At 38.9% G+C, this 99,858-nt stretch carries 96 protein-coding genes and 2 tRNA genes (1 of these 98 only partly in view); 61 read left to right on the forward strand and 37 right to left on the reverse strand.

Going from position 1 to position 99,858, the window contains the following annotated elements; translation table 11 throughout:
• From DQ356_RS03350 to mfd, 5 genes are all read right to left on the reverse strand, one after another.
• On the reverse strand, positions 1-71 hold the start of the coding sequence (locus DQ356_RS03350) for a hypothetical protein (protein ID WP_114303043.1). 766 nt of this gene lie to the left of the window's left edge; the window shows 71 of its 837 coding nt (coding positions 1-71); its start codon is at positions 69-71; the stop codon falls past the left edge of the window.
• 74 nt (positions 72-145) lie between these two features.
• The gene (locus DQ356_RS03355; RefSeq protein ID WP_126723230.1) at positions 146-1,036 is read right to left on the reverse strand and encodes a hypothetical protein; all 891 of its coding nucleotides are present in this window, start codon (positions 1,034-1,036) and stop codon (positions 146-148) included.
• A 20-nt stretch (positions 1,037-1,056) separates the two neighbouring features.
• The gene (locus tag DQ356_RS03360; RefSeq protein ID WP_114303045.1) at positions 1,057-1,932 is read right to left on the reverse strand and encodes a hypothetical protein; all 876 of its coding nucleotides are present in this window, start codon (positions 1,930-1,932) and stop codon (positions 1,057-1,059) included.
• Between the two features lie 121 nt (positions 1,933-2,053).
• Positions 2,054-2,920, reverse strand: a complete 867-nt coding sequence (locus DQ356_RS03365) for a hypothetical protein (RefSeq protein WP_114303046.1) — start codon at positions 2,918-2,920, stop codon at positions 2,054-2,056.
• A 60-nt stretch (positions 2,921-2,980) separates the two neighbouring features.
• Positions 2,981-6,337 (reverse strand): transcription-repair coupling factor, encoded by a 3,357-nt coding sequence (mfd, locus tag DQ356_RS03370; protein WP_114303047.1) that lies wholly within the window; start codon positions 6,335-6,337, stop codon positions 2,981-2,983.
• Between the two features lie 172 nt (positions 6,338-6,509).
• Between mfd and DQ356_RS03375 the strand changes: the two genes are divergently transcribed.
• The 13 genes from DQ356_RS03375 to DQ356_RS03435 all read left to right on the forward strand — a co-directional run bounded on the left by DQ356_RS03375 (position 6,510) and on the right by DQ356_RS03435 (position 20,083).
• Entirely contained in the window at positions 6,510-6,905 is a 396-nt protein-coding gene (locus tag DQ356_RS03375) for a hypothetical protein (RefSeq protein ID WP_114303048.1), read from the forward strand.
• Between the two features lie 82 nt (positions 6,906-6,987).
• A complete protein-coding gene (locus tag DQ356_RS03380) occupies positions 6,988-8,487 on the forward strand; it encodes a GH3 auxin-responsive promoter family protein (RefSeq protein WP_114303049.1) in 1,500 nt (499 codons plus the stop codon).
• Positions 8,488-8,553: 66 nt separating this feature from the next.
• The gene (locus DQ356_RS03385; protein ID WP_114303050.1) at positions 8,554-8,925 is read left to right on the forward strand and encodes a hypothetical protein; all 372 of its coding nucleotides are present in this window, start codon (positions 8,554-8,556) and stop codon (positions 8,923-8,925) included.
• A 324-nt stretch (positions 8,926-9,249) separates the two neighbouring features.
• On the forward strand, positions 9,250-9,624 hold the full coding sequence (locus DQ356_RS03390; protein ID WP_114303051.1) for a hypothetical protein: 375 nt from the start codon (positions 9,250-9,252) through the stop codon (positions 9,622-9,624).
• A 38-nt stretch (positions 9,625-9,662) separates the two neighbouring features.
• On the forward strand, positions 9,663-11,993 hold the full coding sequence (locus DQ356_RS03395; protein WP_114303052.1) for a T9SS type B sorting domain-containing protein: 2,331 nt from the start codon (positions 9,663-9,665) through the stop codon (positions 11,991-11,993).
• Between the two features lie 160 nt (positions 11,994-12,153).
• The gene (gene dnaB, locus DQ356_RS03400) at positions 12,154-13,749 is read left to right on the forward strand and encodes a replicative DNA helicase (RefSeq protein ID WP_114303053.1); all 1,596 of its coding nucleotides are present in this window, start codon (positions 12,154-12,156) and stop codon (positions 13,747-13,749) included.
• Positions 13,750-13,766: 17 nt separating this feature from the next.
• A complete protein-coding gene (rnhA, locus tag DQ356_RS03405) occupies positions 13,767-14,249 on the forward strand; it encodes a ribonuclease HI (protein WP_114303154.1) in 483 nt (160 codons plus the stop codon).
• Between the two features lie 70 nt (positions 14,250-14,319).
• Positions 14,320-14,943, forward strand: a complete 624-nt coding sequence (locus tag DQ356_RS03410; RefSeq protein WP_114303054.1) for an NAD(P)H-dependent oxidoreductase — start codon at positions 14,320-14,322, stop codon at positions 14,941-14,943.
• Positions 14,944-15,006: 63 nt separating this feature from the next.
• Positions 15,007-16,602, forward strand: a complete 1,596-nt coding sequence (gene nadB / locus DQ356_RS03415; RefSeq protein ID WP_114303055.1) for an L-aspartate oxidase — start codon at positions 15,007-15,009, stop codon at positions 16,600-16,602.
• 23 nt (positions 16,603-16,625) lie between these two features.
• A complete protein-coding gene (gene nadC / locus DQ356_RS03420; RefSeq protein ID WP_114303056.1) occupies positions 16,626-17,489 on the forward strand; it encodes a carboxylating nicotinate-nucleotide diphosphorylase in 864 nt (287 codons plus the stop codon).
• An 88-nt stretch (positions 17,490-17,577) separates the two neighbouring features.
• Complete coding sequence (locus tag DQ356_RS03425) at positions 17,578-18,015, forward strand: hypothetical protein (RefSeq protein WP_114303057.1); 438 nt, start codon at positions 17,578-17,580, stop codon at positions 18,013-18,015.
• Positions 18,016-18,031: 16 nt separating this feature from the next.
• Positions 18,032-19,024, forward strand: coding sequence for an aspartate-semialdehyde dehydrogenase (locus tag DQ356_RS03430; RefSeq protein ID WP_114303058.1), 993 nt, complete (start codon positions 18,032-18,034; stop codon positions 19,022-19,024).
• A gap of 60 nt (positions 19,025-19,084) precedes the next feature.
• Positions 19,085-20,083 carry a cation diffusion facilitator family transporter gene (locus tag DQ356_RS03435; protein WP_114303059.1) on the forward strand — a complete coding sequence of 333 codons (999 nt, stop codon included), beginning with the start codon at positions 19,085-19,087 and terminating at the stop codon, positions 20,081-20,083.
• Positions 20,084-20,091: 8 nt separating this feature from the next.
• Here DQ356_RS03435 and DQ356_RS03440 read toward each other — a convergent pair whose 3' ends face one another.
• Both DQ356_RS03440 and DQ356_RS03445 read right to left on the reverse strand, forming a co-directional pair.
• Positions 20,092-20,406 (reverse strand): DUF2752 domain-containing protein, encoded by a 315-nt coding sequence (locus tag DQ356_RS03440; RefSeq protein ID WP_228420619.1) that lies wholly within the window; start codon positions 20,404-20,406, stop codon positions 20,092-20,094.
• A gap of 55 nt (positions 20,407-20,461) precedes the next feature.
• Complete coding sequence (locus DQ356_RS03445) at positions 20,462-20,761, reverse strand: CD225/dispanin family protein (RefSeq protein ID WP_114303061.1); 300 nt, start codon at positions 20,759-20,761, stop codon at positions 20,462-20,464.
• Positions 20,762-20,911: 150 nt separating this feature from the next.
• Here DQ356_RS03445 and DQ356_RS03450 point away from each other — a divergent pair, with 150 nt between their 5' ends.
• Positions 20,912-23,185, forward strand: coding sequence for an aconitate hydratase (locus tag DQ356_RS03450; RefSeq protein ID WP_114303062.1), 2,274 nt, complete (start codon positions 20,912-20,914; stop codon positions 23,183-23,185).
• Between the two features lie 215 nt (positions 23,186-23,400).
• Positions 23,401-25,563 (forward strand): outer membrane beta-barrel protein, encoded by a 2,163-nt coding sequence (locus tag DQ356_RS03455; RefSeq protein WP_114303063.1) that lies wholly within the window; start codon positions 23,401-23,403, stop codon positions 25,561-25,563.
• A 240-nt stretch (positions 25,564-25,803) separates the two neighbouring features.
• On the opposite strand, the gene DQ356_RS03460 is transcribed toward DQ356_RS03455, so the two are convergent.
• The 4 genes from DQ356_RS03460 to DQ356_RS03475 are packed head-to-tail and all read right to left on the reverse strand — an operon-like array spanning position 25,804 to position 28,401.
• Complete coding sequence (locus DQ356_RS03460; RefSeq protein WP_114303064.1) at positions 25,804-26,496, reverse strand: RluA family pseudouridine synthase; 693 nt, start codon at positions 26,494-26,496, stop codon at positions 25,804-25,806.
• 12 nt (positions 26,497-26,508) lie between these two features.
• Positions 26,509-26,838 carry a hypothetical protein gene (locus DQ356_RS03465; protein WP_114303065.1) on the reverse strand — a complete coding sequence of 110 codons (330 nt, stop codon included), beginning with the start codon at positions 26,836-26,838 and terminating at the stop codon, positions 26,509-26,511.
• Positions 26,839-27,654 carry a 3-methyl-2-oxobutanoate hydroxymethyltransferase gene (panB, locus tag DQ356_RS03470; protein ID WP_114303066.1) on the reverse strand — a complete coding sequence of 272 codons (816 nt, stop codon included), beginning with the start codon at positions 27,652-27,654 and terminating at the stop codon, positions 26,839-26,841. It lies immediately after the preceding gene.
• 33 nt (positions 27,655-27,687) lie between these two features.
• Complete coding sequence (locus tag DQ356_RS03475; protein WP_114303067.1) at positions 27,688-28,401, reverse strand: Crp/Fnr family transcriptional regulator; 714 nt, start codon at positions 28,399-28,401, stop codon at positions 27,688-27,690.
• Positions 28,402-28,492: 91 nt separating this feature from the next.
• Between DQ356_RS03475 and DQ356_RS03480 the strand changes: the two genes are divergently transcribed.
• From DQ356_RS03480 to DQ356_RS03515, 8 genes are all read left to right on the forward strand, one after another.
• The gene (locus DQ356_RS03480) at positions 28,493-30,874 is read left to right on the forward strand and encodes a heavy metal translocating P-type ATPase (protein WP_114303068.1); all 2,382 of its coding nucleotides are present in this window, start codon (positions 28,493-28,495) and stop codon (positions 30,872-30,874) included.
• Positions 30,875-30,991: 117 nt separating this feature from the next.
• Entirely contained in the window at positions 30,992-31,198 is a 207-nt protein-coding gene (gene ccoS, locus DQ356_RS03485) for a cbb3-type cytochrome oxidase assembly protein CcoS (RefSeq protein ID WP_114303069.1), read from the forward strand.
• Positions 31,199-31,203: 5 nt separating this feature from the next.
• Complete coding sequence (gene ccoN / locus DQ356_RS03490) at positions 31,204-33,465, forward strand: cytochrome-c oxidase, cbb3-type subunit I (protein WP_114303070.1); 2,262 nt, start codon at positions 31,204-31,206, stop codon at positions 33,463-33,465.
• A gap of 25 nt (positions 33,466-33,490) precedes the next feature.
• Positions 33,491-33,685 carry a cbb3-type cytochrome oxidase subunit 3 gene (locus DQ356_RS03495; protein ID WP_114303071.1) on the forward strand — a complete coding sequence of 65 codons (195 nt, stop codon included), beginning with the start codon at positions 33,491-33,493 and terminating at the stop codon, positions 33,683-33,685.
• Between the two features lie 4 nt (positions 33,686-33,689).
• Complete coding sequence (locus DQ356_RS03500; protein WP_114303155.1) at positions 33,690-34,571, forward strand: cbb3-type cytochrome c oxidase N-terminal domain-containing protein; 882 nt, start codon at positions 33,690-33,692, stop codon at positions 34,569-34,571.
• 97 nt (positions 34,572-34,668) lie between these two features.
• Positions 34,669-36,114 (forward strand): cytochrome c oxidase accessory protein CcoG, encoded by a 1,446-nt coding sequence (gene ccoG, locus DQ356_RS03505; protein WP_114303072.1) that lies wholly within the window; start codon positions 34,669-34,671, stop codon positions 36,112-36,114.
• Between the two features lie 8 nt (positions 36,115-36,122).
• Entirely contained in the window at positions 36,123-36,575 is a 453-nt protein-coding gene (locus DQ356_RS03510; RefSeq protein ID WP_114303073.1) for a FixH family protein, read from the forward strand.
• 4 nt (positions 36,576-36,579) lie between these two features.
• Positions 36,580-37,323: a sulfite exporter TauE/SafE family protein gene (locus tag DQ356_RS03515; RefSeq protein ID WP_114303074.1), complete on the forward strand. Its 744-nt coding sequence runs from the start codon at positions 36,580-36,582 to the stop codon at positions 37,321-37,323.
• 167 nt (positions 37,324-37,490) lie between these two features.
• Here DQ356_RS03515 and serS read toward each other — a convergent pair whose 3' ends face one another.
• The 9 genes from serS to DQ356_RS03560 all read right to left on the reverse strand — a co-directional run bounded on the left by serS (position 37,491) and on the right by DQ356_RS03560 (position 46,431).
• On the reverse strand, positions 37,491-38,762 hold the full coding sequence (gene serS / locus DQ356_RS03520) for a serine--tRNA ligase (RefSeq protein ID WP_114303075.1): 1,272 nt from the start codon (positions 38,760-38,762) through the stop codon (positions 37,491-37,493).
• An 88-nt stretch (positions 38,763-38,850) separates the two neighbouring features.
• Positions 38,851-39,345: a hypothetical protein gene (locus DQ356_RS03525; protein WP_114303076.1), complete on the reverse strand. Its 495-nt coding sequence runs from the start codon at positions 39,343-39,345 to the stop codon at positions 38,851-38,853.
• Positions 39,346-39,367: 22 nt separating this feature from the next.
• Entirely contained in the window at positions 39,368-40,636 is a 1,269-nt protein-coding gene (locus DQ356_RS03530; protein WP_114303077.1) for an MATE family efflux transporter, read from the reverse strand.
• The gene (locus tag DQ356_RS03535) at positions 40,633-41,751 is read right to left on the reverse strand and encodes a glycosyltransferase (RefSeq protein WP_114303078.1); all 1,119 of its coding nucleotides are present in this window, start codon (positions 41,749-41,751) and stop codon (positions 40,633-40,635) included. Before DQ356_RS03535 ends, DQ356_RS03530 begins: the two co-directional genes overlap by 4 nt.
• A 24-nt stretch (positions 41,752-41,775) precedes the next feature.
• Entirely contained in the window at positions 41,776-42,468 is a 693-nt protein-coding gene (locus tag DQ356_RS03540) for a YjjG family noncanonical pyrimidine nucleotidase (RefSeq protein ID WP_114303079.1), read from the reverse strand.
• Between the two features lie 194 nt (positions 42,469-42,662).
• Positions 42,663-43,256, reverse strand: coding sequence for an RNA polymerase sigma factor (locus tag DQ356_RS03545; RefSeq protein ID WP_114303080.1), 594 nt, complete (start codon positions 43,254-43,256; stop codon positions 42,663-42,665).
• A 177-nt stretch (positions 43,257-43,433) separates the two neighbouring features.
• The gene (locus DQ356_RS03550; RefSeq protein ID WP_114303081.1) at positions 43,434-43,922 is read right to left on the reverse strand and encodes a hypothetical protein; all 489 of its coding nucleotides are present in this window, start codon (positions 43,920-43,922) and stop codon (positions 43,434-43,436) included.
• Between the two features lie 90 nt (positions 43,923-44,012).
• The gene (gene metK, locus DQ356_RS03555) at positions 44,013-45,293 is read right to left on the reverse strand and encodes a methionine adenosyltransferase (protein ID WP_114303082.1); all 1,281 of its coding nucleotides are present in this window, start codon (positions 45,291-45,293) and stop codon (positions 44,013-44,015) included.
• A gap of 190 nt (positions 45,294-45,483) precedes the next feature.
• Positions 45,484-46,431: a hydrogen peroxide-inducible genes activator gene (locus DQ356_RS03560; RefSeq protein ID WP_114303083.1), complete on the reverse strand. Its 948-nt coding sequence runs from the start codon at positions 46,429-46,431 to the stop codon at positions 45,484-45,486.
• Between the two features lie 112 nt (positions 46,432-46,543).
• Between DQ356_RS03560 and DQ356_RS03565 the strand changes: the two genes are divergently transcribed.
• The 5 genes from DQ356_RS03565 (at position 46,544) to DQ356_RS03585 (ending at position 50,675) form a co-directional block, all read left to right on the forward strand.
• Positions 46,544-47,908, forward strand: a complete 1,365-nt coding sequence (locus tag DQ356_RS03565) for a catalase (RefSeq protein ID WP_114303084.1) — start codon at positions 46,544-46,546, stop codon at positions 47,906-47,908.
• Between the two features lie 111 nt (positions 47,909-48,019).
• Positions 48,020-48,787, forward strand: coding sequence for an enoyl-CoA hydratase-related protein (locus DQ356_RS03570; protein WP_114303085.1), 768 nt, complete (start codon positions 48,020-48,022; stop codon positions 48,785-48,787).
• A 13-nt stretch (positions 48,788-48,800) separates the two neighbouring features.
• Positions 48,801-49,223, forward strand: a complete 423-nt coding sequence (locus DQ356_RS03575; protein WP_394337242.1) for a deoxycytidylate deaminase — start codon at positions 48,801-48,803, stop codon at positions 49,221-49,223.
• 22 nt (positions 49,224-49,245) lie between these two features.
• Positions 49,246-50,172, forward strand: a complete 927-nt coding sequence (xerD, locus tag DQ356_RS03580; RefSeq protein ID WP_114303086.1) for a site-specific tyrosine recombinase XerD — start codon at positions 49,246-49,248, stop codon at positions 50,170-50,172.
• Positions 50,169-50,675, forward strand: a complete 507-nt coding sequence (locus DQ356_RS03585) for an NUDIX hydrolase (protein ID WP_114303087.1) — start codon at positions 50,169-50,171, stop codon at positions 50,673-50,675. Before xerD ends, DQ356_RS03585 begins: the two co-directional genes overlap by 4 nt.
• Positions 50,676-50,710: 35 nt before the next feature.
• Here the strand turns inward: DQ356_RS03585 and DQ356_RS03590 are convergent, their stop codons facing one another.
• The 4 genes from DQ356_RS03590 to DQ356_RS03605 all read right to left on the reverse strand — a co-directional run bounded on the left by DQ356_RS03590 (position 50,711) and on the right by DQ356_RS03605 (position 53,188).
• Entirely contained in the window at positions 50,711-51,538 is an 828-nt protein-coding gene (locus DQ356_RS03590) for a ferric siderophore ABC transporter substrate-binding protein (protein WP_114303088.1), read from the reverse strand.
• A gap of 17 nt (positions 51,539-51,555) precedes the next feature.
• The gene (locus DQ356_RS03595) at positions 51,556-51,954 is read right to left on the reverse strand and encodes an ExbD/TolR family protein (protein WP_114303089.1); all 399 of its coding nucleotides are present in this window, start codon (positions 51,952-51,954) and stop codon (positions 51,556-51,558) included.
• A gap of 1 nt (position 51,955) precedes the next feature.
• On the reverse strand, positions 51,956-52,651 hold the full coding sequence (locus tag DQ356_RS03600) for a MotA/TolQ/ExbB proton channel family protein (RefSeq protein WP_228420621.1): 696 nt from the start codon (positions 52,649-52,651) through the stop codon (positions 51,956-51,958).
• 75 nt (positions 52,652-52,726) lie between these two features.
• Positions 52,727-53,188, reverse strand: a complete 462-nt coding sequence (locus DQ356_RS03605) for a hypothetical protein (protein ID WP_114303090.1) — start codon at positions 53,186-53,188, stop codon at positions 52,727-52,729.
• Between the two features lie 160 nt (positions 53,189-53,348).
• Between DQ356_RS03605 and DQ356_RS03610 the strand changes: the two genes are divergently transcribed.
• Positions 53,349-55,136, forward strand: coding sequence for a DUF885 domain-containing protein (locus DQ356_RS03610; protein WP_114303091.1), 1,788 nt, complete (start codon positions 53,349-53,351; stop codon positions 55,134-55,136).
• 149 nt (positions 55,137-55,285) lie between these two features.
• Positions 55,286-55,639, forward strand: coding sequence for a response regulator (locus DQ356_RS03615; protein ID WP_114303092.1), 354 nt, complete (start codon positions 55,286-55,288; stop codon positions 55,637-55,639).
• Here the strand turns inward: DQ356_RS03615 and nth are convergent.
• Positions 55,629-56,261, reverse strand: a complete 633-nt coding sequence (gene nth / locus DQ356_RS03620; RefSeq protein WP_114303093.1) for an endonuclease III — start codon at positions 56,259-56,261, stop codon at positions 55,629-55,631. The two genes, DQ356_RS03615 and nth, sit on opposite strands and share 11 nt — an antisense overlap.
• Positions 56,262-56,384: 123 nt before the next feature.
• Here nth and bcp point away from each other — a divergent pair, with 123 nt between their 5' ends.
• Complete coding sequence (gene bcp, locus DQ356_RS03625; RefSeq protein WP_114303158.1) at positions 56,385-56,831, forward strand: thioredoxin-dependent thiol peroxidase; 447 nt, start codon at positions 56,385-56,387, stop codon at positions 56,829-56,831.
• A gap of 2 nt (positions 56,832-56,833) precedes the next feature.
• On the opposite strand, the gene DQ356_RS03630 is transcribed toward bcp, so the two are convergent.
• The 4 genes from DQ356_RS03630 to DQ356_RS03645 are packed head-to-tail and all read right to left on the reverse strand — an operon-like array spanning position 56,834 to position 60,683.
• The gene (locus DQ356_RS03630; protein WP_147267611.1) at positions 56,834-57,544 is read right to left on the reverse strand and encodes a hypothetical protein; all 711 of its coding nucleotides are present in this window, start codon (positions 57,542-57,544) and stop codon (positions 56,834-56,836) included.
• Between the two features lie 60 nt (positions 57,545-57,604).
• Positions 57,605-58,690, reverse strand: a complete 1,086-nt coding sequence (locus DQ356_RS03635; RefSeq protein WP_114303095.1) for a mannose-1-phosphate guanylyltransferase — start codon at positions 58,688-58,690, stop codon at positions 57,605-57,607.
• A 1-nt stretch (position 58,691) separates the two neighbouring features.
• The gene (locus DQ356_RS03640) at positions 58,692-59,279 is read right to left on the reverse strand and encodes a SprT-like domain-containing protein (RefSeq protein ID WP_114303096.1); all 588 of its coding nucleotides are present in this window, start codon (positions 59,277-59,279) and stop codon (positions 58,692-58,694) included.
• A 54-nt stretch (positions 59,280-59,333) separates the two neighbouring features.
• Entirely contained in the window at positions 59,334-60,683 is a 1,350-nt protein-coding gene (locus DQ356_RS03645) for a TolC family protein (RefSeq protein ID WP_114303097.1), read from the reverse strand.
• Between the two features lie 97 nt (positions 60,684-60,780).
• On the opposite strand from DQ356_RS03645, the gene DQ356_RS03650 reads away from it, so the two are divergent.
• The gene (locus DQ356_RS03650) at positions 60,781-62,019 is read left to right on the forward strand and encodes a bifunctional folylpolyglutamate synthase/dihydrofolate synthase (protein WP_114303098.1); all 1,239 of its coding nucleotides are present in this window, start codon (positions 60,781-60,783) and stop codon (positions 62,017-62,019) included.
• A 33-nt stretch (positions 62,020-62,052) separates the two neighbouring features.
• Positions 62,053-62,127: transfer RNA gene (locus DQ356_RS03655), tRNA-Val, on the forward strand.
• A gap of 284 nt (positions 62,128-62,411) precedes the next feature.
• On the opposite strand, the gene clpB is transcribed toward DQ356_RS03655, so the two are convergent.
• Positions 62,412-65,003 carry an ATP-dependent chaperone ClpB gene (clpB, locus tag DQ356_RS03660; RefSeq protein WP_114303099.1) on the reverse strand — a complete coding sequence of 864 codons (2,592 nt, stop codon included), beginning with the start codon at positions 65,001-65,003 and terminating at the stop codon, positions 62,412-62,414.
• Positions 65,004-65,274: 271 nt separating this feature from the next.
• Between clpB and DQ356_RS03665 the strand changes: the two genes are divergently transcribed.
• The 14 genes from DQ356_RS03665 to DQ356_RS03730 all read left to right on the forward strand — a co-directional run bounded on the left by DQ356_RS03665 (position 65,275) and on the right by DQ356_RS03730 (position 79,687).
• Positions 65,275-66,363, forward strand: a complete 1,089-nt coding sequence (locus tag DQ356_RS03665; RefSeq protein ID WP_114303100.1) for a 2Fe-2S iron-sulfur cluster-binding protein — start codon at positions 65,275-65,277, stop codon at positions 66,361-66,363.
• Between the two features lie 19 nt (positions 66,364-66,382).
• Complete coding sequence (locus tag DQ356_RS03670; RefSeq protein ID WP_114303159.1) at positions 66,383-66,640, forward strand: hypothetical protein; 258 nt, start codon at positions 66,383-66,385, stop codon at positions 66,638-66,640.
• 38 nt (positions 66,641-66,678) lie between these two features.
• Entirely contained in the window at positions 66,679-67,614 is a 936-nt protein-coding gene (gene paaA, locus DQ356_RS03675) for a 1,2-phenylacetyl-CoA epoxidase subunit PaaA (protein WP_114303101.1), read from the forward strand.
• Between the two features lie 11 nt (positions 67,615-67,625).
• On the forward strand, positions 67,626-70,589 hold the full coding sequence (locus DQ356_RS03680; RefSeq protein WP_114303102.1) for a T9SS type A sorting domain-containing protein: 2,964 nt from the start codon (positions 67,626-67,628) through the stop codon (positions 70,587-70,589).
• A gap of 11 nt (positions 70,590-70,600) precedes the next feature.
• Entirely contained in the window at positions 70,601-70,882 is a 282-nt protein-coding gene (paaB, locus tag DQ356_RS03685) for a 1,2-phenylacetyl-CoA epoxidase subunit PaaB (RefSeq protein ID WP_114303103.1), read from the forward strand.
• Between the two features lie 21 nt (positions 70,883-70,903).
• Positions 70,904-71,689, forward strand: a complete 786-nt coding sequence (gene paaC, locus DQ356_RS03690) for a 1,2-phenylacetyl-CoA epoxidase subunit PaaC (RefSeq protein WP_228420630.1) — start codon at positions 70,904-70,906, stop codon at positions 71,687-71,689.
• Between the two features lie 46 nt (positions 71,690-71,735).
• Positions 71,736-72,200 (forward strand): 1,2-phenylacetyl-CoA epoxidase subunit PaaD, encoded by a 465-nt coding sequence (paaD, locus tag DQ356_RS03695; protein WP_114303160.1) that lies wholly within the window; start codon positions 71,736-71,738, stop codon positions 72,198-72,200.
• Positions 72,201-72,236: 36 nt separating this feature from the next.
• Positions 72,237-73,049 carry an enoyl-CoA hydratase/isomerase family protein gene (locus DQ356_RS03700; protein ID WP_114303105.1) on the forward strand — a complete coding sequence of 271 codons (813 nt, stop codon included), beginning with the start codon at positions 72,237-72,239 and terminating at the stop codon, positions 73,047-73,049.
• 128 nt (positions 73,050-73,177) lie between these two features.
• Positions 73,178-73,978 carry an enoyl-CoA hydratase/isomerase family protein gene (locus tag DQ356_RS03705; RefSeq protein WP_114303106.1) on the forward strand — a complete coding sequence of 267 codons (801 nt, stop codon included), beginning with the start codon at positions 73,178-73,180 and terminating at the stop codon, positions 73,976-73,978.
• A 69-nt stretch (positions 73,979-74,047) separates the two neighbouring features.
• Positions 74,048-75,181, forward strand: a complete 1,134-nt coding sequence (locus DQ356_RS03710) for a 3-hydroxyacyl-CoA dehydrogenase NAD-binding domain-containing protein (RefSeq protein WP_114303107.1) — start codon at positions 74,048-74,050, stop codon at positions 75,179-75,181.
• Positions 75,182-75,228: 47 nt separating this feature from the next.
• On the forward strand, positions 75,229-75,642 hold the full coding sequence (locus tag DQ356_RS03715) for a PaaI family thioesterase (RefSeq protein WP_114303108.1): 414 nt from the start codon (positions 75,229-75,231) through the stop codon (positions 75,640-75,642).
• 57 nt (positions 75,643-75,699) lie between these two features.
• A complete protein-coding gene (gene paaZ, locus DQ356_RS03720) occupies positions 75,700-78,192 on the forward strand; it encodes a phenylacetic acid degradation bifunctional protein PaaZ (protein WP_114303109.1) in 2,493 nt (830 codons plus the stop codon).
• A 6-nt stretch (positions 78,193-78,198) separates the two neighbouring features.
• Positions 78,199-78,885: an SMUG2 DNA glycosylase family protein gene (locus DQ356_RS03725; protein ID WP_114303110.1), complete on the forward strand. Its 687-nt coding sequence runs from the start codon at positions 78,199-78,201 to the stop codon at positions 78,883-78,885.
• A gap of 34 nt (positions 78,886-78,919) precedes the next feature.
• Entirely contained in the window at positions 78,920-79,687 is a 768-nt protein-coding gene (locus tag DQ356_RS03730) for an enoyl-CoA hydratase/isomerase family protein (protein WP_114303111.1), read from the forward strand.
• A gap of 55 nt (positions 79,688-79,742) precedes the next feature.
• On the opposite strand, the gene DQ356_RS03735 is transcribed toward DQ356_RS03730, so the two are convergent.
• Complete coding sequence (locus DQ356_RS03735; RefSeq protein ID WP_114303112.1) at positions 79,743-81,344, reverse strand: class I SAM-dependent methyltransferase; 1,602 nt, start codon at positions 81,342-81,344, stop codon at positions 79,743-79,745.
• A 101-nt stretch (positions 81,345-81,445) separates the two neighbouring features.
• Here DQ356_RS03735 and DQ356_RS03740 point away from each other — a divergent pair, with 101 nt between their 5' ends.
• The 6 genes from DQ356_RS03740 to DQ356_RS03765 all read left to right on the forward strand — a co-directional run bounded on the left by DQ356_RS03740 (position 81,446) and on the right by DQ356_RS03765 (position 85,268).
• The gene (locus DQ356_RS03740) at positions 81,446-82,063 is read left to right on the forward strand and encodes a hypothetical protein (RefSeq protein WP_114303113.1); all 618 of its coding nucleotides are present in this window, start codon (positions 81,446-81,448) and stop codon (positions 82,061-82,063) included.
• A gap of 56 nt (positions 82,064-82,119) precedes the next feature.
• On the forward strand, positions 82,120-82,404 hold the full coding sequence (locus tag DQ356_RS03745; RefSeq protein ID WP_114303114.1) for a winged helix-turn-helix domain-containing protein: 285 nt from the start codon (positions 82,120-82,122) through the stop codon (positions 82,402-82,404).
• Positions 82,405-82,462: 58 nt separating this feature from the next.
• The gene (locus tag DQ356_RS03750; RefSeq protein ID WP_114303115.1) at positions 82,463-82,750 is read left to right on the forward strand and encodes a hypothetical protein; all 288 of its coding nucleotides are present in this window, start codon (positions 82,463-82,465) and stop codon (positions 82,748-82,750) included.
• Between the two features lie 15 nt (positions 82,751-82,765).
• Positions 82,766-84,142: a DUF4153 domain-containing protein gene (locus DQ356_RS03755; protein ID WP_228420623.1), complete on the forward strand. Its 1,377-nt coding sequence runs from the start codon at positions 82,766-82,768 to the stop codon at positions 84,140-84,142.
• Complete coding sequence (locus DQ356_RS03760; RefSeq protein ID WP_114303116.1) at positions 84,142-84,672, forward strand: hypothetical protein; 531 nt, start codon at positions 84,142-84,144, stop codon at positions 84,670-84,672. Before DQ356_RS03755 ends, DQ356_RS03760 begins: the two co-directional genes overlap by 1 nt.
• 86 nt (positions 84,673-84,758) lie before the next feature.
• Positions 84,759-85,268: a hypothetical protein gene (locus DQ356_RS03765; RefSeq protein WP_114303117.1), complete on the forward strand. Its 510-nt coding sequence runs from the start codon at positions 84,759-84,761 to the stop codon at positions 85,266-85,268.
• 36 nt (positions 85,269-85,304) lie between these two features.
• On the opposite strand, the gene dtd is transcribed toward DQ356_RS03765, so the two are convergent.
• Together dtd and DQ356_RS03775 are read right to left on the reverse strand one after the other, a co-directional pair.
• Positions 85,305-85,754, reverse strand: a complete 450-nt coding sequence (gene dtd, locus DQ356_RS03770) for a D-aminoacyl-tRNA deacylase (RefSeq protein WP_114303118.1) — start codon at positions 85,752-85,754, stop codon at positions 85,305-85,307.
• Positions 85,755-85,763: 9 nt separating this feature from the next.
• Positions 85,764-86,213: a Rieske (2Fe-2S) protein gene (locus DQ356_RS03775; RefSeq protein ID WP_114303119.1), complete on the reverse strand. Its 450-nt coding sequence runs from the start codon at positions 86,211-86,213 to the stop codon at positions 85,764-85,766.
• A gap of 100 nt (positions 86,214-86,313) precedes the next feature.
• Here DQ356_RS03775 and greA point away from each other — a divergent pair, with 100 nt between their 5' ends.
• The 5 genes from greA to DQ356_RS03800 all read left to right on the forward strand — a co-directional run bounded on the left by greA (position 86,314) and on the right by DQ356_RS03800 (position 89,858).
• Positions 86,314-86,784: a transcription elongation factor GreA gene (gene greA / locus DQ356_RS03780; protein WP_114303120.1), complete on the forward strand. Its 471-nt coding sequence runs from the start codon at positions 86,314-86,316 to the stop codon at positions 86,782-86,784.
• 21 nt (positions 86,785-86,805) lie between these two features.
• Entirely contained in the window at positions 86,806-87,195 is a 390-nt protein-coding gene (locus tag DQ356_RS03785) for an HIT family protein (RefSeq protein WP_114303121.1), read from the forward strand.
• Between the two features lie 69 nt (positions 87,196-87,264).
• Positions 87,265-88,446 carry an ATP-dependent Clp protease ATP-binding subunit ClpX gene (gene clpX / locus DQ356_RS03790; RefSeq protein WP_114303122.1) on the forward strand — a complete coding sequence of 394 codons (1,182 nt, stop codon included), beginning with the start codon at positions 87,265-87,267 and terminating at the stop codon, positions 88,444-88,446.
• A gap of 9 nt (positions 88,447-88,455) precedes the next feature.
• Complete coding sequence (locus DQ356_RS03795; protein ID WP_114303123.1) at positions 88,456-89,739, forward strand: TlpA family protein disulfide reductase; 1,284 nt, start codon at positions 88,456-88,458, stop codon at positions 89,737-89,739.
• Between the two features lie 45 nt (positions 89,740-89,784).
• Positions 89,785-89,858, forward strand: a tRNA-Met gene (locus DQ356_RS03800).
• 286 nt (positions 89,859-90,144) lie between these two features.
• Here the strand turns inward: DQ356_RS03800 and DQ356_RS03805 are convergent.
• From DQ356_RS03805 to DQ356_RS03820, 4 genes are read right to left on the reverse strand one after another with little or no spacing between them, the layout of a single operon-like run.
• A complete protein-coding gene (locus DQ356_RS03805) occupies positions 90,145-91,230 on the reverse strand; it encodes a DUF3810 domain-containing protein (protein ID WP_114303124.1) in 1,086 nt (361 codons plus the stop codon).
• Positions 91,223-92,680, reverse strand: coding sequence for an MFS transporter (locus DQ356_RS03810; RefSeq protein WP_114303125.1), 1,458 nt, complete (start codon positions 92,678-92,680; stop codon positions 91,223-91,225). Before DQ356_RS03810 ends, DQ356_RS03805 begins: the two co-directional genes overlap by 8 nt.
• A 41-nt stretch (positions 92,681-92,721) precedes the next feature.
• Positions 92,722-93,444 (reverse strand): lysophospholipid acyltransferase family protein, encoded by a 723-nt coding sequence (locus DQ356_RS03815; protein ID WP_114303126.1) that lies wholly within the window; start codon positions 93,442-93,444, stop codon positions 92,722-92,724.
• An 18-nt stretch (positions 93,445-93,462) separates the two neighbouring features.
• Positions 93,463-93,921, reverse strand: a complete 459-nt coding sequence (locus DQ356_RS03820) for a GtrA family protein (protein WP_114303127.1) — start codon at positions 93,919-93,921, stop codon at positions 93,463-93,465.
• Positions 93,922-94,131: 210 nt separating this feature from the next.
• Here DQ356_RS03820 and DQ356_RS03825 point away from each other — a divergent pair, with 210 nt between their 5' ends.
• The 3 genes from DQ356_RS03825 to DQ356_RS03835 all read left to right on the forward strand — a co-directional run bounded on the left by DQ356_RS03825 (position 94,132) and on the right by DQ356_RS03835 (position 97,804).
• A complete protein-coding gene (locus DQ356_RS03825; protein WP_114303162.1) occupies positions 94,132-94,386 on the forward strand; it encodes a hypothetical protein in 255 nt (84 codons plus the stop codon).
• 102 nt (positions 94,387-94,488) lie between these two features.
• Positions 94,489-95,346, forward strand: a complete 858-nt coding sequence (locus tag DQ356_RS03830; RefSeq protein WP_114303128.1) for a BadF/BadG/BcrA/BcrD ATPase family protein — start codon at positions 94,489-94,491, stop codon at positions 95,344-95,346.
• 175 nt (positions 95,347-95,521) lie between these two features.
• The gene (locus DQ356_RS03835) at positions 95,522-97,804 is read left to right on the forward strand and encodes an NADP-dependent malic enzyme (protein ID WP_114303129.1); all 2,283 of its coding nucleotides are present in this window, start codon (positions 95,522-95,524) and stop codon (positions 97,802-97,804) included.
• Positions 97,805-99,858: the final 2,054 nt, after the last annotated feature.

A 99,858-nucleotide genomic window follows, 5' to 3' on the forward strand; every position in this document is an offset into this window, starting at 1 on the left:
GTAGATCTTCCGCAGGAAACGAGAAACACGAAAGCGAAAAGAAAGGAAGCGTATTTCAATTTTATTTTCATTTTATTTAAGTCCGTTATTAAATTAAAAGAGAAACGCTTTCACATTTCTCTGGTTTTTCTTAAAAATAATTTCCTTAGAAAGGACGATAATCGTACACAACACCCCATCCTGTAACTGCGTATTTCAGAGCATCATAGTTGTATTGAGTTTCTTCCACATGCGGAAAAGGCTCTACATTGGTTTCCCAGATAATCTTTTTCGGATTGTTTGCCGAAAATCTATAATTGAGGTAAGGATTCTGGAAGGTTTTATGCAAAGTGTATCCAAAAGGAATCAAGGTGTAAGGATTGATTCCGCTGTCGTATTCAGTAAAATCATAAGTCTCGTAAACTGGAGATGGTTCAAGATTTCCCATCACAATTGATCCTATTTCTTTATATACATTGGTCACATTTTTCTTAGAGCTGTTATAAGTATAATCTACTTTCCAATACGACGTAAAAACAAAAGGCGTAAGTGGAACAACATTTCCGGTTTTGCTGAGAACAGAGGCCAGTTTTCCTGAAGCATCAAAGGTTGGTTCGTACATTGTATTGGTCCGTTTCACAATAATGTCTATAAAAGGAACCGTATGAATATCTTCGTAAACGCTTTTGGTTTCAGTAATCAAATTCAGAACGTTTCCGTTCATAATGTCATAATTAAATTCCTGTATGTAGGAAATACTGTCTCCTTCTACCACGCCGTTATAGTCGATTCTGCTGATAAGATCTCCTGAATAGGAAATATTTGTTATAGCACTGTCTTCCAATACCTGAACTAATTTTCTGCCCGCATAATTGTATTGGGCTAAAACTTTAGCGGAGGTCACTTCCTGATATAAAAAACGGTCTTTTCCCAAACCATCTTGGTTACCGTTCATATTGTTCAGCAGATTTCCATCATCATCTCCCATTCTTTGGCAAGACTGAACTGCAAAGAGCAACAAAACCGCTGATAGAATTAAATATGTTTGTTTTTTCATTACGTTGTTGTTAAAATATTTTAAGGCTTCGACTGATAAAGAAACTTTTGAAACCCGTTGGAAGTGATATAGTTATGCGTATCGTACTTGTAAGTAAAATTAGTTTCCACAACAGGATCCGATCCTTTAGTAAATTTCAGTTTAGCTGCATTGTTGTCCGAAAAATGAGCGTACATTTCCGGAAATAAGGTAGCCATGATCATCAAATAATTATCAGAAATGCCGGTATAAGGATTTATTCTCCAGTCGAAATTGCTGAATTCATATTTTTTTGATTCGGAACTTTCTATAACTCCTGTAGTTACATTCACTACCTCATCAATGGATTCAATTTCCGTTACGTTATTTCCGTCAAATTTCAGGTAATCTTTCCGGTAGTCTGGATAAATATAATTCGTTGGTGAATTTGGGTCTACCGTCGCTGTTTTCGTAAGAGCTCCTGCAAGTTTTCCGTCAGTATCATATACATAGGTGGTAATCGCGTGTTTCTTATGCGTAGTTCCTGTATAGAAATCACTCATCAGGCTGACTATTTTTCCGGAAGTCTGGTTGTAATTGGGAGTTAAATCAAATCTGCCGGATGTTGTAGTTCCCGGATAAGTTCCGTTCACTTCAATTTTAGAAATTCTGTTGCCGAGATAAAAAACATAAATTGTCTGTTGCTCTACTGCGGTATTCCCGTCATATTTATTTCGCTTTACTTGGAAAAGTTTTCCTTGGTTTAATTCATATAGCTCTTCATCTACACCGTTTGTTACTACTTTTTTCAGTATTCTGGGTCCGGAGATATCTTCAGGATCATCCCAACCATATACATCAGCAGGATCCGATTCCGAACAAGAATTAAAAATGAGCAGCCCTATGATAAGACTAAAAAGTTGTAAAAACTTCTTCATAATACTGTTTTAAATTTATTAATACACAAAACTAAATATTTTTTAAAGATACAGCAATATTTGACAACAAAAATTTCAGATAGCTTCGTGTTTGTAAATTCCTAATAATAATACTCCCAAATTACTGGATAGGTTTGTAATAAATTTTTCTCACTCCATTTTCTGCTGATATTGGGTAGTTGTAGGAATCGTAAACCATATCGTTTACCGTTGTTATTATTGGGTTAGATGGAAAAAACTCATAAATAATAGTGCTTTTCATCGCATTATTGTAATTGATTCCTATAAGTGACACAGAATGTAAAGCACTTCTTCCGATATGATATTCTTTCGGCAATGTAGTCATCGGGTTTATCTTGTTGTCAAAATTCTCTATAAGATAGGTTATTCCCATTTGCGGGTTGGGGGGATCAAAAACATTATTGGTTACAAATCCGTTTTCTTCCTCTATTTTGGTGAGATTTTCTCCAGAATAGGTCATTTTACTGATTTTGTAATGAGTCCAATCCGTATTTACCGGTTGTGCGGTAAACGCTAATTTTTGAGTTATTTTGGAAACTTTCCCTGATGCATTATATTCCAATTCTGAAAGTTGGAATGAAAACGTTTGTATTCCTGCAAAAGTTTCATTTGTGATTTGACTGACTTTTCCTGAACTGTCATAATAAAGTTTAGTTTCTATCTTGCCTGTGGAAGAAGTATATATGATTTTATTGATTTTATTATTAGAATTATAATCGATCGCTGTAGTGTCTCCGTCCTTGTTTACAACAGCTTGAAGAAGACCTGAAGGTGTGGAAAAATATTCTTCAATGGTAACACCTGCACTATCGACTTTGGTAATAATCCTCGGCCCGGCAATATTTGCTCCCGGATTATTGGGATCATTGGGTGTCAGACCGTATAAAGCAGCAGGATCTGGGCTCGTACACGAAAAAATAACAAGAGAAATAAATGTTGCAAAAAGAATAGATAAAATTTTGTTCATAATATTGATGTATGTTGCAAAAATATCTTTTTTAAGCAATAAAAGGATATGATTTCGCAATTATTTTAAAATTCTCTCTAAAACATCAGTTACTTCGTCTACGTTTTTCACATTTTCTTTCCGCATCATGAGTTGGTTGCCGTCCTTAGAATGTTTTTCTTTTAAAGTTGCTTCCACTGGATTAGACGTCAGATAAGTGATAATATGCCTGAATTTCTCGCTTGCGTAAAACTTATCCTGCGGATTAGCCGGAAAATATCCCAGAAAAGTCCCGTTCTTTACTACAATTTTCTCAAAACCAATATCGGAAGCAAGCCACTTCAGCTCCACAGATTTCAGAAGGTTTTGGGCTTCTTGTGGTAAATTTCCAAAACGATCGATCAGTTCACTTTCAAATTTCTGCAATTCGGTTTTGTTCGGAATTCCTGCGAGTTTTTGATATAAGGAAAGTCTTTCTTCCGTACTCTGAACATAAGAATCCGGGAGCATCAGTTCCATATCGGTGTCAATATTGACGTCTTTGGTGGTGTTAATCAATTTCTTACGTTCTTCTTCGTTTTCAAAAAGATTTTCAAAAGTATCGTCATTTTGAAGTTCTTCCAGCGCTTCCTGCATGATTTTCTGATACGTTTCAAAGCCCATTTCGTTGATGAATCCACTCTGTTCCGCACCCAATAAATCTCCGGCACCACGAATTTCCAGATCTTTCATCGCAATCTGAAAACCACTTCCCAAATCTGAAAACTGCTCAATAGCTTCCAAACGTTTCCGCGCATCGGAAGTAATCATATCATACGGCGGCGTAATCAAATAACAAAAAGCTTTTCGATTGCTTCGTCCCACTCTTCCGCGCATTTGGTGGAGATCCGCCATTCCGAATTTCTGGGCGTCGTTGATGAAAATAGTATTGGCATTCGGCACATCCACTCCCGATTCTACAATAGTGGTAGAAACCAAAACATCATATTTCCCTTCCATAAAATCCAGAACATTTTGTTCCAGTTGCTTCCCTTCCATTTGGCCATGACCTGTAATTACCCTGGCTTCCGGAACTAATCTTTGAATTAAGCCGGCAATATCTTTCAGATTTTCAATTCTGTTGTTGATGAAAAAGACCTGTCCGTCACGCTGAATTTCATAAGCCACAGCATCGCGAATAATTTCTTCGTTAAAACCAATTACCTGCGTTTCCACCGGTTGACGATTGGGCGGGGGCGTTTTAATAACTGATAAATCCCGTGCTGCCATCAGCGAAAACTGTAAGGTTCTGGGAATGGGAGTTGCGGTAAGCGTCAGCGTATCAATATTACTTTTTAGCGTTTTAAGTTTATCTTTCACATTCACCCCGAATTTATGCTCTTCATCAATGATCAAAAGTCCCAGATCTTTGAAAGCAATATCTTTTCCCACAAGTTGATGCGTTCCAATGACGATATCAATTTTCCCATTTTTCAAACCATCTTTAGTTTCAGATTTTTGTTTTGCGGTACGAAAACGGTTCAGATAAGAAATCGTTACCGGGAAATCCTTCAGTCTTTCCTTGAAACTGCGGTAATGCTGGAATGCCAAAATCGTGGTCGGAACCAAAACAGCGACTTGCTTTCCATCCGTAGCCGCTTTGAATGCCGCACGAATCGCTACTTCCGTTTTCCCGAATCCAACATCGCCACAAACCAATCTGTCCATCACAGTTTGGGCTTCCATGTCTTTTTTCACATCCAAAGTTGCTTTTTCCTGATCGGGCGTGTCTTCGTAAATAAAACTAGCCTCCAGTTCATTCTGAAGATACGAATCGGGCGTGAAAGCAAATCCTTTCGCGGTTTTTCTTTCTGCATACAGTTTTATCAGATCGAAAGCGATTTGTTTTACCTTGGCTTTTGTTTTTTGTTTTAAAGATTTCCAGGCCGGTGAACCCAATTTGGACAGTACGATTTCTCTTCCATCCGGACCATTGTATTTCGATATTTTATGAAGTGAATGAATGGATACATACAGCAAATCCTGATTTTTATACACCAGTTTGAAACATTCCTGCACTTTTCCGTTATTATTAATCTTCACCAATCCCATGAATTTCCCGATACCATGATCGATATGAGCGATGTAATCTCCTATTTTCAGAGACATCAAATCTTTCAGAGTCAACTGTTCAGATTTGGCAAAAGTATTCTTTGCCTGAAACCTTTGGTAACGGTCAAAAATCTGATGATCCGTGTACACCGAAATCATTAGTTGAGGATCTACAAAACCTTCATGCAGTTCGGACCGAAAGTTTTTAAAATAGACCTCATGATTCAATTCTTCAAGAATACTTTCCAGCCTGTCTTTTTGTTTTTCTGATGTAAAGGAAATCCATGTATCATAACCTTGGTCTCTTTTGTTTTTTAAATCTTCAGCCAGAAGTTCAAAATTCTTATGAAAACCAGGCTGCTGAGTTTGGTTTAAAAGTATTGGAGTTTGAGAATTGCGGAGCGGCTGAGAAGTAAAATCAATCCATTTGAATTTCTGAAGACTTTCAGCGAGAATTTCTTCCGAAATAAAAAGTTCTTCCCGGGTTTGATGTTTCAGTTCCTTACTTAATTTTTCAAAATTAAGTTCTGCTTTTTCGTAAAATTCACGAATTTTCTTTTCACCCAAAAAAGCGTTTTTTGAAACAATAAAACTGTCCGTTTTAAACAAATCAAAAAAAGAAACCTTGCCGCCCGAAACCGTGTAATTCATATTGGAAACCAGCTCAAATTGCTTTATTTTCTCTTTGGAAAGCTGAGTTTCGATATCAAATGTTTTAATACTTTCCACTTCACTTCCGAAAAAAGTGATACGATAAGGCTCTTCGTTGGCGTAGGAAAAAACATCTACAATTCCGCCCCGTACAGAAAATTCTCCTGGTTCCGAAACGAAATCCGCCTGCGTGAAATTATAATGCATAAGCAACTCATCCACAAAATCGAAATCCAGGGAATCGCCTACTTTGATGGTGTGAGAAATCGCTTTGAAATCTTCTTTTTTCAAAACTTTTTCATTTAAAGCCGCAAACGGAGCTACAATAACTTTCGGTTTATTCTCAGAATTCAGACGGTTCAAGACTTCGGTTCGCAACACTAAATTGGCATTCTGAACTTTTTCGATCTGATAAGGTTCGAGATGCGAAGGCGGAAAATACAATACATGTTCTTTCCCCAAAAGCTCTTCCAGTTCCGAAGTTGCGTACAAGCTTTCCTCTTTATCATCTAGGAGAAAAAGAACAGTTTTCTTTTGAATCAGATACAACTCAGCTACAAAAAGTGACGGCGCAGAACCGGCAAAACCTTTCACAGAAATGCTGTCACTCGTTTCAAGTTCATGAAAAATCTCTTGTCCGAAATTCTTTTTTAAAAGATAAGGCAACAGCGTATCGCTGATATTTTTTAACTTCATTTGAGAGTAAATATATAAAAACAGAAATGCGGTTTCAAGTACTTTTGAAACCGTTCTGAATTAAGAATGCAAATTTATACAATTTTTAAGTTTTCGTATATAATATCAATTACTGAAGCATAACTGTATATTTTTTGGTATGAGTGACCGATAATAAATAAATATTGACATTATGAAAAAGACAACCCGAATTTTTGCGTTTTTACTACTATCATTCTCCATGATTTTATTGACTTCCTGCAACCGTGATGACGATCCTGCTGACAACGACTTTTTTGCCGGAACCTATAACGGTTCTGTCGGTTTCGTCGAGCCTTCCAGCGGAACCAACATCAGTTCCAATGACGGGAAAGTATTTGTAACGAAAATTGCCAGCGGAACGAAGTATAATTTTTCTTTTTCCAACGGAATTCCTGATCTTAACGGTGTTGAGTTCCAGAAACAGGGCGACAACGTATTAATTAATGTTAATTCGTCGGCTACGGCCATTATCAAAATTGACAACAACGATCTTGATATATTTTATACCACAGACGGAAAAACATGGACAGCGAACTGCACACGATAATTTTTTTCTTCATATAGTTCTGAAGAACTGTTTCTCATTTAGGAACAGTTCTTTTTTTTGAAAAGAATCTTACATTTGCCAAATGCTACATTTTATCAAGAAATTTGCTGCAAAAATATGGGCCAAAAAGCACGTCCGCGAGAGTGAACACTTCAAGCAAAACAGTATTCAGGATCAGGAAAACCTTCTGATTTCTTTGGTGAGAACTGCAGAGAAAACCCTTTTCGGGAGAGTTCATCAGTTTGAAAATATTAAAACCATAGCCGATTTTCAGTCTCAGGTACCGGTTTCCGACTATGAAGATTTGAAATCCTACATTGAAAAAATAAAAAAAGGACAGGCTGGAATTCTGTGGCCCGGAAGTCCGGAATATTTTGCGAAAACCTCCGGAACGACTTCCGGCACGAAATATATTCCTTTGACAAAAGAAGGAATGGATTATCAGGTGAAAGGTGCACAAAGTGCGCTATTTCATTATATCGCGCAAACGAATAATGCAGATTTCGTGAACGGAAAAATGATTTTTCTGCAAGGCAGCCCTGAACTGGAAGAAATCTATGGCATCAAAACCGGGCGACTTTCAGGAATTGTAGCCCATCACATTCCTAATTATCTTCAGAAAAACAGACTTCCGAGTCTGAAAACCAACCTTATAGAAGACTGGGAAACCAAAGTTAACGAAATAGTAAAAGAGACGGAAAAGGAAAATATGACGCTCATTTCGGGAATTCCGCCATGGCTCATCATGTATTTTGAAAAACTGATAGAAAGAAACGGAAAGAAAATCACTGAACTTTTCCCGAACCTTCAGCTGATTGTTACCGGCGGCGTGAACTTCGAGCCTTACAGGGAAAAGATGAATGAGCTTTTGGGAAAACCCGTGGACACGGTTCAGACCTTTCCTGCTAGTGAAGGATTTTTTGCTTTTCAGGACGATTACACCCAAGAAGGGCTGCTGTTACTTACCAATCACGGTATTTTTTATGAATTTATTCCTTTGGAAGATTTTGGAAAACCTGAGGCAAAACGATTAACATTGAAAGACGTGGAACTTCATAAAGACTATGCGCTGATTCTCACGACGAATTCCGGACTTTGGGCGTATTCCATTGGTGATGTAGTCCGTTTTATTTCAAAAAAACCACACCGGATTCTGGTTTCGGGGAGAACCAAACATTTTACCTCCGCTTTCGGGGAACACGTCATCGCTTTTGAAATAGAAGAGTCGCTGAAATCTACTGTAACAAAATTTCCTGCCCAGATTACGGAATTTCATCTCGCTCCTCAGGTGAATCCTAGCGAAGGATTGCCGTATCATGAATGGTTTGTTGAGTTTGAAAAGGAACCGGAAAACATGGAGGTTTTCAGGAAAAACCTGGATGATGAAATGCGAAAGCGCAATTCCTATTATGACGATTTAATTTCCGGAAATGTTTTGCAACCGCTCATCATTACGAAAATTCAAAGAAATTCATTTCAGGAATATGCGAAATCGGAAGGAAAACTGGGCGGACAAAATAAAATTCCGCGACTTGCCAATGACCGGAAAATTGCTGATTTTCTGATCCAATTTAAAATATAAGTTCCTTTTACACTAAAAATCTGCTTTTCTGAAAAAAATTTATAAATTTGAACAAACAAAATAGTTATGAGATTATCTTTATCTGCCAAATGCATTCTAATAACAGGCGCATTTCTGTTTTCTTCCTGTGCAACAACTAAGTACTCTTCCGATATGAAAGAAAATAATTTTGCTAATCTGCGTTCCGGAAGGCCTTATACTTTTAAACTGAAAAACAGTACCGTATCCAAAAAGATGATCTTTTCGAACTTAACGAAAGACAGTATTATTGGGTATTCAAAATCAGACAATTCCACCAGAATTGCGATTGCAAAAGCCAACGTAACCGAATCCAAAGATCTGAAGAAAGCTACGATACAAACGGCCGCTATTGCGATAGGAGCAGTAGGAGCGGCTGCCATCATCATCAGCAGTAGCAGAGCTACTAAAAACGAATAAGCTTTTACATTACTGTTCAACAAGTGAACAATTTTGATATTTAGTTCCCACCCTAAGCCATTGCTTGCGGTGGGAATTTATTTATGTGAACATTTTCATTTTAATCAGATTCTAGTTCATACTTCTGAATGAATGAATGAACACACCGTTTCTTATTCCTATCCTCTACATTGTTAACTTTCGGAAACCTTCATTATTAACGTAAAATTAATTATGAAGTATTTAAGATGAGATTGCGTGGACCTTATATTTAATAGAATGGCCTGAAATATTTTGTTTATCTTACTTTTAATATCTACTTTTGATAAGATAAATATTATTATTATGAAAAAAAATCTCTTTATTTTACTTCTCTGTTTAGGTTTCGTAGCTCATGCGCAAACTTCATTTGATTCGAAAATTAAGGAAAAAACCGCAAAACTGGATCGCGCTTCCACTGTGGAAGAATACGACATTTTGTTTGCTGAATTTTCCGAACTTGTACGGACGGACCATCCGAACCGTTGGCAGGCTTACTATTACGCAGGATTTACTCAATACAAAAAAGCAGAAACCCTGATGAAAGCCAATGACAAAAGCGGTGCTATTGAAGCGAACGGATTGGCTTATAAATATGCCAATGGAAACGCAGAAAATCTGAAACCTGAAGTGAAAAAACTACTTCAGCAAATTTTAGATCAGAAAAAAAGACTTCAGTAATTTTTTACTTTTTTACTTAATTAATTATCTCTTTTACTATGAAAAAAGTTCTATTTTTCTTATTATTTTTCGCCGTGTTCGCCCAAGGACAGTCAGACTGTATCAGTGCGATTCCAGTTTGTGGCAATTCGAATATTTCTTATACCCCAACCGGACCAGGAAATATTATTGAAGATCTTGGAGGATGCCTTACAGGAGACGAACATTATTCAGTCTGGTATTCCTTTACCATTGCCGATCCCGGAACGCTGACCATGACCATTACGCCTAATGGAAATGCAGATTATGATTGGGCTATATACGGACCGAATGTAACGTGTGGAAGTTTAGGTGCGCCGATAAGATGTTCCTACGCAAGTACTGCAAGCGGATATTTAACCGGGATGAACACTACTGCTACGGATACCTCCGAAAGTGCAGGCGGCACGAATGTTGACGGATGGGTACAACAACTTACTGTAACTGCTGGTCAGACTTACTATCTTGTGGTAGATAATTTTTCTCAAAACGCCAACGGTTTTCAGTTGACCTGGGGTGGCACGTCATCATTGGCTTCACCTTTCAATGATCCTGCAATTCAACCAAATCCTTTTGTAGAACCAGGGCCGGCACAGGACGGAAACGTTCTAATATGTGTAACGCCTACAGTGTTTGATTTTTCGACACTATCTGCTCAAATAATCAATGGAAACCCGAACTTCTTTGTGAGCTACTACACCAATACTAATGATGCAATTACAAACACCAATCCTATTGTGTCGCCAATTTCTGTAACTGCGGGTACAACGTATCATTATGCCATTTATTATGTGGATCCTGCTAACCCAAATAACCCAATCAACAAATGTCGGGAATATGGAACACTGACTTTTGTTTCAGGAGCCATCACGGTTGGCAACCCCACAATATATGCTTGTAATAACAACAATGTCGGCATAGGAACTTTTGATATTACCACAGCAACTACTGCAGTTTATGCGGATCCTACCGCAACTGTAGTCTATTATACTACTCTATCAGATGCACAAAATAATATAAATCCGATCACGAATCTTACCAGTTATGAAACACAGCCTCGCCAAATTTTTGCAAAAGTTACCACAACACAAGGCTGTATCAACATCGCAACAGTTACCTTAGCATTATCCCCATTACTTCCTGTAACTAATGCGACTATTAAGGCCTGTCATGACAATAATTCTGGAGTGGCTTATTATGATCTTACTACAGCAAATGTGTATTCGGATGCAAATGCTCCAAAAAAGTTTTTCCCAACCCTTACAGATCTTTTGAACGGAACAAATCAAATTACGAATCCGCAGCTATATATGAGCGCAGAAGGCAATGTGTATGTAGAAATTACCGGAGCACAGGACTGTAAAAATTATGCAACAATTACCTTGGAATTTTATCCTGTTGTACCAACGCAGGAAGCTACGCTAACGGAATGCTTCCTTCCAGATACACCTCAAAAAGCGGAATTCGATCTTACAACAGCAGTTGTAACCACTCAAATTCCAAATACGAAAGCCTTCTACTCATCACTTCAAGATGCAATAAACAATACCAATCAGATTGCGAATCCATATGTGTATGAATCCATTGCAACCGCCGTATACGCAAGAGTCTACAGTGCAGATGGCTGCTGGAATATTGCAAAAATAAACCTCAACATCACACCACCTAAATATTCAGAAGTTTTAAAAGACAAAATAATCTGTATTGAAAGCCGCACAACATTGGATGCCGGAGATGGTTTCACTTCTTACTTATGGAGTAATGGCGAAACGACACAATCTATTTCCAATGTCACTGTAGGAGAATATTGGGTAGATCTTACCAGTGACGGATGTGTTACCAGACAGACGGTAAAAGTAATTGCAGCTGCAAATCCCGTGATTAACGCTATTGATATTACAAACAATACCATTACCGTTACTGTAAACGGGGGCAGCCAACCGTATCAATATTCTTTGGATAACGTAGTTTGGCAAACTTCAAACGTATTCGAAAATGTGAAACGAGGCCAGAATACCATTTATGTGAAAGACAGTTACAACTGTACGCCCGTAATGGTAGAAGTAACGGTTCCGAATCTCATCAATGCCATGACTCCGAATGATGATGGCATCAATGATGTACTGGATTACTCCGAACTGCATTATAAAAAAGATCTGACGATATCTATTTTTGACCGTTACGGAAACAAAATCCATACAGCCAATAAGAATAACTTCTATCGTTGGGACGGAAGAACTGGAAATAAGAAAGTTCCAACAGCAACTTATTGGTACACCATTTCATGGACAGAACCTGTTACCAACGCCAAGACCCAATATACAGGATGGATTATGGTGAAAAACAGATAATAAAATTTTTATTTCAGAAAAAGATCACCTTCGACTTTCCGAAGGTGATTTTTATTTATCAACATACTTAGTTTTGATTTACAATCAGTTAACTCAATATTCAAAGCATTGTTAGTTATTCAAATTCGCCATACTTTATAAAAAGAAGTATCTTTGCTGCATGGCTCATAAAGAAACACTTTCTTCCCTTATTCACGGAAATTTTGCACGCGAACTTTCAATTTCAGACGGTAAAATGCCTCCCAATGCCATAGATTTTGAACGCTTGGTGATCGGCACTTTCCTGATTGATAAAAAAGGACTGGATTATTCTATTGATCTTCTGCAACCCGATGTTTTCTATGATCCCAGACATCAAGTTATTTTTGCCATCATCCAGAAAATGTATCTGGAAAACCATCCTGTCGATATGGTGACGGTGATTAACGAATTAAAAAAAGAAGAAAAACTCTCACAAGCCGGCGGCGATGCTTATATTATTGAACTGACCCTTGGTGTTTCCTCAAGCGCTCACATTGAATATCATGTCCGCATTATTCTTGAAAAATACATTCTCAGAAGCCTGATCAATATTTCGGCAAACGTGATAGACAATTCTTACAAAGAATCTACCGATGTTTTTGAACTGTTGGACAAAGCCGAACAAAGCTTTTTCGACATTACCAACGGAACCATCAAAAAAGGCTTCGATACCGCCAATTCTTTAGTAAAACAAGCCATCGAAACCATAAAATCTTTGAAAGACAAAGAAGGGCTTTCAGGAGTACCATCCGGATTTAAAGGTTTGGATAAAGAAACCGGAGGCTGGCAAAATTCAGACCTCATCATTATTGCAGCCCGTCCTGCAATGGGAAAAACGGCCTTCCTTTTATCAATGGCCAGAAATATTGCCGTAGAACATAAAATTCCACTGGCACTTTTTTCCCTGGAAATGGCATCTGTACAACTTATTACCCGAATGATCGCTTCCGAAACCCAGATTTCTTCGGATAAATTGAGAAAAGGAACCCTGACGGATGAAGAATGGACTCGCCTTTTTCACAATGTTTCTGAACTGGAAAACGCACCACTTTATATTGACGAAACCCCCTCGCTTTCGGTATTCGATTTTCGGGCAAAATGCAGAAGACTCGTCATGCAGCACGGTGTAAAAATTATTATGGTGGATTACCTTCAACTGATGACAGCCAACAGCGGAAACAAAAGTTCCGGAAACAGAGAGCAGGAAATTGCTACTATTTCCCGTTCTTTAAAAGCGATAGCCAAAGAATTGAACGTACCCGTTATCGCGCTTTCTCAACTCTCCAGAAGTGTGGAAAACCGTCCGGGAAAAAGGCCTCAACTTTCTGACCTCAGGGAATCCGGAGCCATCGAACAAGATGCCGACATTGTGTCCTTTATCTTCCGCCCGGAATATTATAAAATTGCACTTTGGGATAATGATCCTGAAAACGAACAAACATCCACAGAAAATCAGGCGGAACTCATTATCGCAAAACACAGAAACGGAGCTACGGCGGATGTACGGCTTTCTTTTTACAAAAGTTTTGCAAAATTTGCTGATCTCGATGCGTTCGGAACAGGTTACGGTTATCAACCTTCCAGTTTTGGGCAGCAGGATGAACCCAGCGGTTTTGATAAAATAAGGACCACGATTCAGCCCGGCGCAGCATTTGATTTGCCTGATAATACAGGATTCAGCGGACTTTCCGGCTCTTCGATGAATGATCTGGACGATGATGATTTTCTATACTAAAAATCAGAATTTTGAAATTGAGAATCGATATTTATACGGATGGTGCTTGTAGCGGTAATCCCGGAAAAGGCGGATATGGAATCTTGATGCGCGTTCCTGAAAAAAAATATGAAAAGCGATTTTCAAAAGGATTTCGTAGGACGACCAATAACCGAATGGAATTGCTGGCTGTAATTACAGCTTTAGAGAAATTAAAATCGGATCAGAACGATATTCATATTTATACCGACAGCAAATATGTATCCGAAGCAGTGCATCAGAAATGGATTTACGGATGGGCGAAAAAAGGTTTCATTAAAGTAAAAAATCCTGATTTGTGGAAACGTTTTTACGAACTTTACAAAAAACACAACCCTACTTTACACTGGATTAAAGGACATTCAGGCCATCCTGAAAATGAAATTTGTGATCAATTGGCGGTTGCAGCGTACAAATCAGATCAGCTGGAAATTGACGAAAACTTTGAAAATCCTTCAGATTCCGGACTATTCACACCATAAATCGTATTGATAGATAATCAGCTGATAGGTTGGAAAGAATCTGCTCATTTGTTTTCCGTATTTTTGTAGGATGAATTATTTAGAAGCACTTCAGAAAAGATATTCGGTAAAAAAATTCAACCAGGAAAAGATTCCGGCGGATATTCTCAGAAACATTTTACAGGCAGGAAAACTCTCTGCAAGTTCTCTGGGTCTTCAACCGTATAAAATTTATGTAGCGGAAAGCAAAGAAATTCTGGAGAAACTACAAAGTGCTTTTTATAATCCTTCTCAAATTTCCACCTGTTCGCATCTCATTATTATTGCAGCTAAAAATCATATTGAAGATCATTATATTGACGGATATTTCAGGCATATCGCGGAAATTCGCAACGTGGAACTGGAAAGCTTGGAAGGTTTTCGGAAAAATATTGATGGTTACCGAATGGCTAAAAAAAACAATATGGCGGACTGGAATGAAAAACAAGCTTATATCGTCCTTGCCAATATGATGTTTGCAGCCGCTTTGGAAAAAATAGACAGTTGTCCGATGGAAGGTTTCAAACCGGGAAAAATTGAAGAAATTCTGGAATTGGATACGAATAATGAACGCATTTCAGTTACATTGGCTTTGGGATACCGTGCTGAAGATGATGCTTTTCAGCATAACAAAAAAGTGCGGAAAACAGATGAAAAACTGTTTAAATTCTTATAAAAACCCTCACATCACCCGATTTGTTTTATTACATTTGAATATTAAAATACAAAAACCCAGCAGATGACCGAAGCAGATGTATTGGTAATAGGCTCCGGAATTTCCGGATTATCTTATGCAATAAAAATTTCAGAGCAGCTTCCTGATACTAAGATTACAATTGTAACAAAAGCGGATGAAGGTGAAAGCAACACCAAATATGCTCAGGGCGGATTGGCTGTAGTTACAGATTTCGATAAAGATAATTTTCAAAAACACATTGATGATACCATGCGCGCCGGTGACGGTGAAAATGAACGCTCCATAGTGGAAATGGTTATCCAGGAAGGGCCGGCAAGATTTCAGGAACTGGTGAACTGGGGAACACGTTTCGACAAAGGAAACGATGGCGATTATAAATTAGGAAGAGAAGGCGGCCATACTGAAAACCGAATTGTTCATCACAAAGACATCACTGGATTTGAAATTGAAAGAGCCTTGCTGAAAACAGCGAACCAATCGCCCAATATCCAAATTCTGGATCATCATTATGTGATTGATATTATTACTGATCATCATGTTCCGGGTAAACCTTTCGATAAAAAAAACATCAACTGTTATGGTGCTTATGTGCTGGATCAGAAAGATAAAAAAATAAAGAAAATTACAGCCAAAATTACTTTGGTAGCTACCGGAGGAGCCGGGCATGTGTATAAAAATACAACCAATCCCTTGATAGCAACTGGAGACGGAATTGCCTTTGTACACCGCGCCCGCGGAAAGGTTTCCAATATGCAGTATTATCAGTTTCATCCTACTGCAATGTATTCTAAGCGCGACGGAATGCTCTTTCTGGTTTCAGAAGCGTTGCGTGGCGACGGAGCCAAACTTCGCACCAAAAACGGAGAGCCTTTCATGCATAAATATGACGAGCGGGAAGAATTGGCTTCGAGAGACATTGTAGCCAGAGCTATTGATAATGAACTCATTACACGAGGAGAAGATTATGTAGGTTTGGATTGTCGAAATATGGACAGAGAAAAGTTCATCGAACATTTTCCGAATATTTACAAAAAATGCATCGCAGAAGGCATCGATCCTTTCCAACAGCTGATTCCGGTGGTTCCGGCCTGCCATTATTTGATGGGCGGAATTGATGTGGACAGAAACGGACAAAGTTCTATCAATTATCTTTTTGCCGTTGGCGAATGTACCAATTCCGGGCTTCATGGCGCTAACCGACTGGCCTCCAATTCATTATTAGAAGGGTTGGTTTTCGGACATAACGCCGCTATGAAATCGGTAGAATATTTAAAGAATGATGTATTTAATTACAATGATCTTTCTCAAATCCCGGAATGGAATGATGATGGAATGAAAATAATGGACGAAATGGTACTCGTGAGCTATCTCAGAAAGCAGCTTCAGGAAATGATGAGCGATTTAGTAGCCATCGTAAAGAGTAACAATAGACTGGAACTTGCCAAAAGAAAACAGCAAGAAATCTTTGAAGCCGTAACCGAATTGTACAATTATTCTATTCTTTCCCCACAGCTTTCGGAACTCCGGAATTTGGTGAATGTTTCTTATCTTATCATCAAACATTCTTTGCAAATGAAGGAAAATAAAGGATCTTTTTACAATAAAGATCTGGCAAATAAACCCTTGACCATCATCTAATCATCTCTGAATATTTTAATAAAATGAAGAAACCAAGCTACATTACCCATAAAGCATTACAGAAATTCATACAGTTAGCATTGGAAGAAGACCTTCAGGAAGGCGACCACTCTACACTTTCCACTATACCGAAAGACTTGATACAGCAGGCTCAATGCATTATCAAAGAAGAGTGTATTGTAGCTGGAATTGCTCTCGCAGAACAAATTTTCAAAACGCTCGACAAGAATGTTTCCGTAGAAATATATATTAAGGACGGCGAATCTGCCAAGGCAGGAGATATTGCCTTCACTGTTACAGGAAAAGCTCAGGCCATCCTTCAGGCAGAAAGATTGATGTTGAATTGCATGCAGCGCATGAGCGGAATTGCCACATTAACACACGACTGGGATTCACGTTTGGTAGGAACAAAAACCAAATTGCTGGACACCAGAAAAACAACACCCAATTTTAGAATTTGTGAGAAATGGGCGGTAGCCATCGGTGGCGGAACCAATCACCGGTATGGATTGTACGACATGATTATGCTGAAAGACAATCATATCGATTACAACGGAAGCATCACTAATGCCGTAAAAATGTGCAAAGAATATCTGAAGAAGAATAAAAAGAAATTGAAAATAGAAGTAGAAACCCGGAATCTGGAAGAAGTTCAGGAAGCTATTGACGCCAAAGTAGACCGAATCATGCTGGATAACATGACCGTGGCCATGATGAGAAAAGCAGTAAAACTGATAGACGGCCGTTGTGAAACCGAAGCTTCAGGAGGTGTTACGAGAGCAATGTTAAAAGAGATTGCCGCTACAGGAGTCGATTATATTTCTGCCGGAGCCCTCACGCATTCTGCAAAAAATATCGACATCAGCCTAAAAGCAGTGAGACAATAACTGGAGAGTCGGCTTATTTGCAGGCATTATAGTTCGACAATTCCAATGGGATTTTTTATCTTTGTCAGCAAACATTAAAAAATTTATTATGGATTTCAATCTAATGCTAAATGCCCACCGCGGTTTCGCGTATTTGATTCTTCTATCCTCTGCACTATTCATCATCGCTTTATTGATGGTGATGTTTGGATATTCGGGTAAAATCAATAATTTCCTTAGAAAATCAACTTTATTTACGATGATTTTCTTTCACACTCAGGCGATCATAGGACTGGTAATGTTATTTTTCTTTTCTCCCGGATTCAAACAAGCTACAGAAGCCGGAACCCTGATGAAAGATGCCGTAGCAAGGAATACCTATGTAGAACATCCTTTTGCAATGATTGTTTCCGCAGTATTGCTGACTATCCTGAACAAGAAATTTAAAACCAACGACAAAATGCAGATCAGCTGGGTCATCATGGCGGTGATCGCTTTAGCACTCATGTTCTGGGCATTCCAGTGGAACAGGCTTTTTGGAGCTTAATTTTTCTTAAATAAAAATGAAAGTAGCGGTAGTAGGAGCCACAGGAATGGTAGGGCAGGTGATGTTGAAAGTATTGGAAGAACGAAATTTTCCGGTTACTGAATTAATTCCTGTAGCTTCAGAAAAATCTGTAGGTCAAAAAATATCTTTTAAAGGTGAAAAATATGCTGTAGTTTCTATAGAGGATGCGGTTCTGAATAAACCTCAAATTGCTTTATTTTCAGCTGGAGGAGAAACTTCAAAGAAATGGGCTCCGGAATTTGCAAGAGCAGGAACTTTCGTTATTGATAATTCATCGGTCTGGAGAATGGACCTTGATAAAAAACTGATCGTTCCGGAAATTAATGCTGATATTATTGAGAAATCAGATAAAATTATCGCCAATCCCAATTGTTCCACCATACAACTGGTAATGGTGCTGCATCCGCTCAATCAAAAATACAATCTGAAAAGAGTGATTGTTTCCACATATCAATCGGTTACCGGAACAGGAAAAGCTGCAGTAGATCAAATGAATGCAGAAATGAAAGGAGACTACAGTGTGAAAAAAGTGTATCCTCATGAAATATTTAAAAATGCACTTCCACAATGTGACGAATTTTCGGACGAGGATTACACAAAAGAAGAATGGAAACTAATGAAGGAGCCCATGAAAATCCTGCAGGACGATACTTTCACCCTTTCTGCTACGGCAGTGAGAGTTCCCGTGCAGGGTGGCCATTCTGAAAGTGTTAATATTGAATTTGAAAATGAATTTGATCTGAATGACGTGAGAAAAATTCTCTCCGAAACTCCGGGAGTTCAACTGATGGATGAGGTAAAAAGTGGAATTTATCCTACCCCACTATTTGCTGAAGGAAAAGATGAAGTTTTTGTCGGGAGAATCCGACGAGATCCATCGCAACTCAAAACGCTCAACCTCTGGATCGTGGCAGATAACCTCCGAAAAGGTGCAGCTACCAACGCAATACAGATTGCCGAACATCTCATTGAGAAAAAAATAGTATAATGAAGTCCCGCATCCAGCGGGATTTTTTTGTTAGAAATCTCAAACTTTAAACTTCCAGATATGGAAATTAACAAAACAGATCACCGGAAATTTTCGCTACAAAGAAATATTGCTGTGGCAGGTTTTTTCCTGTTTATTGCCAAACTGTATGCGTGGCACATCACCGGTTCTGATGCTGTTTTTTCAGATGCCATGGAAAGTATTGTGAATATCATCGCAGCTTTCATGGGACTTTATTCACTGTATCTTGCCGCCAAACCTAAAGATACGGATCACCCTTACGGTCATGGGAAAGTAGAATTCATAACTTCCGGAGTAGAAGGAGCCCTTATCATTTTCGCCGGAATCATGATTATTATTGAATCTACAGATTCTCTACTGCACGGAAACACCCTGAAAGAGCTGAATTGGGGAATTCTCATTATTTCGCTTACCGCAGCGGTCAACTATTTTCTTGGGTATATTTCCTACAAAAAAGGAGTAAAAGAAAATTCGCTGGTTCTGCAAAGTTCAGGCAAACATTTGCAAAGTGACACCCTTACTACAGGAGGCGTTGTACTCAGTCTGATTCTGGTAAATTATACCGGGCTTTTTTGGCTGGATGCTGTGGTAGCCATTGTCTTCGGAGGATATATTATTTTTGTAGGGTATAAAATTATTCGGAAATCTCTGAAAGGAATTATGGATGAAGCGGATCTCAGAATGGTGTCCGATATTGCAGAACTTCTCAACAAAAAGCGGAAACGGGAGTGGATTGATGTTCATAATCTCAAAATTCAGCAGTACGGAAGCAGGTTGCATATCGACGGACATATCACGCTTCCTTGGTATTTTGAACTAAGAGAAGCGCATTCTGAAATGGAAGAAATGATCAAATGCATAGCGAAAAATACAGATCGTCCTGTAGAATTTAATTTTCACATGGACGATTGCAAGCCTTTCTCATGTGAAATTTGCCAGCTTTTTGAATGTCAGGTTCGACAACGGCCTTTTGTAAAAAAAGTAGAATGGACTGTGGAAAACATTGCTCAGCAGGATAAACATACGGTAAACGACTAAAAATCTAGCTATAAATTTCTTATCACGAAATAAAGCAGAATAATGCCCAGCACAATTCGTATGGCATACTGCCCGAATAGCGCTCTCCTCATCCGAGGATATTTTTCAGCAATTTCCTTTCTTTGAAAAATAATTCCTAATCCTACATAAGGAATCGCGGAAATCAACAGCGGATTGTAGCGAAAAGCTTCAGCAATATTAAAATGCAGCAATTCGTGGAAAGCTCGCTGTGCACCGCAACCAGGACAATCCAATCCCGTCGCAAATTTAAAAGGACATTTCAGGAAAAAAAATTCTTTACTTGGATCTACAGTGTAATACACAAAAACTGCGACCGTTAAAAAAACTGAAATCAGAAAATAAACAAGAAATTTATTTTTAAACCCCACCTGCTATTGCCGAAAAAATTAATGCGCCATACATCAGCATAACTCCAATAATGCCCATTGCACCTAGAATCAGCGTAACCAAGGCAAGAATTTTTGCAGTATTTGAATCCTGATGAGCACCATCTATATCGCCTTTATAAAATTTAGCTTCAACCTGTGCGGAATACCAAATCCCGATGACTCCCAAAATATTACAGCAAAAGAGTGTAATGAGAATATTTTCAATAAGCCATGTTCTGGGAGGTACGGTAGATTGATAATTGGCGTGAGGTTCATTTTGAATTTCCATACGGTAATATTTTTTGCTAAAAATACATCTTTTTCAGTATAGATCGTTAACATATTATTTATAAACAATCTAAATGAAACGAATTGGCAATCCACTTAAATTTTTCGTATTTTTGAAATCCAAAATTCAGCTAATAAAAACATCTATAATATGACTTTTGATATTGATATGATCAAAAAGGTGTATGAGCGTTATCCCTCCAGAATAGAAGCTGCAAGGCAAGCTGTAGGCAAGCCTCTTACCCTTTCAGAAAAAATTCTTTACACCCATCTTTGGCAAGGGAATGCAACCCAGCCTCACGAAAGAGGAAATTCTTATGTGGATTTCGCTCCGGATCGTGTCGCCATGCAGGATGCCACAGCTCAAATGGCATTGCTACAGTTCATGCAGGCTGGAAAAGCAAAAGTAGCCGTACCATCTACAGCTCACGCGGATCACCTTATTCAGGCAAAAGTAGGTGCAGAAAAAGATTTACAGGAATCCATTAATAAAAACTCCGAAGTTTTCAATTTTCTGAGCTCCGTTTGTGAGAAATATGGAATTGGATTCTGGAAACCAGGTGCCGGAATTATCCATCAGGTAGTTTTGGAAAATTATGCTTTTCCCGGCGGAATGATGATTGGTACCGATTCGCACACCGTAAATGCAGGCGGACTGGGAATGGTAGCCATCGGTGTGGGTGGTGCAGACGCTGTAGACGTAATGGCGGGAATGGCCTGGGAACTGAAAATGCCAAAACTGATCGGTATAAAACTTACCGGAAAACTCAACGGATGGACTTCTGCTAAAGATGTGATCCTGAAAGTGGCCGGAATCCTGACAGTAAAAGGCGGAACCGGCTGCATCGTTGAATATTTCGGCGAAGGCGCGCAATCGCTTTCAGCAACCGGAAAAGGAACCATTTGCAATATGGGTGCAGAAATTGGTGCAACCACTTCTACTTTCGGTTATGATGATGCCATGAGAAGATATCTTTCAGCAACCGGAAGGCAGGATGTAGTGGAGGCTGCAGACAAAATTGCGGAACACCTAACCGCCGATCCTGAAGTGTATGCCAATCCAGAATTATATTTTGATCAGGTTATTGAAATAAATCTGAGCGAATTGGCACCTCACTTAAACGGACCTTTTACACCGGATCTTGCTACTCCTGTTTCTGAATTCAGAGCTAAGGCAGAAGCCAATGGATGGCCTTTAGATGTAGAATGGGCGCTGATTGGCTCCTGTACGAACTCTTCTTACGAAGACCTTTCCCGCGCTGCTTCCATCGTAGAAGATGCAGTAGCAAAAGGTGTGAAACCGAAAGCAATCTTGGGAATCAATCCAGGTTCTGAACAAGTAAAATATACCGCCGAAAGAGACGGCTTTATGGATTCCTTCAGGAAATTCGACAATACACGAATATTTACCAACGCTTGTGGACCGTGCATTGGACAATGGGACAGAGAAGGTGCTGAAAAGGGAGAAAAGAACTCTATTATTCATTCCTTTAACAGAAACTTTGCGAAAAGAGCAGACGGAAACCCAAACACGCACGCCTTCGTAGCTTCTCCAGAAATGGTGGCTGCTATAGCGATTTCAGGCAGACTGGATTTCAACCCAATTACGGATTCCCTAACGAACGCATCTGGTGAACAGGTAAAACTGAATGAGCCAACAGGTTCTGAACTTCCGGAAAGAGGATTTGACGTTGGCGATAACGGATATCAGGCTCCTTCGGAAGACGGATCTGCAGTTCAAGTTATTGTAAATCCCGATTCCGACAGACTTCAACTATTGGAACCTTTCCAGCCTTGGGACGGAAAAAACATTGAAGGAGCAAAAGTTCTCATCAAAGCTTTTGGAAAATGTACCACCGACCATATTTCTATGGCTGGCCCATGGTTAAAATACAGGGGACATTTGGATAATATTTCGAACAATATGCTCATTGGTGCCGTGAATGCCTACAATATGGAAACAAATCACGTGAAAAACCAACTGACGGGAGAATACGGCGAAGTTCCTGCGGTACAAAGAGCTTATAAAGCAGCCGGAATTCCTTCCATTGTGGTCGGTGACGAAAATTATGGTGAAGGTTCTTCGAGAGAACATGCAGCCATGGAGCCAAGGCATTTGGGTGTATCAGCGGTTTTGGTGAAATCTTTCGCAAGAATCCACGAAACCAACTTAAAGAAACAGGGAATGCTGGGGTTAACTTTCGAAAACAAAGATGATTACGACAAAATTCAGGAAGACGATACAGTCAATTTCCTGGATCTGGATCAGTTTGCGGTCGGAAAACCATTAACGTTGGAATTCGTTCATGCAGATGGAAGCAGAGATATTGTGGTTACAAACCATACTTATAACGACCAGCAAATCGGATGGTTCAAAGCCGGTTCTGCACTGAATTTGATTAAGCAAATGCAAATGGGCAACTAAGAAAAATTAGAATTTTTTAAATACCAAATCCTTCAGGCTCTGCTCTGGAGGATTTCTTTTTGAAGATCTTGTATTGTTCCATTGAATAATATAAGGTTTATTAAAGATTACCTTAATTTTTCATTAAAAATAATATTTTTTAAAATGAGGAAATTCGTATTTCTTTGTAACAAAAAACAGAAATCACTGTCTAATAGTTTTAGACTTTAAAGAACATGAAACTCCACAAAATTACCGCTGCATCCTTATTTTTAATTTCAAATTTCTGGTTTTCTCAGGAAAAACCCAAAGTTGAAAAGGAAACCAAAATAGAGGAAGTCACCATTATCAAAACAAAAAAAGCGGTTGAACAAAAAGCTGACAGAACGATTTTTGATTTCTCGGAACAACCACATTTGAACAGCGGAACTGTAATGGAAGGCGTGAAAAAACTTCCGGGATTGGTGGTGACCGACATTGCGGGTATGATGTATCAGGGAAAACCGCTGGACGTTTATATGGACGGCCGCCCGCTAAATATCAGTTCCAACGAACTGAACGGTTTTCTGGAAGGTATGCCGGCCAACGCCGTGGAACGAATTGAGATCATTACCCAACCGGGCGCAGAATTTCCGGCTACTTCCGGCGGAGCGATCATGAACATCATCACGTCCAAATCGGCGAAAAATTATCTTTCCGCAACGTATTCAGGGAATTACAATTTCACCAATTACGACAAACTTCGCAGCCGCACTAATAATTCTCTGAACCTGAATGCCAAAAATAAATATTTCGGTTGGCAACTGAATATCGGCCAAAATTATAGAGAAAGTATGATGGCAACCAATATTGATGATCTTTCCGCTACAAATACGGACGGAAGAAGGCGCGGTTATTTCGCAAAAGGCGCGCTCACCTTTGATATGGGCCTAGACAGACTGCTTTTGAATTACGATATTTACCAAAATGATAACAGCAGCCACATCCTGAGTACTGGAAGATATTTCGGAATGCCTTATCTTTCCGATGACGATTCGGAATCCAATAGTTTGCGTCAGGATGCCGTCGCCACTTATCAAAAACGTTTTGATGATCCTTCCAAAAAGCTCGATTTCAAATACAATTTCACCAGTTCTGTTTCAGATTTCAATCAGGCCAACCGTTTGCAAAACCTGAACGTACTGGAAAACAAGTCGACAATGAATATTTCAACTTTTAAAATTGATTATTCCCAACCTTTGCAGCTTCTGGACGAAGGGAAAATAAGCATCGGGGGATTGTATGACCATCAACATTTGGAAACAGAAAGCCGCGGAATTACCAATCTCAATTACCGGAGACAAACTGCCGCTACCTATCTGGAACTGCAGGCTAAACTGAATAAATTTGATTTTATCTTAGGAACCCGAGCCGAAGATTACGACATTTCCGGGACTACGAGATCTTCATTAAATGCTACCGAAGAAAAACTACATCCGTTTAAAAAATTCAGGCTTTTCCCCAATGCGAGTATTCAGTATAATTTTATGAATCAGGTTTATCTTGCTTTGAATTATAACAAAAAAATAAGTTTGCCCGGAATTTCTTCGCTCAACCCGAACAACGTCACATATCAAAATCCGAATTCTGTAACTACTGGAAATCCAAACCTACAGCCTACAATTTTTGATAATTTTGAAGCCAAAATTTCTGCCTTCGATTATGCTTTCGTGGGATACAGCATGAATGTTGCCAACAATCAGGTAGTGCAAATGGTGACCCGCGAAACTATGACCGATCCTATCACCGGACTTTCCAACGATTACATCGTGAACAGAAATATGAATGTTTCGGAAGTGCGAATTCATAATTTTAATGTCGGGCTTCCCATTCCGTTCATGATTTTTACAAAACCTTTCAGCGAGATCATGAAGTTTGATTTTAATCCCGATAAAATCAATTTTATGTACCTGTACGCAGCATATCAGAAGCACGAACTTCCTGATCTGGATACCAAAGGTTTTTGGCTGTTCAATATCATGTCTCAGGTGATTCTCCCGAAAGATATTAAACTGGTAGCCAATTACTCTCTAATTCCTACGGGTGCCAATTATTATTATTTTGAAACCGTAAAACCCATCGGAAACTCAATAGACATTACCTTTTCTAAAAAATTCATGAACGACAGGCTGAATGTTTCCATTTTTGCCAACGATATTCTGAACGGCCAACAAATGGTATTGCGCTCTTTAGCACAGCAGCCTTATCCGGTTCTGGGAAATAAATACGACAGCAGAAGTTTCGGAATTTCAGTGAATTATAAAATTCCAACAAAAAATAAACTGGCGAAAGAAGCGCCCAATTTGCTGAATCAGGAGAAGAAAGAAGAAAATGGCGGAATCATCACTCCGGCGCAATAGATATTTGACATTTCAACAGTTTCTGTTCTATGATTATTTTTAATATAATTGTAAAACTAAACTTCTGAAATGAATCGAATTTATTTTAAATATCTTTCGGTGGCTTCCGCAGTATTGGTCATCATTTCAATAATTCTTGAGATAAATATTTTGACCATCATTTCACTTCTGGTAACCTTCTTATTAGCCGTAGTTTTACAATTTAAAAGAGAAAAGAAAGCTGAAATAACGAAATTAATTTCACTCACACGCTTTCCAAAGCGGATCGTGCTGAGGAACCGGAGCAGTAATTTCAACAGGTTCTTTGGTAACGGGATGAATAAACCCCAGCGTTCGGGCATGAAGAGAAATACTTCCGTCAGGATTGGAACGCGGCGCACCATATTTCAAATCTCCCTTTACAGGAACGCCAATTTTGGAAAGCTGCGCCCGAACCTGATGGTGCCGTCCTGTTTCAAGATCAACTTCCAATAGCTGATAATTTTCCAAAGTTCGAATGATTTGATACGTTAAAACCGCTTCTTTTGCACCTTCGGTCTCTTTAGGAAAAACGACCGATTTATTATTTTTCTCATTTTTTCTGAGGAAATGCGTCAGTTTCTGGGTTTGAGGAATCATTTCTTTCGGAACAATAGCCCAATAGGTTTTCTTAATTTCCCGGTTTTTCACCATCTGCGTAAGTCGGGAAAGTGCCTTGGAAGTTTTGGCATACATCACCAATCCGGAAGTAGGCCTGTCGATTCTGTGAACCAATCCCAAATAAACATTTCCGGGCTTGCTGTCGCGGATTTTTATAAAATTTTTAATAGAATCCAGCAATGGTTCGTCACCGGTTTTATCTCCTTGCACCAGCTGTCCGGCTTTTTTATTAATGACCATAAGATGATTGTCTTCATAAACAATCTGATGGCTGCTAAATTGTGTATCGTACATTTCTCGAAAAAACTATTGCTGTCTCGGAATTCTGGGCCTATTAAAAATAGAAATCACAACACCTGCTAACAACCCGATGGTTTTCATCGCATCAAAACGGCTGTCTGTAGGAATAAGAGCACCGATAATACAAAGTGCTGCAGACAAATACATTGGATAGATGAAATTGCGGTTAGAAAGTGTGGGCGCCATTAGAATAAAACTGATTCCAATTAAAATAAAGAAAATTTTCTGGTATAGAAATTCATTAATTTCGGGAGAAAAGAAGTTGAACCAGCCCGCAAGCAGACAGACAAGTGCGACCAGAGAAATGATGGCTTGTAGAGTTTGTTTATTTTTCATTTAATAACTTTCATTTTCATTAGGAAACCGTACTTCTTTCACGTCCTGTACATATTGCGCTACAGCTCCCGTAATTTCTGCATACAGATTCAGGTATCTTCTCAGGAATTTCGGGGAAAAATCTTTGTTCATGCCCACCATATCGTGATACACCAGAACTTGTCCGTCACATTCGGAACCGGCTCCGATTCCGATGGTAGGAATAGAAATACTTTCCGAAACTTTTTTAGCAAGATGGGCAGGTATTTTTTCGAGAACTAAAGCGAAACAGCCTAATTCTTCAACCAGCTTTGCATCTTTCAGAAGTTTTTCGGCTTCATCATTTTCTTTTGCGCGCACTTTGTACGTCCCGAACTGGTAAATAGATTGCGGCGTAAGGCCCAAATGTGCCATCACGGGAATTCCTGCATTAACAATTTTGCGGATGGAATCTTCTATTTCTGCACCGCCTTCTATTTTTACGGAATGGGCACCACCTTCTTTCATCATGCGAACTGCAGATTCCAAAGCTTTTTCCGGATTACTTTGATACGTTCCAAAAGGAAGATCGGCAACTACCAAAGCTCTTTCCACTCCGCGAACAACACATTGGGTATGATAAATCATTTGATCTAGTGTGATGGGAAGTGTTGTTTCAAAACCGGCCATCACATTGGCGGCAGAATCACCGACAAGAATGGCATCAACTCCACCGGCATCCAACATTTTAGCAGTCGTGAAATCATAAGCAGTAAGCATGCTAATCTTCTCCTTATCAAATTTCATTTTCCGCAGCGTCTCTGTGGTGATTTTTTTGATTTCAGAATGTACCGACATTATTTTAAATTAATTTTGGGAAATAAAGGAAAATCAAAGTGTTACGTGTCCCAGTTTGATGAGTTTTTCGTGATTCAAAATCTTTATATTTCTTCCTTCTGTTTCTATAAGGCTGTCCTGTTTGAATTCGGAAATAAGACGAATGGCACTTTCAGTTGCGGTACCGATAATATTGGCGATTTCTTCTCTTGTTAATGAAATATTAATGAAACCTTCCGGATCTGTTCCCAATTTCTGTTCCAGAAGAAGGAGAATCTCGGCGAGTCTTTCGCGAACGGTTTTTTGAGCAAGAAAAGTAATGGTATTGGAACTTTCTCCCAATTCGAAAGCTACTTTCTGGAGCATGACAAAGGACAATTTTCCGTCTACTTCCAGAAGATGCATGAAGAGATCGGAAGGAATCATCAGCGCTTCAATATCCGTCATGGCTTCCGCTTTTGCCTGAAAATTTTCACCACATAACAATGAACGATACCCGATCATGTCTCCATCTTTTATAAATCTAAGGATTTGCTCTTTTCCGTAAGCACCAAGTTTTGAAAGCTTGGCGGTTCCGTTCTCAATATAAAAAACCGTTCTTGGGGTTTCCTGTTCATCGAACATCATTTCGCCTTTTCGAAAACTTACTTTCTCTACAGCATTTTTATAACGTTGAAAATCCTCTTCTGATAATCTTTCTTTAAAAGCTTCATCATTAAAAATCTGCTTCAGGCTCTGGTCGATCATGATCTGTTTCTCGTGGGACATTTTTATGACATTTATCAGCAAAAATAGACTTTTTATACCGGAAAGACAAAGTTATTTGCCCTATTTTTGTGGGTCAATTTATAATCAGAAAGTGTCGGAGAATTGTTTCCATTGCGGGCAAAATATAGAAAAAGAGCGCATTAGCTTTGATGAGAAGGTTTTTTGCTGTACAGGATGCCAATCGGTGTACGAAATCCTGAACCTGAACAATCTTGAGAACTTTTATGCGATGAATAAAAGTTCCGGGATACGGCCTGATGACAGCACTCACGAATTTGACTATTTAGACACTGCTGAAATCTTCAATCGGGTTACAGATTTTTCCGAAGGCAACACAACGGTGGTCACTTTCAAAATCCCTGTGATTCACTGTTCTTCCTGCATTTGGTTATTGGAAAGCCTTTCCACGCTGAATCCTCACATCCGGTTTTCGCAAGTTAATTTTACCCGAAAAACACTTCAAGTTTCTTTCAGCCATCAGGAACTGAAACTCAGCGAACTGGCAAAATTCTTAGCAAAATTAGGGTATAAACCGGTGATTAATCTGGAAACTGCCGATAAAAAATCGGAAAATCTGGATAAAACACTTTTGATAAAACTGGCCATCGCAGGATTTGCTTTCGGAAACGGAATGTTTTTCAGTTTTCCGGAATATGCCAATGAAATTCTAGGCCTGAACGACTATTGGATGGACCGGTATAAAAATCTGTTTCGTTTCATCATGTTTTTGTTGGCAACGCCTGTTGTTTTCTATTCCGCATCAGATTATTTCAGATCAGCTTTGTTTGGTTTAAGAAATAAAATTATCAATATTGACGTTCCCATCGTTCTGGGAATCATTGTTTTGTACGGAAGAAGTATTTACGAAGTGGTTACCGATTACGGCCCAGGATATTTCGATACACTTTGCGGCCTGTTGTTTTTCATGCTCTTAGGAAAAATATTTCAGAAAAGAACTTACAGCGCACTTTCTTACGATCGGGATTATAAATCCTTCTATCCTATTGCCGTTACGAAAGTTGATTTCAACGGAAAACAGGAAAACATTCTTCTTTCAGAACTATCTGTGGGAGACCGTATTATGGTGCGAAATCAGGAGATTATTCCGGTAGATGGTATCCTAATTAGCGGGGAAGGAAATATTGACAATAGCTTTATCACGGGAGAAAGTTCCACAGTTCCCAAGAAAGCAGGCGATAAAATTTTTGCCGGCGGAAAACAAACAGGTTCGGTACTGGAACTGGAAGTTATTAAAAATGTAGATCAAAGTTACCTTACCCAATTATGGAATAAAGAGGCTTTCAAAAAACACGAAACCGGACTGGATACACTGACCAATAAAATAAGCAAGTATTTCACCATCATTATAATAGGAATAACCATAGCTGCCGGAATTTACTGGAGCACTGTGGATTTTGAAAAAATGTTTCAGGTGGTTTCTGCCATTTTGATTGTAGCTTGTCCTTGCGCATTGGCACTGTCCGCACCGTTTACTTTGGGACATATTATGAGAATTCTCGGAAGGAATAAATTCTATGTGAAAGATACCCTGACGATCGAGAAACTGGCAAAAATACAAACCATTGTTTTTGATAAAACCGGAACCATTACTCATAACAAAAGATCAGACGTTCATTATGAAGGAAAAGAAATTGAAGAATTTGATTTTCAGATTATAAAATCGTTGTTGAAAAACTCCAATCATCCTTTATCGAAAGCGTTGTATGAGTTTATTGAAACTGAAGATAGATATTATCCTGCCGAAGATTTCAACGATATTCCAGGCAAAGGATATTCTGCCAAAGTTCGCGGCGTAAAATACAAAATAGGGTCCGGAAGTTATAACGGGCAGGTTTCCAGAAATCATGAAACCGCTGTATATATAAGTAGAAATGAAGAATTTCTTGGAAGATTTATTTTCAAAAACGAGTACCGTTCCGGATTGAAGCAATTGTTTTCGAATTTGAACGAATACAAGATTCACATCCTGAGCGGGGACAACAGTTCTGAAGAAAAAAACTTGAGAATTACTATTCCTCGAGCCACAGGAATGGCCTTCAATCAGGATCCGGAAAGCAAACTGAACTACATAAAAACATTACAAGACAAGGGCGAAAAAGTGGCCATGCTGGGCGACGGACTGAATGACGCAGGCGCACTGAAACAGAGCGATGTGGGTATTGCAGTAGCGGATGACACCAATTCATTCACCCCTTCTTCGGATGTTATTATGAACGGGCAAAAAGTCGTGGAACTGAATAAATACCTGAGTCTTACCAAAGATGCGATGACGATTGTAAAGTTCACTTTTGCCATCAGTTTTGCATACAATGTTGTAGGGCTTTCTATTGCGGTTTTAGGATATATGTCACCGCTTGTAGCAGCGATTTTGATGCCGATAAGCTCCATCACTGTTGTGGCATTTACCTCAGCTGCTACTTGGTTAAGGAGTAGAAAATATTTCAGTATTTAAAGAGCTTGCAGCGTCTTATTTAGATAGATTTTAAATTACCCTTATTTTGGGTTTAGTGATTAATATCATTATTTTTCCTTAAATTTGGGGTCTTATATATTTTAATTTTGCATTGCTATGGAATTACTCTATTTGATGATCCTTTGCAGTGTTTCTTTAGCGGTAATATTTTTAATTATCTTTATTTATAACGCCAGAAAAGGACAGTTTGATGATGATGAATCTCCAGCAGTCCGGATCTTGTTAGATAAAGATAATCCTGATGAAAGAGACGAACAGGGAGAAGAAAAAGATAGAAAAAAGAAAAAGATAATTAGTGATTAGATACTATGGAAACACAAAAGTTTAGTTATGATAACAGTATAGTTCGAGCGTTTCTTTATGCTACCGTCGTTTTTGGTATCGTAGGATTTCTGTTTGGGCTTACTGCTGCATTAATGTTATTTTACCCTGAACTTCCTGAATATTTTCTGGGAACCGATGATGATACGATCAAAAGTTTAGCTGCCGGAAATATTGAAGGATTGATCAATTCCCAAGGAGCTTTTGGTTTCGGAAGGATCAGGATGATTCATACCAGCGCGGTAATTTTCGCATTTGTTTGTAACGGTTTCTTTGCTGGAGCTTATTATTCAATACAAAGATTGTTAAAAACCAGAATGTGGAGCGATACACTTTCTTGGATTCATTTCTGGGGCTGGCAATTGATGATTGTAGCTACGGTGATCACTTTTTTCATGGGAATCAACACTTCCAAAGAATACGCAGAACACGAATGGCCTATCGATATTCTGATCACGGTAGTTTGGGTAATCTTCGGGATTAATATGTTCGCTACCATAGCAGTCCGCAGAGTCCGACATTTATATGTAGCTATCTGGTTCTACATTGGAACCTGGGTTGCGATTGCGATGCTGCATATTTTCAACAACTTGGAAGTTCCGCTTACCTTTACCGGCTGGAAATCCTACTCTGCTTATGCGGGAGTGAAAGACGCCTTGGTACAGTGGTGGTACGGTCATAATGCCGTAGCATTCGTACTTACAACACCAATTCTTGGGTTGATGTATTACTTCCTTCCCAAAGCCGCAGACAGACCTGTTTTCTCTTATAAACTTTCCATTATTCACTTTTGGTCATTAATTTTCGTCTATATCTGGGCTGGACCTCACCATTTACAATATACTGCACTTCCTTCATGGGCGCAGGCCTTGGGAACAGGATTCTCCATTATGCTAATCGCTCCTTCGTGGGGTGGAATGCTGAACGGACTTCTAACATTGAGAGGTGCCTGGGATAAAGTAAGAGAAAATCCGGTATTGAAATTCTTTGTAGTTGCGATTACCTGTTACGGTATGGCAACTTTTGAAGGCCCTATTTTGGCAACAAAGACACTTAATAAAATTGGTCACTTTACCGATTGGGTTATTGGACACGTACATATTGGCGCATTAGGCTGGAACGGTTTCATGACCTTCGGGATGATCTACTATCTCCTTCCTATTATGTGGAGAACCAAGCTTTGGTCTGTAAAACTGGCCAACTGGCACTTCTGGCTCGGAACATTAGGAATTATATTTTATGCCGTTCCTTTATACATTGCCGGATTTACCCAAGGTTTGATGTGGAAACAGTTTAATCCGGATGGAACACTGGTTTATAAACAATGGTTAGATACAGTAACTGCCATTATTCCTTATTATGTGATGAGATTTGTAGGCGGTCTGTTGTATATCATCGGAGCAATCCTGATGTGTATTAACGTTGTTGCTACCGTAAGATCAGGATCTTTCCAAAAAGAAGTTCATGCAGAAGCACCTGCTCTTGCTAAAATCAGTAAAAAAAGAAAAGAAGGCGAAGGTGCACACCTTTGGCTGGAAAGAATGCCAGTTTACCTTTCCATATTGGCTTTTATCGCTGTAGCGATTGGAGGTGCGGTTCAGATTATTCCAACGTTAACAGTGAAGGAAAACGTTCCTACCATTTCTGCCGTAAAGCCCTACTCACCACTGGAATTGGAAGGCCGGGATTTATATATCAGAGAAGGTTGTAATTCCTGCCACTCTCAGGTGATCCGTCCTTTCCGCGATGAAGTAGTAAGATTTAACGGTAAAAACGGGCAGTATTCCAAAGCAGGCGAATTTGTTTATGACAGACCTTTCCTTTGGGGATCGAAAAGAACCGGACCCGATCTTCACAGACAAGGTGGCAAAAACCCAAGTTCTTGGCATTATAAACATATGTATAACCCAAGATCAACTTCCGCAGGCTCTATTATGCCACGTTATCCTTGGTTAATTGCCAATGATTTGGACAGATCACAAACGGTAGATAAAATACGTTTCATGAAAAATGTTTATGATGTGCCGTATTCCAAAGCAGAAATAGATTCGGCCACACAATGGGCAGACAATCAAGCAGCGAAAATTGTAAAAGAAATCTTTGATGAAGCACCTGATTTGAAATCGGCTTATGCTACAAGACCGGAAGGTGAGCTCAATAAAAAAGAGATTATCGCTTTAATTGCTTATCTGCAAAGGCTTGGAACAGATATTAAAACCACTGAAATTAAGACAGCAAGTAATAACTAAAATTTCATAACCAAAGAAAAGCATTATGATTCCCCAAAGTTTCAGAGACATATTGTCCAATAGTGAAAACACCGGATTATTCCAGACTCTGGCTTTGGTCATCTTTTTGCTCTTTTTTATCGGAATTGTAATTTATGTCTTCAGCAGACCTAAAAAATACTACCGCGAAGAAGAAAATGCTCCTTTGGACGATGATCAACCATTTAATTCAAACCATTAACATCATGAAACGAAGAACCCCGGTTTATATTACCATACTGATTATCATTACTATAATGATTGTAATATATTACATGTTCATTCAGAGCGGTATTTTCTTCACATCTCCTTACTTTTTGGGAACAGTGGCCATCAGTATTGTACTTGTGCTGATTCATAATTCCATTGGCGATCTTATAGAAAATGATAAGTTCAAAAAGCTGACTCCTGAACAACAACTGGAATATCTGGAAACTAAAAAAGTTCCTTATTTTAAAGCTCTATATAACGATGCATTTAAAAAGCAAAGCAATACAGAGGAAAAGGATATCCTTATCGACCACGGATTTGACGGGATTATGGAGTTGGATAATCAGCTTCCGAGATGGTGGCTGGGTCTTTTCTGGTTTGGGGTAGCCTATTGTATCATTTATATGATCGCTTATTCATTTACCGATTTTGCTGATCCTACTAAAGAATATGAAATTGAACACAAAGAGCAGATAGCCAGCATTGAGCAGTGGATGAAAGAAACTCCCCCTCCTACGATAGAAAATGCAGTGTACTCTGCAGATAATATTGCAGCAGGAGAAGAGGTTTACAGAGCCAACTGTGCTTCCTGCCACAACGACGGAGGAAGAGGCGGTATCGGGCCAAACCTTACCGATAACCACTGGATCAACCAACCGGAAAAAACCCTGTTCAAAAATATTTTCCACATGGTAGAAAATGGTTCACCCAATAATCCAGCTATGCAACCGTTTGGAAAGAACGGTGTGTTAACAGGATTTGATATCCAGAACGTGTCCGCTTACATCTATCATATTAATCAGGAAATACAGCCAATAACTCCAGAGCAAGGCGGAGCAGCTCCTCAGGGCACGCCTGCCAACTGGGAAAAACAATAAAAATATTGAACCCTTTTAAAAACATAATCCGTGATTAAATCTAACTGAGGAGATAACGGGTTATGTTTTTTTTCATTTAAAAAAGTGAGATAAAAAAATGTCAGATAATGATAATAATTATAGAGGCGGACAAGGGCAGGTAGTAAACCCTGAAACTTTTCGTGATTCTGTAGGAACAATGGATCAGTCAGGGAAAAGAAAATGGGTATATCCGCGTAAACCTAAAGGTCGATATACGGATTATAGATACCTTGTCACCCTTATTCTGCTCACCATCTATTTCGGGCTTCCCTTTCTAAAAATAAACGGAAACCCCATCTTATTGTTGAATGTGCTCGACAGAGAGTTTTTCATCATGGGACAGCCTTTCTATCTTCAGGATTTCTTTATTTTAGCTTTAGGTGCTATCGCTTCTATCGTCTTCATTATTCTTTTTACAGTAGTTTTCGGGAGAATTTTCTGCGGGTGGATTTGCCCTCAGACAATTTTCATGGAAATGATTTTCCGTAAGATTGAATATGCCATCGAAGGAGACAGAAACAAGCAGATAAGGCTCGATAATCAACCGTGGAACACAGAGAAAATCTGGAAAAGGAGCTTGAAATGGTTTATTTATGCGGTGATTTCTATTATTATTACTCATATCATGTTCATGTATATCGTAGGATATGAGAGAGTATTTGAGATTATGCAGGAAGGCCCGTTCGAGCATCCAACGAATTTTCTGGTGATGATTCTTTTCACAGCAGCTTTTTATTTTGTATTCGCATGGTTCAGAGAGCAGGTGTGCACATTGGTATGTCCGTACGGAAGGCTTCAGGGCGTGCTGATAGACAAACAGACCATCAATGTTTTTTACGATTTTAAACGCGGAGAAAACCGGTCCAAATGGAGAAAAGGTGAAGACCGCCGTGCTGCCGGAAAAGGCGACTGTATTGATTGCAACCAATGTGTGGTCGTTTGTCCTACAGGAATCGACATACGAAACGGGCAACAATTGGAATGCGTAAATTGTACAGCGTGCATCGACGCCTGCGACGAAGTAATGGTAAAAGTAGGCCTTCCAAAAGGACTCATTCGTTATGCTACAGAAGATGAAATAGAAAAGGAAATTCCTTTCAAATTTACCAATAAAATGAAAGCCTATTCTGCAGTTTTGATTCTGCTGATAGGATTTCTTGGATTTCTGCTGTATAACAGAGGTGCAATGGAAGCAAAATTCATTAAACCTGCGGGCACAACCTATCTCGTTCGCGATGGGCAAATAAGCAACACCTACAATTATACCTTGCTGAACAAAGGCACTACCAAGAAAACCGTTACTATAAAGGTACTGGAACCCGCACACGGCGAAATACGAGGTGGAAGTAATATCGTGGTTGAAAAGGACAAAATGGCAAAGGGAAGCGTAGCAATCAGTTTCCCGGAAAAAGAAATCAACAAAGCAAAGCAAAATATAAAAATTGGTATCTACGATGAAAAAGGTGAACTCATAGATGAGTATGAAACCTATTTCGAAGGACCGTTTAAATTACAGTTTTAAAATTTATCATGTTAAAAAATTTCACTTGGGGACACGGAATTGTTGTAGCGCTGGGATCATTCATGATCTTTATCTTGTCGCTGATATGGTATTTTACCTCTACCTGGAAAAATTCAGAACTCATCACCGATAATTATTACGAAGAAGAACTGGCGTATCAAAATGTCATTGATGCAAAAAACAAGGCTACTAATCTTAAAGAACTTCCTGTCTATCATCAAAATGAATCGGGAATTAGCGTCACTTTCCCTTCAGAAATAAATAACTCCAACAGTAAATTCAGGATTGATCTTCACCGTGCTGAAGATCAGAAACTTGATATTATCCGAGAAATGGAATTAGACCAACGGAATAGTATTTTTATTCCCGCCAAAGTACTAGCGAAGGGCAATTATGTGCTGCGCGTGATGTGGAAAAAAGATAATGAAGAATATCAGATCGATTATGACCTGATTTGGTAATATTATGGAAATCGCTCTTATCGTTTCTGCGCTAATTCTGGGGCTGGGTTCCGGGTTTCATTGTATCGGGATGTGCGGCCCGATTGCCCTTTCCATGGGACTAACGAAGCAGCAAGCGTTGAATTTTCATCTTCAGAATACCACCTACAACTTAGGCAGAATCGTTACGTATGCATTCCTCGGAGCAGTTCTGGGAATCGTGGGCGTAGGTTTCAATGTTGCAGGAATTCAACAATATCTCACCGTAGGTGTCGGTATTTTGCTTATTGTTATGGCATTATTTTCATTCGGAGGAAAAGATTTTGCCTCTAAAATTCCATTTCTGTCCAAATTTCTGCTTTCTATAAAAATAAATCTCGGAAAATATCTTCAAAAACCTGGTTATTCCTCCCGCTTTATTACAGGAATTCTAAACGGTTTTCTTCCTTGCGGAATGGTGTATATGGCACTCACTGCATCGCTGGCAGCAGGCGGTGTTTGGCAGGGTGCAGCATTTATGGCGTTATTTGGTTTGGGAACATTTCCTTTTATGTTTGCCGTAGTTTTTTTCGGGAACATGATGAATACAGCGTTTCGGATAAAAGTTCTGAAAATTATTCCTGTGATGATGATCATTTTGGGCGGCCTCTTCGTACTGCGCGGTTTGGAACTCGGAATTCCTTTGGTTTCACCAAAAAAAGAAGCGATGCAAGTAATCCACAACGATTCAGAGAATCACCATCAGGGCGATCATTCAAGTTGTCATTAAAAGTTGAAAAAATCAACTATGAACCAACATCGTGATTTTTATTCGTGTCAGTCCGTATGTACTATGACACTTCAAACAAAATCCTTTAGAAAAAGCGCAAATCCACTTTAACAAAAATTCCGCACTAAAAAAATAATGCGGAATTTCTTTTTTCAAATTTATATCTTTTAATTGATCATTTCAAGCCTTGCATATTCCGCGATTTTCTTCGGAATTTTAATTCCTTCCGGAGTTTGATTGTTTTCCAGAAGCGCTGCCATAATTCTCGGAAGTGCCATTGCAGAGCCATTCAGCGTATGTACCAGTTGGGATTTTCCTTCATTTCCTTTATACCGGCATTTCAGTCTGTTTGCCTGGAAAGTTTCAAAATTGGAAACGGAACTCACTTCCAGCCATTTTTCCTGCGCAGCACTCCAAACTTCGAAATCATAGGTCATTGCTGAGGTAAAACCCATATCGCCGCCGCAAAGACGCAATATCCGGAACGGAAGTTCGAGATCTGTAAGAATTTCTTTTACGTGTTCCACCATTTCTTCCAAAGCATCGTAGGAATTTTCAGGTTTTTCAATCCGTACAATTTCTACTTTTTCAAACTGATGCAGGCGATTTAAACCGCGGACATGCGCTCCGTAACTTCCCGCTTCCCTTCTGTAACACTGAGAAAAAGCAGTGTTTTTCACAGGAAGTTGTTTTTCATCCAAAATCACATCGCGGTACAGATTCGTCACCGGAACTTCAGCCGTTGGAATCAGATACAGATCATCAATTCCAATATGGTACATTTGCCCTTCTTTGTCCGGCAACTGTCCGGTTCCATAACCTGAAGCTTCGTTCACAACGTGTGGCGGATTAACCTCTAGATAACCTGCGTCTACATTCTTATCTAAAAAATATTGAACCAATGCCCGTTGAAGCCGAGCACCTTTCCCAAAGTAAACTGGAAATCCGGCACCGGCAATTTTCACACCCAGTTCAAAATCTATCAAATTATATTTTTTGGCCAATTCCCAATGCGGAATATTTCCCTCGCCAAGTCCTTCTACATCATGAGACTGATACACAATCTCATTATCATCTGCAGAAACTCCGGCTTTCACCTTGTGATACGGAATATTTGGCAGCAGATAAAGGATATTCTGGAGTTTGGATTCAGATTCTTTCAGCTTACCCTGCAATTCCTGCGAATCTGCTTTATAATCTGCCGTTTTTGCTTTGGCAGCTTCAGCTTCTTCTCTTTTGCCTTCTTTCATCAACAAGCCGATTTCTCTGGAAATTTTATTCATCTGAGCCAGATTTTCATCGAGATCAAACTGAATCTTCTTACGTTCATCATCCGCCGATATGGCATCCTCCACAAGATGCAGCTGTGAGAAATTTCTTTTATTTAAGCCTTCCAATACGCGTTCCTTGTTTTCGCGCAAAAAATTGACCTGTAGCATACGGTTGATTGAGATTAATGTTAAAATTCATGCTGAAGATCAGAATAGCACCTCTGAATTCCGACTCCGAGCATTGCAAAATTAAGGATTATTTGTGGATTTTGATGACGTTAGGCGGGCCATCCTTTTTGGTGAAAACCAACTGATGATTATATAATGCACTGGAAATCTGAAAAAGGTTCGGGGTATAAGTGTAATTTAGAATCAGTGTGTCACGGGAAACCGACTGCGTGCTGTCATTAATTCGTGAAACCAATTGAAGCGCAATTCGGGAACGGTACATTTTCTTGTCCGCTACAGAATCTGTGAGCAATCTCGTGGCCCCGGCAATGTATTCAATATACGAAATTGTATCGGCATTTTTTTTCAGATTGACCGTAACAGGAGCATTGTCAGTGGCGCCATCCACATCATTCATCGAAACAGAAAAATACGATCCGGGAATATTTTTGTTCAGCATATCCTTGCCTAAGGAATCAATATAAAGATGTATAATCTGGTCAATATTCTGCAACGGTTCCTCCTTCCTGCAGGAAGCTACGATGAGGAAAATAAAAATCAGTAGAAAAAATATGTTTTTCATGTTCAGCAAAGATAAAATTTCTTCAGGAAAACAAACTTCCGGCTTTTACTTTTTCCAGAAATATCCGTAGTTCAGATTTTGACAGAATGAAATCCTTATATCGAAAGTCAGTAATTTGATAAAATTTCCAGAACAAAAGAGCCGAGGAAATGCAGTAAGACACTGTTGTGGCAAAACACGCTCCTAAAATTCCCCATCTCGGAATACAATACCAAGACAAAAGTATGGTGAAAAATAATCCAACAATTGATTTTATATTTAATATTTTGAGTTTATTAATAGCAGCAAAATAATGTCCAATAATATTGCTGACCGACATCGCCAGAATGCCAGGAGAAAGAAGGAGAATTATACTTTTAGTCTGATGAAAATCTTCTCCGAAAAAGAAAATGTATCCCGAAGCAGGAATCAGAAGAAGTACAAAAAGAAACAAAACGGTGATGAGAAAGCTGATCCTGACAGAAATTTTAGTTTTATTAATCGCTAATTGCACATCATTAGTATTCAGAACATTGGAATAGAGAATCACTGAAAGGCTTCTGCTGATCGTCCATACCGCTTCAGAAATTGCAACACCCACTGAAAAAATTCCGACACTGGAAAATCCTTTGAAAAATTCAAGGAAATAAAAGGATAACCGATAATTTAGAAATTGAACAAACGCGCTCAACTGCGTTTTCCAGCCATAACTGAACATTTTGCCGGCTAAAGATTTGGAAAAAGAAATTCGTGTTCTTTCAAAATTCTTAAAAAGATAAAAAGAACTAATCATAAAAAGTAAAAAATAACACGCAATTTGCGCTACAAAATACATTTCAATATCCGAAAAGCCCAAAACAAAAACCAATAATACAATAAAAAAGAGATGAATCGCCAGCTGCAGCACCGAAAAAATATTGAATTTTCTAATATCCTGACTGCCAATAAAAAAACTGATATTGGCGTTATAAAGCGACAATAATACCGAGAGCGCAATGAGAAAAGGCAACACCTCCGCAGTATGCGGAACCGCACCGAAAAACAACACGATACAAATTCCCACCAAAACAGACCAGCCGTAAGCGAAAAATAAAACCTGTTCTTTAGGGTATTTCGTCAGAAAATAAGAAACACTTCCGGCAACAAAAATATTGCTGAAAAAACTAATGATTGCCAAATCTGCCGTTACTAGAGAGATCAATCCTTTTCCGTGGCTTCCCCAGATGTTCGTAGAAAAAATGATAAGTCCGAAGTTGAAAAACAAGATCAGGAATCTGGAAATGACCGTCTGAAAAATCGTCTTTTTCTTCATAAAGCGTTTTCTATAAACTGAACAAAATTTTTCCTGATAAGATCCCAATTATAATATTTTTCATATTCCAGACGTGCGTTCTGCGCATGTTGGCTGTATAATTCAGGATTTTGCAGGTAATTTTCAACGATTTTAGCGATGGATTCAGCATCTTCAGGATTTACGAGATGTCCAAATTTAGATACTTCCACATGTTGTCGTGTTGCTTTCAAATCGCTATAAATCACTGGTTTTCCTGAGGCTGCATAATAAAAAATCTTGATGGGAAGACAATGATGATTTTCCAAATTCATTTCCCTCAAGTCAAAACAAATGTCTGCCTCGATATACGTTTCTGTAAACTGCTCGAATGCAACAGGCTTTTTAATGATAATATGTTCCCATGAATATCGGGAAAGCAAATCAGAAAAGTAAGTTTCGTCGGTTTTGGGCGGAGTTCCTATTAATGAAATTTTAACGGTAAGTTGTGGGTTTCGTTTTCTTAATTTATCCGCAGCATTAAAGAAATTCTCAATACCCTTTTCTTTTGAAAAAGATCCTGTATAAGCCAGATGAATCTCATTTGGAGTGAGATTTTTGATGCTTTTTCGGATATAAATTTCGTCAGGATAATATGGCAGAATGAGCCTTTTTTTAAACGGAAAAACATAAGCCAAAGGAAACTTTTTGGTACCCTCACCAAAAATAAAATGCGTACTCAGAAATCCGGCGTACAACTGGATAAGAAAAAAACGAATCGCGTGGAAAACATTCAATGGAAATGGGAAACGCTGCACCATTCTTTTGGCAGGATACCATTCGGTAATGTCATAAATAATGCTGTATCTCTTTCTTTTTTTTTGAGAAGCAACCACTGCCAGCGGTTCTGAACAAAGGATGCAATCCGGTTGAAATTTTTCAATCACTTTCCTTAAAACCTTGATTTTGGCGTCAGTATCCAGATGCAAAACGGGATAGGATTCTATTTCAATACCATTTAAAATTCCTTTAAAATCAGAAGAAAGGCTGCAAATCTTTACTTCATGGCCGCTTTTGTGAAGTTCTTTAGCCTGATGATGAAAAATTCGGTCGTCATCATATTGGTGTGCGGTGGTGAGGAAAAGAATTCTGGCCATAATATTTCCTATAAACTGACGGATTTAAAAAATAGCCTTAACTTCTGAAAGTTTGTGGATGACTGTTAAACCTTCAGCTTTATAATGATCATTAAAAACATCAAAAAAAATAGTCTTCATTCCAAAAGCCAAGCCGCCCTCCACATCGGCTACCCAATCGTCGCCGATCATCGCTGAATGCGCAACTTCGGCACCTGCTTTTTTCAAAGCGTATTCAAAAATTTCGGGATTGGGTTTTCTAATATCAATTTCGTCAGCACTCGTGATGGTTTGAAAATAGTTTTTAATGCCAGACAGTTCACATTTCCTTACGGTAACTTCAGAAAAACCGTTAGAAAGAACATGAAGCTTGTATTTCTTTTCGGAAAGATATTCCAGAAGCTCGAAGGCACCTTCTACCAATTCATTATAATTCAGTATTTCATCCAGAAAATGATGTTCAAATTTTTGGGAAAGTTCTAAATCATCAATACCAAAAAAAAGAAAACTATCATAAAACCGATGCTTCCGAAGATGTTCCTTATCAATTTTTCCATCGCGGATTTGCGCCCACAGGTTTTCATTTATGGTATAATATTCCTTATGAAAATCTTCGAAATTAATAGAGAATTTATCCGAAATCTGCTCGCGTTGATAAAGATCAAAAAGTGTCAAACGGGCGTTTTTCCTGTGATCCCAAAGGGTATTGTCGAGGTCAAAAAAAATGTGCTGTATCATTACAGCACAAATGTAAATAATTAATTTTTGGTGATGGGAAAGCTTTTGTTTTTTGTTTTCAAAACTTCCACGCTTTTGGAAAAACTTAGTAAAAAAGCAATGGTTTCTTTTTTTGGTTTGAGGTTTTCTCTTTTTAAAGTGTCATTTTTTTTCATAGGCAATTACTTACCTTTTTAAACGCTGAAAAAAAAATATTATTGTCTTGTGAGTGAAATCTGATGTTCCTCAATCATCTTTCGGAGATTGATGAGCGCATAACGCACTCTGCCCAGTGTTGTATTAATACTGCTGTCGGTTTGCTCGGCAATTTCTTTGAAACTCAGGCCATCAAAAAACCGGAGCTTGATAACTTCCTGCTGATTTTCCGGCAAATATTGAAGAAGATTCATCATATCATGATTAATCTGATGAGTAATCAACTGATCTTCAATATTATCAGAAGGTTCTCTCAGGATATCAAAAATAGAATATTCTTCGTTTTCGTACGTAGTTTCTGAAACTTTGATATGCTTGGATTTCAGCCGGTAATGGTCAATGATGAGATTATGTGCAATTCTTTTAGCCCAAACGTTGAATTTTCCTTCTTCGTTATAGCGTCCTTGTTTTAAGGTGACTATAATCTTCATGAAGGCATCCTGAAACAGGTCATTAGCCAAATCCTGATCCAGAACTTTATAAAATATAAAGGAAAATATTTCTTTCTGATGCCGTTCTATAAGAGTTGCCAGCGCAGCTTCATTACCATTTTGATACTGCGTAATAAGAGTGCTGTCTAATGTAGTTTTCATAACTTTTTCTTCAATATAGTGTTCTTTATCCTTTTGATAGACAAAGGAGTTGTGTGTGGTACAAAATAAACGAAGTAAAAATTATTCTATAGGCATTTTTCTTTTATGCAGTAAATATAAATAATATTTTTAATATATCTTAAACAATTCTACATTTGCTGGTATTTCCTAATCAATTTAGTTTAGAAGGTCACGAATCATCACAATGGGCAGATTAATAGTAAAGTTTAAATTAAATCCTTCCAGTTTTTTTCCGTGCAACCCTTCTGTTCCAAGGGGAAATGCGTAACCACCAGTTAAATCCACGAGTCCGAAAAGGGTAACCCCAACTTTCGGGGCGATATATTGTGTAGTGATTTCAGCACCGCCTAAGAAATAATAAGCGTGGTTCAAATCGACATTTTTTTCAAAATTAAACAGCACATCTGCCTGAACTTTCGGCATCGCAGCGAACTTTCCGTTTACACTGCCAAATAAACCGGACGCACCTATTCTGAAAATAACATCATCATTGTTAAGCAATAACAGCCGACCTCCAATCTCACCAAAACTCTGATTTTGATACACATATCCGACATGAACCAGCGTATGCGCCGTGAGCTGAGCTTTGGTTAGGCTACTCATCAAAAAAAGTAAAATAATGACAAAAAACAGTTTAAGTTTCATGATATAGGATTCATTTATTTTGGTAAAGTTAAAAAAAACTGCTTCACTTTAACGATGAAGCAGTTTTTTTACTGATCAGAATTCAAAAAATTAAAGGCTGAATTCTTTTTTAATATCTTCCACTCTATCGAGTTTTTCCCAGGTGAAAAATTCAAGATCATTTATCGTTTTTTCATTGCTCTTTCCTTTGTTAAAGGTTTTGTCGGAAGTATAATATTCTCTTCCCATGTGACCGTAGGATGCTGTTTCCAGATAAATAGGATTTCTGAGTTTCAGATTTTGTTCTATAGCAAAAGGCCTTAGATCGAAAAGCTTATTCACTTTATGGGCAATTTCGCTGTCGGAAAAATTTACTTTGGAAGTGCCGTACGTATTAATATACAATCCGCAAGGTTCTGCAACACCGATGGCATAAGAAACCTGAACCAGAACTTCATCTGCAACACCGGCAGCCACCAGATTTTTCGCAATATGTCTTGTCGCATAGGCAGCACTTCTGTCCACTTTGGAAGGATCTTTCCCGGAAAATGCACCACCACCGTGAGCTCCTTTTCCGCCATAAGTATCTACAATTATTTTTCTTCCCGTAAGCCCTGTATCTCCGTGAGGACCACCAATGACAAACTTTCCGGTAGGATTAATATGATATTTAATCTCGTCATTGAAGAGTGATTGGATTTCTGGTTTTTGACGGGATCTTACTTTCGGAATAAGAATATTAATAATATCCTGTCTTATTTTTGCGAGCATCGCTTCATCACTTCCGAATTCATCATGTTGGGTAGAAACCACGATAGAATCTATTCTCACAGGTTTATGATTATCAGAATACTCAATGGTAACCTGGGATTTCGCGTCAGGACGCAAATATTGAATTGCTCCGTTCTCCTTTCTGAGTGCGGAAAGCTCTTTTAGAATAGAGTGAGCTAAATCCAAAGCAAGCGGCATATAATTTTCGGTTTCGTTGGTCGCATAACCGAACATCATTCCCTGATCTCCAGCTCCTTGTGCATTTGCCCGGGTTTCAAAATCCGCATCTTCGCTTACACGGTCAACTCCCTGATTGATATCCGGAGACTGCTCATGAATTGCAGAAATCACACCACAGGAATCTCCATTGAACATGTATTCGCCTTTGGTATAACCAATTCCATTGATTACATCTCTTGCAATACTCTGAACATCAAGATAGGCTTTAGATTTTACTTCTCCAGCCAATACCACCTGTCCCGTTGTGACCATAGTTTCACAAGCCACTTTGGAAGTGGGATCGTACGCTAAGAAATGATCGATAAGCGCATCCGATATCTGGTCAGCAATTTTATCAGGATGTCCTTCTGAAACGGATTCAGATGTAAATAAATACGACATATTTTTTTATTTTAAATTAAAAATTATGAAGGAAAAAGCTGAAAAAAGAAACTGAAGCTAAAATAGAAATTGTGTTTTAGCATTTTTTTCCGAGGTTGCAATCAGCTCAAATTTTTCCTCCTTTCAAGGGACAAATGTACTGACAATTTTTTAATTCAGCAAAGCAGATCTACGCCACATACTTGTTTTTCTACTGCGGTTTTATACTGATATAATCTTCTGGTTTTTCGAAATAATTCAGTTTATTTTCCACAGATTTCTTTACAAAAGAGGTGAATTCATCAATGATCTTTTGTTTATAAGTGGGTTTATAATAAATAATGCTGATTTCCCGGAAAGGAAAAGGCTTTCTGAAACGGGAAACTTTTTTGTTCTGCTCTTCGGAAAGCTGATGGGTAGCCATTTCCGGAATAATAGAAATGCCGCCTACTTTATCCACCATTTGTATCAGCGTATTAATATTAGAAGCCATGAAATCAAGATTTTTTGGCTTCATTGTGTTTTCTTTCAGATGACAAATATTTTCAAACTGCGTTCTCAGACAATTGCCTTCTTCCAGCAACCAAACTTTATTAACATCAATGGCTTCAGGAACAATATAGCTGTCTTCCTTGGTGATATTTTCTGAAGAATAAATCATCAGTTCTTCATTAAAGAGAAAATCCTGATAAAATTCGGAAGCTGCATCGAAAGGCGTAGAAATAATTCCCGCATCCAATTCGCCGGATTTCAAAGACTTAATAATATTTTCTGTAGTCATTTCTTTTACCTGCATTTCTACTTTTTGATTGATTTGAAGAAAATCAAATATTTCAGTAGGCAAAATGTAAGTGGAAACCGTGGGAATAATCCCGAGGTTAATTTTGCCGCCCAATACGTTGTTTAGTAAATCGGCTTTAGTGCGGAGTTCATTTACAGAATCAATGATAGTTTTCGCATGAACGATAATCTGCGAACCGACATCAGTAGTACGGATAGGATGCGTAGTGCGGTCGAAAATCTTTACATCAAGCTCATCTTCAAGCTTTTGGATCATCGCACTTAAGGTGGGCTGCGTAATAAAACACGCTTGTGCCGCTTTGCCAAAGTGCTTATATTTATCTACTGCTATTAGGTATTCTAACTGTTGAATGTTCATTTTATTAATAATATCTATCACAAAGATAAGCTGTTTTTGATAATATGTGTTAAATTTCAGGGTATTATTAAAAGCAATCCCTAAATTTGTATTTGTTGAAAAAACCGTCGTTATGGACTTTAGAAAAATGACTCCGTCTTCCGATCGTCAGGATGCGTCATCCGATCAAACTACTGTACTTCACGATTTCCTGCTTCGCGAAAATATGGCCCGCATTGCACGGGAACAAATTCCGGAAAGAGCTGTGTACGCAAAAGGATCCGGAGCTTATGGCACCTTTACTGTTAGCCGCGAACTTTCAGCATACACACAAGCTAAGCTTTTTTCAAAAGCTGGAAACAGCTGCAAGATATTTACAAGATTTTCAACTCTTGGAAGCGAAAAAGGAAGCCCGGATGCTGCAAGAGACTTGCGGGGATTTGCTATAAAATTTTATACAGAAGAAGGAAACTGGGATTTGGTGGGCAACAATACGCCGGTTTTCTTTATTAATGACCCAAAAAAGTTTCCGGATTTTATTACCAGTCATAAAAAGCTCCCGAAGACTAATCTGAAATGCGCAAATGCAATGTGGGATTTCTACAGTCAGAACCCTGAAAGTCTTCATCAGATAATGATGCTAATGTCCGATCGAGGCACTCCGAAAGGTTACAGACATATGAATGGCTACGGATCTCATACTTTTTCAATGATTAATGAAGCGAAGGAAAAAGTCTGGGTGAAATTTCATCTCAAAACTCAGCAGGGAATTCAGAATTTTTCCCGAGAAGAAGCTATAAGAAATAGCGGAGAACATCCGGATTCAGCACAGGAAGATCTGTGTGACGCCATCGAACAGGGCATTTTCCCATCATGGATTATGTACATTCAGGTTATGACGGAGGAACAGGCGAAAAATTCTCGCTGGAATCCCTTCGATGTGACCAAAGTTTGGTTTCAGGACGAATTTCCATTGATAGAAATCGGCAAAATAGAACTTAATGAAATCCCTTCGGATTATTTCAGTCATGTAGAACAAGCTGCTTTTGCCCCTTCAAACCTTATTCCTGGAATCGGTTTTTCTCCGGACAAAATGTTGCAGGCTAGATTATTCTCTTACCCCGATTCACAAAGACACAGAATCGGCATCAATGCTGGACAAATTCAAGTTAATCAATCACCTTTTACAGGTAACCAAAATCCCTCTCTTCGTCAAAACGAAATGGATTTTAGCCAATACATCGCGCTTGAAACCGATGAAGATCATTATACCCAACCCGGACTTCTCTACACTAAAGTAATGAACACTGAGGACCGCAACAGGCTGATTCATAACATTATTGAAAGTATGAAAGAAATTAAAGGAAGCCAAAAAGATGAAATCATCAACCGTCAGCTCTGTCATTTTTTCCGCGCGAATATTGAAATGGGAATGAAAATCGCAATGGGGCTTCAAATTAATATTGATGCCAACACACTCAGCCATGCCAAAGTTTAATTGTTATCCATTACATAACTAACAAAGCAGATTCTCAACTATTTTAATTATCTATTAAATAAAATTTCTTTAATTTGTCAAACAATTGTCAGATTACACTCATAACTTATTATGAATTACGAAAATATAATTATTGATACCGAACAACACGTGTCGGTGATTACCATCAACAGACCACAATCTCTGAACGCTTTGAACGCAGCCACCATCGCGGAAATCAGCAATGCGCTGGATAAACTGCAAAGTGAAACTTCCTGTAGGGTTATCATTATTACTGGCGCTGGCGAAAAATCATTTATTGCCGGCGCGGACATTAAAGAATTTGCAGATTTCAATGCTGAAAAAGCACAACAACTTGCAAGAAACGGACAGAATTCTTTATTCAATAAAATTGAAAACTTGACAAAACCCGTCATCGCAGCTATCAATGGATTTGCATTGGGCGGCGGACTAGAACTTGCCATGGCGTGCCACATTCGGTATGCTTCTGAAAATGCAAAACTGGGACTTCCGGAAGTAACATTGGGATTAATTCCCGGCTATGGAGGCACACAAAGACTGCCGAAACTGGTTGGAAAAGGCTTGGCGAATGAATTAATTTTTTCAGCAAAAATGATCTCTGCAGAAAGAGCTCAGGAAATAGGACTCGTAAATGAAGTTTTTCCACAGGAGGAATTGCTGGCAAAAACCAAAGCTTTAGCAGAACAAATTTCAAAAAATTCTCCTATGGGAATTGCAAAAGCAATAGAAAGCGTCAACCTTTCAGATACCGATAAAGGTTTTGAAAAGGAAATCATTTCCTTCGGAGAACTTTTCGAAATGGACGACAAAAAAGAAGGCGTTGCAGCATTTCTTGAGAAAAGAAAACCTGTGTTTTAAAATAAATAGTATTTTGAAACCAAATAAATTTGATATTGCTTATCTGAAAATGGCTCGTGAATGGGCGAAACTTTCCTATTGCCACAGAAAACAAGTAGGCGCACTGATCGTAAAAGACCGGATGATCATTTCGGATGGTTATAACGGAACTCCCTCTGGTTTTGAAAACCAATGTGAGGATGAAAACGGAAAAACGCACTGGTATGTTCTGCATGCAGAAGCCAATGCTATTTTGAAACTCGCAGGATCTACACAATCTGCAAAGGATGCTACTTTGTACCTCACCCTTTCGCCGTGTAAAGAATGCAGCAAGCTGGTGCTACAATCCGGCATTTCCAGACTGGTCTATCTTCAGGAGTATTCTGATGATGACGGTATTTCTTTCCTGAAAAACCATGGAATAGAAATACTAAAAGTTCTGGAAGAAGAACTTTAAAAAACACAAAGAAAACACAACTATGAATTGGGATGAAAAATTAAAAGACTTTGAGAATTTTCTCAGGTTCGAGAGAAACTTTTCCGATAACACCTTGGATGCTTATGTTCGGGATATCCGGAAACTGAAAGACTACGCCGAAGTTGAACTTCCCGGTATTGGCCCGGACACCATTACTTACACCCAATTGCAGGAATATCTTTTCGGACTATCAAAATTAAAATTTAGTGAACGTTCACAGGCTCGTTGGATTTCCTCTATTAAAGCTTTTTTCAAATATTTATTAGAAGATGAAATAAGGGAAGACAACCCTTCAAAGCTTCTCGAAGGCCCAAAACTCGGGCTTTATCTTCCTGATACGCTAAGTCTGGAGGATGTAGAAAGAGTTATCAAAGCGATCAATTTGGATACCGATTTAGGGTTGAGAAATCAATGTCTTATAGAAGTTTTGTACGGATGCGGACTCCGCGTTTCTGAACTTATTGAGCTGAAAATTTCTAATATTAATTTCAAAGAAAATTATCTGAAAGTAGACGGAAAAGGAGGCAAATCCCGTTTTGTTCCGCTGGCCGATTACACAACAAGGCTCATTAGGAACTATATCGACCATGTAAGATCTCAATATAAAATTAACAAGAAACATGAAGATATTCTGTTTCTGAACAGCCGCGGCTCTTCGATGTCGAGAGTTATTGTTTTTATAATCATCAAAGAACTTACAGAAAAGGCGGGCATCAGCAAGAAGATTTCGCCGCATACTTTTCGCCATTCTTTCGCGACACACTTATTGCAGAATGGTGCCGATTTGCGTTATATTCAAGAAATGTTGGGGCATTCCAGTATCACAACAACTGAAATTTATACACATTTGAAAACCGAAGAACTCCGCGATGTGATTCTGAATTATCATCCACGAAACATTACAGAAACAGGATCCAGAATTTCATGAGTACATTTCAATACTGTCCCCATTGTGGCCAAAAAACCATCCGTTGGGACAACAGAAAATGGAGTTGCAATTGCGGATTTACGCTCTATCACAATGTTGCGGGAGCGGTTGCCGTTATGATCAGACATAAAAATGAAATCCTTTTTACAAAAAGAAATAATGATCCCCACAAAGACAAGCTGGATCTTGCCGGCGGATTTGTAGATCCTGAAGAAAGTGCTGAGGAAACGTGTAAAAGAGAATTGTGGGAAGAACTAAAGCTGGAAGTAGATTTAGCTTCTCTGCGTTATATTTCCAGCCTTCCGAATATCTATCTTTATAAAGGAATAGATTATCACACCCTGGATCTTTTCTTTGAATATGAAATTCCCGAAAAACCTGAAATTATCCCTGAACTTTCCGAGATCTCTGAAACCCGGTGGATACCCATTCAGGAACTGCGTTTAGAAGATTTAGCATTTGATTCCCAGAAAAAATTCCTTCAAGATTACCTGAAAATCTAAATTAATCTCAATCTGAGATTTTATTTAAAGAAATTTTAAAAAGTAATTCTGTAACTGCCTGTAGACGATGTATTCGCTTTTTCGGCTTTTACATATTGTCTTACCCAAGCAAGCGTGGTGGATACCACACAGGCATCCGAGATTCCACCGGAACGTCTCGCTGAGGTAACATTCCCTGCTTGATCCACAACATAAGCGATCGTAATACTTCCACTTGCTTCGCAATTATGACTGGGTTGCGAACCACCTCTTCCCATTGTTCCCGGAATAAATCCAACAAGTTTTCGGTCGATGCCTATCCGGCTGTCTCCATTTCCATCTCCACCCAACGGATCTCCTGCATTTCCTGTAGTTCCGCTTGTTCCCTGGCTTCCGGCATTATTTCCCCGTCCGCGGATCAGATTTCCTACAGCGGCTGTTCCTTTTCCGTCGCCTTGTGATTTGGGCGTTGTGGTAGAGGATTTCACAGATGCTGAAGAAGGTTTATTTCGGACAACGGGTTGCGGAGCAGCTTTTTTCACATTTTCCTTTTTCTCCGTCTTCGGAGTGGTCATACTTATATTATTTCCAGTAATCACCTTTTCATTTACCGCCGGTGAAGTTATGGCGACAGGTTGGGGTTGCGTCATTTTATCTGAGGAAGCAAAACTTCCTTCCTGGGGAGCAGGCTCTTCCGTCCCGTCGCCATCCCGGAGATCACCAAAATTGATCAACATGGTGGTAATTTCTTGGGGTGGAATCACAGTTCTTGTAAACTGATAGAAAAATATTCCTAAAAACACCAGTAACGAAAACACAAACGTGATCACCGCACTTTTTCTCCGGTCATTCTGTTCATTTCTCTTATGTTGCAGTGTATACATTTATTTAAAAATAGTATTTATTCCTCAGTAATGGTGGCAATCGCTAAATTAAAATGGTGCGTTTCTGCAATTCCCATAACGAAAACCACATCTTTATGAATAGCATTTTCATCAGCTCTGATAGTAAAAGAAGGATTTTCATTTCCGTTTAAAACATTTACCAAATGATTTTCCAGCTGTTCTTTGGCTATTTCTTCATCATTTACAAAGTATTTGCCATCTTTGGTGATGGTTACCGTTGCGGGATCCTGTGCATTTGCTTGTTCGGAAGTAGCTTTAGGCAGTTTCACATCAATAGCGCTTTGGCTGATGGCAGAACTGGTAATCATAAAGAAAATCAGCAACAGAAATATAATATCTGTCATGGATGCCATGCTGAATTCCGCACTTACTTTATTTCTCCTTTTCAACTCCATATTACAACGGTTTGTTGAGGGTATCTAAAAATTCGTTAACATGAGTTTGTATTTTCAAAACCAGGCGATCGACATTGGTAACCAGAATATTATAAAAGAAATACGCTGGAATCCCTACAAATAAGCCGACTGCCGTGGTTGCCATTGCAGTATAAATTCCAGAAGCCAGTAATTTTGGGCTTACCGCTCCGGTAACATTTGAGATTTCAAAAAATGCCATAATCATCCCGACCACGGTTCCCAGAAACCCTAACATGGGAGCTGCCCCAGCTGCAGATGCAAGAATATTGAGGTTTTTTTCCAGCTTGGAAACTTCCAGTTGTCCCTGATTTTGCATGGCATTGGAAATATCAGAAATTGGCCTTCCGATTCTGGCCAGCCCTTTTTCTATCATTCTTGCTTCAGGAGAATCAATACTTTTACAATAGTCAACGGCGGTCTGTATTTTTCCGTCCTGTATGAAATCCCTAATGTTTTCCAGAAAATTAGGAGTCGGTTTGGAAGCTCTTTTGATGAAAAAATACCTTTCGAGGAAAATATAAAGTGCCAGAATTCCCAATAGAAAAATAGCAATCATAATGGAATTTCCCACAATTCCACCGCTGAACAAAACGTCCCAAAGTGAAAAAACATGGATTTCCGGTTCCTGAACCGTGGGTGTTACTGCCGTTGTAATAACCTGTGTACTGTCCTGCATAGTATTGTTTAGTATTTATAGTAACGAAAATCACCTTCCGTTAGTATGATGAAATTATTTACGTTATGATTTTTATTATTCGTCGCCAACTTCAGGATCTTCATGTTTGAAATGACATTTCAATCTGAAAGGAACCGGTGAGTCCAAACCGGTATAAAAATCACTAATCATCCCTTTCCAAACGAGTTGTAGAACTTCTTCATCATTAGTATTGAAAGTGAGTTCATTATCATAAAGATATGCGTCCTCATCATCATATAAATCTACTTCTGTGAAGGTGTTTTCATCATCATCAGAAATCAGGAAAGTGTGTTCTTCGAGATTTTGCGAATCAATAGGAAAATCAAAAACATTCAGAGAGAGCTGTGGAAAATGATACTGTAATGAGTCGTCCTCTACATGATCAAGACAGTCATCCGTCTTTATTTCTACTTCCAGAAGATGCTGTTTATTGCTGTAAACTGCTTTGCAGTAAGTATTTGTAATATGATATTTTAAGGTCTCGTCGGGGTGATAAATTTTCAAAATCCCTTTCATTTTACTTTAAAGAATTGAATGTAAATATTTGATTTTTAAACGCATTGAACAAAGATAAAAAATTGCCCGGTTACGCAAAACATTTTAGCCGATATTTTGTCTAGCGAAGGGTTGTATGAAGAGAAATTTAAAATTAATTTAGCATAGCAAAAAAGAAAACATGAACAACAAGATTCACCTGCTCTTTTTCATATTTGTGACACTGCTCACAGCATGTCAAAAAAAACAAAGTGTAGAAGAAAAAAAACCTTCAGCAAATATAGACTCGGTTGCGGCAAAATATTATGAACAATATCTAAAATTTTATCCTCTCGAAGCCACGGCTCAGGGAGATGGCAGATACAATGATCAACTTCCAATAAATATCAGCAAAGATTTTATTTCTGAAGAAATCGCTTTTTATACTTCGGTTCAGGATCTTCTGAAACAGGTGGATTATAAGAACTTAACAGATGATAAAAAGGTAATTTTTGATGTGCTCGATTTTACCCTCAAAGATAGAATAGAACGCTACGCCTATCATCCGCAGTATATTCCTTTTACACAATTTGGCGGATTGCCGTTAGATTTTCCTCTCTTAGGCAGCGGAAAAGGAAGCCAGCCTTTTCATACTGAAGAAGATTATAACAATTGGTTGCGCAGAATGGAGAAATTTCCGGCCTGGATGGACACCGCGACCGAAAATTTTCGTCTGGGAATACAGAATAATATGGTTCTTCCTCGAACATTAGTGATGAAAATGATCGCACAATTGAGAGCTACGGAAATCACTAGCAAAAACCGCAATGAAAACATTTTCTTTGGGCCGCTAAAAGAATTTCCAGCAACAATATCTTCGGCCAGTAGAGAGAAAATTTCTGCTTCATATCACGAAACTATTACCCAAAAAATAATTCCGGCTTATACAGCCATGGCAGATTTTCTGGAAAAAGAATACCTTCCAAAATCCAGAAATACAGACGGATACCACGCCATCGCCAATGGAAAAAACGCTTATGCATATCACGCAAAAAGCTGGACTACGACTAATACTGATGTAGAAAAAATCAGGAAAATCGGCGAAGAAGAAGTAGCCATGCTGCGTTCGGAAATGGAAAAAGTAAAACTTCAATTAGGATTTCAAGGTACTCTGGAAGAATTCTTGGCTCATCTGAAAACCGATCCGAAAGCCATGCCTTATCGTTCCTCCAAAGAAGTACTTGCCGCTTTCAACGAAATTATGAAGAAAATAGAACCCAAATTGGGCTCCATGTTCAGTGTTTTTCCAAAAACGGGTTTTGAAATCCGCCAAACCGAAAAATTTCGGGAAGCAAGTGCAAGTGCAGAATACGTCCAAGGAACACCTGATGGAAAAAGAGCGGGTATTTTTTATATTCCTATTCCCGATCCTTCCAAGTTCAATATAACAAGTGGTATGGAATCTCTCTTTCTTCACGAAGCGATTCCGGGACATCATTATCAGGTTGCTTTGCAGCAGGAAAATGAAAATATTCCAAAGTTCATGCGTTTTGGTTGGTTTGGCGCTTATGGTGAAGGCTGGGCGCATTATTGCGAAACATTAGGCCCGGAATTTGATTTGTACACAAATCCTTATCAGAAAATGGGGTATTTGAGTGATCAGATGCTGCGCGCAGTACGCCTTGTGATAGATACAGGACTTCACACCGGAAGCATGTCCAGGGAACAGGCAATTCAGTATTTTCTGAGCAACGTAGCTTATGATGAAGCCAGCGCAACTGCGGAAATAGAACGTTATATGGCAATGCCCGGACAAGCACTGAGCTACAAAATAGGCTCCATAAAAATACGGGAATTACGAAATAAATATGAAGCAAGCCTAGGAAACAAATTCCACTTAGCCAAGTTTCATGACGAAATCCTCAGCCAAGGTTGCTTGCCATTATCTGTTCTGGAAAGAAAGATGGAATTATGGGCAAATAAACAATAATATTTATTTATCTTTATTCAATTGCTTTTTATTATTATATTTGCTTTGTTATTTTTAAAATAATAAATGTGATTTTTAATACAATAACATCGTGTTACATTCATTAGAATTCATGATTAAAATTGATGTATCCCTAAAAAGGTAAAAAAATGAAAATATTCGTTGTGGACGATAATGAAGATATCTGTACTCTGGTTGAAACCTTGCTGGTTCCGGAAGGTTATTCAGTAACATGCTGTGTAAATCCCATGATCGCCGAAGAAATGATCAGAAAGACAAAGCCAAACCTCATCATTACTGATATGCTGATGTCGGGGGTAGACGGCCTCACTTTAATTAAAAATCTGAAAACCCGGAAAGCAACAAAAGACATCAAAATTATCCTTATGTCCGCCCATCCTCAAACGTTAAAACTAGGCAAAGAAGCCGGAGCCGACGATTATCTTGCCAAACCTTTTGAGATTACTGAACTGATTTACAAAGTGAAAAAAATTATTCAGTAGTTTTTTCTCCGGAAAGCATTCTGCTGATAAAATCTCTTTCTCTATTGCCTCGCGCGGGAGAATATTCCCGGCCGTAAAAAATAATCTGAAGATGCACTTTGTTCCAAGTATTTTTCGGAAAAGCTTTTTTCGCATCTTTTTCTGTTTCCACCACATTTTTTCCTGAAGTAATTTTCCACTGTGTCAGCAACCGGTGAATATGCGTATCGACCGGAAATGCAGGATGTCCGAATGCCTGACTAATCACTACAGAAGCAGTTTTGTGACCTACTCCTGGAAGTTCTTCCAGTTCTTCGAAAGTTTGCGGCACCACGCTGTCATGCTTTTCCACGAGCAATTCCGCCATTCTTTTAAGATTTCTGGCTTTCGTATTGCTCAGTCCTATCTCTTTGATGAGTTCACGGATTTGCTCCACCTCCAAAGCAGCCATTTTCTGCGGCGTATCGGCAACAGCAAATAACTTGGGTGTAACTTCATTTACCTTTTTATCGGTGGTTTGTGCGGAAAGTGCAACAGCAACCAACAACGTAAAAGGATCAGTATGATCCAGCGGAATTGGAGTTTCAGGATATAATTTTTCGAGTTCTCTGAGGATAATTTCGGCTCTTTGCTTTTTGGTCATGTCACTTATAATTCTGATCGCAAACGTAGCATTTTTAAATCAAAATATACCTACACCCTTATTTACCAAAGTAGAAAGACGATTCCTTTTAAATTCCTTATTTTTGAAATTAAAATGAAAGATATGTTGAAAGAAGGAGACCAATTACCGGAGTTTGAACTGAAAAATCAGGACGGAAACATCATCAAATCTACAGAATTTCTGGGCAATAAACTTGTGATTTTCTTTTATCCGAAAGCCAATACGCCAACGTGTACCGTGGAAGCCTGCAACTTGAACGATCATATTTCAACATTGAAAAAGGCAGGATATCAGCTCATTGGAATTTCCGCCGATTCCATAAAAAGACAGAAAAATTTCCATGAAAAATATGGATTTCGTTATGATTTGCTTGCGGATGAAGATCAGCAAGTAGTGAATCAGTTCGGGGTTTGGCAGGAGAAGAAAAATTTTGGGAAAACCTACATGGGAATTGTGCGGGCAACTTTTATTTTCGATGAAAAAGGGATCTGCACAAGAGTGATCGATAAGGTGAAATCTAAAGAAGCCGCAACACAGATTTTGGAATAAAATTAATTTTTTCTCCGGAGTTTCTGAAGTCTTTTCTTCATTTTCTCTGTCATTTTTTTCTGAATTTCCTTCTGTTCTTCCGCTTTTTTCTTCACGTCTTCCATCTGCTGCTTCAGCGCATCGTAATGTGGATTATTGGTGCATTCTTTCCCGTACAATTCGAAATAGGTTCCCAGTTCTTTTTCCTGAGTGATTTTCCCGGTTTTTTTATCAATCCAGACTTCATAATGGTTTTTTTGGAGCGGACATTCTTCTGAAAGCACTTTACCCGCATCCACCACATAAAATGCGCCTGCATCGTAATAATTTGCGGTATAATCTTTAAATCCAAAATCAATTACATAACCTTCTGCTGCTGCAATAATAGCTGCTTCATCACCGTTATCCACGATTCCTACAAACTGTTTCAAAGCCTGAAGATCAGTGATCTGAGAGGTGTTTCCGTCTTTAACATAGTTGATATAAAAATATCCTTCCTGATGAGGACCAATTTGGAAACCGTCGAAAGCCGGCAACATTTCTTCTTTACCCGAAGACTTTACAACGCGGTCTCTTGCATAAACATTGTAGATGAGCGTCCAGGAATCCAGCCGTTCATTAGGAACAATATTGTTAAGAATGTTTTCCGCATTGCTATAGGACGTTTTCTTCGGTTCTTGCGAAAACAGAAAGCTACCCATCAATAAAAACAAAAATAAAAATATTTTTAGCATAATAAATCTTATCGAAATACTTCTAACAGAACAAAAATACTGCGGGAATATTGTACAGGTTCAGATGAATTTATCGCCTTTCTTGAAGTTTTTCAGATCCTGAATATACTCTTTAATCAGCTGATCATTATTCCGCGGACAAATGAGCAGTGCCTTGTCCGTATCCACAATAATATAATTTTTGAGGCCGTCAATAATGGCTGCTTTGTTATGATTTTTGAATCGGATAATATTTCCTTTGGAATTGTAAGAAAGAACGTACTTGGAATTGATGGCGTTTCGGGCTTCATCTTTCTCTGCATTTTCATAAACAGAAGTCCACGTTCCTAGGTCACTCCATCCTAAATCTGCCGGAATCACATACACATTTGTCGCTTTTTCAAGAATTCCGTTGTCGATAGAAATTTTATTTACTTTGGGATAAATGGTTTCAATACAGCGTCTCTCACCCTCCGTATTATACTCGCACGAGCTGAAATGTTCCGTCATTTCCGAAAGATATTCCGCAAAAGCTTTATAAATGCTTTTCACATTCCAGATAAAAATGCCGGCATTCCAAAGGAAATCGCCACTTTCAATAAAAGTTCGTGCAAACTCCAGACTTGGTTTTTCCGTAAATGTTTTTACTTTAAATGCGCCTGCGTTTTTTTCCTCTACAAACTGAATATATCCATACCCCGTATCCGGCCTTGTAGGCGTAATTCCCATCGTGATAAGGTAATCGTTTTCTGCCGCCAACTCAAACGCAAATTCAACTTTTTCCAGAAAAACAGTTTCTTTCAGAATTAGATGATCTGCGGGAAGAACAATAATATTGGCATCTGGATCAATTGCCGCTATTTTATTCGCCATATAAAGATTGCAGGCTGCAGTATTTTTCATCATCGGTTCACCGACAATATTTTCAACAGGAATTTCGGGTAACTGCTGTGCGGTGAGTTCTGTATATTCTTTATTGGTGATAACAAAAATATTTCCCGGAGGCAGAATATTGCTGATTCTGTCGTAGGTTTGCTGAATCATTGTTCGGCCGGTTCCCAGAATATCCTGAAATTGTTTAGGAAATTTTTGTGTACTCATGGGCCAGAATCTGCTCCCGATTCCTCCTGCCATGATGACACAGTAGTTGCTTGAATTCAACACCATTTCAACTTAATTTTTTAACTTTTGCCAGCGGCTTGAAAACGTATTTTTTTCCAGTGCTCAGCCGGGTGCAAAGATAGTTCTTTTTAAGTTTGGTCTCCATCTTGTAATTTTCCTGACGGTAACAGAAAATGGTTCCCTTCTTCAGCGTTTCCACAAAATTTCCTTCTTCTCCGTTGTCGGTATGGAAATATTTCACCAATCCTGTACTGGCAGCAAAACTGGCTTTCGGCGACTTTGAAAATTGCAAAATAACAGGTTGTAAATCCTTGGAATAAACTGATAAACTGTCCATGAGCATCTTTGCAAATTCTTCCTTCCATTCCCTTCCATGCGGCCGGATTCTGTATCCAAACTTTTGAAAAGCAAAAAAATGAGCCATTTCATGGGTGAGGACAAAAAAGAATAATTCCGGAGGCAAAGTAGAGTTGATGGTAATCTGATGCGAATGATCAGGCATTCTTCGGTAATCTCCGAGCTTTGAACTTCTTTCTCTGGAAATCAAAATTTGAATGGGATGTTGCCCCAACCATTGCTGTAGATAGGGCAAAGAATTTTCCGGTAAATATTTCTGTAAAAAATGCGCCGTCATATTACACTTTTGCCTTTAGAATAGTGTTTCACAGGAATAAAGATAGAAATAATTTTACAAAGCTATCGGAATTCCGGCATAGAAATTTAACAGTTTTACGCTGAAAAGATAATTGTATTTGGCTTGCGCTATAGAACCTTGCGCATTCGCATAGTTGTTTCTCGCTATATTGACATCATAAATGGTGCTTTTTCCCGCAGCGAAACTTTTTTCAGTAAAATCCAGAGCCAGTCTTGAACTTTCCGCCGCTTCCAGGGCAGCCATATAAGTTTCATAGTTGCTTTGCGCATCGAACTGAGCACGCTGCACATTCTGAAGAACTTCCTGCTTTTGAGCTTCCAGATTATTTCTTGCAATATCTTCGTTTATTTTGCTCTGCTGCACCTGAAGTCTCGTAATTCCTTTGTTAAAAATAGGAATATGGGCGGAAAGGCTGATCTGTTGTCCGAAATTATTTTTGTATTGCTGAAAAAATCCGGCTTCTTTGATAACATTTCCGGTAAGATCTCTTCCTGTAATATCCGTAACAAGCGAGTTAAAATAAGAAGTTCCCAAGCCTGCACCTGCAGTTACCGTTGGCCAAAAAGCAGTTTCTACCACTTCTGTTTGTGCTTCGGCAGCTTTGATTCTTGTTTCCGCAGCTTTGATCTGTGGTTGATTTTGATATGCAGTTTCGATAATATTTTCGGTGGAATGCAGAGGCGGTTGTGGCACTTCGGGGAGCACTACATTTTCCACATCAAAATTTCTGTAATCCTCTATTCTTAGTAATTGAGCCAAGGTAAAAAGGCTTCTTTCGGTATTGATTTCCGCATTTTTAAAATTCTGCTTTTCTCTTGCCAGTCCGGCTTCAGCTTCCGCAAGAACGGTTTGTGGCGTCGCACCTCCTTCTGTGGTTATTCGCGCCCTGTCGTATTGTCTTTGCGCATTCTCCAATGCACTAGCCGAGATCTTCACGATTTCTCTATTCAGAAGAATTTGAAGATATTGCTGTGCCACCTGAAGTGAAATATCATCCTTCACTCTCAGAAGATCGTACTCAGAAGCTTCAAGGTCAAAAGCAGTTTTCCTGACATTTTTCTCCAATCTTCCATTATTAAAAAGCAGAACATCAGCACTCAAACTGGTCGTATTGCTGAAATTATCATTTCGCTGCGTAGTTCCGAAAATATCTCTCCCTTCACCAAAAGAAACTGTATTACCAATGTTTCCGGCTACCGATGGCAGATATTCCCTTTTAGCAATTTGAAGAGAACTTTCCTGCAATTTTCGGTTATAATCTGAACTGATCACTTGCAAGTTATGAGAAACCGCATAATCCACAGCTTCCTGCAGAGTCCATTTTTTTTGTGCCGATACAGACAAAAAAGTACCACTCAACACAAGAAACAGAAGCTTTTTCATAGCAATGTTTTAGAAGATTAGACGAAGGTAAATATAAAATGTTACAAATCCTGACAGGGATATTTTATTAAAAGAAATATTTTTGGACTTTTGCAAAATGACTCAGGAACAATATCAAGATGCTATCGAATGGCTCTTTGCTCAAACTCCAAATTATCAGACCGATGGACAAAAAGCCTATAAACCCGGATTGCAGAATATTTCTGCGCTGTGTGAATTTTTTGGAAATCCGCAAGACAAAATAAAAACCATCCACATTGGCGGAACCAACGGCAAAGGTTCTACGAGCAATATGCTGGCATCGGTAATGCAGGAAGCTCGCTATAAAATCGGGCTGTACAATTCGCCACATCTTATTGATTTTACTGAACGAATCAAAATAAACGGCAAAAACTGCGATCAAAATTTTGTATACGCATTTATTCAGCAAATGAAAAACCTTCCAAAGGATCTTCAGCCTTCTTTTTTTGAAATTACCACCGTTATGGCTTTTGAATATTTTTACCGCCAAAAAGTGGATTTCGCTATTATCGAAGTCGGTTTAGGGGGCAGGCTCGACTCCACCAATATTATCAATCCTCTGGTTTCCGCTATTACCAATGTTCAATTGGATCATCAGGACATTCTTGGCGATACCATCGAAGCAATCGCGAAGGAAAAAGCCGGAATTATTAAAGAAAATACACCCGTAATCTCCGGTGATGAAAACCTGATAGTGAAAAATATTCTGTCCGAAACTGCGAAAGAAAAAAATGCCGCTTTCGTTGATGCCACCTTGATTGAAACTTCACTCTCCTCCGATTTAAAAGGAATTTATCAGAAAAATAACATCCGTGTTGTGCTAGCTTTGGTGAAGGAGTTAAAAAAAATGGGCGTTCAGATTTCAGACATTGATATAGAAAGAGGGCTTCAAAATGTTGGCTCCAATACCAATTTCATTGGCCGCTGGTTTCAGTTCTCTGAAAAACCGCTCATCATTTGCGACACCGCTCATAATCAGGCCGGACTGGAAATCGTGTTTGAGCAACTGAACGAAATCCCCAAGACAAAACACATGATTTTGGGGTTCGTGAACGACAAGAAAATTGATGAAGTTTTGAAAATTCTCCCTGGCAATTCCCGCTATTATTTTGTAAAACCCGCTATCAGCCGTGGCCGTCATCCGTCGGAATATGAAAAAGAGCTGCAAAATGCCGGAATTCACTATAAAATTTTCGACGATGTACAGTCGGGATATCAAGCTGCAAAACAAGATGTTAATGAAAACGAAATGATCTTTATTGGCGGCAGCAACTTTGTAGTGGGAGAATTTTTAGAAAAAAATTTGCAGAACTAATATTTCGTTGTATATTTGCCGAACCAAAAACAAGGGTTCTTAGCTCAGTTGGTTCAGAGCATCTGGTTTACACCCAGAGGGTCGGGGGTTCGAATCCCTCAGGACCCACAAAATCTCAGAGAAATCTGAGATTTTTTTTGTATTAAATTCAAACCCATTCTAAGAGTCGACCTCGTCTGAGGCGAGATCAGGACCCACAAAAAACTCAATGGAATTGGCCGCACTGACTCATCATTTTGAAAACTAAATCGCACTTCCGGGAAGTCAAATCACAAACACTTCGTGCTTTTCAAAAAAGTGAAAATCAAATCAACTAACTTCAATAACTTTATCTTCAAAAAAAAACGCTTCTACCGAAGCAGAAGCGTTCAAAAAAATTACAATTACATCATTTATTCGGTTTGGCGAAACACCAATCCGCTTTCTTCAAAATAATCCAGAGTAATGCGGTCGCCGTCATTTACATTTCCGGCCAGAATTTCTTTGGAAAGTTTATTCAGAACTTCCTGCTGAAGGACTCTTTTCAAAGGCCGGGCTCCGAAACTCGGGTCATAACCCTTGTTCATGATGTACTCAATGGCATCTTCCGTAGTTGTCATCAGAATACCTTTTTTCTCCAGCATCTTATTGAAACCTCTCAACTGATACTGAACAATTTTTCCAATTTCCTTTCTAGTCAGCGGTTGGAAAAGCACCACTTCATCGATTCGGTTCAGAAACTCCGGCCGCAGGGTTTGTTTCAGAAGGGTAAAGACTTCCTCTCTAGTTTTTTCAATAACTTCATATCTGTTATCATCTGTCAAATTCTCAAAATTTTCCTGAATAAGCTGTGATCCCATGTTGGAAGTCATAATGATGATCGAGTTTTTGAAATTCACTACGCGACCTTTATTGTCTGTTAAACGCCCGTCGTCCAAGACCTGAAGAAGGGTATTGAAAACATCCGGATGTGCTTTTTCTATTTCATCCAACAACACAACGGAGTAAGGACGACGTCGAACCGCCTCAGTAAGTTGTCCGCCTTCTTCATAACCGATGTACCCCGGAGGCGCACCTACCAGTCGCGACACGGAATGGCGTTCCTGATATTCGCTCATATCAATTCGCGTCATGTTATTTTCGTCATCAAAAAGAAACTCGGCAAGTGCTTTCGCCAGTTCGGTTTTCCCGACTCCCGTGGTTCCCAGAAAAAGAAAACTTCCGATAGGTTTTTTCTCGTCATTCAGTCCGGCGCGGTTTCTGCGAATTGCATCAGCTACTGCTTCTATTGCTTCTTCTTGTCCTACTACCCTTTTGTGAAGTTCATCTTCAAGATGCAGAAGTTTTTCTCTTTCACTTTTCAAAAGTTTAGTCACCGGAATTCCAGTCCATTTCGAAATAACTTCAGAAATATGTTCCGCAGTCACCTCTTCTTTAATAAGTTCGTTTTGACTGTTCTGCATTTCCAACTCCATTTTTTTCAGTTCTTCTTCTTTATTGCGCAGTTTACCGTACTGAATCTCTGCAACTTTCGCATAATCACCGGCTCTCGAGGCTCGTTCCGCCTCCAGTTTCAGGGATTCTATTTCTTTTTTAATTTGAGTCAGATCCTCAGATTTTTGTTTTTCTTTCAGCCATTTTGCATTGATCTCGTTGCGCTCTTCCGAAACCTTGGCAATATCTTCTTTTATATGGTTGATTTGTACTTGGTTACCTTCACGGGAAATGGCGGCAAGTTCGATCTCCAGCTGCATGAGTTTTCTGTCCAGAACATCCAGCTCTTCAGGCTTCGAATTAATTTCCATTCTGAGTTTCGCTGAAGCTTCGTCGATCAAATCAATAGCTTTATCAGGTAAAAAGCGGTCAGAAATATACCGTTGCGACTGTTCAACAGCTGCGATAATGGCTTCATCTTTTATCCGAACTTTATGGTGTGCTTCATATTTATCTTTAATTCCCCGTAAAATCGAAATCGCAGATTCCGTATCCGGTTCTTCCACCATCACCTTCTGGAAACGTCTTTCCAGCGCTTTATCTTTTTCAAAATATTTTTGATATTCATTCAGAGTTGTAGCTCCTACTGCGCGAAGTTCACCGCGAGCCAGAGCAGGTTTCAAAATATTTGCTGCATCCATGGCACCTTCACCTCCGCCCGCTCCTACAAGCGTATGAATTTCATCGATAAAAAGAATGATTTGACCGTCGGATTTGATCACTTCATTCACCACGGATTTCAGCCTTTCTTCAAATTCTCCTTTGTATTTGGCACCTGCAATTAACGCGCCCATATCCAACGAATAAAGGGTTTTATCCATCAGATTCTCTGGAACATCTCCGGAGATAATTCGGTGTGCTATACCTTCTGCAATTGCGGTTTTACCCACGCCGGGTTCACCGATGAGAATAGGATTGTTTTTGGTTCTTCGGGATAAAATCTGCAACACTCTTCGGATTTCTTCATCTCTTCCGATGACAGGATCCAGTTTTCCTTCCGCTGCTAGTTCGTTGAAATTTTTCGCATATTTATTCAGGCTCTGATACGTCTCCTCCGAACTGGCCGAAGTGGCGCGCGATCCTTTTCTAAGTTCTTTTATCGCTGCTTCCAAGGAATTTTTCGTAATTCCCATATCTTTCAATATTTTGGAAACTTCAGAATTGACTTCAAAAAGAGAGAGCCAAAAATGCTCAATCGTAACGTATTCATCGCCCATCTTTTTAGCGATATTAGGCGCATCCAGCAATATTTTGTTTGCCGTCTGTGAGAGATAAAGATTGCCCCCTTCCACTTTAGGAAGTTTTTCGATCAACGCGCGGTTTCTTTCTCGTACCAAAGTTACTTCTGCTTCAGATTTTTTCAGAAGAAACTCAGAAACACTGTCATCTATCTGAAAAATTCCTTCCAAAAGATGCTGTGGTTCAATACTTTGGTTGCCAAATTCCATCGCAATTTGCTGCGCTTTCTGAATGGCTTCCTGAGATTTTACAGTAAATTGGTTTAAGTTCATATTATTTGTATTGTGATGTTTAAAATTTTCCTGAGTAGTGCAAAAACCTCATCAAATTGCTATAGCCACCACAATAAGGACAATTTTTCCGAAATTAATGCGTTTCATTGATAAATTTACGACATATTTTCCGAAATCAACAATCTCATCGGAATATGAATTCAAATATCTGAACTTTTTAAACATTGTCCAAAATAAAAGCCGCCTTTCCGTGTTTTGTATTTTTCTGTATATTTGTTGAATTCACTTCAGGTGATTTTTTATCAAAACTATGCATCATTTTCATCAGCTAAAAACAACCAAAGTAAGCAAGGAAACCAACGATTGCGTTAATATCGCATTTGAAATTCCTGAACATTTAAGAAATTTATTCAAGTATAAACAGGGACAGTACATCAATGTGCGCCGAATAGTAGACGGTGAAGATCTGCGCCGTTCTTATTCCATTGTTAATGCGCCATCAGAAGGCAACCAGGAAATAGAAATCCTAGTAAAAAACATGGAAGAAGGCCGGGTTTCCTCTTTTCTGAATCACGAAGTTCAGATAGGCGATCATCTGGAAATACTGGAACCGATGGGCCATTTTTACACCCATCACCATCCCAGCAACCAGAAGACCTACGTTGGTTTGGCTGCGGGAAGCGGAATTTCTCCTGTGCTTTCCAACCTGAAGGAAGCATTGTATCAGGAACCGGAATCCCGTGCTTATCTCTTCTTCAGCAACAAAAGTTTTGAAAGTATTATTTTCCGAAAAGAAATAGATGCACTTGCAGAGCAATTCGGCGGAAGACTGAAAGTTATTTATCTTCTATCAAGAGAAAAACATTACGAAGATGAACTTTTTGAAGGAAGAATTTCTGCTGAAAAACTGGATCGGCTCTTTGAACGTTTCCCCGAAATTCCTGTTCAGGAAACTACTTTTTTCATCTGTGGCCCGTCAGAAATGATCAAGGACATTTCAGAATATCTAAAAAAGGACAGGAAAGTACCTTCGTTGCAGGTAATGTACGAATACTACTCGGCACCGGATGATGATGAAAATGCAGAAAAGAGCGACGAGTTCAAAGCCATCCCGAATCTGGAAAGCATGGTGACGCTGATCATTGATGATGATGAATATTCCTTTCATCTCAATTCCAAGAAAAACAGTATCTTAGACCAGGCTCTTGCCGAAAAACTTCCGGTTCCATTTGCCTGCAAAGGCGGCGTTTGCTGTACCTGCAAAGCACAAGTAATGGAAGGTGAGGTATTTATGGAAAAGAATTTTGCGCTTACGGAAGACGAAGTGGCAAAAGGCTTTGTATTAACATGCCAGTGTCACCCAACTACGAATGTTGTGATGCTGAATTATGATGTTTAACCTATTAAAAAGTACGATTATGACCCAGTGGAAATTTGATTCGATAATTGAAGAAGATAAAGAGCACAAAATAAAAGGGCTTAATATCTGGAGCCATTACTGGCATTGTACAGACCGAAAAATCGAAGTGAGAGATCCTTTTGAAGGTCAGGTTTATTATTTTAATGAATATGAAATTGATGACGGTCCTGAGAAAGTAAGTTTCGTTGCCGGCGAATATGCAAACGGAAAACTGGGACTGTATATCAAAGACGAATTAAGCGGGGAAAAACTTTAATATTGGACTCCTAAAACAAAGGAGCCGTAAACAAATTTATGGAGTTACAAAAGTTTTTAGATTACGTACAGGCAGAAAATAAAGTTGAGCCTAAAGATATGATGCCGGAGGATTACCGGAAATTGCTGGTACGCCAGATTTCGCAACATGCTCACTCGGAAGTGGTGGGAATGCTTCCTGAAGCCAATTGGATCAGCAGAGCACCATCGCTCCGAAGAAAAATGGCACTTCTGGCCAAGATACAGGACGAAGCGGGACATGGTCTCTACCTTTATGCGGCTAGCGAAACTCTTAATGATGGTACCATTCGCGCCGACAGAGATTCTACCTACAACGATATGCTGGCCGGAAAAGCAAAATATTCCAGTATTTTTAATTATCCTACACTCAGTTGGGCCGATATAGGAGCCATCGGCTGGCTTGTGGATGGTGCTGCCATTATGAATCAGGTGATGCTAATGGGAAATTCCTACGGTCCGTATGCCAGAGCTATGGTGCGGATTTGCAAGGAGGAATCTTTTCACCAAAGACAGGGATATGAAATTCTGATGACGCTTTGCCGCGGAACCAAAGAGCAGAAAGAGATGGCACAACAGTCCCTGAACCGCTTCTGGTGGCCTGCGCTGATGATGTTTGGCCCGAATGACGACGCGTCTCCTAACTCACAGAAATCAATGAACTACCGCGTAAAAAGAGAAAGCAATGATGCGCTTCGCCAAAGATTTATTGATGTTACCGTTCCGCAGGCCGAATTTTTAGGTTTGAAGGTTCCCGATAAAAATTTAAAATGGAATGAAGAAACGCAACATTATGATTTCGGCGAACTTCCCTGGGACGAATTTTATGAAGTTTTAAAAGGAAACGGTCCCGCCAACAAAAAACGCCTCGAAACCAAACGAAAAGCCCAAAGAGAAAACGCTTGGGTTAAGGAAGCGGCGATTGCATTTGCGGAGAAATTGGAATTAGAAAAATAAAAAAGAGATATATGAAAAAAATTTACTTAGCTTTTATATTTAACCTATTATTGAGTCCAATTTTTGCTCAAAGTATTAATTCAACGATGTTAGAAACCAATTTTGGTGGAGATAGTGAACCAGATCATTTGACAAGAGTTGGAAATAAAATTTTTTTCTCGGCCAATGTATATAATGACAGGGAATTATATGTTAAAGATAACTTGAATACTAAACCACGTCTTGTAAAAGATATAAATTCTAACAACAGTTCAATTGACAGTGGATGTTTTTTTAAAGAACTTAATGGAGTGCTACTTTTTACTGCTGATTCTAATTTAATTGGCAGTGGCAATTATTATCAACAACTTTGGAGAAGTGATGGGACTGAAAGTGGAACCTACCTTTTGAAAATTATTAATCCTAACTACCATACTAGTATTTCAAATTCGATAATTCTTGGAAGCAAGATGTTTTTTACTAGTTATGTCAACAATTCGAATGATTTGTGGGTAACCGATGGGACAGAGGTTGGGACTAAAATCGTAAAAAAAATTAATCCAAACGGTAACTCGAATGTATTGCATCCATTTATTTTTAACAATGAAATTTATTTTCTTGCAAGTGATGGTATAACTGGGACTGAACTGTGGAAAACTGATGGGACAGAAATTGGAACAACGCAAGTTCTTGATTTTTACGTCGGTTCTAATAGCGGACTGAATCTAAAGCCAATTGTATATAACAATAAAATTTATTTTATTGGAAAACAAAATAATATTCTACAAGGTTTGTGGAGTTTCGATGGAACGCAAACGCAATTAATTAAGAATTTTTCAAATATTTATCATTTCGATGCAGTGAATGTTCAAAATAAAATAATGTTTTGTATAAATACATCTTCAGGTCTTCAACTTTGGACTAGTGATGGAACACCTGCAAACACCATTACTTTATTCACAAATCCACCATATTCATCTGTTGCTGGTTACAATCCTTTAAGAGTTTTTAATAATAAGCTATATTTTGAAGCCTCAGATTCTTCTTTCAACCAATCTTATTGGACTTCGGAAGGAACGGCAGCGACTACAGTTAACTTATCATCATATATTCCTTTGTTGTCGAACACCACTATCGTTGCAGAATCCTCTGAAAATTCATATTTGTTTTTCAGAAAGAATAATAATTATAATGAACATTATATTTCTGATGGGACAACAGCAGGAACTAAACTCGTATCAGATATTAATTTAACATCTAATTATACAGGATATAGTTTAAATGCTTTTGAGTATAATAACACTTTAGTGTTAAATGGTGAAAATATAAAAAATGGAATTGAACTTTTTAACTATAATTTTTCAACTAATACTTCAACACTTTTAGATGATTTAAATCACAGAGGAAGTTCAGATATTGATGCCAGTATTTCCTTAAATAATAATTTAATTTACTTTGGAAATGGATTCAAAGAAGGAATGGAAGTGTTTAAATCAGACGGAACATTGTCCAACACTAAAATAATTAAGGATATGAATGTTGGAGGCTATTCAACAGTTTATGGAGGCGATGATAATTATTTTTTTAAAAATGGTAATAAGGCTTTTTTTAGATGCAATGTTGGAAGTGGGTTTGAACCTTGTGTAACTGATGGCACTGAAGCAGGAACATATTTAATAAAAGATTTAAGTCCATATAATCAAGGATCATTAAATGTCAATCCTTTTTATATGGCATTAAATAATAACATTACACTTTTTGGAGCAGACGATGGCTCAACTGGCACAACTGGTGCAAGTAGACTTTGGAGAACTGACGGAACTGTTGTTGGAACTTACAAGATACATGATGTTCAGGTGGTTAATGTTGGTACTAATGGAGATTTTGATTATGCAAACTTTAACGGGAAGGTTTATTTTACAGGATATGATAGCAATAACATTTATTCAATTTGGGAAACAGATGGAACAAATGTAGGGACACAAATTTTTAAAACATATTATAATTCAGTAGGTCAAAATGAGATTCCGAGAATAATAAATGTTGTAAATAACAAACTAATAATTGTTGTAAATGATAAAACAGCCAATGGACAATATTTTCAGGATTATTGGTCAACAGATGGTTCAGCTTCCTCGTCAGTAAAATTTGCTAGATATAGAAAAAATGCTGAATATGGTAGTGGGATAAATACCAGTAATACAATAGTTTTTAATAACAAGTTGTATTTCTATACTTGGATTTTTGATGGGACATATCCGACCGACGCTTACAAATTATATATGACAGATGGAACAGTTTCGGGAACAAATCTGTTTTCGAATTTAGTTTCGAATTGCTGCGGAATGGATATTAAATTTACTTTATGTGGAAATAATATTTATATTTTGCGAGGTAAGCTTTATGTTACTGATGGAATAAATCAACCAGTTGCATTGGATAATGCCACTCACAATTTTAAGGATTTTAATTGTGTTAACAATAACTTGTTTTTCTTAAATAGTCAATATCAGGATTACAAAATATGGACATCTAACGGAACAGTTTTAGGAACCTATCCATTCACTTTGTATGCAAATGGACATTTAATTGGTAATGAAGAATCAATTTATAAACTTGTCTCAACAGAAGATAAATTATTTTATCTCGCCAACTTTTACAATACAGATGTATTGAAAGAATCTGGTGCTGAAATATTTATTGTAGATATAAACAATCTAGGATTAGCAAATGAAGAAGTTATTCAAAGTCATGATACTGGTTCTAGTTTTGTTGTTTTTCCAAACCCTGTTAATGAAGAATTCAATGTTCAAAGCAAGAAAGGAGAAAAAATAAAAGAGTTGAATGTTTATGATACTTCTGGGAAGCTTGTTTTGAGACGTTTCTTTGATGATTATCAAGTAAAATTAAATTTGAACAATATGCTGCAAGGAGTATATTTTGTGACAATAAAGTCTGAAAGTCAAATTTTTACGAAAAAAATTATAAAAAAATAAAAGAAGATTTAATGAGCAACTTAGAAATGTGGGAAGTTTTTATCCAAACTAAACCCGGACTTTCCCATAAACACGCAGGAACGGTACAAGCAGCAACCGCAGAAATGGCTTTGCAAAATGCGAGAGATGTCTATACACGACGAAAAGAAGGAACCTCGATTTGGGTGATTCCGGCAAAATATGTTGTAACTAGTGAAGGAATGGACAAAGAAGCATTCTTCGATCCAGCTGATGACAAACTCTACCGTCATCCTACTTTTTATCAAATTCCTAATGATGTGAAAAATATGTAAAAAAGCTTTCTTTCATCAGCCATCGGTCATCACCGAAGCAGATCAACGAAAGCCGAAAACAAAATTATGAAGAATTATATCTTAAAATTAGCCGATGATACCCTGATTATGGGACAGCGCCTTGCAGAATGGTGCGGAAAAGGACCTTATCTGGAGGAAGATATTGCCCTCACCAATATTGCGCTGGATTATTTGGGACAAAGTTCCAACTTTTATAAATATGCCGCTCAATTACAGGGTGAAAATAAAACAGAAGACGATCTGGCTTTTCTGCGTTACGAACATGAATATCTGAATGCCCATCTGGTAGAGCTTCCTAATGACGATTATGCTCAAACCATTCTGAAAGTGTATTTCTTTTCTGTGTATCAGAGTCTGCTTTATTCAAAACTCTCTGATAGTGCTGATGAACAACTGTCCGCTTTGGCGCAGAAATCTTTAAAAGAAGTGAAATATCATTATACTCATGCTGCTACCTGGGTAAAAGTTTTGGCTGCAGGAACAGAGGAAAGTACCTCGAGAATTCAGAAAGCTCTTGATAACCTTTGGGAATACACCGGAGGTTTGTTCGATGAAGTAAAAGACGAAACTGAACTGGTTGCCTTAAATTTAATTCCCGACTCTACAACACTGTACGGCGACTGGAAAAGAAAAGTTGCTGAGGACTTTCAAAATTTCAGCCTCGAAATACCTGCTTCAGATTTTATGCAAAAAGGCAGCAGAACAGGATACCACACCGAATATTTCGGATACATCCTTTGTGAATTGCAGTACATGCAACGCGCATATCCGGGCTGTGAATGGTAAAACTAAACAATATAATTCCTTTAAATATTACATTGAGAAACTGACATTGATTGATTTAAAAAAAATATTATCCCAAATTCCAGATCCTGAAATTCCGGTGATCAATATTGTGGAACTGGGCATTGTCCGTGAGGCGAAAATGGTGGCTGAAAGTGAAGCGGAAATCATTATCACACCTACGTATTCTGCCTGTCCTGCGATGTATAATATTGAAGAGGATATCATTAAACTTTTCAAAGAAATGGGAATTACGGCAAAAGTAATTACGGTTATTTCCCCGCCGTGGACTACGGATTGGATCACGGATGAAGCAAGAGAAAAATTACGAGTTTACGGCATCACACCACCGGAAAAAGGCGCCGATAAAGATCATTTGAACAAGCCAAAACCCTGCCCCAGATGCGGTTCAGAAAACACGAAGCAGATCAGCCGTTTTGGGTCCACACTCTGCAAAGCGAGCTACCAGTGTAATGACTGTTTGGAACCTTTCGACTATTTCAAATGTCATTAGTTTTCTTTAACTTTATATAATTAAAAAAATAATAAGATGGCAAATTACGTCTACTCACAATTCGACATGGAATCCAGAATGAATGGCCGGCTGAAGATCGCCTGGCTCAATCAGCCTGAACGAATGAATCCATTAACCAAACCCCTTCTTCTGGAACTCGCAAGTTTTATAGAATTCTACAGCCGTAACGAAGATACGCGGTGCATCGTTATCGCGGCAAAAGGAGACGTGTTTTCTTCAGGGCAAAATGTAAATTTTGAAGATACTGATACTAAAAATCAGGGTTCACCAAGAGAAGTGAAAAGACTGGTTACCGATTATTACAACCCGCTTATTTCCGCCATTCGGTATGCAAGAAAACCCGTTATCGCTTTGGTAAATGGGCCTGCATCCGACACAGCCGCTAATATTGCTTTGGCCTGTGATATTACTTTAGCTGCAGATACAGCATATTTTGCCCAGATTTTTTCTCAGATCGGACTAATTCCTGATGCCGGCGGAACGTATTATTTACCTAAAAATATTGGAATGCAAAAGGCTGCTTACCTCGCATTTACAGGAAAAAAAGTCTACGCGAAAGAAGCCGAACAAATGGGAATGATTGCGGATGTTTTTCCAAAAAACGAATTTGAGGAAAAAGCTTTTCAAGTCATTGAAGATATTGTAAACATGCCTACCCAAGCGTTGTGGCTCACCAAAAGAGCTTTCAGAAAAAGCCACGACAACAGGCTGAACGAACAACTGAGGCTGGAAAGTGAATATCAAAGTATGGCTGCTGCTTCAGAAGATTATGCAGAAGCCATAGAAGCGCACTACCAAAAAAGAAAAGCCATGTTCAAAGGCAGATAATTTTTTGAACTTTTTTAGAATAGCGGTTTCCGAAAATGGAGGCCGTTTTTTTGTGGATTTAAAATTGAGTTGATCTGAATATCGTCTAATTGTTGTATTTTCGTCAGGTTACAAAATATTTTTAAATTATGATTACTCAACTGGACATCGAATCCCATTTTGATGGTAAACTGATGATTGCTTATCTCAATAACGATAAGACCATGAATGCGCTTAACAGGCCGACACTGAAGGATTTACAGAACTTTTTCATTTATTGCAACGAAGACGACAACGTTCGCGTAGCCGCAATTTCCGGAAGAGGCCGCGCTTTCTGTTCCGGCCAGGATCTCGCTGCCGCATTTGCAGATCGGGATGAGAAAAATGATATTTCCATCGTTAAAAAGCTCGTTACCGATTTTTATAACCCGCTCGTTTTGGAAATCACGCGTTGCAGAAAACCGGTAATCTCTTTGGTGAATGGTCCTGCAGTAGGCGCCGGAGCTATGCTCTCACTCATCTGCGACTTTGCCTTAGCTTCAGAAAAAGCGTATTTTTCCCAGGCATTTTCCGGCATCGGCTTAATTCCGGATACCGCTGGAACTTATTTCCTTCCAAAACTATTAGGACGGCAAATGGCCAATTATCTTACTTTTACAGGCAAAAAACTATATGCTGAAGAAGCCAAAAACTTAGGATTGATCGCAGAGGTTTTCAGCGAGGAAGAATTTATGACTAAATCCATGGAAATCCTTGAAAAGCTGTCAGAAATGCCAACATCCGCATTCAAATTTACTAAACAGGCTTTTGCAGAGTCTTATGATAACACCCTGAAACAGCAGCTTCGCTTGGAAGCAGAACTTCAGCAGCGCGCAGCCAACACGGAAGATTTCAGTGAAGGTGTTGCCGCATTCTTAGAGAAGAGAAAACCCGTTTATAAAGGGAAATAACAATATTCATTTTAGTTTACAGATAGTTTTGGGGTTTCCAAAACTATCTTTTTTGTATCTTTAGCGTTTATGAAAAACATTGGAATTATCGGTTCCGGAACCATGGGAATCGGCATAGCACAGGTAGCTGCATCATCCGGCTGCAAGGTTTATCTTTATGATGCCAATATCGCTCAGACTGAGAAATCTCTTGGCGCACTGCGGTCTACACTTGCAAAACTTGTGAATAAACAAAAGATAACACAGGAAGAATCTGACGGGATTATCGGCCGTATTGTTTCATGTGTATCACTTTCGGAATTTAAGAATTGCGATTTGGTGATTGAAGCCATTATCGAAAATGCAGAAATTAAAAAGAAAGTTTTTGCCGAGGTTGAATCTACAGTTTCCGAAAACTGCATTATCTCGTCGAATACTTCTTCCATTTCCATTACCTCACTTTCGGCGGATTTGCAGCATCCGGAAAGATTTATCGGAATTCATTTCTTCAATCCTGCTCCGCTAATGCCTTTGGTAGAAATCATTCCGGGGCTTTTAACGAAGAAAAGTTTAGACTTCGAAATATCAGAATTAATGAAATCCTGGAAAAAAATTCCAGTGATAGCGAAAGATATACCCGGGTTTATTGTCAACAGGATTGCAAGACCGTTTTATGGTGAAGCACTGCGAATAGTGGAAGAAAATATCGCTACACCGGAGCAGGTAGATGATGCGATGAGAACGCTTGGAAATTTCAGAATGGGACCTTTTGAACTGATGGACCTGATTGGAATAGATGTAAATTTTGCAGTAACCACCACGGTTTACAAAGATTATTTCCACGATCCGAAATATAAACCTTCTCTCCTGCAACAACGAATGAGCGAGGCCAGACTTCTGGGCAAAAAAACGGGAAAAGGATTTTACGATTATGCTGAAAGTGCGGCGAAACCGGAACCTTTGAAAGATGAAAAATTGTACAAAGAAGTTTTCATGCGAATTATTTCCATGCTCATTAACGAAGCTGTAGAAGCGAAAAGACTAAAAATTGCCAGCGACGAAGATCTGGAAATGGCAATGCAGAAAGGCGTAAACTACCCGAAAGGTTTGTTAGCCTGGGGAGCAGAAATTGGGTATGATAAAGTTTCTGACACGTTGCAGAATTTGTATAATAAATATCAGGAAGAAAGATATCGACAAAGTCCGGCATTACAGAAAGCATAAAATCAAACTGCGGGTTTGTTAAATAATTAAACTTTACATTAAAAATCATGTCTCCTTTCGAAATTGCTCAATATATGCTCAATCAGGATTATTTCTCACAGTGGATGGGCATTAAACTGATTGAAGTTCGTGAGAAATACTGCCTTATTGAAATGCCTGTGAAACAGGAAATGATTAACGGGCTGAAAACGGCTCACGGAGGAATTACTTTTGCCTTTGCCGATTCTGCTCTCGCATTTTCATCTAACAATACAAACGATGCTTCTGTTGCATTGAACTGTACCATAAATTTCACAAAAGCGGTGAAAATGGGAGATACTTTGACAGCTGAAAGCATCCTGATTGCGGACACCAGAAAAACTGCTGTGTATGACATTCAGATAACAAATCAAAAAAAGCACTTGGTAGCAAGTTTTCGGGGAACCGTGTATAAAATAGACAAGAAAGTAACGGAGTTGTAACTATGAAATCTAAAAAATTATTGCTCTGAATCTTAAAGACAACCAAAATTAAAAAAAATGAAATTAAAAAATTATATAGCCGGAAACTGGATCGAAGGTTCCGGTGAAGGAATAAAACTTTTGAACGCTGTAAACGGTGAACTGGTTGCGATATCCGATACCGAAGGGATTAATTTTGAAGAAGCACTGCATTACGGAAGAACGGTCGGGTACAAAAATCTGTCTGCAATGACCTTCTATGACCGCGGTGAAATGCTCAAAAAAATCGCACTTTACCTTCTGGAAAGAAAGAAAAAATATTACGAACTTTCCTATAAAACCGGAGCTACGCATGTCGATTCCTGGGTGGATATTGAAGGAGGTTTCGGTACATTTTTCACTTATAGCGGACTGGCAAAAAGAATGTTGCCCAATACTCCTTTTTGGGTAGATGGCGAAATACAGAAAATATCCGCCAACGGAACACATCTCGGAACGCATATTCTAACGCCTAGCGAAGGTGTTTCAGTTCAAATTAATGCATACAATTTCCCTGTTTGGGGAATGATGGAAAAACTCTCCACTTCTTTGTTGGCTGGAGTTCCCAGTGTTATAAAACCTGCAACTCCCGGTTCTTACCTCACTCAGGCTGTATTTCAGGATATGATTGAAAGCGGGCTGCTCCCGGAAGGTGCGCTGCAGTTGGTAGCAGGCGAGCCGGGGAATATTCTTGATTACGTACAGGATGGCGATTCCGTATTATTTACAGGTTCGGCTTACACGGGCAGAAAATTAAAATCCTTGCCTTCTATCGCCGGAAATGCGGTACGTTTTAATATGGAGGCCGATTCTCTGAACGCTTCTATCCTTGGATTAGATGCAAAACCCGGAACACCGGAATTTGATTTATTCATTAAAGAGGTTCGCAACGAAATGACCACAAAAGCCGGACAAAAATGTACCGCAATCCGAAGAATCATCGTTCCGGAACATCTGGTTGGCGACGTTCAGAATGCGCTGTCAAAAGCTTTGGATCAAACTAAGATTGGAAATCCGCTGAACAGAGAAACCAGAATGGGTGCGATTGTCGGAAAAAAAGAACTGGAAGTTCTGAAAGGAAAAATAAATCAGCTGAAATCTGAAACTGAACTTATCTACGACGGTCAGCATGAATTGCTGGACGCTGATTTTGAGAGTGGCGCATTCATGTCGCCAAAAGTATTTTACAACGATCAGCCTTTTGAAAAAAATATTTCACACGAAGTGGAAGCATTTGGACCTGTGTCCACTTTGATGCCGTATAAAGATGCTGAAGAAGCTGCGGCTCTGGCAAAGCGCGGAAAAGGAAGCTTGGTAGGCTCCATTGTTTCTCACGATGAAAAATTTGTGGCGGAAACCTCATGGAAAATGGCTTCTGCACACGGAAGAATTTTTGTTCTAAACCGTGATAATGCGAGGGAATCCACGGGTCATGGATCTCCGTTGCCTACATTGATGCATGGCGGCCCGGGAAGAGCAGGTGGTGGCGAAGAAATGGGCGGACTGAACGGACTGCATTTCTTTTTGCAAAAAACAGCCATTCAGGGATCTCCGGATATCCTCACTGCGATTACTAAAATTTATACTCAAGGTGCAGGTAAAAAATATAGCGACAAACATCCGTTCCAGAAATATTTTGAAGAAGTAGAAATAGGTGATTCACTGGAAACCGCCGGAAGAACAGTAACAGAAGCCGATATTGTTAATTTTTCTAATGTTTCCTGGGATCATTTTTATGCACATACCGATGCAACAAGCTTAACTGGAACCATTTTCGATCAACCGGTTGCGCACGGCTATTTCATATTATCGGCTGCAGCCGGCCTCTTTGTTTCAGGGAAGAAAGGCCCTGTAATTGCCAATTACGGACTTGAAAATGCAAGTTTCTTCAAACCGGTTTATGCCGGAGATACTATTACGGTTTATTTGACTGCCAAAGAAAAAATCAACCGCGGTGTGAAGGGCAGAAATATTCCTTCAGGCGTTGTGAAATGGTTAGTAGAAGTCGTTAATCAGCGGGAAGAAGTGGTTTGTGTGGCCACTATATTAACTTTGGTTGCAAAACAATCACCGTTTTTGGATCTGAAATTTAATACAGTTCGAAAATTATTGAACGGATTATCAGAAAACTCGGAAAGAAAATTCGGAATTATGTCGCCTCAAATGATGGTGGAGCATTTGGAAGAAGTCGTGCGGAAAGGCCTTGAAATCACGGATGCAAAAGACTTTGAGCAAATACCTGAAGAGCAAATAGAAAAACTTCAGGATTGGCTGTATACAAATAACAAAATTCGCCCTGGCGCACAATATCCTCTTTTAAAGGAAGGCGAAACCCCTGTTCTGCGTCATAAAAATTTAGATATGGCAAAAGAGGCACTTTTAAATTCTTTAAAGGAATTTCAGATTTATTATCGGGAAAATCCTCATGCTCACCATTATCATACAAAATTCGGAATGTTAAACAAAGAGATGTGGGAACTGTTTCAGAGAAAGCATTTTACGCATCATTTTGAACAGTTCGGATTAATATAATGGTATATGAACTTCGGAGAAAAAGTAGTAGTTTTCAATCAAAACCTGAAATATCATGGGAAACTTCCAAAAGATTTTCAGGTGATGAATCCGTTCCTGGACAATCCGGAAACGCTGCTGGTCATGAAGCAATTTTATGACAAATTCTACGGTGATAACAGAAGTAGAAAATTTGTTATCGGAATCAATCCGAGCCGTCATGGAGCGGGCGTTACCGGCGTTCCTTTTACCGATACCAAAAGATTGGAAAGTGCTTGCGGAATCAGAATGGAATCTGCACGAACACATGAAGTTTCTTCGGTTTTTCTTTATGAAATGATTGAAGCTTACGGTGGTGCAACAGCGTTTTACAAGGATTTTTATATCAATTCCCCTTTTCCCCTGGCCATTACACGAAAAGGAAAAAACGGAATTTACGTGAATGCCAATTATTATGACGATAAAGAACTGTTTACCGCAGTAGAGGATTTTATGGTGGAATCGTTGATAAAGCATATCAGTTTGGGGTTAGACACCTCTGAAGTTTTTGTTCTGGGTGTTAAAAATGCTGCTTTTCTGAAAAAAATAAACGACCGCGAAAAACTGTTTGATCAAATGACGGTTCTGGAACATCCGAGATACATTCAACAGTATAAATCAAAAGAAAAAGAATTTTATATTGATAAATATTTATTGGCATTTAATCAGAAATAAACAAGAATGAATTGTCCCCATTAATAAAAAAATTATGACACAACCTTTCGTTACCTCAGAAATCAAAAGCCGAATTGCTGAAATTACTTTCGGTACTCCGAAGAGCAACTCGCTTCCCGGACATATTTTAGAACAACTTGCCCAAACCATTTTAGAGGAAGGAGCAAAAAAAGAAGTGAAAGCAATCCTTCTGAAATCACAGGGTGAAAAAGCCTTTTGTGCCGGAGCTAGTTTTGATGAACTATTGGACATCACTGAGCTGGAGACTTCAAAAGAGTTTTTCGGGGGTTTTGCTAAAGTTCTGAATGCTATGCGAACTTGCGGGAAAATTGTTGTGGTGCGGGTTCAGGGAAAAACTACCGGCGGCGGTGTAGGTATTGCCTGTGGTGCCGACTACTGCTTCGCAACCAACGATGCTTCTTTAGCCTTAACGGAACTGAATTTGGGAATCGGGCCTTTTGTCATTGGCCCTTTTGTGGAAAGAAAAATAGGGAAATCGCAATTTGCCGCTATGGCCATCGATGCCGATTTCAGATCTGCAAAATGGGCGGAAACTCACAACATTTATCATTCGGTGTCGTCAAATATCGATGAGATGGACGCTCTACTGGAGCAGTTTCTCAACACGCTTTCCGGGCGGAGTGACGATGCACTCGCCCTGATAAAAAAAGTATCCTGGGAAGGAACTGAACATTTCGAACACCTGATGCCGGAACGTATTTATATGAGTGCCAGCCTGATTCTGGAAGATACAGCAAAAGAAAATATCCAAAAAATAAAAGAGCGTTTGCGGACGAAATAATTACCTTATCCGTTGCTAAAATGAACAATAAAATCCGTCTAAAAAGGCGGATTTTTTATGCTTTCAACATATTAATTGTTACTGTAGCCAACTCGGAATCAGGGAATTTCTTAAACAAATTTTCATCTGCAGTCAGGCCTACTTCTGCGCAAATTTTTTGAAAAACTTCTACCTCAACAATATACTGATCTGAAAAACCGTGCGTTGCATCATAGGCCGTCGCTGCAGTTTCGCCCAGATGCTGACTCGTTATTTCCGGATCCAGCGTATGTAATTCTATGACGAGAAGTCCGTTCTTTTTAATATAGGGAAGCCATAAGCTGAGGTGCTCTTTCAGATTTTCTTCCACCAATGTATTGGAAATTCTCTTTCCACGAAACGCAAAAGCACCTGTAGAAGAGGAAATTCGTTTCGGATTCTTATTTTGTGGTTCTTTCCAAATTCGGTTGTGATCCAGAAAAGTGCGGATATTCAATAAATCCGAAAGGTCAATATCATAACTTTGATTTAAATCTTTGGCCAGCTGATCGGGATTTCCAATATCTCCCCATATCACTTTTGCCCAGATATCGTTGCTGATGAGATTCGCTCTGGTCACATTTAAAGCTGCCTGATTATAATCGGCACCTACGAGAAATAACGGATAATCTTCCAGCATTTTGCCTCGAAGTGTATGTCTTTCAATAGTCTCAAAAATATGTTGAATAAATGCACCATTGCCACATCCCATATCCAGAATTCCTTTCGGTTGCAAATAAATGGGCTGATTGAAAATAGAAATGATAAAATCCGTAACCATCTTAAAATAAGCAGCATGAGCACCGCCACTTCCCCACACATTCATCTTTCGGTCAACATGAATTTCATCCTCATTTTCACTGATTGATCTCAGCTTTTCGGGATTTCTAAACAACAGATCATCCATCCTTCGAAACATCGGAAGATAGGAAACCGTAACACCATAAGAAGTTGCACGCCGTGCAAAATAAAGTCCTGCTTCTGTAAATTTGAAGGTACTGTTGCTTTTTGTAAACCATCCTAAATGGGTAAGAAAATCCAGTATTTTTTCAAAATGATCAGGATCCCGGTGAAATTCTCCGGCCTGAAAAGAAGATTCCATGAAATATTTGTGAAACATTCCCTTCATTCCTAGCTGAACGATCAACGGTCCGGCAATACAGCCCTCCAGATGTTTCAAAACCTGCCTTTCAACATCGTTATGAAGAGGTTCTTCTGATAAAGTTAACCCAAAATTATTGTTGTACTCTCCAAACAAATGCAGATGTGTTTCAAAACAGGATGAATCAAAATTTTGAAAATCTGCAGAAATGGAGTGATGCAGAAATGGAATTACTTTCTCATACATCGGAATTAATTCAATAAAAAATCTCGTTTTTTCGCTCGCAGAAACCCTTACAATATCCTTTGCGTGTTCTACTTCATAATTCAAAAATCCCTGCGAAGCTAAAGTTCGGAGCGCAACATTCAAATACCCTTCATTGGACGGAAAATGTTCTGAAATTTCCTGTAATGTGACAGTTTCATGATCCAAAATAAATTGTAGAATATTTTTCTTGTGTAGAGCAACAGCAATTGGTGCCGTTACAATTCCGTCCAAATGTTTGAATATAGTACTCCGTAAATCTCTTTTATCCATGTTTTAAAGATATTCATTTTTAAAATACCTGAGCAAAATAAATATTTAAAAATTTGGAAGAGATGAAAATTCTATTAACTTTGCAAATCAAAGTACTTTAAATGGAAACTAAAAATTATCACGATGACCTGTCACACATCCGTTCGATGATGGAACGTTCCTCACGGTTTATTTCCCTGAGCGGGCTTTCCGGAGTATTTGCCGGAACGACAGCATTAGCAGGAGCTGTGTATGTTTATTTTATTTTAAAAAGAGAGAGCATCAATTATTTTGAAGGAAAAGCTAATACGTTTTCACCGGAACTGATTCGCGAATTGTTCATCGTGGGTTTGACGATTCTAATCGTAGCTGTTTTCTTCGGATATTTTTTCACTTCCCGGAAAAGCAAAGCATATCAACTGAAAATTTGGGACGCTACTACAAAAAGACTGTTGCTCAATTTTTTAGTTCCTCTGGTTGCTGGCGGAATTTTCTGCATAGCACTTTTTTATCACCAGTTATTTGTTTTAGTAGCTCCAGCCACGCTCATTTTCTATGGACTGGCTTTGGTAAATGCCTCAAAATACACGCTGACAGATGTACAAAATCTTGGCTATTTTGAAATTGCTTTAGGTTTACTTTCCTTATTTTTTGTAGGTTGGGGTTTGGTTTTCTGGGCATTTGGTTTTGGGATTTTACATATTGTGTATGGACTGATCATGCATAAAAAATATAAATAGATCCTTCACAATTATTTACATTTTAAAAAAAATCAAACAATCTCTAAATTAATTTCATGATTTCACAACTCAATAAAGAATTCGAAAGCCGCGTCAGACTGGGCATTATGTCCGTTCTGATGGTGAACGACTGGGTTGATTTTAATGACATGAAACAACTTCTGGAAGTGACGGACGGAAATCTTGCCAGCCATAGTTCTGCACTGGAAAAATCCGGATTTATTGAAATCAAGAAAGCATTTGTAGGAAAAAAAACAAGAACTTCATACAGGGTAACACAAGCCGGAAGAGCTTCCTTCACGGAACATTTGAACGCTCTGGAAAAACTTCTGAAAAAATAACACTCTTTTTTTTAAATATTTACTTTGAAACACAAAGTACTTTATAAATTTAAATATTATGAAAACCATCAACAAGGCTATTATCATTTATTCTGTTGCAGCCATTATATTGGCAACTCCATTTGTGGCGATGCAGTTTACCTACCAAGTAAAATGGAATTTATCAGACTTTATTATTGCAGGAATTTCACTCTTCTTCACAGCATTTTTGATTGACATTATCCTTCTCAAAGTAAGTACCGATTCCAGAAAATTCATCTACATTTCTATTGTTTTGGCTGTTCTTTTTCTCATTTGGGCAGAGCTAGCAGTTGGTGTTTTCGGGACACCCTTCGCAGGAAATTAATTTTTAAAAATTACAATGATGAAAAAACATCAGCTCATCCTCATGTGCACCGCGCTCTTCATTGTCTTGTTTTATCAGCAGGACATGGGAATAAATTTCGGGATTCTAGGAAGTTCTTTCGCAGTTCTCACCTATTTTTATACAAGAAAAATCAACAGAAACAGAACATTTTTAATAATTTTTGCACTCACCATTTTGTCTGCGATTTCATGGATGTGGTATGCCGATTTTCCATCGTTTTTGTCACTGATCATTTCAATACTCATCTTAACATTGAAATCTAAAAACAGAAACATGAAGCCATTGTTCGTAATCCCTGTTTTTGTAACCAACGGATTTACGTTCATCTGCAGAGTATTCAGTTTCGATAAATGGCTTCCGAAAATAAACACAGGAAAAGTTTTTCCAAAACTATTGGCATTGTTTTTTTTCCCTCTCATTTGCTTATCCATTTTTTTCGGAATTTATGCATTGGGAAGTGAGAATTTCGCGGAGCTGTTCAAAAATTACGAACTGGATTTCGATGTTTGGCAGTTTATCATTCTGGCTTGTCTGGGCTTCTTCCTTGCTTTTAATTACTGGCATTTCGCCGTCGAACGGTATCTTTATAAAAATCACCATTTTCTCAACGATAGCTTCAGAAAAGAACAGAAAGTTGTGAAACCCACTTACCGTTTTCTGGGAATTGAACTTGAGCGAACCGGCGGTGTCATTACTTTTATGCTTCTGAATCTCCTGTTACTTTTTTTCATCGCGACGTATAATTATGAACAGTTTTATGCATCCTCCAAACTCCCGCACCGGTTGTCGGAAGATACACATGAACGGGTTTACGCTGTAATTATAAGCATTGTAATGGCTGTTTTTGTGATCATGTTTTATTTTAAATCGTCTTTCAATTTTGATCCTGAATCACGACTGTTAAAAATTTCTGCGCAAGTCTGGCTTTTGCTCAACGGGGTTTTGGTAGTTTCAGCGCTTGCAAAAAATACGGAATATGTTCTCGAACTCGGGAGCACGTATAAAAGAATCGGGGTTTTTGCCTTTTTAATATTATGTATGGCAGGATTGTTTTATACTCATCTCAAAATTAAAAACCAGAGAACCAACGCATATCTTATCAACAGAATGTTCTGGTATTTTTACGGAATGATTTTAGCTTCCAGTTTCGTCAACTGGGGAAATTTGGCGACAATTTATAATATTGAAAATGGAAAAGGAGATTTTTATTTTCTGAATTCCCTCCGTTATAACCATAAAACTTTGATGGATAAATTTCCTGAAGAAGCAAATAATTCAGAACTCAAAGAATATATAAAATCTGAACAAGAGAAATCTTTCCTTTCAAAAACTTTGTATTGGCAAACCATCGACATTAATAAATTTAAATAATGAAAAAACTGTGGATTCTCATTCCTCTGATAACGCTCTCGTGCAACACCAAACAAGAAACAATAAGCAGTCAGTTTACAACGGATGCAGACCTAGCCATTCCACTTTCTGCAGATGTGTCTCACGAGAAACTTCCGGACAGTATCATCAACAATTCTCCCGGCGTTCAGGAAGTGTTGCGCGAAGGAATTATGCGCGAAGTAAACGGCAATCAAATTGTCCGAACTGTAGATGCGGCAGATTTTCCGGCTACGCTGGGCGAAGAATTCATCAATAATGATCAGGAATTAATAATCAAAATAAGAAACTTTAAAAATAAACAACTTTCCGTGGCGGTTGTTCCGGAGTTCAAAGAAATGAATATCCGAATCAATCAAATAAAACTTGCTGACGGAAAACTGGACGGCCCGATGGGCAGAGAAGTAGTTGGTTATCCTGTACACCATCCGGGAGAAATCTGGGTTACGATTGCAAAGAGCAATATGGCATCTGGAGAAGCTTCCGGAAATTTTTCAGTGAAACTTCAATAATTTGCTTATCTTTTATAAATCCTAAAGGTAATCAAGCCTTGTAAAAAGTTTGGTATATTTTATGTAAAAATCAAAAAAAAATCAAAATGAAAAATGTCTTTTTATCAGCGGTTATTGCTACTGCTACCTTAGCAAGTTGCTCCACAGTTTCATCCATTATGCAGAATACATTTCCTTATTCTGCCACAATTATAGTAACCCAGGGATCGCCTGCCAATACCCAGCTTTCAGCAATAGGTGTAGGCAACAGTATCAACCAGCTTTTTGGTTCGTCCGCCAACGTGAGAGATATCCGGCTGAGTTCTGCTACGCTTTCCGTTACTTCAGGAAATCAAAGCATGGGCGTATTTAAAAGTGTAAAAGTGTATCTTTCCTCAGGCAGTTCAGAAGTTTTGGTAGCATCTAGAACAAATATTGCGGATAACATTGGAAACACCCTTTCTTTAGACCTCAATAGCAGCCAAACACTGGACAACATTATGAAATCCGGAAATACAGTTCAGCAGCGGATTGTGTATGAATTAAAATCTTCACCTACTTCCGATATGAACGTAAAAAGTTCGATGAGTTTCAGCAGTGTTCCTGTAACCAACTAATTTATAAAAGCCTTTCCTGAGGCTTTTTTTATGTAATTATTGCTTGGTTTTGCTGTCCATAACAATGGTTACCGGACCGTCATTCAGCAAAGAAACTTTCATATCAGCTCCGAAAATACCACTTTCAGTCTTCAATCCGGATTTTGATATTTCATTTTTAAAATATTCAAACAAAGGAATGGCCTGTTCGGGTTTTGCCGCTTTGGAAAAACCTGGACGGTTCCCTTTTTTGTACTCTGCAATAAGGGTAAACTGACTGATAAAAAGGATCTCTCCCTGAATATCCTGAACCGAATGATTCATTTTCCCTTCTGCATCGCTGAAAATTCTCAGATTCAGAATTTTCTGCACCAGCCAATTCGCATCGCTTTCATCATCTTGTTCATCAATACCGATCAGCAAAAGAAGTCCATTAGAAATGGCACCGACTATCTGCCCACCCACAGTTACAGAAGCTTCTGAAACTCTTTGAATAACAACTTTCATTTTTAAAAATTAATAAAAGATGGAAAGAATGTTCGTTCCGGGTTGATAGTCGTATGGATAGATTTTAGGAGGAACTTTAGCTGTTTTTATTGGCTCACCACTAATCAGAATCCATTCTGCACCATCTTTTGGGCATACTATCCGAATATTATTTTCCACTACAAGTGTCGTATCGTTATCCGGGCAAAGATGTGGCGCGTTGCGGTCATACACCACAAATCCATTGCCGGTACGCACAACAATCAGTCCTCGCGATCCCGGACTTTGTTCATCTACATAAATCCATCCTCCGGAAATTTGAAGCGGATAATATGCGGGCAAATTTAGATTCAAAACCACATTAATAGGTGTGTTGGGAAAACAACTCACAGTATCTGCAGTTCTGCTGCACGAATTCAGATTTAAAGTACAGAAAATCAACAGAATCATGATTAAATAAAATCCCGGTTTATTCTTCATAACTAAAAAATGTTTATATTTGTGAAACGAAATACAAATATATACATTGTCCGGGCTGTAATGGCCGGATAATTTTTTTTATCTAATCTAAACAAGAATTATGGCAACATACGTAACACAAGAAGGCCTGGAAAAAATGAAAACCGAAGTGGAACGCCTAGAAACTGTAGAACGGCCGAAAATCACCCAACAAATCGCTGAAGCGAGAGATAAAGGCGACCTGTCGGAAAATGCAGAATACGATGCCGCAAAGGAAGCACAAGGCATGCTGGAAATGAGGATTTCTAAACTGAGAGATGCTATCGCGACTTCCAAAGTAATTGATGAAAGTAAACTTGATACTTCAAAAGTAGCCATTCTCACCACCGTAAGACTAAAAAATAATACTACCGGACAGGAACAGAAATTCACTTTGGTTCCTGATAATGAAAGTGACCTGAAAGCAGGAAAAATCTCAGTAAATACTCCTATTGCAAAAGGATTATTGGGAAAAACCATTGGCGAACATGCGGAAATCGTGCTGCCGAACGGAAACAAACTTTCTTTTGAAGTTCTCGAAATTTCTCTGTAATTTTTATAATATTCTTTTAAGATGAGTTCTGTTTTTACTAAAATCATCAGCCGGGAAATCCCCGCACATATTATTGCAGAGGATGAACAGCATATTGCGTTTCTGGATATTTCGCCCCTAGCAAAAGGCCACACCCTTGTTATTCCGAAAAAAGAAACGGATTTAATTTTTGATCTGGACAGCGAAGAGTTCAGAAATCTTTGGTCTTTTGCACAAAAGATCGGCAAAAAAATCGGCAAAGCAATTCCCTGCATTCGGGTAGGTATTGCTGTGGTAGGACTGGAAGTACCACATGCACACATTCATCTTGTGCCGCTGAATACGATGGGAGACCTTAACTTCATTAATGAAAGACTGAAGCTTTCACCGGAAGAATTTCAGGAAATTCAAAATGCCATCATCAACGCATAATTATTTTGTCAAAGTCCGTAACTTTGACAAAATTTTTTTCACTTATTAACAATAATTTTTTAAAAATAAATGAATCCTAATCAATGTTCGTTCTGCGGAAGCAAGCGCAGCGAAGTAGCGATACTGGTATCTGGGCAAAACGGTTATATATGTGAACAATGTATTGAACAAGCCCACTCTATTGTAACAGAAAGTATAAAAGAAACGGGGTTTTCAGCAGCTGAACACTTGGACGAGCTGAAAAAACCAAAAGAAATAAAATCATTTTTGGATCAATATGTCATTGGCCAGGATCAGGCTAAAAAACAGCTTTCCATTGCAGTTTACAATCATTACAAACGTCTCCTTCACGCTAAGAATAAAAAAAGAGAAATCGAAATAGAAAAATCCAACATCATCATGATTGGCGAAACCGGAACGGGCAAAACGCTCTTGGCAAAAACCATTGCCCGCGAGCTGAATGTTCCGTTTTGTATTGTAGATGCAACTGTTCTTACTGAAGCAGGTTATGTAGGCGAAGATGTGGAAAGCATTCTTTCCCGGCTGCTCATGGTGGCCGATTATAATGTGGAAAAAGCTGAAAAAGGAATCGTTTTTATTGATGAAATCGACAAAATTGCAAGAAAATCTGATAACCCAAGCATCACGAGAGATGTTTCCGGAGAAGGAGTTCAGCAGGGCTTGCTGAAATTATTGGAAGGAAGCATCGTGAATGTGCCGCCTCAAGGTGGAAGAAAGCATCCGGATCAGAAATATATTCCGGTAAACACTCAGAATATTCTTTTTATTGCGGGCGGAGCTTTTGATGGCATCAAAGAAATTATTGAACGAAGGCTGAACAAACAAGCCATCGGATTCAGTCTTGAAAAACTGAACCAAAAGCAGGAAGAAGAATATATTTTAAGTCAGCTAAATGCCATTGATCTTAGAAAATTCGGGCTTATTCCTGAATTGTTAGGACGTTTTCCTATTGTTACTTATCTGGATTCTCTTAACAAAGAAACCATGATCCGCATTATGAAAGAACCTAAAAATTCAATCGTGAATCAATTCATTGAACTTTTCAAAATGGATGGTATCAAACTGGAGTTCACCAACGAAGCTATTGAAAAAATTGTCGAAGAAACGATGGAAAAAGGTTTGGGAGCAAGAGGGCTGAGAGGCACCACAGAAAAAGTGCTGGAAGATTATATGTTTTCTATCGGAGAACAGAAAAAAATTACACTTACTGAAAAAAACATCCTTGTGTAAAAGCAAATCATGAAAAGAAATCTTTTATTTATCACCATTTTAGCTACTGTTTTCCTCAAAGCTCAGTTTTCCGTATCGGTACAAACTCCGGCACATTTTCAGGGAAAAGAAGCGATCCTTTACACCCTGAACGGTTCAAAGGATATTATTGCAGCCCGGGAAAACCGAAAAGGGAACGGACTCAATTTCCGTGTCCCTACTCCATACACAGGCATGATGAAGGTGTATTTTCCGGAGGTGAATGCTGCGTTTAATCTTATTTCTGAAAATAAAGAAATCAGTATAATTCTGGAAACTTCCACTGATAAAATCAATAACGTAATCTATCGGGATGAAGCCAATATACTGATGGAAAACATTCAGGATCATCAGAAAAAGACAGAAATGATCGCGCCAGCATTGGTACAAATTCAGGAATTTTACAGGAAAGATTCAGATTTCGGAAAAGCAGTGCACAAGGAAATCGAAAGGTTGAAAGTCAAACCGACTATTGATGCGACTAAAAATCCTTTTGTTCATTATTATCATACGAATTACAATATTTATTTAACCGAAAAACCTGCAAAAGCTCCGGATCAGAACGAAATCCTGAAATTCATTCAGAACTCCGGAGATATGCTGGAAACCTCTTCCCTGCTGCGGCCGCTGCTGATTCGTTATATGAATACAGCCGGAAACGCACAGGTTTCTGAGGCAACAGACCGACTTCTTCATGCGCTGAATACCGAGACCGCAAGAGGACAAACGGTGCTTTCTGAACTTATTGAAATTTTTGATGTGTATTCCATGACCGAGATGAAAGAAAAGTACCTTACTCTCGCTAAAAATCTGAAATGCACCATCAACGACCGGCTAGCATCTACTATTGCCTCCAATAAAAATGTAGAATTGGGCGCTGTTTTCCCGGATTATTCTTTTCAATCGGCTACCAATACCCAAACTAAAACGTTGCACAGTGTGAAAGCAGATAAAAAAGTAATTGTATTCTGGTCGTCCACGTGTTCTCATTGTGAAGCGGATCTTCCCGTATTGCTCGAAAAATACCACCAGTTAAAAGATAAAAACATCGAAATCATCGGACTTTCCTTGGATAGTGATGCTGCTTCTTACCGGAACAAAATCGCGGCATTGCCGTGGATTAATGACAGTGAACTCCGCGGCTGGAACAGCAGTTATACCGAAACGTACAACATCAGTGCAACGCCTACTTACTTCGTTCTGGACGCCGCAAATAAAATTATTGCACGCCCGGATCACGCTGCCGATGTATTGACGTTTTTAAACATCAAATAATTTTGCCTTGTTTTAAATTATATTTATATTTGCACCACTCAAAACGGCGAGGTAGCTCAGATGGTTAGAGCGCAGGATTCATAACCCTGAGGTCACGGGTTCAATTCCCGTCTTCGCTACTATACAGGACAAATGAAATTATTTTCGTTTGTCTTGTTTTTTGTTCTTGGTTTATATTTCGGGACAGTACCTGCATTTGAAATTAGAATATCTCTATCTTCTTAGAAAAGAACATTATTTTATCTGTCTGGTTTTTTTATTTTCCTTCCTGAAAAAACTCTAAAAAAAAAAATAAACAATTGTTTAAATAAAATGCCTTCTAATTAAATTAAAATTGTATTTTTGTGCCGTTTGGAACGGTTATTCAAAACCGAATAAACAATAGTTTTTTTATCATTTGTGTTTTTAGAATCGTGAATTTTCACGATTCTTTTTTGGCTCCGTTCTTTTGTAACGAATCAATAAATCGGTGAAATAAGAATAAGTGATGCTGCCCTCCTGCTGGTTGCTTTTCAGAAAAAGATGATTGGTGAATCCAAAGAAAACTTCAAGTGCGCCCTGATGTTGTTCATAAAACTGCATTTCATACTCATGATCCCGTCGCATTCCCGGACTGAAACTATTCACGGTTTGTTTCACAAATTCCGGATCTTTCACCGCAAGACTTCTTAGCAAACTTTTCAGAGCAAACCATTCCACACTGTACCGGAACTCGGGAATTTCTGAATTTCTTCCCAAAAGATAACTGATAAAATTAGCCTCCTGTTCGCGGGCATACCCCAGCTGATGTGCACTTTCATGAGCCATCACCGCTGGCAACTGAGAAGAAGGAATTCCCGGATTGTATTGTGCTTCCGCAGTAAACGGATTATAATATCCTGAAATCCCCGTGTAATTCATGATAAAACGAAACAAACTTGGCTTTATGGATTGTATATTATTGGCCTTTTTGTGAGAAGCAATTTCAGGAAGAAACTGTTGCTGCTTCAGGATTTCTTTTTTAATAATATCCGAATCATGAATGGTGAAAATTCCATTTTTATCTTCCTGAACCTGAGAGCGCGTCAGCCGGCATTTTTCCAAATATTCAAGCGTTAGTTTTTGTGCTTCAGCTTTTGTAGGATTTTGCGCGGAAAACCGGTCGCTCAGCGGAGCCTGAAAATAAAGCATTCCCCAGAAAATCTGATAAAGAAAATAGAAAACATTAAGCAACAGAAAGAAATTAAACGCTGCTTGCTTTCTCGTAGATTTTCGAAAAAGTTTAAAAAACAAAACCCCGAAAATAATTCCTGAAACAATGTAGAACACGTCTCCCAGTGAAAAAGGAAGCCAGGCGAACAGGAACTGGTGAACTTCCTTTTGATTTTCAAAGAATGATTCAAAGAAACGAACAGCAGGCGGAAATTGGGAAAAGAAATAAAACAGCATCGCCTGCAGCAACAGCAAAACTGCCCAAAACCACCATCGCCGAAGAATTTTTTTATTACCCATTCTCTGGTTCTGAAAGAGAAATTCCTTGTTTTTTCAGTATTCGGGGAGTAATAAACCCATAAAAGGCAAGATAAATAAAGCAAACTACGGGAATAACATAGGAAAAATGGGTAAAGGTAATTCCCAGAATTCCTTCGGGACGGGTTTGGTCAAAATCACAAATCCAACCCTGAATCAGAGGAATTACACCACCGCCTAAAATCATCATAATCAGAAAAGAAGATGCTTTACCCGTATTTTTTCCAAGTCCTGCGATAGCCAGATCGAAAATTGCGGGCCACATAATGGAACAGAACAATCCTCCGGAAATAAAGAAATATTGGGCTATTTGTTTATCCGGATATACCAATCCCATCACCATCATCAACGCTCCGGAAATCCCGAAAATCATCAGTGTTTTTCCTGCATTTTTACCTCCGATGAAACTCATCAAAATAAAAAGTACGATCCAGATCGGATAAATATAAAAAGCCGAAACATCTTTTCCGCTCAGGCTATTGGCACCGATAATGACACCAAAAGCAATAAACGGAACGATGAATTTCAGTAACAGATTCATAGTTTTAGACGTATTAAAAACATTGATTCCGCCATTCCACCGGCCAATCATCAGACTTCCCCAATAAAGAGAAATGAACGGCGCAATGCTGTGTTCCATCACACCTCCGAAAGCTTCCGTCTGCAAAAGCGCAGGAAGATTGCTCCCGATGCTTACTTCCACACCAACATAAATAAAAATCGCCAGCATTCCCAATACCAACTGCGGATAACGGAAAAGCCGGAAACGCTCAGCAGGTTCGGATACGATATCTTCCGTCTTTTCGGGGTCTTCTATTTTGGAAAACATCAGAAAAAGTGCAACGAGAAGAAAAGCAGAACCGAGAATAATAAATGGAAGTTTTACATCTTCCATATTCAGTTCAGTCTGCTCGCTGCCGGTTCCGAAAAACACAATTCCAAATAAAATAGGGGCAATGGTAGTACCTAACGAATTGATACCGCCTGCCAGAGTAAGCCGATGCGCACCTGTTTGTGGCGAACCCATTTTAATCGCCAACGGATTGGCCACAATCTGCTGAACAGAAAAACCTAAACCAACAGTGAAAAGCGCAATCAGAAATACCCAAAAATTATCCATCACTGCTGCGGGCACGAATAGAAATGCACCTGCTGCAGACAAAACCAGTCCTGAGGCCAGTGTTTTCTTGTAACCGAATTTCTGAAGCACATCACTTCGCATGGAAATCATGAAGAATATCGCCGATCCAACAAAATAGGCAACATAGAAAGCCCATTCTACAAGTTGCGCTTCAAATTGGGTAAGGGTAAAATTCTTCTTAAAAACCGGAATCAGCATTGAATTTCCGGCGGCTACAAATCCCCAAAAAAAGAAAATTATAATTAATGAACCGAACTGCGACCATTTCGTTTGCCCTTGGTGATGTTCCATTGTTTTTTTTTAATAAAAACAAATATAATTAAATAATCTGCTTACTTCTCCAGCTCCAGGGTTTTTTTGATGAGGCTGTAGGAAAGTGTTTTCATCTCATTCACTTCTTTAGGATTCAAGATCCCGTTTTGATATACCCGTACAGTTCCGGGATGCCCTCTGCCATTATCAAAAGGAAACATTTCTTTCAGTCCTTTGAAGGTGTACACCACAATCGGAAAACCATGTTTCGCAGAAAGGATGAAAGCACCGTCTTTAAATTCGCCCAGAACGATTTCAGGATCTTCCGGGACACCACCTTCCGGAAAAATCACAATATTTTGTCCGTGCCGCATTTTATCTGCTGCTTTCCGGTACACATCAGCACGGCTTTTGGGACTTTTTCTGTCCACCAGAATACAGATCCGACGGTAAAGAATTCCGAAAACAGGGATTTTTGCCAATTCAGCTTTTCCGATAAAACAAAGCGGATGATGCGGATGCAGAACAGACATCAGCAAAATGTCAATCGTGGAAGTATGATTGGCGATGAAAATATAATTTTGATTCGGATCCGGGCGTTTCCCGTTTTCCAGAATCAATCTGTAGCGAAATCCTGCTCCGTAAAAAAGAACGACACAAAACAATCTAATAAAAATATAAGCGTATTTAAAATGTTTTTCTTTTATCGAGAGCAGCAGCACAGGAATTCCGAAAAGAAGGATCATGATGAGCGCAAGCAGCAAAAACCATCCCCGCCAAATATAATTCAAAACTCTTGTCATAGATTCCAAAAATAGGGATTATCCGTTGAAAATAATCCTCTTTTTCACAGAATAGTTCAAAACGGCTACAAGAAGAATAGCTGAAATTTTACTGATCATTTCGGGACTTAGGGTATAGAAAATCAAATCAAAATTATCCTCGAATACAAAATTGTAAAATACTTGAAACAACGTCAGACTAACTAAAGTAGAGAGAAATGAGACGAGAATGAAATAAAAAAATTCCCTTTTTTTGGAATGCTTACCTCGCTCAAAAACAAACCAGATGCTCAGGAAATAATTGCAAAAAATGCCCGCAGAAGTAGAAAAAACATTGCTCAGCGGATATCGTATTCCGTACAAATTATATTCCCAGCTGATCATCCGTGGGAACTGGACACTGAAAATTTTGAAGCTGCCGATTTCTACCAGCGCACTCAGTGTGCCTGCCAGTAGAAAAAAAATAACCTGTTTTTTGTTGCGCAGCAGTTTTATCATTTCTAATAATTGAGTGCAAATTTAAAATTAAATGTTAAAGGTTTTAATTTCTGTTAATTTTTTTTTCACTTTAAAATATTAATGTACTTTTAATCTTCCAATGAGCACAGTACCTGATAATATTTTCATTTTCAATGCATTCCGGAAATGTTCTTTTATCTTGAAAACCTTTTATTAAAGCCTTTTTTATACCGGAAACATCATCAAAAAATGAACAAAAGAAATCCTTACCGAAAATTTCAGGGGCAACAAGACCTAATTCGCAACCTGGAAAAAACCAGCTCTCGCTTCAAGAGAGTTTACGACGAGTACGCACTGATGTCTGAAGAACTCTGGAATCTTGAAACCACTGAAGGAGAAGGCCTCCCCGACGATTTTATCAATTCTATTATATTGCAGACTTCTTATCTGGAAGAAGAAATTGAAGACTGGCTGAGTGCGCCTGTCTCAGATCAGGAAAAATAATACCAGTCACCAATCCGGGCAATGCATTTATTTTTACAAGCCGCTGCTTCTTGTTTTAATTTTGCCTATTTTAGCATTCTGTTTTTCAAAAAATGTTGAAATATGATAGCCATTGTTGACGGCGGTTCTACCAAATGTGACTGGGTGATCCTGAACGAAAACGGGAACACCGTCCTGAAAACTGAAACAACTGGATTCAATCCGAACATTATCAGGCCTGAACTCATTGTTCCGGAAATCAGCAAAAACAAACAGCTCGTTGCCGTAAAAGACAGTATGGAAAAAGTATTTTTCTATGGCTCCGGATGCGGTATTGCCGAAAACTGTGCGGTGGTGGAACAGGGATTACAGCATTTTTTTACCCACGCAGAGATAACTGTAAAAGAAGACCTTACAGCTGCTGCCTATGCTGCTTACAACGGCAAACCGGCCATCATTTGCATATTGGGAACTGGGTCCAACTCCTGCTATTTCGACGGACATACCATCAGAAAAGAACTTCCTTCGCTGGGATTTTTGATTGGTGATGAAGGCAGCGGAAGTGCTATCGGAAAACATCTGTTGCGCAGATACTTTATGAAAAAACTGCCGGAAGATTTGCATCATTCTTTTACGGAAACCTACCATCTGACCATTGAAGAAGCGTTGAAAAACATGTATCACAACCCTAGAGCAAACGCTTATTTGGCAGCATTCAATACTTTTGTGGTGGATCATAAAACGCATCCTTACTTCCAGAATATGGTTTTTGATGAAATGAAAAACTTTCTTGAATATCATGTTTTACCTTACGAAGAAGCCAGCCGTTCTGAAATAAATTTCATCGGTTCCATCGCGTTCTTTTATGAAGATATCGTAAGAGCCGCAGCGGCAGAGCTCAACCTGAATGTGGGTATAATGGTACAAAAACCGATCGAAAGCCTGGTGCAGTACCACAAAAGATACCTTCTGGATTTCTGAACATCTGCATAGATTCTGCACTTCAACAGAACGGCTGAATTAATAAAGACGGAAAAACAGCAAATATCATTGATTAATTGATCAGTGTACCCATCAAAATAACATTTAATCCGAATCAAAAACAGTAAAGTGCTGACCCTGATGGGATTCGGATTTTAACCTGAATAATAAAAAGATGACAAGCAAAACCAATAGAGACGAAAAAAACTTTAACCAGGCTGCCCTCGATTATCACCGGGCAGATCCGCGCGGGAAAATAGAAGTGATCCCATCCAAACCGCATTCTTCTGCAAGAGACCTATCCTTGGCTTACTCACCAGGGGTGGCCATTCCTTGTTTAGAAATACAGAAAGATCCCAAAACCGCTTACGAATATACCGGAAAGGGAAATCTGGTGGCCGTTATTTCCAACGGAACGGCAGTTTTAGGCTTGGGAGACATTGGTGCAGAAGCCTCCAAACCGGTGATGGAGGGGAAAGGACTACTCTTTAAAATCTTTGCCGATATTAATGTTTTTGATATTGAAATCAACGAAAAAGACCCCGATAAATTCATTGAAATCGTTAAAGGAATCGCCCCTACTTTTGGCGGCATCAATCTGGAAGACATCAAAGCTCCCGAAGCTTTTTACATAGAACAGCGGCTGAAAGAAGAACTCGATATCCCGCTGATGCACGACGATCAGCACGGAACCGCCATTATTTCCGCGGCAGCTCTCATTAATGCCTTGGAACTGGCAGATAAGAAAATTGAGGAAATAAAAATGGTGGTGAACGGCGCCGGAGCTGCAGCCGTTGCCTGTACCAAATTGTACCATGCTCTGGGTGTAAGAAAAGAAAACGTCCTGATGTGTGACAGCAAAGGAGTGATCAACCACAAAAGAGAAAACCTCACTCCTGAAAAAATAGATTTCGTTGCCCATACCGATAAAAACACTTTGGAAGATGCCCTGAAAGAAGCGGATGTCTTCATTGGACTCTCCAAAGGAAATGTGATGACTCCTGAAATGCTGAATTCTATGGCCAAGAACCCGATTGTATTCGGGCTTGCCAATCCGGATCCGGAAATAGATTACGATCTGGCCATAAAAACCAGAAAAGACGTGATCATGGCGACAGGAAGAAGCGACTTTCCCAATCAGGTGAACAATGTATTGGGATTCCCGTATATTTTCCGCGGCGCTTTGGATGTGCAGGCAAGTACCATCAATGAAGAAATGAAACTGGCCGCCGTTCATGCCATCGCCAATCTCGCAAAAGAAGCCGTGCCGGAAGCGGTGATTCTGGCGTATAACCTGACTTCACTGACTTTCGGAAGAGAATATTTCATCCCGAAACCTTTCGACAACCGGCTCATTACGCGTGTGTCCAGTGCAGTCGCCAAAGCCGCCATCGACAGCGGTGTTGCCGGAAAGCCGATTGAAAATTTCGAAGAATACGAAACTCAACTGCTCGACAGGATGGGCAGAGACGAGAAGCTGATCCGGATGATGCAAAGCCGTGCCCGCGCCAATCCAAAAAGAGTTACGCTCAGCAATGCTGAAGAATACAACGTTCTGAAAGCTGCTCAGATTCTTTACGAAGAAGGAATTGCAAAACCGATCCTTTTAGGTGAAAAGAAATTCATTAAAGAACAGATGGAACGCTATGGAATTGAACTGGATGTTCCTATCGTAGATCCGATGGATGACGACCAGGAGGACAACCGGAAAACCTACCGCGACCTCCTCTGGAAACTGCGCCAAAGAAAAGGCGTGAATGAATATAAAGCCAAAAAATTCGTCAGGCAGCGCGATTATTTCGGACCGCTCATGTTGAGAAACGGCGATACCGATGCACTGATTCTTGGTTTTTCCAAAAACTACACTTCTGTGCTCAGGCCTTTGCTGGAAGTGATTGAGAAAGAACAAGGTGTGGACAAGATCGCTTCTATGATGATGATTCTTTCCGGGAAGAAACCCATCTTTTTTGCCGATACTTCCGTGAATGCCAATCCCACCACCGAAGATCTGGTGAATATTGCAAGAATGTCAGAGATTACCGTGAAGAGTTTTGCCATAGAACCGCGCATTGCAATGCTGGCTTACGAAAACTTTGCAGGCATTTCCGACACGTCCAAAAAAGTAGCCAAGGCAGTGAAAATTCTTCACGAGAAACATCCCAAAATGATTGTTGACGGCGAGATACAACCCGATTTTGCGATGAATACCGATCATTTGGCCGATTATCCGTTCTCGAAACTGGGGACACAGCCGGCGAATGTGTTTGTATTTCCAAATCTTGAAAGCGCCAACATTTCCTATAAAATCATTCGCGGAATGAAAGTAGCGCAGGTGGTGGGCCCGATTCTCATGGGATTGAAACAGCCGGTACACGTCCTGCAAATGCGCTCCAGCGTAGAGGAAATAGTGAACCTCGCCACCATTGCCGTTCTGGATGCTCAACGGAGGGAACGTTAAAACAAAAACGCTGTATCGCTTCAGTTTTAGCGTATAAACAAACCGTGTACTACATAAAACCATACCATCTTATCAACCGGCCGGAGATTTCCGTCCGGTTTATTTTTTTCTATTTGTAGAGTAATGTCAGGATTTATTAGCTTCTATCGTTATTTTTAGGACAGGCTACCCTTTACAATAGCCTTAGATAGGCTGGAGGGTACCGGGAGGGTACCGGGAGGGTACCGGGAGCTACGGTGGAACGGTGGTATAACTATGGTGGAACGATGGCTGAACCTTTGGAAACCTTTTGGTGGTGGGTGTTTTGTGAGAAAAGCTACTGACGGATTCAAAATGTAGCGGGAACATAGTGAAAATGCACTTGATTTCGAAGCCTGTGAATACAAATGTAGTTATTATTTTTGATTTGCTGATGAAACGGTTAATGGTTTAGAGGGAGCTGATTTGCGAATTTGCTGATTTGCTGATTGCTGGTTAATTGATTAATCGATTAATTGCTTAGTAATAGCGAATTTGCGAATTTGCTGATTTGCGAATTTGCTTATTAGTTCATCATGTTTTGTTCGGATGTAGTTCGGGTCGTGTTCGGTACACCTTCGGTAAAACACCCATTTTACCGAACACGATCCGAAGGAGACCCGAACCGTATCCGAAGAAAAGGAGTATGCTGGTTAATCGCTTAATCGGTTAATTATTTAGAAAAAGTAAATGTTTTCCCTCCAGTACAAAAGAGGTTGGAAATATTCCCCTCCTCCGGAGGGGTGGCAGCCGACGAAGGAGGATGACGGGGTGGTTTTTTGCACTTAATACTTAGAAAAAGTGAATTTGCTGATTTACTGATTTGCAGATTTGCCAAACGGTGATTGAGCGGAGCCGAAATCACTGCGACTTAGAATGTATTTTACTTCTTACTTTTTGCCTTGACGCAAAAAGTAACAAAAAAGTCAAGACTGGACCTTTTTGCTAAAAAAAGCAAAATTTATTCATAGAAAACTTACAAACTTGCGCGAAATGACTTTTGTTGCTTCATGTCAAATTTTGTGTCGCGCTTCAAACACTGTAAGTTTTTATGCAGTCCATAAAAGTGAGCGTAATTAAGGAATAAATTTCACTTTTTTCTTTATGCAAAAAGCTCTAAGGTCGATTGCTTTCTTTTGAACTTTAGGTTATAATTTAGTCGATAGATATCGGATGGGTGGCTGAGGCTCCCGAAGCCAATCGGTTAGTTGTTTAGGAAGCTGATTTGCGAATTTGCGAATTTGCTGATTTACTGATTTGCTGATTTGCGAATTTGCTGATTTGCTGATGGCTGATAGCTTACAAAGTGAATTTTTCCCTCCAGTACAAAAGAGGTTGAAATATTCCCCTCCTCTGGAGGGGTGGCAGCCGACGAAGGAGGATGACGGGGTGGTTCCTCGGTTTCGGCTAAAATTGGCGTTAAATGGTGGTGAAAATCCGTTTCTTGGCTTCCTTAAAACCCCTAAAACAGGCACTTTGATCACCTCAAAATTTCTACCTCCATACTTCACCCGTACATACCCCGTACATACCCCGTAGTTACCCCGTAGTTACCCTATGTCCAACTTAGGGCAATATAGCAAGTCGAAATTTCAAAAGAAAGCAACCTGGTTTAGAGAAGCAAATTTGCTTTTTCGCTTATTTGCAAATTTGCCTGTTACGGGTTAATCGGTTAATGTTTTAGAGTTTGGTGCGCTCTGGTGGCTGAGGCTCTCGAAGCCAACACGGATTTTAGATCTCACAGATTTCGCAGATTTTCGCAGATTCTAAAAACTAAAAAGTTAAAATGAAACAATAAAAAGTGATACCCGCTTAAGAGAAACTATGTATTGCATCGTTGGGAAACGTGTGTTCATGCGGGTTTTGATAAAAATTAAAGATTTTATGATATTTTAGCTTTTATATTAAAATAATTTCTGATTCTCCGCAAACACACCTAATATTTTTAGTATATTAGCGCTCAAAAAGCAGGGATTATGAACATATTCAGTTTTACGGCTCATTTCGGTTCGGAGGAAGATTGTCGTTTGCATTTC

Origin of the sequence: Chryseobacterium lacus (assembly GCF_003336205.1) — a bacterium.
GTDB lineage: Bacteria > Bacteroidota > Bacteroidia > Flavobacteriales > Weeksellaceae > Chryseobacterium_A > Chryseobacterium_A lacus.

Excerpts from the sequence above, each read along its gene's own strand:
- DQ356_RS03355 (WP_126723230.1), bottom strand. The coding sequence starts at position 1,036 with ATGAAAAAACAAACATATTTAATTCTATCAGCGGTTTTGTTGCTCTTT.
- DQ356_RS03360 (WP_114303045.1), bottom strand. The coding sequence starts at position 1,932 with ATGAAGAAGTTTTTACAACTTTTTAGTCTTATCATAGGGCTGCTCATT.
- DQ356_RS03365 (WP_114303046.1), bottom strand. The coding sequence starts at position 2,920 with ATGAACAAAATTTTATCTATTCTTTTTGCAACATTTATTTCTCTTGTT.
- mfd (WP_114303047.1), bottom strand. The coding sequence starts at position 6,337 with ATGAAGTTAAAAAATATCAGCGATACGCTGTTGCCTTATCTTTTAAAA.
- DQ356_RS03375 (WP_114303048.1), top strand. The coding sequence starts at position 6,510 with ATGAAAAAGACAACCCGAATTTTTGCGTTTTTACTACTATCATTCTCC.
- DQ356_RS03380 (WP_114303049.1), top strand. The coding sequence starts at position 6,988 with ATGCTACATTTTATCAAGAAATTTGCTGCAAAAATATGGGCCAAAAAG.
- DQ356_RS03385 (WP_114303050.1), top strand. The coding sequence starts at position 8,554 with ATGAGATTATCTTTATCTGCCAAATGCATTCTAATAACAGGCGCATTT.
- DQ356_RS03390 (WP_114303051.1), top strand. The coding sequence starts at position 9,250 with ATGAAAAAAAATCTCTTTATTTTACTTCTCTGTTTAGGTTTCGTAGCT.
- DQ356_RS03395 (WP_114303052.1), top strand. The coding sequence starts at position 9,663 with ATGAAAAAAGTTCTATTTTTCTTATTATTTTTCGCCGTGTTCGCCCAA.
- dnaB (WP_114303053.1), top strand. The coding sequence starts at position 12,154 with ATGGCTCATAAAGAAACACTTTCTTCCCTTATTCACGGAAATTTTGCA.
- DQ356_RS03410 (WP_114303054.1), top strand. The coding sequence starts at position 14,320 with ATGAATTATTTAGAAGCACTTCAGAAAAGATATTCGGTAAAAAAATTC.
- nadB (WP_114303055.1), top strand. The coding sequence starts at position 15,007 with ATGACCGAAGCAGATGTATTGGTAATAGGCTCCGGAATTTCCGGATTA.
- nadC (WP_114303056.1), top strand. The coding sequence starts at position 16,626 with ATGAAGAAACCAAGCTACATTACCCATAAAGCATTACAGAAATTCATA.
- DQ356_RS03425 (WP_114303057.1), top strand. The coding sequence starts at position 17,578 with ATGGATTTCAATCTAATGCTAAATGCCCACCGCGGTTTCGCGTATTTG.
- DQ356_RS03430 (WP_114303058.1), top strand. The coding sequence starts at position 18,032 with ATGAAAGTAGCGGTAGTAGGAGCCACAGGAATGGTAGGGCAGGTGATG.
- DQ356_RS03435 (WP_114303059.1), top strand. The coding sequence starts at position 19,085 with ATGGAAATTAACAAAACAGATCACCGGAAATTTTCGCTACAAAGAAAT.
- DQ356_RS03445 (WP_114303061.1), bottom strand. The coding sequence starts at position 20,761 with ATGGAAATTCAAAATGAACCTCACGCCAATTATCAATCTACCGTACCT.
- DQ356_RS03450 (WP_114303062.1), top strand. The coding sequence starts at position 20,912 with ATGACTTTTGATATTGATATGATCAAAAAGGTGTATGAGCGTTATCCC.
- DQ356_RS03455 (WP_114303063.1), top strand. The coding sequence starts at position 23,401 with ATGAAACTCCACAAAATTACCGCTGCATCCTTATTTTTAATTTCAAAT.
- DQ356_RS03460 (WP_114303064.1), bottom strand. The coding sequence starts at position 26,496 with ATGTACGATACACAATTTAGCAGCCATCAGATTGTTTATGAAGACAAT.
- DQ356_RS03465 (WP_114303065.1), bottom strand. The coding sequence starts at position 26,838 with ATGAAAAATAAACAAACTCTACAAGCCATCATTTCTCTGGTCGCACTT.
- panB (WP_114303066.1), bottom strand. The coding sequence starts at position 27,654 with ATGTCGGTACATTCTGAAATCAAAAAAATCACCACAGAGACGCTGCGG.
- DQ356_RS03475 (WP_114303067.1), bottom strand. The coding sequence starts at position 28,401 with ATGTCCCACGAGAAACAGATCATGATCGACCAGAGCCTGAAGCAGATT.
- ccoS (WP_114303069.1), top strand. The coding sequence starts at position 30,992 with ATGGAATTACTCTATTTGATGATCCTTTGCAGTGTTTCTTTAGCGGTA.
- ccoN (WP_114303070.1), top strand. The coding sequence starts at position 31,204 with ATGGAAACACAAAAGTTTAGTTATGATAACAGTATAGTTCGAGCGTTT.
- DQ356_RS03495 (WP_114303071.1), top strand. The coding sequence starts at position 33,491 with ATGATTCCCCAAAGTTTCAGAGACATATTGTCCAATAGTGAAAACACC.
- DQ356_RS03500 (WP_114303155.1), top strand. The coding sequence starts at position 33,690 with ATGAAACGAAGAACCCCGGTTTATATTACCATACTGATTATCATTACT.
- ccoG (WP_114303072.1), top strand. The coding sequence starts at position 34,669 with ATGTCAGATAATGATAATAATTATAGAGGCGGACAAGGGCAGGTAGTA.
- DQ356_RS03510 (WP_114303073.1), top strand. The coding sequence starts at position 36,123 with ATGTTAAAAAATTTCACTTGGGGACACGGAATTGTTGTAGCGCTGGGA.
- DQ356_RS03515 (WP_114303074.1), top strand. The coding sequence starts at position 36,580 with ATGGAAATCGCTCTTATCGTTTCTGCGCTAATTCTGGGGCTGGGTTCC.
- serS (WP_114303075.1), bottom strand. The coding sequence starts at position 38,762 with ATGCTACAGGTCAATTTTTTGCGCGAAAACAAGGAACGCGTATTGGAA.
- DQ356_RS03525 (WP_114303076.1), bottom strand. The coding sequence starts at position 39,345 with ATGAAAAACATATTTTTTCTACTGATTTTTATTTTCCTCATCGTAGCT.
- DQ356_RS03530 (WP_114303077.1), bottom strand. The coding sequence starts at position 40,636 with ATGAAGAAAAAGACGATTTTTCAGACGGTCATTTCCAGATTCCTGATC.
- DQ356_RS03535 (WP_114303078.1), bottom strand. The coding sequence starts at position 41,751 with ATGGCCAGAATTCTTTTCCTCACCACCGCACACCAATATGATGACGAC.
- DQ356_RS03540 (WP_114303079.1), bottom strand. The coding sequence starts at position 42,468 with ATGATACAGCACATTTTTTTTGACCTCGACAATACCCTTTGGGATCAC.
- DQ356_RS03545 (WP_114303080.1), bottom strand. The coding sequence starts at position 43,256 with ATGAAAACTACATTAGACAGCACTCTTATTACGCAGTATCAAAATGGT.
- DQ356_RS03550 (WP_114303081.1), bottom strand. The coding sequence starts at position 43,922 with ATGAAACTTAAACTGTTTTTTGTCATTATTTTACTTTTTTTGATGAGT.
- metK (WP_114303082.1), bottom strand. The coding sequence starts at position 45,293 with ATGTCGTATTTATTTACATCTGAATCCGTTTCAGAAGGACATCCTGAT.
- DQ356_RS03560 (WP_114303083.1), bottom strand. The coding sequence starts at position 46,431 with ATGAACATTCAACAGTTAGAATACCTAATAGCAGTAGATAAATATAAG.
- DQ356_RS03565 (WP_114303084.1), top strand. The coding sequence starts at position 46,544 with ATGGACTTTAGAAAAATGACTCCGTCTTCCGATCGTCAGGATGCGTCA.
- DQ356_RS03570 (WP_114303085.1), top strand. The coding sequence starts at position 48,020 with ATGAATTACGAAAATATAATTATTGATACCGAACAACACGTGTCGGTG.
- xerD (WP_114303086.1), top strand. The coding sequence starts at position 49,246 with ATGAATTGGGATGAAAAATTAAAAGACTTTGAGAATTTTCTCAGGTTC.
- DQ356_RS03585 (WP_114303087.1), top strand. The coding sequence starts at position 50,169 with ATGAGTACATTTCAATACTGTCCCCATTGTGGCCAAAAAACCATCCGT.
- DQ356_RS03590 (WP_114303088.1), bottom strand. The coding sequence starts at position 51,538 with ATGTATACACTGCAACATAAGAGAAATGAACAGAATGACCGGAGAAAA.
- DQ356_RS03595 (WP_114303089.1), bottom strand. The coding sequence starts at position 51,954 with ATGGAGTTGAAAAGGAGAAATAAAGTAAGTGCGGAATTCAGCATGGCA.
- DQ356_RS03600 (WP_228420621.1), bottom strand. The coding sequence starts at position 52,651 with ATGCAGGACAGTACACAGGTTATTACAACGGCAGTAACACCCACGGTT.
- DQ356_RS03605 (WP_114303090.1), bottom strand. The coding sequence starts at position 53,188 with ATGAAAGGGATTTTGAAAATTTATCACCCCGACGAGACCTTAAAATAT.
- DQ356_RS03610 (WP_114303091.1), top strand. The coding sequence starts at position 53,349 with ATGAACAACAAGATTCACCTGCTCTTTTTCATATTTGTGACACTGCTC.
- DQ356_RS03615 (WP_114303092.1), top strand. The coding sequence starts at position 55,286 with ATGAAAATATTCGTTGTGGACGATAATGAAGATATCTGTACTCTGGTT.
- nth (WP_114303093.1), bottom strand. The coding sequence starts at position 56,261 with ATGACCAAAAAGCAAAGAGCCGAAATTATCCTCAGAGAACTCGAAAAA.
- bcp (WP_114303158.1), top strand. The coding sequence starts at position 56,385 with ATGTTGAAAGAAGGAGACCAATTACCGGAGTTTGAACTGAAAAATCAG.
- DQ356_RS03630 (WP_147267611.1), bottom strand. The coding sequence starts at position 57,544 with ATGCTAAAAATATTTTTATTTTTGTTTTTATTGATGGGTAGCTTTCTG.
- DQ356_RS03635 (WP_114303095.1), bottom strand. The coding sequence starts at position 58,690 with ATGGTGTTGAATTCAAGCAACTACTGTGTCATCATGGCAGGAGGAATC.
- DQ356_RS03640 (WP_114303096.1), bottom strand. The coding sequence starts at position 59,279 with ATGACGGCGCATTTTTTACAGAAATATTTACCGGAAAATTCTTTGCCC.
- DQ356_RS03645 (WP_114303097.1), bottom strand. The coding sequence starts at position 60,683 with ATGAAAAAGCTTCTGTTTCTTGTGTTGAGTGGTACTTTTTTGTCTGTA.
- DQ356_RS03650 (WP_114303098.1), top strand. The coding sequence starts at position 60,781 with ATGACTCAGGAACAATATCAAGATGCTATCGAATGGCTCTTTGCTCAA.
- clpB (WP_114303099.1), bottom strand. The coding sequence starts at position 65,003 with ATGAACTTAAACCAATTTACTGTAAAATCTCAGGAAGCCATTCAGAAA.
- DQ356_RS03665 (WP_114303100.1), top strand. The coding sequence starts at position 65,275 with ATGCATCATTTTCATCAGCTAAAAACAACCAAAGTAAGCAAGGAAACC.
- DQ356_RS03670 (WP_114303159.1), top strand. The coding sequence starts at position 66,383 with ATGACCCAGTGGAAATTTGATTCGATAATTGAAGAAGATAAAGAGCAC.
- paaA (WP_114303101.1), top strand. The coding sequence starts at position 66,679 with ATGGAGTTACAAAAGTTTTTAGATTACGTACAGGCAGAAAATAAAGTT.
- DQ356_RS03680 (WP_114303102.1), top strand. The coding sequence starts at position 67,626 with ATGAAAAAAATTTACTTAGCTTTTATATTTAACCTATTATTGAGTCCA.
- paaB (WP_114303103.1), top strand. The coding sequence starts at position 70,601 with ATGAGCAACTTAGAAATGTGGGAAGTTTTTATCCAAACTAAACCCGGA.
- DQ356_RS03700 (WP_114303105.1), top strand. The coding sequence starts at position 72,237 with ATGGCAAATTACGTCTACTCACAATTCGACATGGAATCCAGAATGAAT.
- DQ356_RS03705 (WP_114303106.1), top strand. The coding sequence starts at position 73,178 with ATGATTACTCAACTGGACATCGAATCCCATTTTGATGGTAAACTGATG.
- DQ356_RS03710 (WP_114303107.1), top strand. The coding sequence starts at position 74,048 with ATGAAAAACATTGGAATTATCGGTTCCGGAACCATGGGAATCGGCATA.
- DQ356_RS03715 (WP_114303108.1), top strand. The coding sequence starts at position 75,229 with ATGTCTCCTTTCGAAATTGCTCAATATATGCTCAATCAGGATTATTTC.
- paaZ (WP_114303109.1), top strand. The coding sequence starts at position 75,700 with ATGAAATTAAAAAATTATATAGCCGGAAACTGGATCGAAGGTTCCGGT.
- DQ356_RS03725 (WP_114303110.1), top strand. The coding sequence starts at position 78,199 with ATGAACTTCGGAGAAAAAGTAGTAGTTTTCAATCAAAACCTGAAATAT.
- DQ356_RS03730 (WP_114303111.1), top strand. The coding sequence starts at position 78,920 with ATGACACAACCTTTCGTTACCTCAGAAATCAAAAGCCGAATTGCTGAA.
- DQ356_RS03735 (WP_114303112.1), bottom strand. The coding sequence starts at position 81,344 with ATGGATAAAAGAGATTTACGGAGTACTATATTCAAACATTTGGACGGA.
- DQ356_RS03740 (WP_114303113.1), top strand. The coding sequence starts at position 81,446 with ATGGAAACTAAAAATTATCACGATGACCTGTCACACATCCGTTCGATG.
- DQ356_RS03745 (WP_114303114.1), top strand. The coding sequence starts at position 82,120 with ATGATTTCACAACTCAATAAAGAATTCGAAAGCCGCGTCAGACTGGGC.
- DQ356_RS03750 (WP_114303115.1), top strand. The coding sequence starts at position 82,463 with ATGAAAACCATCAACAAGGCTATTATCATTTATTCTGTTGCAGCCATT.
- DQ356_RS03755 (WP_228420623.1), top strand. The coding sequence starts at position 82,766 with ATGATGAAAAAACATCAGCTCATCCTCATGTGCACCGCGCTCTTCATT.
- DQ356_RS03760 (WP_114303116.1), top strand. The coding sequence starts at position 84,142 with ATGAAAAAACTGTGGATTCTCATTCCTCTGATAACGCTCTCGTGCAAC.
- DQ356_RS03765 (WP_114303117.1), top strand. The coding sequence starts at position 84,759 with ATGAAAAATGTCTTTTTATCAGCGGTTATTGCTACTGCTACCTTAGCA.
- dtd (WP_114303118.1), bottom strand. The coding sequence starts at position 85,754 with ATGAAAGTTGTTATTCAAAGAGTTTCAGAAGCTTCTGTAACTGTGGGT.
- DQ356_RS03775 (WP_114303119.1), bottom strand. The coding sequence starts at position 86,213 with ATGAAGAATAAACCGGGATTTTATTTAATCATGATTCTGTTGATTTTC.
- greA (WP_114303120.1), top strand. The coding sequence starts at position 86,314 with ATGGCAACATACGTAACACAAGAAGGCCTGGAAAAAATGAAAACCGAA.
- DQ356_RS03785 (WP_114303121.1), top strand. The coding sequence starts at position 86,806 with ATGAGTTCTGTTTTTACTAAAATCATCAGCCGGGAAATCCCCGCACAT.
- clpX (WP_114303122.1), top strand. The coding sequence starts at position 87,265 with ATGAATCCTAATCAATGTTCGTTCTGCGGAAGCAAGCGCAGCGAAGTA.
- DQ356_RS03795 (WP_114303123.1), top strand. The coding sequence starts at position 88,456 with ATGAAAAGAAATCTTTTATTTATCACCATTTTAGCTACTGTTTTCCTC.
- DQ356_RS03805 (WP_114303124.1), bottom strand. The coding sequence starts at position 91,230 with ATGGGTAATAAAAAAATTCTTCGGCGATGGTGGTTTTGGGCAGTTTTG.
- DQ356_RS03810 (WP_114303125.1), bottom strand. The coding sequence starts at position 92,680 with ATGGAACATCACCAAGGGCAAACGAAATGGTCGCAGTTCGGTTCATTA.
- DQ356_RS03815 (WP_114303126.1), bottom strand. The coding sequence starts at position 93,444 with ATGACAAGAGTTTTGAATTATATTTGGCGGGGATGGTTTTTGCTGCTT.
- DQ356_RS03820 (WP_114303127.1), bottom strand. The coding sequence starts at position 93,921 with ATGATAAAACTGCTGCGCAACAAAAAACAGGTTATTTTTTTTCTACTG.
- DQ356_RS03825 (WP_114303162.1), top strand. The coding sequence starts at position 94,132 with ATGAACAAAAGAAATCCTTACCGAAAATTTCAGGGGCAACAAGACCTA.
- DQ356_RS03830 (WP_114303128.1), top strand. The coding sequence starts at position 94,489 with ATGATAGCCATTGTTGACGGCGGTTCTACCAAATGTGACTGGGTGATC.
- DQ356_RS03835 (WP_114303129.1), top strand. The coding sequence starts at position 95,522 with ATGACAAGCAAAACCAATAGAGACGAAAAAAACTTTAACCAGGCTGCC.